The following is a 115,343-nucleotide window of genomic DNA, read 5'->3' as shown; positions in this document are numbered from 1 at the left end:
CGGCCGCGACAACGTGTACCTGAGCGCCTCGCTGCTGGGCCTGAGCCGCAAGGAAGTGGACGACAAGCTGCAGTCGATCATCGACTTCGCCGATATCGGCGATTTCTTCGACCGGCCGGTCAAGACCTATTCCAGCGGCATGTACGTGCGCCTGGCGTTCTCGGTGGCCATCCACACCGAACCGGATGTGCTGATCATCGACGAAGCGCTGTCGGTGGGTGACATCCGCTTCCAGATGAAGTGCCTTGCGCGCATCGAACAGATCCGCGCACGCGGCGCCACCATCCTGTTCGTGTCGCATTCGCTCGAGCAGGTCAAGCGCTTCTGCCAGACCGCGCTGTGGCTCGAAGGTGGCAAGGTCAAGCTGCACGGTGAAGCCAGCTTCGTGGCCGACCGTTTCCGCGACTACGAACTGGGCAAGGAGCTGGCCGTGGCGCAGGACGCTGAAGTGCGCCAGGCGCCCGCCCCGGGCAGCATTCCCGCACATCTTGAAACGGTTGCACTGAGCACCGACATGCTGGCGCCGTTCGAGCCGCTGACGGTGGATATCAGCTATACCGTTGGCGATGAGACGGTCGATGGCCTGCTGCTTGGCGTAGCGATCAAGGGCATGGACGGCCTGCATATCTTTGGCCCCAACACCTATCTTGAGCGGGTGGTGATTCCCACCTCGCGCGGCTCGCATCGCGTCAGCTACTGCATCCCGTCGATGACCCTGCTGACCGGCAGCTACCGCGTTGATGTGGGACTGTTCACCGACAAGGGCCTGGTCTGCCTGGACTACCTGTCCGAAGCCAGTGTCTTCACCGTGGCTGCGCCCTACTTCAGTGAGGGCGTGGTCTATATCCCGCATGAGTGGAAGGTCCATGACCCCGACGCTGCTTGAAATCCCCTTTGATCATTACCAGCGCTACGGTGCGGCCACGCATCTGCTGCAGGCGCTGGATCTGCCCGCGCCGCGGGTGCTGGAAGTAGGGGCCAACCGTCAGCGTCTGCTCGGGCAGTTCCTGCCGCAGGCAACGTTCCTGTACACCGACCTGCATGCCGAAGGGGACGAGAAGGACTTCGTGGTGGCCGACGCCACCGCGCTGCCGTTCCCGGAGCAGGGCTTCGACGCCGTGGTATCGCTGGATGTGCTTGAGCATATTCCCGCGCCGCTGCGTGCCAAGGCCGCGGCTGAGATGGCGCGTGTCGCCGGCCGTGCGGTCATCGTCGGCTTCCCGCCGGACCAGCCGTGGGTGCGCGACGCTGAAGTGGATGCGAATGGCCGCTGGCATGAGCTGTTTGGCGAGGACTACGTCTGGCTGCAGGAGCACAAGGAATTCGGCCTGGTCGACACCGCCGAGATCGTGGCTGCGTTCGAGAGCGCCGGCATGACGGTGCTGCGCTTCGGCCAGGGCAATGCCGCATTGTGGTCCAGCCTGATGGGCGCACATTTCATCAAGGTGAAGTTCCCCGAGCTGGAGCCGCTGGTCAGCGCCGCCGACCGTCTCTACAACAGCCGGGTGTTCGCTGGCGACCACAGCGACCAGCCCTACCGCGAATACTGCGTGGCCGTGCGCCTGCCCAGCGATGCGGCGCGCCTGCAGGCCAACCCGCCGTTCCGTGCCGACCTCGACGCGGAAGCGACTGCGCTGCTGAGCGGTCTCGCCGGCGGCTTGCGTGAGCTGGCGGTGCGTACCGCCAATTCCGAGAAGGAATGGGAATCCACGGCGCGGCTGCTGGATGCCTACATCGCCGATCTTGCCGTGGCCAAGCGCGAGTGGGGCGCCACCGCCGCCTATGCGCAGCAGCTGCAGCAGGGCAAGGACGAGGCCGATGCCGGGTGGATCGCCCGCCATGCCCAATGGCAGCAGCGCGAGCAGGAGCTGCAGGCGCGTGTGGCCGATGAGCTGCAGCAGTTGCAGAGTGCCCAGGACCGCATGGCGGAACTGGTGGAGACCGCCGAGGCCGCCCGCCTGCAGGCACGGGATGTGGAGCGCGAGCTCGAGCAGCGCCTGCAGCAGCGCACGGCGGACTACCAGCGCTCGCGCCGCAAGTGGAAAGCCGCCATGGTGGTGTTGGCGCTGGGCGGCCTGGTCATTGGCGCGCTGGTGGGTTGGGCCGTGTCTTGAAGCGATGGGGCAACCGGAAAGTGACCGTACTGAATCAACGAGGTAATGCCTGATGTCCAAGATGGGTAATCTGCTTCGCGGAATCTACTGGAGCATTCGTCGCGCACAGGGGCAGGGTGTCTCTGTCGGCACCATCCTCTCGGCCCTGGCGCGCGCCGCGCGCCGGGGGCCGAGGCATCTGGCCCGGTCAATTCTTGCCTATGCCAATGGATCGCACACGGCAGCAGCCACCACGCCGCCGGACGTCTATGCCGAATGGCTGCGCCAGCAGGCGCCGGCCGCGGTTCCGGCCGACGCCGGCCTGATCAGCATCGTGATGCCGGTGTGCAACACGCCGGAGGTGTTCCTGCGCGAGGCCGTGGCCAGCGTCGAAGCACAGACCTACCCGAACTGGGAGCTGTGCATCCACGATGACGCGTCCGATCAACCGCATGTGGCACGCGTGCTGGACGAACTGTCGCAGCGCCTGCCGAACCTGCGGGTTTCGCGCTCAAGCGAACGGCAGGGCATTGCGGCCACGACCAACGCTGCGGTCGCACTGGCCAAGGGGCGCTGGATCACCTTCCTCGACCATGACGACCTGCTGGAGCCGGATGCACTGGCGGCGGTGGTTGCCTGCCATGTGGCCACCTCGGCCGGGGTCGTGTATACCGACCACGACGTGCTGGGCGAAGATGGCCGCCTTCGCCATCCCTACTTCAAGCCCGACTGGAACCTGGACCTGTTCCTGTCGCAGATGTACCTGGGTCATCTGGTCAGCTTCGATGCCGCGCTGGTGGCGCAGCTGGGCGGGCTGCGCAGCGACTGCGATGGCTCGCAGGACTACGATCTGGTGCTCCGCTGTGCCGCTGCCGGCGCCACCATCGCCCATGTGCCCAAGGTGCTCTACCACTGGCGCGCGCACGCCGGTTCCACCGCGGCCAATGCCGGCTCCAAGCCCTACGCGCACCACGCTGGCCGCCGCGCGCTGCAGCAGCATGTGCAGGCAACCCACCCCGGGGCGCAGGTGGATGATGGCGAGCAGCTGTTCTGCTACGACGTGCGCTACCCGTACGCGGACAAGGGGCCTCTGGCCAGCATCATCATTCCCACCCGCGACGGCCTGGACCTGCTGCGCACGTGCGTGGAATCGCTGTACGCCAAGACCGACTACCGTGCGTTCGAGATCATCGTGGTCGACAACGGGTCAACCCAGGCCGAAACGCTGCAGTGGCTGGAGGCGATGTCCCGCCGCGAGAGCTTCCGGGTGATCCGCGCCGATGTGCCGTTCAACTGGTCGGCACTGAACAACCTGGCGGCGCGCGAAGCGCGGGGCGAGGTGCTGGTGTTCCTCAACAACGACACCGAGATCATCGATGGGCAGTGGTTGCAGCGGCTTGCCGAGAATGCGCTGCGGCCGGACGTGGGCGTGTGCGGCCCGTTGCTGCTGTACGGCGACCGCACCATCCAGCACGCCGGCGTGGTGATCGGCATGGGCGGCTGGGCCGACCATGTATTCAAGGGTGAAACGCCGGTGCACAACCAGAACCTGTTCGTTTCCCCGGTACTGCAGCGCCAGGTGCTTGCGGTCACCGGCGCCTGCATGGTGGTGGCGCGTGACACGTTCGCGTCACTGGGCGGGTTCGATGAAACCTTCATCGTCTGCGGCAGCGATGTGGAGCTGTGCCTGCGCGCGCATGCACGTGGCCTGGCCACTGTGTACGTCGCACGTTCAGTGATGATCCACCACGAATCCAAGACGCGCGATCCGCGTGCGATTCCGGAAAGCGACTTCGTGCGCTCGGCCGAGGCGTACTCGCCGTATCGCGAAGAAGGCGATCCGTTCTTCAGCCCGAATCTGGATTACATGGCGTCTTCGCCGCGCCTGCGCGGGAGCGTGCAATGAGCCGTCTGGGTCACCTGCTGCGGCGCATTGCCGCGCGCCTGGATGCGAGCGCTCCCGGTGTGCCCACGCCCAACACCCACGTTGCCGAGATCACCCCCTGTACCCCCCGGCATGACCCCTGGGAGGGCAAGCGGCTGAATCTGGTGCTGCCGTCGATCAACAAGCAGCATTACTTCGGCGGCATCCATACCGCCGTGCTGATCTACCGCGAGCTGTGCCGCTTCTTCCCCGCATCGCGGATCATCCTGGTCGACAGTTCGCCGGATGAAGAAGCGCTTTCGCGCTTCTCCGACCACCTGCTGGTGCCTGCGGACCAGACCTCCACGGCGATGCGGCAGATCGTGCCGTTCAGCGATCGCTACCAGAAGACCTTGCCGGTGGCCGCTGAGGACATCTGGGTGGCCACCGCCTGGTGGACGGCGTATGCCGCACAGCGTATGTCGCAATGGCAGGGCGACCACGGCGGCATTGATCGTCCGATGATCTATCTCATCCAGGACTTCGAGCCCGGGTTCTATGCCTGGTCGAGCCAGTACGCGCTGTCGCTGAGCACGTACCGCCCAGCGCGCGACATCGGCATCTTCAACACGGCCCTGCTTGCCGGGTTCTTCGAGCAGCATGGCCTGCAATACGAGAAGCGTTCGGTGTTCGAACCGGTTCTGCATGACGGGCTGCGTCCAGCGCTGCAGCAGGTGCGTGATGCGGCTGTTCCCCGCCACCGCCGCATCGTTGTCTACGCGCGCCCGGGCACCCCGCGCAATGCGTTCGAGCTGATCTGCGAGGGCCTGCGCCTGTGGGGCTGGAAGGACCCGCGCGCGGGGCAGTGGGAAGTGGCGGCACCGGGTGAGCTGCAGGCCGACCTGGATCTGGGCCCGTTCGCGTTGAAGGCGCTCGGCAAGCTGGATATCGATGCGTACGCCCGGTTGCTGTCGACCTCGGCGATCGGCCTGTCGTTGATGGTCTCGCCGCACCCCAGTTACCCGCCGCTGGAAATGGCCGCGTTCGGCATGGAGGTGCTGACCAACCGCTACGACAACAAGCGGCTGGACCAGACCGTGGCCAACGTCCATTCGCTCGACAGCATGACCCCGGAGGCGATCTGTGCAGGGCTTGTGGCGCTGGTGGATGCATTCGAACAGCGCGGCATGATGCAGAGTGCCGTTGCCGGAAGCGATCACGCCCTGCTCGGCCAGGGGGAGTTCGGCCGTATTGCCAGCGACGTGCACAGCCGCGTGCTGGCAGACGGCTGACTACATGTTCGCCAGCGCAGGGAACGGGCCAGACCATGGCGTGCTTGGGCGCAGCCGCGGCAGGTGGGTGGCCGCCGGCGTCCTGATCTTCATCCTGCTCTGCTCGCGCAGTGTTTCCCAGTTCCAGTTCGTCGTTCTGCTGGCGGTCTCCCTGTTGTCCATGGGGTGGTTCGGTGACCGGGTACTGGCATGGCTGGGGCTGGCAAGGACCGCGATGGGGTCTGGCCTGTTCCTGAAGGCCTGGCTGGGCCAGTTCGCACTGCTGCTGGTCTGGCTGGTTTCGGCTCCCCTGACCTGGGCCTGGACGACACAGGCCCATCTGCCGTTGGGCCTGCCGTTGCTGGTGATGGTGGCGCTGTCGGTCAGCCTGCTGGCGCATCGAACGCAGGCACGCCGGTTTGTGCGCAGCCTGGTGCCCTCATCCGGCGGTTCTTCGCTGCCGAGCCTGCTGGGCGTGTTCGCCCTGGTCGCCACCGCCGCGCTGTACTCGCGGCGTGCCGGCGCGCTGGGCCTTGATACCCACCAGCATATTGCCTTCACAACGGCCATGTACGAAGCGGGCTATCCGCTGCTGACCGCCGGCGGCACCGCCTGGCTGGAGAAGTACCCGAAGCTGCTGCATGTGCTGGCCTCGCTGTGGGCCTGGCCCGGCATGGGGCATCACCTGGGGCCGTTCCTGAAGGTGCAACCGGCGCTGCAGGCGACCCTGGCCGTGGTCGGGCTGACCGAGCTGGTGTGGGGGCGCCTGCGCTCTGGGGGGCTGTCGCCGGCGCTGTCGATGACCGGTGGTGTCGTGCTGTTGGTGGGCCTGGGCGCGCTCATGCTGCGCGGAACCACGTACTTCTATCCCGTGGCAGACCTCAACAGCACCGGGCGCCTGAGTGCGCTGGCGGTGCTGCTGCTGCCCGCCCTGGCGGCCACCCTGCACGGGATCGCGCGGAACCGGCGCAGCGCCGCGTTCTGCTGGGCCGCGCTGCCCTTTGCCGGGGCCATGGCGGTCAAGCTCAATCCTTCACTGGCAGTGGCCTACGTCGGTTTCTCCGTGCCGCTGTTCGTCTGCGTCGCGGTGTTGCCGTGGGTGTACACGCGCGGTCTGTCCCTGCGCCTGCTGATGCCGCTGCTGGGTCTGTTCACCGGAACGGTGGCTGGTGTTGTGCTGCTGCTGGCCGATCCTTACTACCTCCAGCTTGTGGCAGAAGCCGTGCCGCAGGTGCACGCGGGGCTGCAGCAGTTGCTGGGGCTGCGCCTGTACATGCCACCTTCGGTTCCACTGGTGGAGGGTTCACTGCCGGAGGCGCTTCGTGCTGCAGTGATGTGGGAGCTCTGGCACGGCCCCCAGCCGGCGCCCTGGACGCAGTGGATGCCCGCGTCCAGCCAGTTCCTGTGGCGCGCCATCCATCCGCTGGGACATGCCCTGGCGCTCGCCAGCATTGCGACGGGCCTGGCAGCGCTGCTCTGGCGGCGCTGGGCCGCGGAAAGCCGGCGCCTGCTGTTGTCGATTCTGGGGTGGCAGATTGGCTTGCTGCTCTCGGTGCTGTGTGCGCAGCGGCTTGCCAACATCGTCCTGCTCGCGCTGGGCCACAGTTCGCTGGAAGCAAGCCTGCTGAGCACCTACTCGCAGCGCTACATCGATCTGCTGGGCATGTATGCGCTGCTCATCCAGTCGATGCTGGCGCTGGCGTCGCTGCTGCTGCTGCTGGACGCGGTGGGCGTGGGCCGTCGCCTGCGTGCCCTGCCCAAGGCCAGCCTGCGCCGCGCCACCGCCGTTGTGGTCGCCCTGGGGGCCCTGGCCTTTGCCTTGGTGCCACCGCCCGCACCTCGGGCCAGGACCATGGGCTGGCCCTATCCGGTGGACGAAACGCAGGTGCGGGCGTTCCAGCAGGCCGAGGCGCGCTTGCCGGCCGATGCGGTTGTGCTGGTACCGGCCTACTCGGTCATGCTCAACGGGCGCGAAGACTGGGTGCTGCCCTCGGCCAGCGTCGCGCCCTATCTTCCGTTCGGCCAACATGACTATCTGTTCAACGTCCGACTGGGTGCCGGTTATCCGTTCACCGCGCGTGATCTCCGGCAGCTGCTCTGCAGCAACAAGCCCGCCGCAGCGCGTCAGCAACTGCGCCGGCTGGGGGTGACCCATGTGCTGATCGATCGCTCCGGCCGCGCAACCGATCGTGACCTGCTGGAAACACGGCTGTGCATGACCGAGCTCGGCAGGCTGGGCCTGAGTGTGCAGGATGCGATTGCCGCACCGGGCGACCTCTTCTTCTATCCTCTGCAACCATGACCGCTGCTCTCTCGCCCGACTCCCCCCCGGCCGCTGCCTGCGCACCGCGCATTGCAGTGATCATCCCCTGCTACAAGGTTACCCGCCACATTCGGGATGTGCTGGCAGCGATCAGCCCCGAGGTGACGGCCGTCTACTGCGTGGACGATGCGTGCCCCGAGGCGTCGGGTGATTTCATTGAATCGCACACCGATGATGCCCGGGTACGGGTGTTGCGCCATGCGCGCAACAAGGGCGTGGGCGGTGCGGTGGTGACCGGCTACCGGGCTGCCATTGCCGACGGCATGGAGATCCTGGTCAAAGTGGACGGCGACGGGCAGATGGACCCGCGACTGCTGCCGCTGTTCGTGACCCCGATCGCGCGCGGGCAGGCCGACTATGCCAAAGGCAACCGCTTCTGGGATCTGGGCCAGATCAGCCGCATGCCCTGGCTCCGTCGCCTGGGCAACCTGGGGCTTTCCTTCCTGGCCAAAGCATCCACCGGCTACTGGGATCTGTTCGATCCCACCAATGGATACACCGCCATCCATGCCGCGGTCGCCGCGCGCCTGCCGCTGAAAAAACTCAGCGAGCGCTACTTCTTCGAAACCGACCTGCTGTTCCGGCTCAACGCTGTGCGTGCGGTGGTGGTGGACGTGCCGATGGACGCGCACTACGGCGAAGAGGTCAGCAACCTCAGTGTAGGCAAGGTGCTGGGCGAGTTCGCCCTGAAGCACGCACGCAACTTCGCCAAGCGCATCAGCTACAACTATTTCCTGCGCGACCTGTCGGTGGCATCGCTGCAGCTGGTGGCCGGTGTCGTGCTGTTGCTCGGCGGCGGTGCCTACGGCGCTGTTCGCTGGTTCGAACTGTCCGCGGCGGGGCTGGCAGCCCCCGTGGGTACGGTGGTGCTGCCTGCCATGGCCATTCTCAGTGGACTCCAGCTGATCCTGGCCTTCCTCAACTACGACATCGCGCTTCGCCCGCGCGATGTCCTGCACACCCGGCTGCCGCCACTGGTGTCAGACCAGGTGCGGCAGCGCGATATGGGTGAATGAAGCGGCTGACAGTACGAACAGCAGCAGCGCCACAGCGGTGAACAGGACCCGACCCCACTGCGATTCACCGGTGCGCATGAACAGCGGCACCATCATCACCACCAGGCCCATCACATAGCGCCCCTGCGGCTGGAAATCATAGGTCCAGCTGTGCAGGAACGAGGCCAGTACCAGTGCCAGCCCGCAGCCGACACTGGTGATGGCCAGGGCAGGGGAGAGCGTGCGGGTGCCCAGTCCCCAGCCAAGCGCGAGCACCAGCACCCCGAGCACGCACCAGCCGACGAACCGATAGGCGTCCTCGGTGTCGAAGTACTCCATGTAGCCATAGACGCCAAAGAAGCTGCGGAACGTTCCCACGTGCCACTCCTTCGGTGCGTCGAGCAGTTGCCCGATCTGCACGCCCTTCTCCTGCAGCTTGAACCCGGAGACCTCTGCGGACAGCGTGCGGGTCACCGAGGGCTTGAATGCGGGCTCGGCGAAGCGCTCGCGCTGCTGTTCGATCAGTGCGGTCTTGCCCGGGCCGCCGCGATGCTTGTAGGCATCGGCGGCGATCCACGGCACTGCCACCGCCGCCGACAGTGCGAGGGTCAGACAGATGCGCCCGATCGCCGCGCGGCTGTGGGACTCGCGCAGCAGGACCCAGGCTGCATAGACGCAGTAGAGCAGCGACAGGCCGGCCATGATGCCCACCACCGTGAGCAGGGAAGAGCCCGCCGCAGCGGCCAGCCCCGCGCCGGCGCCGTTGGCGGCAACGCCGGCCAGCAGCAGCACCACCAGCGACGACGCCAGCAGGGCGCGCAGTCGCAGCGCGACGACCGACATCGACAACGCGATGAACGCTGCGACCGGCCAGTAGTTCTTCTTCGAAAGAAGCAACAGGCCCAGGCAGGTGCAGAACACCAGCAGATGCCCCAGTGTGGCTGCATCGAAGGGCCCGCGGCGCTGCAGGAAGCGCTGCAATGGGCCCTCGGGCATCAGTGCGATCACAGTGGCCAGCATGCCCAGTGCGAAGGGCAGTGCATCGCCATTGAAATAGGAGAACACGTACCAGAGCTGTGGCGTGATCAATAGCGGGATGTAGCTGCCCCGCGGCGCGCGGATCACCACCAGGCCAACGAGCATCAGCGCAAACAACGCCAGATTGAACGCGCGGTAGGACAGCATCACGTCCAGGCCCAGCTCGCCAAAGATCCGTGAGGTCTTGGCGGCGAACAGGTAGACGACGTTCCATTCGGAAAGATAGGTCACGCCATACGGACTGCTGGTGAAGCTGGTCGCCAGGTCTGGTGCATCCATGCGCGGCGGCGCCCAATGGTGCTGGAAGTACCCCGCATCGGCATCGTGCAGCAGCTCATCGGGGTGCACCGAACGGCCGGACGTCGGCGAGAACATCGACAGCGCGGTGCACAGCCCGAGCACGATCAATGCCAATGCCAGCAGCGGCATGGGCCGGCGCAGGAACTGCAGACTGATGGCCACCAGCAGGCTCAACCAGAATGCCCACCACAGCAGGTTCCAGGTAGCCGGTGCCACGCCGGAGTTGCTCTGCATCGGCACCGCCAGCGGGATCGCCAGCTGCGGGTCGGTGGCATCGGCGGCGATCAGGAACCGTGCCTGTTCCGGGTCGGCACTGCTATCGCGTGCCATCTGCACGCCATCCAGCTGAAGCGGGTCGGCGAGCGTTTGCCGTTCGCGGCCGCCGAAGCCAACCGCCCCGATGTGCGTGAAGACGATGGGTGCTGCGCCGGGATCAGGGTCTATCCGGACGCCATGCAGCGTGCCGCGCGGCAGCTCGTAGCGCAGTTCGGTCGGGCCGGTCTGATAGCGCTTGACCGTGGACAGGGCCTCGGAGAGGCCCTGTCCCATGTCGAAATAGACCTGCAGCCGCCCGGGCTGGGCGCTCTCCAGGTCAATGACCAGCACCTGCCGGTTGTAGGGCACGACCAGCAGGATCAGCAGCAACAGACCCGCTACCAGCAGCGTCAGCCCTTGCAGGCGACGGTGCACGGACAGGCCGGCGTACCAGACGGGCAAGCCCTTGAGCAGCTCCCGGGCTTCGCGTGCTGCTGAACTGGCCGGTTGATTCATGCGAGCACGTCGTCGGCAGCTGCGAAGATCGCCTCAAGGTGCTCTTCCACGCCCACCCACAGCGGCATGCGCACCAGGCGCTCACTGAGCGCGTCGGTATTGTGCAGCTCGCCATGGGTACGGCCGGCCTGCAGGCCGGCAGGTGCCGAATGCAGCGGGATGTAATGGAAAACAGTCTGCACGCCGCGGTTCTTCATCTCCGAGATGAAGCGGGTGCGCGCGTCGAGGTCGGGCAGCAGCATGTAGAACATGTGCGCGTTGTGCTGGCAGTCGGCCGGCACGATCGGACGGCGCAGCCGGCCAGCCGCTTCATGCGGCGCGGCCCATTGCTGGTAACGGTCCCAGATGGCCAGGCGGCGCGCGGTGATCTGGTCTGCTTCTTCGATCTGCGCGCAGAGGAACGCGGCGGTGATCTCGCCGGGCAGGAAGGAGGATCCGACGTCCACCCAGGTGTACTTGTCGACCTGGCCGCGGAAGAAGCGGCTGCGGTTGGTTCCCTTCTCGCGCAGGATCTCCGCGCGTTCGCCGAACCGGGCGTCGCGGCAGAGCAGGGCGCCGCCTTCACCTGAAATGATGTTCTTGGTTTCGTGGAAGCTGAGGGCCCCCAGTTCGCCAATCGTGCCCAGTGGCCGCCCCTTGTAGGTGGACATGATGGCCTGTGCGGCATCTTCGACGATGGCCAGGCCGTGACGCGCGGCGATGTCCAGCAGGCTGTCCATCTCGCAGGCGACACCGGCATAGTGCACAACGCAGATGGCGCGGGTGCGCGGCGTGATCGCGGCCTCCACCAGGCGCTCGTCCAGGTTCAGCGTGTCCTCGCGGATGTCCACGAACACCGGCACCGCCCCTCGCAGTACGAATGCGTTGGCGGTGGACACGAAGGTATAGGACGGCATGATGACTTCGTCACCGGGCTGCAGGTCGAGCAGCAGCGCCGCCATTTCCAGTGCTGCCGTGCAGCTGTGGGTCAGCAGGGCCCGCTGCGCCCCGGTGCGCTGTTCAAGCCAGGCGTGGCTGCGCTTGGTGAACTGGCCGTCGCCGGACAGGTGGCCGTTGGCGTGCGCCTGGGCAATGTGCCAGAGCTCACGACCGGTCATGAAGGGCTTGTTGAAGGGAATCAAGAGTGTGCCTCGCAGGGTGGGCGTTGTAATGGTGTCAGGCGACCGATCGTGACAGCACGACCACACCCAGCATGATGATCAGCGTTCCGGCGATCTTGTATCCATCCAGCTGCTCACGGAAGATCACGCTGGCAAACAGCGCAACCAGGAAGAAGTTGATCGCCATGTACGGGTAGGCCCGGCTGATCGGCATCTTGCTGATGGCCGCCATCCAGCACAGCGAGGCACCGAAGGCCGCCGCAAAGGCGGAAATGACCCATGGCTTGAGCAGCAGTTGCAGCACGTTCAACGGCTGCAGCGGCGCGGAAAGCAGGTGGCCGTGGATGCCCACCTGCCATTTCAGGATCAGCTGGCCGTAGACCGTCAGCATGATCGTCAACGCGATGAAGAGGTAGCTCATCGTCTCAGTTCCCTGGCAGGGTGATCTTGCGGGTCAGCACGTCCAGCAGATCGGTGCCGTCCCAGACCGGATGGAAGTCGAGTGCGCGGCCGAAGGGCACGATGCGGTCGATGGCGCGATTGCCGAGCCGATCAAGCAGCTTGATCAGCGATTCCCGCGCGAAACCGTGCACGACCAGCGTCTGGTCGCGATCGTCCAGTTGTGGCGCAAGGGCTTCCAGTGCGTCCAACTGGACGTCCACCACCAGGCCGTGGCCGCTCTGCAGTTCGCGCAGGTTGCCATCAGCGCGGGTGGCGTCCAGGGTAAGGGGATAGCTGCCCAGGGAAGAGCCGGAATGCAGGTCGTCCGAGGAGAGTGCAGCCATCAGGTGGGCATCGGTCACCCGGGCCATCATCGCCGCAGGTTCATCTGCGACCACGCCGGACTGCGAGCGTACTGCAGGCCAGAACCGCGCACGCGCGGCCTGCACGACGTCCTGCGCGCCAACCCAGTACAGGGTGCGGGGTGAGGAGCACGCCTGCTGGCCGAACCAGAGAACATCGTTGATGAACCGGTGGGCAAGCTGCTGCAGGTCCGCGTCGCTGCTCTGCAGTACATGCGCGGCATCAATGGCCGCGACACCGAAACGATCCGGGAAGGCCAGTTCAACGGCCAACGGCGCCAGCGGCAGGGAACGAATCTTGGCCACCGTCGCGTCGCCGCCCCAGATGATCCGCGCATGGCAGCTGCGGGAGATCAACGTGGTCACCGCATCATCATGCGGATAGGTCAGCAGCACGCTGCGCTGCAGGACGTCGGCATGCAGCCCTTCGTCGCGCATGGCGTGCAGGATCGAGACCAGTGCTTCGCGCTGCGGGCTGTGCTTCTGCGACAGTCGGGCAACGTTGCGATTGCCGGCCAGCACGGACATCAGCCAGGCATAGGCGAACAACACATCGACGTTGGCCGGCGCAAGATGGAACACCAGGCCACGCGCCAGCAGATGTTCGGTGGCCGGTGCCAGCAGGCGCCGCGACAGCTGCTCCTGCGCCGCCGGACGGAACCAGTGTGCCAGCGTCGCCAGTTCGGGATGCTCGCGCAGTACCGGCAGCGCGAATACACGTCGTGCGAAATCGGCGACGAACGCACGCGCCTCCGCGCTGAAGGGTGACAGCGGCGGCAGGCTGGCCAGGCGCGCCAGCTGATCCGGCAGCGCTGCGTCGGCGTCCATGGAGAACAGGATCTGGGTCATGCGCGGGGTACCGTTCGTGTGTCACTGCAGCCGCGCACTTCAACGTTCTTGATGCGGCCCAGTACGCTGAAATGCTTTCCGAGTCGACCGCAGGGGCAATCGTCCTCGCCGTGGATCACGCCCAGGTCTTCGGTGAGCAGGCTGTGCCCGGGGTAACTGCCAGGCAACAGGCTCAGTACCTGCACGGCACCTGCGGTTCCATTGGCCGTTGGGCTGAGATCCTGCAGGTCACGAATGATTACATCGGCATAAGCCGGTGCATGAAGATGACCGTGCTCGCACTCGAAGAAAATCGAGCCGACCTGCTCGACCATGCCGTAATAGTTGTGGACGCGATCAATACCGAAGGTGCTGGAGAGCGAGGCCTTGTACGCGGCATTGTCCACCTTCTGCTCGTCCATCTTCTTCCAGCCGCCGCCATGCACCAGCATGCTGCCTTGCGGGAAGCGCAGCGTTACGCCGTCGCGCGCGGCAGCCTGGACAAAGGACTGCCAGACGATGAAGGTGAAGCCGAACAGCAGCACCGGTTCGTCCGGCGCCTTGGCCAGCCAGCTCTCCAGTGCTGCCCAATCGGGCTGCAGCTGCTCATCGAGCAGGTACAGATGGTCGCGGCCGAAGTTGGAGAAGCCCAGGATGCCGGCCGCACGTGCGTTGAAGCGGCTGCGATCGCGCAGGAACGAGTCGTCGTCGACCACCAGCATGCGCATCCGGCGGTTGCCGGCAAAGTGGGAGAAGATCCGCGTCAGCGCGCGGGTCTGCGCGCGCGCGGTTTCCGCATCGAGGAAGATCCTGGACACGGCAGCGCCGGTGGTGCCGCTGGAAACCAGCGTACGCAGCACCTGGTCGTCGGCGACGCTCTTCAGGTCGAGCTGCTTGAACAGCCGGACCGGCAGCCAGGGCAGCGATTCCAGCGAGTCCGCCTGGCCGCCGCGCCACAGCGCATCGAGCATCGCGCGGTAGGGCGGGCAGGACCGGTGGTGATGCCGGGTGAGCGACTGCAGGCCATCCAGCAGCCATTCGCGCTTGGCCTGCCGGCCCAGCCCATAGACCTCCGCTTCCAGCGCAGCCGCTGCCAGCGAACTGTCCGTGCCTGCGTTCATTGACGTGCTCCTTGCGCGGCAAGCTGCCGCAGCGACAGGTAGTCGATCTTGCCGCTGGACAGCAGCGGCAGCGAATCCAGATGGATGCAGCGGACCAGGCCGCCAAACAGCTTGTAGCGCGCCTGCACCAGCTGGCGGACGGTGTCCTGCGCGGCTGGCGCATCGCCATGGCTGAACACAACCAGATCGTCGTCATTGCCCGAGCAGGCGATCTGACGGCCGAGCGCGGCCGACAGCATCGCTTCGACTTCATCGAGATTGACGCGGTTGCCGGAGATCTTCAGGAACCGTTTGGCGCGCCCGGTGATGTAATGGAACCCTTCGTCATCGACACGGGCCAGATCGCCTGTGCGAAGCAGGCCGTGCAGTTCGTCGGGGTGCGCAAGTTCTTCGCGCGAGGTGGCATAGCCCATCATGACATTGGGCCCCTCGTAGACCAGTTCGCTGCTTTCCGCATCGACCTGCATCCGACCGCCCGGCACCGGAATGCCGATGCTGCCGATCTTGTCCAGAAGGCGCTCGGAGGGAACGTAGCTGATGCGCGGCGAGGCTTCGGTCTGGCCGTACATGACGAAGAACTGCAGGCCATGGTCTCTGGCGGATTCGGCAAAATGCTGGACCAGTTCGTCGCGCAGGCGGCCACCGGCCTGGGTCAGCATGCGCAGGCTGGGCAGCTGCAGGCGCGCGAGGCCCATGCGGCGCAGTATTTCGTAGGTGGCCGGAACCCCGGACAGGGAGGTGACCGCGTTGCCGCGTGCGGCTTCCCAGAACTCGCGGGTCATCAGGCTGTCTTCGCTCAGCACCACGCAGCCCCCGCAGCCCAGATGGCTGTTGAGGATGGACATGCCGAACGAATAGGCCAACGGCAATGTGGTGATGGCGCGGTCATCCGGACCCAGGCCGAGATAGGCAACGATCGATGCCGTGTTCGCGGCCAGGCCCTGCGCGGACAACCGCACCAGCTTGGACGAACCGGTACTGCCCGATGTGCTCAGCAGCAGCGCAAGGTCGCCATGCGGTGATGGGAACGTGACCTGGCGTTCGCGCAGGTGGATGCCCAGAGTGCCGGCGGCATGCACCGTCCGGTACCCCGCAGGCGCCGGGCCCGGCATGGCAAGCCAGTCCGGCGCGTACTGCGCCAGCAACGCGTCCAACAGCCCGGGGTCGACATCGGGTTGGATCAGCAGGGGCACCTGGCGGGTACTGCGCAAGGCACCCAGATAAAGAGCGACTGCATCGATCGTGCTGGGCATCGCCAGCACGCCCATCCCCCGCCCGGCGGGCAGGTGCATGGCCAGGGTATCGGCCAGCACGCCCAGCTGGTCATAGCTGAGCGTCCGTGTTCCCTCGATGAGCGCAGTGCGATTGCCGTGCGCCAACTGCCAGAACTGCATTCAGACCACCATCTGTCCGTCGATGCCGATGATCTGGCCGGTGATGTAGGCGGAGCTGTCGCCGAGCAGGAACGCGACCAGCTCGGCCACTTCGCGCGGCGTGCCTGCGCGGCCCATGCCGATCGATTCCACCCGCTTGGCGTGGGCAGCCTGCGGCATGGCGCGGGTCATGTCGGTATCGATGAACCCCGGCGAGATCGCGTTCACGCGAATGCCCTTGGCAGCCAGTTCCTTCGACGCAGAACGGGTCGCGCCGACCAGTGCCGCCTTGCTGGCCGAGTACAGGCTCAAACCTGCTGCGCCATTGACGCCCATGATCGAGACCAGGTTGACGATGCTGCCCGTTCGGGACCGCGCCATCATCCGGCTTGCATACTGCATCATCATCAACGGCGCTTTGACATTCACCGCCAGCACGTGGTCGATGTCTTCGGCACGGATCATGCCCAGCAGCCCTTCGTGCAGGACCCCGGCGTTGTTCACCAGCCCATCCAGGCGGCCGAACTGGCTGAATATCTGCTTGAACACAGCGGCCACCGCATCGACGTCGGCCAGATCGATGGCCGCGACCATCGGTTCCGGTGCCCCCTGCGCGGTGACCTCGGCGGCGAGCGCGCGCAGCGCCTCGTCATCGCGGGCGACGATCACCAGCTGGACGTGCTGTGCTGCCAGCCGTTCGCAGATGGCCCGGCCGATGCCGCGTGAGGCTCCGGTAACCAGGACGACGGGAGCGTGGGTGCCGGTCATTGTCAGACAGCAGCGCCGTGCTTGCGCAGGATTTCACGCGCCTTGCCCACCGAGCTCATGTCGATCACTTCGTCCATGTCGATCATGACGTTGAACGCTTCTTCCAGCGCCGCGACCACGGACATGTGCGCGATCGAATCCCACTGCGGAATCGTGTTGTAACGCAGTTCGTCAGTCACCTGTGCCGCATCGATGCCCAACACGCGGGCGAACACGGCCACAACCTGATCTTCGTTGCTGGAGTTGCTCATAGGAATTTCCGGAATCCGTTAAGAGATGAATTGAATTGGAAGCCAAGCCGGGCATACAGATTGATGATGCCGGTATTGGCGGCGGACACCAGCGTCGTGCAGCGCTGGATATCGCGGGTGGCCAGCGACTGCAGTGCCGTGACCCACAGCGGCATGGCCAGCATGGCGTACGGGGCGGCTGCGCCGGTCAGCAGCAGCTCTGCCCTGTGCTCGTCCGCGAAGACACGCTCTGCATGGAAGCCAATGATGCGGCCGCGTGATTCGGCGGTCTGCACCAGCTGCGCGTTGACCAGGTCCTCGATCCAGTTGGCGGTGCGAAGACGTGCGTGTGCAGGGTCGATGGCAGGGTCTTCCAGAAAACGGCCATGCCCGAAATCGTCGGCGGCGATGGACCGCAGCAGCGGGATGTCTGCGGCAACCGCCGGTCGCAGCGCAGGCAGCATCCCGCGCGGGACCGCGGGCAGCTGCCCCATGCCACTGCGTGACACCGTCAGTGAGGTTTCAACGAACTGGAAGCCACAGCCGAGCACTGCGGCACGCAGCGCATGCGCATTGGCATCGATGCGGCCGAACAGGTAGTGGACGCCCTGCTGCGTGGCCCAGGCCTGGGTCTGGTCCAGCAATGCGGCCGCCTGGTCGGTGGTGGCCGCATCCAGACGGGTGATCTCGGCGGTGGTGAAACCCAGCGCGCGCTCGTCCCAGGGCGTCAGGCGCGCCTCGACCACGCCGCCGTCCGCCTGCACAGACAGGTGGGTCATGGCGCCGCTCCGCGAACGGTCGTTTCAGAGACGATGTAGTAGGGGCGCCGCTGCACGTTGCGGAAGACCTGGCCGACGTACAGGCCCACAACGCCCATGGAGAACATCATCAAGCCGCCAATCAGCCAGATGGCGGCGATGATCGAGGTGTAACCTGCAACCTGGATGTCCCCGTCCCACCAGCGCCAGAGGCTGATGGCAACCATGACGAAGGCGACCAGCGCGCAGAACATGCCGGTGCCGGCCACCATGCGCAGCGGCTTCTCCGAATAACCCAGAGCGATGTTCATGGCCAGGCGCAGCAGGCGTCGCAGGGTGTAGGACGATTCACCCTCTGCACGTTGCTGGTGGCGTACGGGAAGCTTGCCGGTGCGGAAGCCGGCCCATTTCACCATCAGCGGGAACGAGCGATCACGCTCCGGCATTGCACAGACCGCATCGATGACCTTGCGGTGGAAAATGCCGAAATTGGCGGTGGAAGGGTCCTGCGGTACGCCGGTCAGCCAACCCAGCACCGCAAAGAACCCCCACGACGAGAGGCGCTTGAGCGGAGAGTCCATCCGCTGTACCCGCTGCGCGAACACGGCTTCAAACTGCTCATCCACGGCCTTGCGGTACAGGCCGGGAATTTCTGCAGGTACATCCTGCAGATCGCAATCCATGACCACCGTCCAACGGCCTTGCGCGTGCTCGATGCCGGCCGAAATGGCCGAGTGCTGCCCGAAATTGCGCGAGAGCTTCAGGCCCTTGAGCCAGGGCCGGCTGGCAGCCAGTTCCTGGATGCGCGGCCATGCGCCGTCGGGGCTGGCGTCGTCGACCAGAATCATCTCGAACGACACGCCCATGGATCCTGCCGCAGCCTGGACCTGATCGACGAGATCTTCCAGGCACCCTTTACAGCCATAGACAGGTGCGACGACGGACAGTTCGACGTGCGGCTGCGGAGGGGAAGGCGGAACAGCGGTCATGGAGTGGTGGGCCTCGGCGCCATCTTCAGGGAAATCGGATCCATCGCGCCGGCGCTTCCGCCAGGAGGGGATAAATCCGACAACGGAAGAGTATAGACGCCCGGGCAGAGTCCGGCATGACGGCGGCGGCGCAGGCGCCGCCACCGTCGCGTGAGTCAGAGCGCCTTTTCCAGCTCCGGCAGGATCGCGAACAGGTCGCCGACCAGGCCGATGTCGGCAATCTCGAAGATCGGCGCATCGCCGTCCTTGTTGATTGCCACGATGGTGCCGGCGTCCTTGATGCCGGTCAGATGCTGGATCGCACCGCTGATGCCCACGGCCACATACAGCTCCGGCGCGATGATCTTGCCGGTCTGGCCGACCTGCAGATCGCTGGGTACATAGCCGGCATCGACGGCGGCGCGCGAGGCACCGACGGCGGCACCGAGCTTGTCGGCCAGCTGGAAGATGACCTTGAAGTTCTCTTCCGAACCGACGCCGCGGCCACCGGAGACCACGCGCTTGGCGGCCTGCAGGTCCGGGCGGTCGCTGGCACCGGCGGCCAGGCCGACGAAGCGGGTGTGGGTCGGCAGGGCCGCGTCCACACTGGCCGCTTCAACGGTGGCATTGCCACCCTGGGCGGCTTCCGGCCAGGACGCGGCGCGCACGGTGGCGACCACGATCTGGTCGGCCGGGGCTTCCACGGTGATGATGGCGTTGCCGGCGTAGATCGGGCGCTTGAAGGTGTGGCTGCCTTCCACGCTCATCAGGTCGGAGACCTGGTTGACGCCGAGCAGGGCGGCCACGCACGGCATCAGGTCCTTGCCGAAGGTGGTCGACGGACCGAACACATGGGTATAGCCCTTGGCCAGCTGCGCGATCTGCGGGGCCAGCACCTGGGCGATGGCCTGCGCGTTGGCGGCGTTGGCCACGGTCAGGACCTTGGCGACGCCGGCGATCTTCGCCGCTTCGGCGGCGACGGCGGCCGGATCGGCGGCCAGCACCAGCACGTCGATGCTGGCGCCGCTGATCGCGGCCGCAGCGCTGACGGTCTTGGCGGTGGCGGCGTTGAGCTTGCCGTCGTGGTGCTCGGCGATGACGAGAATCTTGCTCATTACAGCAGCCCCTTCTGCTTGAGTGCGGCAACCAGTTCGGCCGCGTCCTTGACCATCACGCCCTTGCTGCGCTTGGACGGCGCGGCGTACTGGGTGGTCTTGAAGGTGTCGGCGGCTTCAACGCCGAGGTCGGCCAGCTGCAGGGTCTCCAGCGGCTTGGCCTTGGCCTTCATGATGTCCGGCAGCTTGATGAAGCGCGGCTCGTTCAGGCGCAGGTCGGTGGTGACCACGGCCGGCAGATCGACTTCCAGCGTTTCCAGGCCGGCATCGACTTCGCGGGTCACCGTGGCCTTGCCGTCGGCGATCTCGAGCTTGCTGGCGAAGGTTGCCTGCGGGCGGCCCCACAGCGTGGCCAGCATCTGGCCGGTCTGGTTGGCGTCGTCGTCGATGGCCTGCTTGCCCAGGATCACCAGGTCCGGCTGTTCCTTCTCGATCAGCTTGAGCAGCGTGCGCGAGGCGGTCAGCGGCTGGATGGCCTGATCGGTGACGACGTGGATGGCGCGGTTGGCGCCCATGGCCAGGCCATTGCGCAGGTGCGCCTGGGCGTCGGCCGGGGCGATGGTGGCGACCACGACTTCGCTGGCGATGCCCTTGTCGCGCAGGCGCAGGGCTTCTTCCAGGGCGATTTCGTCGAAGGGATTGGGAGACAGCTTGACGCCGTCGGTGACCACGCCGGAACCGTCCGGCTTGACCTGAATGCGGACGTTGTAGTCCACCACGCGCTTGTACGCGACGAGGATTTTCATCTGGTACGGGGTCCTTGTAGTGCCGGCCGCTGGCCGGCTCACATTTGCTGGGGGGAACATCCGGTCCTGCAACAGCAACCGGTTCGGGGGTGGGATCCCGATTCTAGCTGGCTTGGGGCGACCATGCGAATGCGTATGGTGATGCTGCATCGCGGCATGAAACGGGCCTGCCAGGAGCGCCATTCACGCCACACTGGCAGTCGTGAAGACGGGGGGCATGTATGCTGTGCCGCTGTGCGGGAGCGCCCACGTGCGCCCCATGGATGACATTTCGATCAGGAGAACAGGTAGTGCCCACATGGCTTGTCACCGGCGGCGCCGGATTCATTGGCGGTAATTTCGTTCTCGAAGCCGTCGCTCGCGGCATCAAGGTCGTCAACCTTGACGTGCTGACCTACGCCGGCAACCTGAAGACCCTGTCCAGCCTGGAGGGCAACCCCAACCACGTGTTCGTGCAGGGCGACATCGGCGATCGTGAGCTGGTCGCCCGCCTGCTGGCCGAGCACCAGCCGGAGGCGGTGCTGAATTTCGCCGCCGAAAGCCACGTCGATCGTTCCATCGACGGCCCGGGCGCCTTCATCCAGACCAACGTGGTAGGCACCCTGGGCCTGCTGGAAGCCGTGCGCGACCATTGGAAGGCGCTGCCGGCCGAGCAGGGCGCAGCGTTCCGCTTCCTGCACGTGTCCACCGACGAGGTGTACGGCACCCTGGGTGAGACCGGCAAGTTCAGCGAAACCACCCCGTATGCGCCCAATTCCCCGTACTCGGCGTCCAAGGCCGCTTCGGACCACCTGGTGCGTGCGTTCCACCACACCTACGGGTTGCCGGTGCTGACCACCAACTGCTCCAACAACTACGGCCCGTACCACTTCCCGGAAAAGCTCATTCCGCTGGTGATCGCCAAGGCGCTGGCCGGCGAGCCGCTGCCGGTGTACGGCGATGGCAAGCAGGTGCGCGACTGGCTGTTCGTGTCCGACCACTGCGAGGCGATCCGCACCGTGCTGGCCAAGGGCCAGGTGGGCGAGACCTACAACGTGGGCGGCAATTCGGAAAAGCAGAACATCGAAGTGGTGCAGGCCATCTGCGCACTGCTGGACCAGCGCCGCCCGCGTGCGGACGGCCAGCCGCGCAGCAGCCAGATCACCTATGTCACCGACCGCCCCGGCCATGACCGCCGCTATGCGATCGATGCCTCCAAGCTGAAGAACGACCTGGGCTGGGAACCGGCCTACACCTTCGAGCAGGGCATCACCTTCACCGTCGACTGGTACCTGGACAACCAGGAATGGGTCAACGGCGTGCTGGACGGCAGCTACCGCCTGCAGCGCATCGGCACCGCGGCCTGAACCCAGGAGACGACATGACCCAACGCAAAGGCATCATCCTGGCCGGCGGTTCCGGCACCCGGCTGTATCCGATCACCAAGGGCGTCAGCAAGCAGCTGCTGCCGGTGTATGACAAGCCGATGATCTATTACCCGCTCAGCGTGCTGATGCTGGCGGGCATCCGCGAGGTGCTGATCATCAACACCCCGCACGAGCAGGCGCTGTTCCAGCAGCTGCTGGGCGACGGCTCGCAGTGGGGCATGGACATCCAGTACGCCGTGCAGCCCAGCCCCGATGGCCTGGCCCAGGCCTACCTGATCGGCCGCGACTTCGTGGCCGGCAAACCGAGCTGCCTGGTGCTGGGCGACAACATCTTCCACGGCCACGGCCTGCGCGAGGTGCTCAAGCGCGCCGATGAGCGCACCGACGGTGCCACCGTGTTCGGCTACTGGGTGAACGACCCGGAACGCTACGGCGTGGCCGAGTTCGACAAGACCGGCAAGGTCATCGACCTGGTCGAGAAGCCGGAGAACCCGCGTTCCAACTATGCGGTGACCGGCCTGTACTTCTATGACGGCAATGCCAGCGCGCACGCAGCCGAACTGAAGCCGTCGCCGCGTGGCGAACTGGAGATCACCGATCTCAACAAGCGCTACCTGGCCGAGGGCAACCTGCACCTGGAAGCGCTGGGCCGCGGCTATGCCTGGCTCGATACCGGCACCCACCAGTCGCTGCTGGAAGCGTCCAACTTCATCGAAACCATCCAGACCCGGCAGGGCCTGCAGGTCTGCTGCCCGGAGGAAATCGCCTTCGGCCAGGGCTGGATCAACGCCGAACAGCTGGAAGCGCTGGCGGCGCCGCTGATCAAGAATGGCTACGGCCAGTACCTGCACAAGCTGGCATTGCGTGGAGTTGTTCCGTGAAAGTGATTGAAACCAAGTTGCCCGGCTGCGTGGTGATCGAACCGGCCGTGTTCGGTGATGCGCGCGGCTATTTCTTCGAGACCTGGAATGCCGAGCGCTTCGCTGCGCTGGGCCTGCCGGATCGCTTCGTGCAGAGCAATGTTTCCACTTCGGCGCAGGGCGTGCTGCGTGGCCTGCATTACCAGTGGCCGCGCCCGCAGGGCAAGCTGGTCAGCGTGCTGGAAGGCGAGGTCTATGACGTGGCCGTCGACATCCGTCGCGGGTCGCCGACCTTCGGCCAGTGGGAAGCGGTGGTGCTGAGTGCGGAGAACAAGAAGCAGTTCTGGATTCCGGAAGGCTTCGCCCACGGCTTTGCCGTGCTGTCCGAGCGTGCGGTGTTCAGCTATCTGTGCACCGAGGTCTACCTGAAGGACTTCGATGCCGGCGTGCGCTGGAACGATGCCGATATCGCCGTGGATTGGCCGATCAGTGCGCCGACGTTGTCGGCCAAGGACGAGAACGCGCCGTTCCTGAAGGACATCGCTGAGGACCGCCTGCCGGTCTACACCCCATGACGGTGCTGGTGTTCGGCGGCAACGGCCAGGTCGGCCAGGAGCTACTGCGCGCGCTGGCGCCGCTGGGTGCAGTGGTCGCCACCACGCGCAGCGGCCAGCTGCCCGATGGCAGTGCCTGTGAGGCGGCCGACTTCGGCCAGCCTGACAGCCTGCCGGCGCTGCTGGATCGCCTGCAGCCGTCGGTGGTGGTGAATGCCGCCGCCTACACGGCGGTGGATCGTGCCGAACAGGACGCTGAGGCCGCGTTCGCGGCCAACGCGCAGGCGCCGGGCGTGATCGCGCGCTGGTGTGCGGCCCACAACGTGCCGTTCGTGCACTACTCGACCGACTACGTGTTCGACGGCCAGGGCACTGCGCCGTATCGCGAAGACGAGCCAACCGCACCGCTGGGCGTGTACGGCACCAGCAAGCGCGACGGCGAGGATGCCGTGCGTGCCGCAGGCGGACGCCATCTGATCTTCCGCACGGCGTGGGTGTATGCCTCGCACGGCGCGAACTTCATGCGCACCATGCTGCGCGTGGGGGCCGAGCGTGACCAGCTGCGGGTGGTGGCTGACCAGATCGGTACGCCGACGCCGGCCGCGCTGATTGCCGATGTCACCGCGCAGGCACTGCAGCATCCGGGCCAGCTGTCGGGCACCTGGCATCTGACTGCCAGTGGCCAGACCAGCTGGCATGGCTTCGCCGAGGCGATCTTCGCGCAGGCATTGGCGACCGGCGTGCTGGCCAAAGTGCCGGCGGTGGAAGCGATTGCCAGTTCCGAGTACCCGACCCCGGCCCAGCGTCCGGCCTGGTCGGTGCTGGACAACCGCAAGCTGCAGCAGGATTTCGGCATCGTGCTGCCGGCGTGGCAGGACGGCCTGAAGCGGGTGATGGCCGAGGTGGCCGCCGCGTAGCGTCGAGCTTGCTCGACTGAGCCTGCACCGTGTGCCGACCAACGGTCGGCACCACCCCCACCAACGGGCGCCGGATCAACTGCGTCCGTAGGTGTCCTCGAAGCGCACGATGTCGTCTTCGCCGAGATAGCTGCCCGACTGCACTTCGATCAGTTCCAGCGGCAGCTTGCCCGGGTTGCGCAGGCGATGGGTCACGCCCAGCGGGATGTAGGTGCTCTGGTTCTCGCTGAGCAGGATCACCTCGTCGCCGCGGGTTACCTCGGCCGTGCCGCTGACCACGATCCAGTGTTCGGCGCGGTGGTGGTGCATCTGCAGGCTCAACGTACCGCCCGGCTTGACCGTGATCCGCTTGACCTGGAAACGCTCGCCGTTGTCGATCGAATCGTAGGCACCCCACGGACGATAGACCTTGCGGTGCCAGGTGGCCTCGCTGCGGCCTTCGGCCTTCAGCTGCGCCACCACCGCCTTGACGTCCTGCATGCGGTCGGCCTTGCCGACCAGCACCGCGTCATCGGTTTCCACCACCACCACATCGTCCAGCCCCACCAGCGCCACCAGGCGCTGCGCGTAGGCGTAGGTGTTGCGGCAATCGATGGCGATCACATCGCCGTGGTGGGCGTTGCCGTCGCCGTCCTGCTGTGAGACATCGCGCAGCGCCGTCCACGAGCCGACGTCATTCCAGCCTGCATCCAGCGGAATCACCACCGCATCGGCGGTCTTTTCCATCACCGCGTAGTCGATTGAATCGGACGGCACCGCGCTGAAGGCATCCTTGTCCAGGCGGGTGAAGTCGGCATCGCGGCGGGCCTGCTGCCAGGCACTGCGGCTGCCGGCCAGCATCGCCGGCTGGAAGCGTTCCAGTTCCTGCAGGTAGCGCGAGGCCTTGAACAGGAACATGCCGCTGTTCCAGTAGTACTGGCCGCTGCTGACATAGCCGCTGGCGGTCTCCAGGTCGGGCTTTTCGACAAAGCGCTCGACTGCACGCACGCCCTGGCCATCGGCCGCCTTGATGTAGCCGTAGCCGGTTTCCGGGCCGGTCGGCACGATGCCGAAGGTGACCAGCTTGCCGGCTTCGGCGGCACCGGCGGCGGCCTGGACCGCCGCGCGGAACGCCGCCTCGTCGGTGATCACGTGGTCGGAGGGCAGCACCAGCAGCAGCGCATCGGCGCCGTCGCGGGTGGCTTCCAGCGCGGCCACGGCGATCGCCGGCGCGGTGTTGCGGCCGACCGGTTCGAGGATGATCGCGGCCGGTTCGGCGCCCACCTGCTGCAGCTGCTCGGCGGCGACGAAGCGGTGCTCTTCGTTGGCGATGACCAGCGGCCCACGCGCGGCGAGCGGCGCCACGCGCTGCCAGGTGGCCTGCAGCATCGTCAGTTCGCCGGCCAGCGGCAGGAACTGCTTCGGGTAGGCCTCGCGCGAAAGCGGCCAAAGGCGGGTGCCGGATCCGCCGGACAGGATGACAGGCTGGAGGCTGCTCATGGTCTTCCCCGGTTACTGCTGGATGAGGCGGGAGAGCTCATCGGTGCGCGCCTGCATCAGCGCGGCATCGCCGCGCGACTCGACGTTCAGGCGCAGCAGCGGCTCGGTGTTGGAACTGCGCAGGTTGAAGCGCCAGTCGCCAAAGTCGGCGCTGATGCCATCGGTGTGGTCCAGCGCCGGCGACTGCGCGGCGAAATGCTCCATCACGCGCGCCACGGCGGCCTTGGCATCGGCCACCTTGAAATTGATCTCGCCGCTGCACGGATAGGCGGCCATGCGGTCCTCCACCCAGTCGGCCAGCGAGCGGCCACTTTCGGAAACCAGTTGTGCGATCAGCAGCCACGGGATCATGCCGGAGTCGGCGTAGGCAAACTCGCGGAAGTAGTGGTGGGCGCTCATCTCGCCGCCGTACACCGCGTCCTCGGCGCGCATCTTCTCCTTGATGAAGGCGTGGCCGCTCTTGCACTGCACCGGCACGCCGCCGGCCTGCTCGACCATGTCCACGGTGTTCCAGACCAGGCGCGGGTCATGCACGATCTTGCCGCCGGGATGGCGCGCCAGGATCGCCTTGGCCAGCAGCCCGACCAGGTAGTAGCCCTCGATGAAGCGGCCGCTGTGGTCGAAGAAGAAGCAACGGTCGAAGTCACCATCCCAGGCGATGCCGAAATCGGCGCCGTGTTCGCGCACCGCGTCGGCGGTGGCGGCGCGGTTTTCCGGCAGCAGCGGGTTGGGGATGCCGTTGGGGAAGCTGCCATCGGGTTCGTGGCAGATGCGGATGAACTCGAACGGCAGGTGCGGGGCGAGCAGATCGACGATGGCACCGGCGCCCCCGTTGCCGGCATTGACCACCAGCTTCAGCGGCTTGAGCTTGCCGGCATCGACGTAGCTCAGCAGGTGATCGATGTAGGCGCTCTTGTCGTGCTGGGCGACCTGGCCGGCGCGCGCGGGCTCGGCCGCAGAGGTATCGGCGGCCACCGCATCGGAGATCGCGAACAGGCCGGTATCGGAGCTGATCGGCCGTGCGTTTTCCTTGACCAGCTTCATGCCGTTGTAATCCATCGGGTTGTGGCTGGCGGTAACCATCACGCCGCCGGCGGCACCCAGATGATCAGTCTGGAAATAGACCTCTTCGGTGCCGCACAGGCCGATGTCGATCACCTCGCGGCCGGTGCCGCGCAGACCGGCCGCCAGCGCGTCCTGCAGTGCCGGGCTGGTCAGGCGCACGTCGTGGCCGAGGACCACTGGGCCCGGCGCGAGCTGCGCGGCCAGGGCCACGCCGATGCGGCGTGCCAGATCTTCGTTCAGTTCTTCCGGCACGCGGCCGCGGATGTCGTAGGCCTTGAAGGCGGGCAGGGGCATCGATCGGATCCTTGGTGAGCTCAGCCCCAGATTGTATTGCCTGCGCTGTATGGGAAGCGTTTCCATGCCGCAACGCCACGTGACCGGTGCAGCGGCTGGCCTAGAATGGGCGCATTACATCAACGAGGTGAGGGCGTAGATGAGCAACCCGGCAACGACCGGCGGCAGGCGCAGCAAGCGCTTTGCCAGCGCGGCCCAGGCGCTGGAGGGCGTGGTCGCCGATGGCCAGACCCTGGCGGTGGGAGGCTTCGGCCTGTGTGGCATTCCCGAGGCGCTGATCGCTGCACTGCGTGACAGCGGCGCCAAGGGCCTGACCGTGATCTCCAACAATGCCGGCGTCGATGGCTTCGGCCTGGGCCAGCTGCTGGAAACGCGGCAGATCAGCAAGATGATTTCGTCCTACGTGGGCGAGAACAAGGAATTCGAGCGGCAGTTCCTGGCCGGTGAGCTGGAGCTGGAGTTCAATCCGCAGGGCACCCTGGCCGAACGCCTGCGTGCCGGCGGCGCGGGCATCCCGGCATTCTTCACCGCCACCGGCTACGGCACGGTGGTGGCCGAAGGCAAGGAAACACGCGAGTTCGACGGCAAGCACTACGTGATGGAAACCGCGCTGCGCGCCGACGTGGCGCTGGTCAAGGCGTGGAAGGCCGACGAAGCCGGCAACCTGGTGTTCCGCAAGACCGCGCGCAATTTCAACCCGGCCTGTGCGATGGCCGGCAAGGTCTGCATCGTGGAAGTGGAGGAGGTGGTGCCGGTGGGCGCCATCGATCCGGACCAGGTGCATCTGCCGGGCATCTACGTGCACCGCATCGTGCACAACGCGCACCCTGAAAAACGCATCGAACAGCGCACCATCCGCGCGGAGGGCAACTGACATGGCGTGGTCCCGTGACGAGATGGCGGCGCGCGCTGCCCAGGAACTGACCGACGGTGCCTACGTGAACCTGGGCATCGGCCTGCCGACCCTGGTCGCCAACCATATCCCCGAGGGCGTGGATGTGTGGCTGCAGTCGGAGAATGGCCTGCTCGGCATCGGCCCGTTCCCCACCGAAGCCGAAGTCGACGCCGACCTGATCAATGCCGGCAAGCAGACCGTCACCGCCCGCGCCGGCGCCAGCTATTTCGGCAGCCACGACAGCTTCGCGATGATCCGCGGTGGCCACGTCAACCTGGCCATCCTCGGCGCCATGCAGGTGACCGACAAGGGCGACCTGGCCAACTGGATGGTGCCCGGCAAGATGGTCAAGGGCATGGGCGGTGCGATGGACCTGGTGGCCGGCGTACAGCGCGTGGTGGTGCTGATGGAGCACACTGCCAAGAACGGCGAACACAAGATCCTGGCCGAATGCACGCTGCCGCTGACCGGCGTGGGCGTGGTCGACCGCATCATCACCGATCTGGCGGTGTTCGATGTCACCGATGACGGATTGCGGCTGGTGGAAGCCGCGCCGGGTGTCGACGATGACGAGCTGAAGGAAAAGACCGGCGTCGCTTTCCAGCGCGCCTGACCCGTACCGGCAGGGGCCCATGCGGGCCCCTGCGTTCAGCTGCGCCGTGCGTAGGCGTAGTCGCCGTCGTCGATGTCGGGCTCGCCCAGGCACGCCGCTGCGCTGACCATGCGCAGCCCGGCCTGCTCGCAACAGGCGCCCAGTGCACGTTCGATGGCATGGGCGAGGGTGCCATCGATCTGGCCGTGTTCAGCCTCGAAGTCACTGCGATACAGGTGTGCGTCCAGCAACGGGCGCAGCGCCCGCAGCCGCCACCACCCCATGCTGCCGGCCGCAAAGCGGCTGGCCTGCAGCGGTTGCCGCAGGCCCAGCCGGGCCTGCAGGCGCGCCAGCGCGGGGCCGTTGCCGCCCACAAAACCGCTCACCGGCAGCAGGTGGCCCTCAGCGGCCACCATGCCCAATGCAGGGTCGGCCTGGAAGGCGGCGTGGAGGCGTGCGGCGCGCCCGCCCTGTACCAGCCGTTGCAGCAGTTCCTGCCGCCATTGATCGCCGTCGGCGCGGTGGGTTGAGCGCTTGGTATGCAGCTTCAGCACCACATCGTGGTGATCCTGGAGCAGCCGCTCGGCCACTTCGAGGAAGGGCAGGATGTCGCGTCCCCGGTTTTCCACCGCGCTGACCTCACCCTGCAGCCCCTGTGCCGACAGCGCCTGCTGGACCGCCTCGACCTGATGCGCCGGCGTGGTCACGATGATCCGCCACGGCAGCGACGCCTCGCGCAGCGCGCCCAGCACCTCCGGCAGCGTTTCCAGATACCAGGCATGGATGTGTACCGCCGGTTGCCGATTCCCGGCCGGTGCCGGTGACAGCGCTTCGCGCGTTGCCTGCAACCAGGCGTGGCCGAGCCGTGCGTCGGGTTCCAGTACGGCGCCTTCGGCCCATTCGTTCCAGGCGTTGATGAAGACCAGGCGCTGGTTCTGCGCTGCCGTCGACAGGCGCTCATGCACGGTACTGCGCAGCCAGTCACGGTAGCCGCGCGGCGAGGCGTGCAGGTACACGCGGCCACGCCCGGAGCGGCGCGCCTCGTTGTCCCACCCGGGGTTCACACCGGGATAGAGCGGATAGTCCGGCAGCGGGCGTGCAGCGATGTCGGCCGCCAGTTCGCGCCAGTCGCGCACATCGCCATGGAACTCCGGGTTGAGCAGCCACTGCTGTGCCGACAACGAGCCGGGATTGCTCATGTTCGGCGGGAACTCGATGGCCGCGTCGAAGCCGATGTCGCGCGGATCCGGACGTTCGAACCCCTGTACGTAGGCCAGATGGATCTCGCCGATGCCGTGGTCGCGGCACCAGCGGCGCCAGCGCTCGCCGGTGGCCTGCGCGTCGGGCAGCAGATTGGGGCGGTAGACCAGCAGCATCGGCAGGCCATCGACCTTCAGGGCGCGGCGGTCGCGCAGGTACGGCGCCACGTGGGCGATGAAGGCCAGATCGTCTTCGGCGCTGTGCTGCTGGCCGATCAGGATGTCTTCGTCGCGGCCATCCCAGCGGCGTGCCCAGTTTTCGTTGGCCCAGCACAGGCAGAACGGCAGTTCGATGCTGTCATCGGCCAGCCACTGGCGCACCGGATCTTCCATCAGGGTGCGGCCGCTGAACCAGTAGAAATAGAAGCAGAACGCGCCGATGCCGTGCTCGGCCGCAAGTTGCGCCTGGTCACGCATTACCTGCCGGTTGCGCAGATCGTAGAAGCCCAGGTCCGCCGGCAGGCGTGGTTGCACGTGCCCTTCAAACTGCGGCAGTGCACGCGTGACGTTGCGCCATTCGGTGAAGCCCTTGCCCCACCACGCGTCATTCTCGGGGAAGGTATGGAACTGCGGCAGGTAGAAGGCGACCAGGGTGGCCGGCAGCGTGGAAGGCAGCGCCTGCGACAGCTGCGGGCGGTAACCGATGGCCGCCTCGTCGGCGCGCCAGCGCAGTTGCGCGTTGGCCGGCGCACGCTCGGCATCGCGCTGGCCCCGCGGCGGCGGCGGCACCCAATCGGCATGCCGCGCCAGCAGCCGCGCGCGCAACCGGTCGCGCTGTGCCTGTGGCAGCGGCAGCGCCCGGAACGCGGCGCGCAGCAGCGGGTACAGTGTCTGGCGCAGGCTCATCGGGGGTGGTACCAGGACGGCAGGCGGAACACGGGGATCGGCATCGGGGCAACGGTCATGCGGGCATTTTCAGCGCTGGCGGCCGTGACGGCAAACACCGGCATGCTAGCGTGTGGCCATGCTCTTCCCTCACCACCTGCCCGATGCCGATGTCCAGCACCTGCCGGGCTGGCTGGCCGCTGCCCGGGCCGATACCCTGATGGCCGGGCTGCAGGCCAACGTGCCCTGGGAGGTGCATCGCATCCGCATGTTCGGCCACTGGGTGGACTCGCCACGGCTGAGCTGCTGGATCGGCGACCCACAGGCCCGCTATCGCTACTCCGGCGCTGACTTCGTGCCGCAGCCTTGGCCGCCTGCGCTGCAGGCTCTGCGTGAGCAGCTGCAGGCCGAAGGTGTCGGTCGCTTCAACAGCGTGCTGCTGAACCGCTACCGCAGTGGCGGCGATTACATGGGCTGGCACAGCGACGACGAACCGGAGCTGGGGCCGGCACCGGTGATCGCCTCGCTGACCCTCGGTGCAGCACGGCGCTTCCTGCTGCGCCGGCGCGATGATCCGGCGCGCAAGGCCGAATTCGTGCTGGGCCACGGCGACCTGCTGGTGATGGCCGGGCCGACCCAGCGCTATTACCAGCATGCGCTGCCGAAGATGGCGCGGGTGCAGGGCGAGCGCATCAACCTGACGTTCCGCTGGATCACGCCGCGCGGGTGAGGGCGGGGTCAGCGCAGATGGGGTCAGAGCCCTTTCGCGCTGCGGAAGGGATCCGACCCCGCTACGCTTCAGCGCTTGCTGCCGGCGTCCGCCTGGCCGCTGGTGAGGGTCCAGCCGACCACGTCCTGCGCCAGCTGCTGCAGGCCGCGTTCGAAGGCGGCGGTCACCGCCGGCACGTCCGTGCTGCCGACCGGTTGTGCCTGGCGGAACGTGCGGTCGGCGACCACACGCTGGTCGGCCACGTGGATCAGCTTGGCGTTGAGCTCGATCACCACTGTCGGCGTGGCCTGCCCCTGATAGTCCGATTCGAAGCGGCGCACGTCGGTGGACAGCTTGTAGTCGGCACGGATGCCGGCAGCGCTGCGGGCCACCCCACCGATGCGGCCGGAGTCCTCGAAGCCGCGCAGAAGGGTGTCTTCGATCATGTCGGTGGCCGGCTGCGCCCAGCTGGCACCCTTGTAGATCTCCAGCTGCGAAGGCGTCGGCCGCACATTGATGCGCGGGCTGTCGACCATGCGTGCGGCGCTGGGCTTGGCCAGCACCAGCTGCCAGCTGGCCTGCGGCCACGACGGATCGGCCTTGACCTGCACGGCCGGCGAGTACAGCGTCACCGCCGTTTTCTCGCTGCTGCCCAGGATGGAGCAGCCACCCAGCAGGGTGACCATCGAAGCGGCCAGCAGCAGGCGCGGAAGCGGCATCGGGTTCATTTGGGTTCGAACTCCTTCGGTGCGTCGCGGCCCAGCAGGTAGCGCGCGGGGTTGTTCTCGAGGCGGTCGCTGACCCGGCGCAGGTCGCGGATCAGGCCGCGCAGTTCGGTCAGGGTCGGGCCCAGCTGGCCCAGGCCATCGTTGGCGAAGCTGTTGATGGCCGCGCGGTTCTCGCCCAGGATCGAATCGGCGTTGCCGGCCGCCGAATCGAGCTTGGCCAGGGTCGCGTCGAGCTTGTCGATGATGCCCGGCAGCTGCTGCACCAGGTTCTTGTCCAGGCGCTCGATGGTGCCGTTGGTGGTCTTCAGCGTGGTATCCAGGCTGCGCGCGGCATCACGCGCGCTGAGCAGCAGCGCCTGGGTGCCCTGGTCGCGGTCGGCCAGGCCCCCACTGATGGTTTCCAGGTTGGCCAGGGTGGCGTTGATCGAGGCCACGTTGCGGTCGCTGAGAATCTGGTCCATGCGCTCGACGATGCGGTTGGCCACATCGGTGATGTTCTGCAGCGCCGAGGGCGTGGTCGGGATGATCGGTGCCGGGTCCTTGTTGACCGTGGTCAGCGCCGGCGACTGCGGCGTGCCGCCACTGAGCTGGATGATCGACGGCCCGGTCAGGCTGGTGATCGCCAGCTTGGCGCGGGTATCGGTCTTGACCGGCGTGGTCGAATTGAGGCGGATGCGCGCGACCACCTGGCGCGGGTCATCGGGAACCAGGTTCAGCTCGGTGATCGAGCCGACCGCGATGCCGTTGTACTGCACCGGGCTGCCGACCGACAGGCCGGTCACCGCCTCGCGGAACACCACGCGGTATTCCTGCCAGGTGCGGTCGGATGAGTACTTGGCCGCCCACAGGCCGAAGGCCAGCAGGGCCAGGCCGGTGATCAGGGTGAACGCGCCGATCAGCACGTAGTTGGCTTTGGTTTCCATGGCTCAGGCACTCTCGATCTGTTCGCCGCGCGCGGCACGCGCACGCGGTCCGTGGAAGTATTCCTGGATCCACGGATGATCCAGTTTCTCGATGTCAGGCAGCGGTGCGTTGGCGACCACCTTGCGGTCGGCCAGCACGGCGACGCGGTCGCAGATGGCGTACAGCGTGTCCAGGTCATGGGTGATCAGGAACACGGTCAGCCCCAGTGCTTCCTGCAGGGTCTTGATCAGGCGGTCGAATGCCGCCGCACCAATCGGATCCAGGCCGGCGGTGGGCTCATCCAGGAACAACAGCGGTGGATCCAGTGCCAGCGCACGTGCCAGCCCGGCGCGCTTGCGCATGCCGCCGGACAGCTGCGAGGGCAGCTTGTTGATCGCATCGGCCGACAGGCCGGCCAGCTTCACCTTCAACAGCGCCAGTTCGTAGTGCCAGCGCTCGGGCAGCTCGCGGTGGTGCTCCTTCAGCGGCACCTGCACGTTCTCGCCCACGGTCAGCGAGGAGAACAGGGCGCCATCCTGGAACAGCACGCCGGTGTTGCGCTCGATGTGCAGGCGGCTTTCGGCATCGTCGGCACGCGCGTTGCGGCCGAGCACTTCGATCTGCCCCGCATCGGGCGTACGCAGGCCGAGGATGGAGCGCATCAACACCGACTTGCCGGTACCCGAACCCCCGACCACGCCGAGGATTTCGCCACGGCGCACGTCCAGGTCCAGGTCTTCGTGCACGGTCTGGCTGCCGAAGCGGTTGACCAGCCCGCGCACGCGGATGGCCAGCTCGTGGCCGTCGCCATCGCGCATGTCGAGGGTTTCGGTGGCAGGCGATGTGGTCATCTCACCAGTCCATGTGCATGAACCACAACGCCGCGAAGGCGTCGATGATGATCACCAGCGAGATGGTCTGCACCACGCTGGAGGTGGTGCGTTCACCCACCGACTGCGCGGTGCCTTCCACCTTCAGCCCTTCCAGGCAGCCGATCAGGCCGATCACCAGCGCGAACACCGGTGCCTTGGACAGGCCGACCAGCATGTGCCGCACTTCCATCGTCTCGTGCATGCGCGCGATGTACATCTGTGGCGGAATATCCAGGTCGAACGCACCCACGGTGATGCCGCCGGCCAGGCCGGCGATCATCGCGATGAAGGTCAGCAGCGGCAGCGTGACCAGCAGTGCCAGCAGGCGCGGCAGCACCAGCAGATCGACCGGGTCCAGCCCCAGCGTACGCATCGCATCGATCTCCTCGCGTGCCTTCATCGCACCGATCTGCGCGGTGAACGCACTGGCGGTGCGGCCGGCCAGCACGATCGCGGTCAGCAGCACGGCGAACTCGCGCAGGAAGGCGATGTTCACCAGCTCCACCACATAGATCTCCGCGCCGAAGTCACGCAGGATGGTGGAGCCGAGGAAGGCGATGACCGCGCCGACCAGGTAGGACAGCAGCGCCACCAATGGCACCGCATCCAGGCCCACCTGTTCCATCTGGTGCACGGTGGCGGTGAGCCGGAACCGGCGCGGTTCCTTGACCAGGCGTGCGGCCTTGACCAGGTTCTCGCCGAGGAAGCTGCACAGCGCCTTGATGTTGTGGCCGGTGGCATGCACGCTGACACCAAGGCGCTCCAGCGCGGCCAGCACGCCGAAATCGCGCTTGGGTTTGGGCCGGTCGTCGGCCACTTCCTCGATGGTGCACACCAGCGCCTGATGATCCGGACGGAACTGCAGGGCCTCTTCGCCCAGGTCGGCGCGATGGGCCACACGCAGTACCTGCAGTACGCCGGCCGAGTCCAGCTGTTCGATGCCGGTGGCATCGATGCCGGTCAGCTTGTCGGGAACGCCATGCAGGACCTCGGCCGCGGCCAGCGCGGTCTTCAAGGTCCAGGTGCCGGACAGGTGGATCAGGCCCGGATCATGGGCGTCCTGCTCGAGCTGGGGGGCGTGGTTCGGGGTCACGTGGGCCATTCGGATCGCAGCATAACCGTTCTGTAGCGGGCGTCGGGTCGAACCCGGCTGAATTTATCCGGCAGGGCCCGGCGTAGGTAATACTACGGCGCATGTCCGCAGACGCTCACACGATCCCCACGCCCCAGGCCACCTACGCACAGCGCGTGGCCTTCGTTTCCGAGATCGCCGGACGCCTGCACAGCTATGGCACCACGGCCCAGCGCCTGGAAACGGCGGTGGTGGCACTGGCACGCCAGCTCGATCTGGATTGTGAACCGTGGTCGAATCCCACCGGTATCATCCTCAGCTTCAGTGACCCGGCACAGGCGATCGGTTCCAGCGACATCACCCGGGTGATCCGCCTGGCTCCCGGCGAGAACGACCTGCACAAGCTCAGCGTGGCCGACCGCATCGCCGAGGAAGTGTCCAACGGCCGGATGAGCATCGCCCAGGGCCACACGGCGCTGCGCCAGCTGGACAAGGATCCGGGACGGCGCGGCAAGCTGCGCACCATCCTGTCCTTCAGCCTGGGCGCGGCCGGCGTGGCCGGCATGTGGAAACTGCCGTGGCTGGACATCGCCACCGCCGGTGTCATCGGCCTGATGATCGGCCTGCTCGGCATGGTCACCGACCGTCGCCCGGCCACCCGCGAGGCGGCCGAGGCGCTGGCCGCGCTGCTGGCCGGCATGGTCGCCACGCTGGTGGCTTCCTTCATCGGTGCGCTCAACCTCAACACCGTGATCATCGCCTCGCTGGTGGTGCTGCTGCCCGGCATGTCGTTGACCAACGCGGTCAACGAACTGGCCAGCCAGCATTGGGTATCGGGCACGGCGCGCTTCGCCGGCGCGCTGACCACCATCATGAAGCTCAGTGTCGGCGCGATGATCGCGGTGACCCTGGCCGATGTGCTCGGCCTGGACCCGGTGATCCGCGCCGCGCGGCCGCAGGGGCCGTGGGTGGAGTGGGGCTCGCTGCTGACCGCGGCATTCGCCTTTGCGATGCTGTTCAAGGCCAACCGTCGCGACTATCCATGGGTGATCGCCGCGTCGGTGGCCGGCTATGCCATCTCCAAGTTCGGTGGCCATGCCTGGGGTGCACCGGCGGGCATCTTCCTGTCGGCGATGCTGCTGACCGCCGGCGGCAACCTGTTCGGCCGCCTGGTCGGCCGCCCGGGCGCGATCATCCGCCTGCCCGGCATCATCATGATGGTGCCCGGCAGCACCAGCCTGCGCGGCGTGCTGACCCTGGTCCAGCAGCAGGACGTGGGTGCCGGGCAAAGCGTGTTCCTCACCGTGCTCAACGTGGTGATGGCGCTGGTGGCCGGCCTGCTGTTCGGCAACCTGCTGATGCCGGCCCGCAAAACCCTGTGATGATGTCGGTGGGTGTGGACCGTTGGTCCACACGCCGAAGAATGAAAAACGCCGGCTTTCGCCGGCGTTTTCCCACTGCTTTCCGATCCGGCCTCAGGCCTTCTTGATCAGGAAATCTTCCGGCTTCTTGTTGCCCTTGGCGGTCAGCTCGGCCATCCAGCGCGGCTGCTTGCCACGGCCGGTCCAGGTTTCCTTCGGGTTGGCCGGGTTGCGGTACTTCGGCGCCACCTTGCCCAGCTTGCGGCCGGCGGTCTTGGACGGCGCCTTGGCGGCCTTGGCCACCTTGCGCGCGCGCGGTGCCGGGGCGTCGCCGAACAGTTCCTCGATCGTGTAACCCTCGGTCTTGGCCAGCTTGGTCAGCTGGGCGCGAACCTTGGTGATCGGCCGGCGCTTGGCAACGATGGTCTGCTGCTTCTTCGCGGTGCGGATCAGGGCGCCCAGCTCGCGTGCCGACAGGCCGGTCAGGTCAATGCTCATTTACGGTTACTCCAGAAACTAATGTGTGGACGGGACGAGCCAGTCCATGGCGTCGCGGGACAGAATAGAGATGAATTATTCCAAGCACAAATACTGCCGGGACAGGTCTTGGCGACCTGCCGGCTGCAACGCGGGCATTTTGACCGGATTATGTCTGCTGCCATATTCCGGCGGGCCGGTCACCGGCAAAAAAAGACCGGGGCATGCCCCGGTCCAGTGTGCCGATCAGCCCTGCAGGCGCTGCAGCAGGGAGGCCTTGTCCAGGCTCTCGGCTTCGCTGGCGCGGCGCGAACGGTACTCGTAGGTACCTGCAGCCAGGCCTCGTTCGCTGACCACCACGCGGTGCGGAATACCGATCAGTTCCATGTCGGCGAACATCGCGCCCGGGCGCAGGCCACGGTCATCGAGCGCCGCATCCAGGCCGGCGTCGCGCAGTTCCTGCAGCAGGCTGGCCGCCGCTTCGGCCACCGCAGCGTCACCCTTCGGGTTGATCACGCACACCACCACCTGCCACGGTGCCATCGCGTCCGGCCAGATGATGCCGGCATCGTCATGGTTCTGTTCAATTGCGGCAGCCACCACGCGCGAGATGCCGATGCCATAGCACCCCATCGCCATCACCGCGGCCTTGCCGTTCTCGTCCAGCACGGTGGCATCGAGTGCTTCGGCGTACTTGCGGCCGAGCTGGAACACGTGGCCGACTTCGATGCCGCGGGCGATCTTCAGTTCGCCACCGTCCAGCGCCCGGTCACCGGCACGCACGTTGCGGATGTCGGCCACTTCCGGTTCCGGCAGATCGCGGCCCCAGTTGACGCCGGCCAGGTGGAAGCCGGCTTCGTTGGCGCCGACGACGAAGTCGGACATCGCCGCCACTTCGCGATCGGCGACCACGCGGATGGCCTTGGCCGGGGCGACCGGGCCGAGGAAGCCGGGCACGCTGCCCAGGTACTCGGCGATCTCCGCTTCGCTGGCGAAGCGCTGTTCGTCCAGACCGGCCACCTTGGCCAGCTTGATCTCGTTGACCTCATGGTCGCCGCGCACCAGCACCAGCACGAACTGCTGCGCCTGGCCTTCGCCGGCGACCAGCGCCACCGACTTCACGGTGCGCTGCAGGTCGATGCCGAGCAGGGCGGCGACGTCCTCGCAGGTCTTCTGGGTGGGCGTGTCGACCTTGCGCATGGCTTCGGTGGCGGCCGCACGCGGCGCCGGATCGGCCGCGATCGCCGCTTCCATGTTGGCCGCGTAATCCGAGCCGGTGGAGAACACCAGTGCGTCTTCGCCGGAATCGGCGATCACGTGGAATTCCTGCGAGGCATCGCCGCCGATCGCACCGGAATCGGCCTGCACCATGCGGAAGTCCAGGCCCAGGCGGGTGAAGATGCGGCTGTAGGCCGACTTCATGTTTTCGTATTCGCGCACCAGGCATTCATCGTGCAGGTGGAACGAATAGGCGTCCTTCATCAGGAACTCGCGCGAACGCATCACGCCGAAGCGCGGGCGGATCTCGTCGCGGAACTTGGTCTGCACCTGGTAGAAATTCACCGGCAGCTGCTTGTAGCTGGACAGCTCGCTGCGCGCGAAGTCGCAGGCTGCTTCCTCGGCGGTCGGGCTGTAGCAGAACACCTGGTCCTTGCGGTCCTTGATCTTCAGCAGCTGCGGGCCGAACTTCTGCCAGCGCCCGGTCTGCTCCCACAGTTCCTTCGGCTGGATGGTGGGGATCTGGAATTCCACCGCGCCGGCACGGTCCATTTCCTCGCGCACGATGCGTTCGACCTTGCGCAGCACGCGCAGGCCCAGCGGCGACCAGGTGTACAGGCCGGAGGCGAGCTTGCGGATCATCCCCGCGCGCAGCATCAGCCGGTGGCTGGTCAGCTCGGCGTCGCTGGGGGTTTCCTTGGTGGTGTGCAGGTGGAACTGGGAGAGGCGCATCGTCGGCTTCGGATAACGGCAGAGTCGCCTATTCTGCCAGCCCGGCCGGGGTGGGGGTACTGGCAGGGCTGCGCCCTGCACCCGCCTCAAGCAACGTCAACTGCAACTGCCGAAGCAACGGCAAAGGCGGACTTCCCGTGGGATGGCGGGGTGGGTCCGGTTGCGGGGGACGCCGTAAATACGTCCCTGTAGGCTCGGTCGCGCCATCCATGGCGCTCACGCCCCCGCAACCGGACCCACCCCGCCTTCGACAGTTTTCCGCGATCTGTCGCCCTTTTGTAGAGCCGAGCCATGCTCGGCTTTTCGATCAATTCTCGAAATATTCGATTTCCATGGAGATTCATCCACGCATGGCGTGGATCTGCCACCGTCACCAGGAACCTGTCGGAGGTGGGGTGGTGTGGGCTGGCAGGACCGTTGGCGCCATGGATGGCGCCATCGAGCCCCCATGGAAGGGTTTACGGCGTGTCCTGCCAGCCCACACCGCCCCGCCAAACCCACAGAAAGCCCATAGCCGGCTGTTGCCGTTGCCGTTGCTTGAAGCAGGTGCAGGGCTGCAAGCCCTGCCGATACCCTCACTCCGCCGGGCAGTACGCCTTGATGGCCGCTTCCGCCAACCCCTTCTGCGCGCTGCGCTGTTCCGGGGTCAACGCGGTATCGGGCTTGCCGTCGCCATCGGTGTCGTGCATCACCTGGCCGGTGCCTTCCAGCAGGGCCAGGTTGGCGCGGGCGGTACTGCACGGCTCGGGCACCGGCGCGGCCGGAGCCTCGGCGCTGGCCGCGGCCTGGGGGCTGCGGGCCTGCTCACGGGTCTCATACTTCCTGCCCGCCGGAGGGGTCTCCGAGTACTGCGTAACGCCATTGGCGTCCTTCCACTTGTACACCGGGCCGGCCACGGCGTTGGCACTGGCCAACAGCAGCAGGCATCCAAGGCTGGACAGGGCACGCATGGCAAACTCCGCAGAATGGGCGTAGAACGCCGATTGCAGCATTGGCGCCGACGGCTGGCAAGTCGATTAAACTGGATTCCATGGACCCGATCACACCGCCGCCGCGCTCGCGCACGATTTACCTGCTGCCCAACCTGTTCACCACGGCCGGCCTGTTCGCGGGCTTCTACGCGATCATCGCTGCCGCCAACGGCGATTTCGTCAACGCCAGCATTGCGGTGTTCGTGGCCGCAGTGATGGATGGGCTGGACGGGCGCGTGGCGCGCCTGACCGGTACCAGCAGCGAGTTCGGCGTGCAGTACGACTCGCTGGCCGACCTGGTCAGCTTCGGCATGGCGCCGGCGCTGGTGATGTACCACTGGTCGCTGTCGTGGCTGAAGTTCGATGACCCGCTGCTGGGCCGCGTCGGCTGGGCGGTGGCATTCCTGTATGCCGCGTGCGCGGCCCTGCGCCTGGCCCGCTTCAACACCCAGGTGGCGGTGGTCGACAAGCGCTGGTTCGTCGGCCTGGCCAGCCCGGCCGCGGCCGGCCTGATGATGTCCTTTGTCTGGGCTTTCGCCGACGGCAATCTGGGCTGGGATGGCAATCAGCTGCGCTACGTCGCGCTGGCGGTGACCCTGGTCGCCGCGCTGCTGATGGTCAGCCGTATCCGCTTCTGGAGCTTCAAGGGCGGTGCCGCCAAGGACGGTCGTGCTGAGCGCGTGCCGTTCCTGGTGCTGGCGCTGGTGCCGGTGGCCATCGCCATCGCGGTGATCGACCTGCCGCGCGTGCTGTTCGCGGTCGGCATCCTGTACGCCCTGTCCGGCCCGGTGATGTGGGCCGTACAACGCCTGCGCAAGAAGTCCGAGGCCGCGTGAGCCAGGATCTGCCCGTGCTGTGGTCGCCGGCCCAGCAGGCCTGGCTGCAGGCCATGGGCTACGCCGTCTACCACGACGGCCAGCTGGCTGCCGAGCTGGATGCCGCGCTGCAGCTGAGCGTGGCCAACGCCGAAGCCCGCGCTGCGCCGCCGGCCGGGCCCGCCCACGTGGACGATGCGGCCCACGAACGCCATGGCGGCGCCGCACCTGCGGCGCGCCCGGAACGCCCGGCACCGCCGCGTCGCGAGCCTCCGGTCACCGCACCGGATACCGCAGCGGCCACGGCACGTCCGTTGCCCAGCGGCAACGCCCGGCAACCGGTGGTGCGCCTGCCGGACCGGCTGCAGATCGCCTTGCTGCGTGCGTCGGGCTGCAACCCGAACGACCCGGCCACCCAGGCGCTGATGGACAGCTGGCCGCTGGACCAGCTGCGCCACGATCCGGCCGCCAAGCGTGCGCTGTGGCCGCAGCTGCGTGCCCTGCGCAAGCGGGGGGCAGCATGAGTGCGGTCAGCCAGCCGGGGCCGGTGCGCCTGCGCGCGCTGCGCGAGAGCGATCTCAATGCGGTGATGGCGATCGAGCTGCGTGGCTATCCGTTTCCTTGGACCCGCGGCATCTTCATCGACTGCCTGCGCGCCGGCTATCCCGGCCTGGCGATGGAGCGCGACGGCCAGCTGATCGGCTACGGCGTGCTCAGCCTCGCCGCCGATGAGGCGCACGTGCTGAACATCTGCATCGATCCGCTGGCGCAATCGCGTGGCCTGGGCCGCCAACTGCTGCGCGCGCTGGTCCAGCTGGCCCGTGATCGGGGCGCGCAGCGGGTGTTCCTTGAGGTGCGCCCGTCGAACACGCCGGCATTGGCGCTGTACCACAGCGAAGGCTTCAACGAGATCGGCCGCCGGCCGCGCTATTACCCGGCCGCACAGGGTCGGGAGGACGCGGTGGTGATGGCCATCGAACTGGTCGGCGACGACCTGCAGGCGATGCCGCCGCTGTAACGGAGAAGGGGTGCCGGCCCGGGGGCGGCACTACTGCGCTCGCCGGGCACGGCCCGGCGCTACCGTTACGCCAACCGCAACGCCAATACGCCGCTCACGATGAGCGACGCTGCCAGCCAGCGCGCGCGCGGAATGCGTTCGCGCAGCAGGAACACCGAGATCAGCAGCGCGAACAGGATCGAGGATTCGCGCAGCGCCGAGACCATGGCCACCGGTGCCTGGGTCATGGCCCACAAGGCCATCGCATAGGAGGCCGTGGTGCCGACGCCACCGGCCAGTCCCAGCGGCCAATGCTGCCGCGCATAGTCCAGCACCGCGCCGCCGCGCGTGTACAACGCCCACAGCGGCAGCGGAATGCCCGACAGCAGGAACAGCCACAACGTGTAGCTGAGCGCGTTGCCGGACTGGCGTGCGCCCTGCGCATCGACCAGGGTGTAGGTGGCGATCATCGCGGCGGTCAGCAGCGGCAGGCGCAGTTGACCGCCGCGTGCACCCAGTGCCATGCACAGGATGCCGGTACTGACCAGCAGCACGCCCAGCCAGGCCGCAGGTGGCAGCCGTTCGCCGAGCAGGGTGCCCGCCAGCGCGACCAGGATCGGCGCACTGCCACGCATCAGCGGATAGGCCAGGCTCATGTCGACCTGCTGATAGCAGCGTGCGACCAGGCCGTAGTAGGTCACCTGCAGCAGCACCGATGCGCCCAGCCAGGGCCAGCTGTGCGCGGCGGGAAACGGCAGGAAGGGCAGGGCGGCGGACGACAGCAGCGCGGCGCTGCCGGTAACCAGCACGGTGCCGAGGAACTTGTCCGGCCCGCGCTTGACGATCGCATTCCAGCTGGCATGCAGTGCCGCCGCGGCGAGAACCAGCAGGAAGATCGAAAGAGGCATCGGGCGATGATGCCATGCGGGGGAAATGGAAACGCCGGGCATCGCCCGGCGTTTCCGATTCCGCGGTGGTAGGTGCCAACCTTGGTTGGCACGCACCAGAGGGTGGCGTTACAGCTTCGCGCGCTGCTCGCGCAGGCCGGCCAGCTGGGTGTTCCAGTCGGCCAGGCGCACACGCTCCTGCTCGACCACGGCCGGCGGCACCTTGTCGGTGAACCTGGCCAGCTTGGTCTCGCTCTTCTCCTTCTCTGCTTCGACGCGGGCGATTTCCTTGTCCAGGCGCGCACGCTCGGCATCGAGATCGACCAGGCCTTCCAGCGGCACCAGCAGCTTCAGCTCGCCGACGATCGCCGCAGCGGCCGGCGGTGCGCTTTCACCCTCGGCCAGCCACTGGATGCTGTCCAGCTTCAGCAGGAACGACAGCGAGGCATTGAAGCGTTCGATGCGCACACGGTCCAGCTCGAGGCCTGCCTGCAGGCGCAGCGGCACCAGCTTGGACGGGGCGACATTGAGTTCACTGCGCACGCGGCGCACGGCGCTGATGGCCGCCTTCAGCCACTCCACGTCGGCCTCGGCCTGGGCGAAGTCGCCGGCGAATTCGTCGGCGGTCGGGTACGGGCGCAGCGACAGCGTGGTCGCGGCCAGGCCCAGACGCGGCGCCAGCTGCTGCCACAGCTGTTCGGTGATGAACGGGGTCAGCGGATGCAGCAGGCGCAGCAGCGCTTCGAGCACGTACAGCAGGGTGTGGCGGGTGCTTTCGGCGTCGGCGGCGTCGGCACCGTTCAATGCCGGCTTGCTCAGTTCCAGGAACCAGTCGCAGAACTCGTTCCAGGCGAACTCGTACAGGCACTGCGCCAGCAGGTCGAAGCGGTAGTTGGCGTAGTGGCCCTGCGCTTCGGCCGACACCGCCGCCAGGCGCGCCAGGATCCAGCGCTCGGCGTCGGTGCGCGGCGTCGGCACGCCAGTGAATGCGGCGCCCTCGGTGTTCATCAGGGCGAAGCGGCTGGCATTCCACAGCTTGTTGCAGAAGTTCTTGTAGCCCTCGGCGCGGTTCATGTCGAACTTGATGTCGCGGCCGTGGGTGGCCAGCGCGGCGATGGTGAAGCGCAACGCATCGGCACCGTGGGCAGCGATGCCGTCCGGGAATTCCTTGCGGGTGGCCTTCTCGATCTTCTCCACCATCTTCGGCTGCATCAGGCCGCCGGTACGCTTGGCGACCAGGTCGTCGATGCTGATGCCGTCGATGATGTCCAGCGGGTCGAGCACGTTGCCCTTGCTCTTGGACATCTTCTGGCCCTGGCCGTCGCGGATCAGGCCGGTGAAGTAGACGTCCTTGAACGGGATCTTCCCGACCAGGTTGTCGGTGGCCATGATCATGCGCGCCACCCAGAAGAAGATGATGTCGAAGCCGGTGATCAGCACCGACGACGGCAGGTAACGGTCGAAGCCGCGCTCGGCCATGGCCTGTTCGTTCGGCCAGCCCAGGGTGGAGAACGGCCACAGCTGCGAGGAGAACCAGGTCTCCAGCACGTCGCTTTCCTGGTTCAGCACCACGTCGCTGCCGAGGTTGTGCTTGGCGCGCACTTCCGCTTCGCTGCGACCGACGTAGCAGCTGCCGGTGGCGGCGTCGAACCACGCCGGAATGCGGTGGCCCCACCACAGCTGGCGGCTGATGCACCAATCCTGGATGTTGTTCATCCAGTGGCGGTAGGTGTTGATCCAGTTCGGCGGCACGAAGGCGATGGTTCCGTCTTCGACCAGTTCCAGACCGCGCTTGGCCAGGTCGTCCATCTTCACGAACCACTGGTCGGTCAGGTACGGCTCGATCACCTGGCCGGTACGGTCGCCGCGCGGCACCTGCAGCTTGTGCGCGCGGGTCTCGACCAGAATGCCCAGGTCTTCCAGCTCGGCCAGCACCGCCTTGCGCGCGGCGTAGCGGTCCAGTCCCTGGAAGCGTTCGGGCGCATTTTCATTCAGCGCCGCCACCGGGGTGAACAGGTTGATCATCGGCAGGCTGTGGCGCACGCCGACTTCATAGTCGTTGAAGTCGTGCGCCGGGGTGACCTTGACCACGCCGGTGCCGAAGGCACGGTCCACGTAGTCGTCGGCGATCACCGGCACGCGGCGGCCGGTCAACGGCAGCACCACCTGCTTGCCGATCAGGTGCGCATAGCGCTCGTCTTCCGGATGCACCATCACCGCCGTATCACCCAGCAGGGTTTCCGGGCGGGTGGTGGCCACCACCAGGTAGTCGCGGGTCTCGCGCAGGGTTTCCACGCCGTCGGCATCGCGCTCGACGTGCTCGTAGCTCAGGCCGTCATCGAGCGTGTAGGCGATCGACCACAGGAAGCCGTCTTCCTCGGCGCTCTCCACTTCCAGGTCGGAAATGGCGGTCTTCAGCACCGGGTCCCAGTTGACCAGGCGCTGGCCACGGTAGATCAGGCCCTGCTCGTACCAGCGCACGAAGGCTTCGTTCACCGCGGCCGACGGCTGCGGGTCCATGGTGAAGGTGCTGCGCGACCAGTCGGCGGAGGTGCCGAGGCGGCGCATCTGGCGCTCGATGGTGTCGCCGGACTGCTGCTTCCACTCCCAGACCTTGCCGATGAAGCCTTCGCGGCCCAGCGAATCGCGGGTCTCGCCCTTGCCTTCCAGCGCCAGGTTGCGGCTGACCACCATTTCGGTGGCGATGCCGGCGTGGTCGGTACCGACCTGCCACAGCGTGTCGTAGCCACGCATGCGGTGGTAGCGCACCAGCGCATCCATCAGGGTCTGCTGGAAGGCATGGCCCATGTGCAGGGTGCCGGTCACGTTCGGCGGCGGCAGCAGGATGGTGTACGGCTCGCCCGTGCCGGACGGCTTGAAGTGGCCGGCCTTCTCCCAGGCCTCGTAGAGGTCGGTCTCGAAGGACTTCGGGTCGTAGCTGGAGGCGAGTTGGGTCATGCGGGGGAACCGGTAATCAAGGCGGAAGGGAGATCAGCGCGACCCGAGGGCGCGCCGGATCTTCTGGTCGGTGTGGTACTGGCTGACCGCATAGGCGGCCCAGATGGCGGCGGGCAGCCAGCCGATCAGGGTGATCTGCAGGATCAGGCAGACGATCCCGGCCAGCGGTCGGCCGATGGTGAAGAAGGACAGCCAGGGAAGGATCAGGGCGATCAGCAGGCGCATCAAGGGGGTCCTCGCGGGGCTTACATGTCGTGCTTGTTCAGGTCGTAGCCGGCGGCCTTGTACTGGCGCCAGCGCTCGCGCAGCGGTTCGCGCGCTTCCGGATCGGCCGGGACCACTTCCAGCACGCGCTCGCACTGGCCCAGCCAGGGCTCATCGCGCAGGTTGATCACCAGCGGGCGCGCCGGCGCATCGGTGCCGGGCACGGCGATCAGCACCAGCGCCTCTTCCTCGTCCATGTCTTCGCCGGCGATCTGGTGCGGGATGTAGGCATCGTTGTCGAACGCCCACAGCAGCTCGTCCAGTTCCTCAGCCTGGGCCTGGTCGCGGGCCAGCACCAGGGTGAACAACCCGGCGTCGTTGGCCTTGCGCGCCAGCTCGCAGACCAGGCGCAACGGCTCGGTCAGGAAGCGGGGCTTGGCGATCAGGTAGAAGTCGGCGCGGGGCATGGCAGGGTCCGGGTCAGGCAGGGGCCCGGTCGTGCCGGGCGAGGCCCTGGCCGGCGGTTGCCGGCCAGGGTCGGGTACGGCATCAGGCGCGGGCGGCCTGGTCCAGCAGCCACTGGCTCAGCAGGCCGACCGGGCGACCGGTGGCCATGCCACGCTTGCCTTCATCGCTGGCCACGCCGGCAATGTCCAGGTGGGCCCAGCGCTGGCCTTCGGCAAAGCGCGACAGGAAGCAGCCGGCGGTGATCGCACCAGCCCAGCGGCCGCCGATGTTGTAGACGTCGGCGAAGCTCGAATCCAGCATCGGCTGGTACTCGTCCCACAGCGGCAGGCGCCAGGCGCGGTCGAACACGTGCTCGCCGGCGGCCAGCAGCTCGTTGGCCAGGTCGTCGTGCTTGCTCATCAGGCCGGCGGTCTGGTGGCCGAGGGCGACCATGCAGGCACCGGTCAGGGTGGCCACGTCGACCAGGGCCTGCGGCTCGAAGCGCTGCGCGTAGGTCAGCGCGTCGCACAGGATCAGGCGGCCTTCGGCGTCGGTGTTGCCCACTTCGATGGTCTTGCCCGACATCGAGGTGATCACGTCGGACGGACGATAGGCGTTGCCATCGATGGCGTTTTCCACCGCCGGCACCACCACCACCAGGTTCAGCGGCAGCTTGGCCTTGACCGCAGCGACGAAGGTGCCGATGACGTTGGCGCCACCGCACATGTCGTATTTCATCTCTTCGATGCCGCCCTGGGTCTTCAGGTTGACGCCACCGGTATCGAAGGTGATGCCCTTGCCGACCAGCACATAGGGCTTGGCGTCGCCTGCACCGGTCCACTTCAGCACCACCAGGCGCGGGCGGTTGGCCGAACCACGGGCCACGGCCAGCAGCGAGCCCATGCCCAGCGCTTCCATCTGGTGCTCGTCGAGGATCTCGGCTTCGGCGCCGTCGTGCTCGCCGGCGAACTTCACGCCCACTTCGGCCAGGTAGGCCGGGGTGCAGTAGTTCGGCGGCAGGTTGCCCAGCTCGCGGGCGAACTCGACACCGGCGGCGATGGCCTGGCCCTGGGCCAGCGCCTGCGCGTCGTCACCGGCGATGGCCAGCTGGGTCAGACCGGCGTCGTCGGCCTTCTTCTTGCCCAGGGTGGCGGTGTAGCGGTAGGCGGCGTGATCGGCGGCGATCACCGCCTGGCGGATGGCCCAGGCCGCGTCGCGGTCCTTGATCGCCACCTCGGACAGGGTGAACAGCGCGCTGCGGGTGGCGCCGGCCTTCAGCGCGCGCACGGCGTCGCCCACGGCCTTCAGGTACTGCGGCACGCCGAAGCGGGCGGCGTCGCCCAGGCCGACCACCAGCACGCGCGCGGCGCTCACGCCCGGCAGGTCGTGCAGCAGGGTGGTGGCGCCGGTCTTGCCGGACAGGTCGCCACGCTGGGCCAGGGCGGCCAGGCGGCCACCGCTGGCGGCGTCCAGGGCCTGTGCGGCCGGAGTCAGGGTATGGTCGGCATAGGCGCCAACCACCAGGCAATCAACGGTGGCGGCGGCCGGAGCAACGTGGTTCAGGGTGAATTCGAGGGCCATTGAGCAGATTCCATTGGCGAGTCCGTACAATCGCAGGCCGTTTACGCCCAGACAGTAGACTGGGCGGCACCGCGAACGAACCCCAGAGTTTAAACCACCGCCCCATGCTGAAGCTCGACCGATACCTGCTGGGCGATTTCGTCCAGAGTTTCCTGGCTACCCTGATCGTCCTGCTGGTGGTCAGCGTGGGCGGCGTGCTGGTGGACATCCTCGGCAACATCGCCGACGGACGCCTGCCGGCCAAGCTGCTGTTCTCGCAGCTGGGCCTGCAGTTCATCGCCTACCTGCCGCTGATCCTGCCGCTGGCGCTGATGCTGGGCCTGCTGCTGGCCATCGCCCGGCTGTACCGCGACTCGGAAATGGCGGTCATCACCGCCATTGGCGTGGGCCCCAAGCGCCTGCTGCGGCCGCTGCTGATGCTGGTGGTGCCGGTGGTGCTGCTGGTCGGTGCCTGCTCGTTGTGGCTGGGGCCCTGGGCCGGGCGGGTGGCCGAGCAGATGATCATCGAGGCCAACCGCAGCGTGCTGATGGCCGGGCTGGAGCCGGGCCGCTTCACCCCGCTGCCCAATGGCGGGGTGGTCTACCTGTCCTCGATCTCGCCCGATGGCACCCAGCTTGGCAAGGTGTTCCTGCAGCGGCAGAAGGATGACCGCCTGGAAGTGGTGTCGGCCAACGGCGGCCGCATGTATTTCGAGGGCACCCGCCAGCGCTTCCTGGAGCTGGATGACGGCCACCAGGTGGAAGGGCCCGCGGCCGGTGGGCTGGACTACCGGCTGGCGACCTTCGCCCGCAACGACGTGGCCCTGCCCGATGGCGCACAGGCCCGCACCGAGGATGATCCCGAACTGATGCCGACCCTGCAGTTGATCGGAGATGCGCGGCCGCAGGCGCAGGCACAGCTGCACCGCCGCCTGGCGCCGCCGTTGATCGCGCTGGCGTTTGCCCTGCTGACCGTGCCGCTGGGCCGCAGCTCGCCGCGCCAGCAGCGCTATGGACGCATGATGCTGGCCCTGATGGCCTACATGGTGGGCACCAACCTGATGTTCATCGGCAGCGGCTGGATCGCCAACGGCAAGATCCCGGCCGCGCTCGGCCTGTGGTGGCTGACCCTGCCGCTGCTGGCGCTGGCAATCTGGATGTATGCACGTGATGGCCGCCTGGGCCGCCCGAAGGGAGCCCGCGCATGAGGCTGCGCCCGATGCGTTTCGACCTGTACCTGGGGCGTTCGGTGTTCACCACCGTGCTGCTGACCTGGGCGGTGCTGGTGGGCCTGGACGTGGTGATGGCCTTCTCCGGCGAATTCAAGGACATCGGCAAGAACGGCTACACGCTGGGCCACGCTGCGGCCTGGGTGCTGTACACCGTGCCGCGCCGTGCCTACACCTTCTTCCCGACCGCTGCGGTGATCGGCTCACTGATGGGCCTGGGCCAGCTGGCGGCGACCTCGGAGCTGACCGCGCTGCGCGCGCTGGGCCTGTCGCGCAAGCGCCTGAGCGTATCGGTGGCGATCGCCCTGTCGCTGCTGACCGCCGTGATGGTGCTCAGCGCGGAGACGCTGGGGCCGTGGGGCCAGGACCGCGCCGATGCGCTGAAGACCAGCGCCAAGTGGGGGCTGGATATCTCGACCACCCGCTATTCCGGGCTGTGGGCACGCGAAGGCGATACCTTCCTCAATGCGCAGAGCGGCGAGGAGCAGCTGGTCGGTGACAAGGGAACGCGGTTGATCCTGCGCGACGTGCGCCTGTACCGCGTCGCCGAGGACGGCCAGATCGCCTCGTTGACCCACGCCGCCACGGTTGAGCACGACAAGGATGGCTGGGTGCTGACCGGGGTGCGCCGCGATACGTTCGGCGAACGCTCGGCCACCCGCCAGGAAGTGGCACGTGAACCGTGGAACTCGAAGCTGGACCCGGCCGCGCTGGCGACCGGCATCGCCAAGCCGCGCAACCTCAGCGTGTCCGAGCTCAGCACCAGCATCGCCTACCGGCAGCGCAACGGGCTGGACGCGCGCGATTTCGAGGACGTGTACTGGAGCCGCTGGTTCTACCCGGTAAACGTGCTGGCGCTGTGCCTGGCCGCCGTGCCGTTCGCGTTCGGATCGCTGCGCAGTGGCGGCATGGGCAAGCGCCTGTTCCTGGGCATCCTGTTCGCGCTGGGCTTCTGGTTGCTGCAGCTGTTCTTCGGCCGCATGGCCGGCGCGTTGAAATTCGATTACCGCATTGCCTATGCGCTGCCGCCGATCGTGATGCTGGCGGTGTCCGGGTTGCTGTTCCGGCGCAAGTCGGGCTGATCCAGGTTGTTGTAGAGCCGAGCCCATGCTCGGCTGATGCGCTGTGAGCGAAACGCAGTCGAGCATGGCTCGGACTCTACAGATCGTGCATCACCGCTTCGGCGTGCGCACCAGGCGGGTACCGCTGGCGCGGTCGTGCCAGGTCAGGTGCTGGCGATCAAGCCACGCCCACCAGAATCCCAGCCCGCCCAGCAGCAGCGACAACGTGCCCACCGCGAAACGCAGCCACAGCTGCGCGCGCTGCAAGGGCGTGCCATCGCTTGATTCCAGCTTCAGGCGCCAGGGACGCATGCCCAGCGTCTGCCCGCCACGGCGCCAGCTGGCCGTGGCGTACCACCCGGTCACGGCCCAGCACACTGCCCACAGCAGCCACTGCCAGGCGCTGAACGGTGCGATGTTCTCGCGCTGGGCATGGCCGCTGAAGGTGTAGCCCAGGGTGAACAGCGTGCCAGCCAGCATCCACAGGGCCAGCACCGGCAACGCGTCATAGACCATCGCCAGCATGCGCCACAGCAGCAACGCACGTGGGCGGGGCATCTCGGTGGTGGCCGCAGCGGCGGCCTCGGGGGCAGGGCGGGACATGCGCCGAGCATACGCAATGCTGGCCGCATCCGCAGTCGCGCTCGTATCCTGCACGCATGGCTCTTGTTTCCACCCCCGCCGAACGCCGCCAGCTGGTGCAGCAGCTGCCGGAACTGCGCGCCGACGACAGCACGCGCATCCAGCGATTCCTCGATGCGATCTGGGCCGAGAACGGCCTGGCCCGCGCCACCCTCGACAGCTACCGGCGCGACCTGGAGGGCCTGGCGCGCTGGATGGATGGGCGCGATGGCGGGCTGGCCGGCATCGAACGTCCCGGCCTGTTCGACTACCTGGCCTGGCGTACCCGTCATGGCTGGTCGCCGCGCAGCAACGCGCGCCTGCTGTCGGCACTGCGCGCGTTCTTCGCCGACGGCGTGCGTCGTGGCGAGCGCAGCGAAGACCCCAGCGCACTGCTCGATCCGCCGAAACTGCCGCGGCTGTTGCCCAAGGCGCTGGCCGAAAGCCAGATCGACGCATTGCTGGCCGCGCCGGACATCGACGATCCGCTGGGCCTGCGTGACCGCGCCATGCTGGAACTGATGTACGCCGCCGGCCTGCGCGTGAGCGAACTGGTGCTGCTGCCGGCCACCGCCGTCAACCTGCGCCAGGGCGTGCTGCGGGTCACCGGCAAGGGCAGCAAGGAACGGTTGGTGCCGCTGGGCGAGGAATCACAGCATTGGCTGGAGCGTTACCTGCAGCAGTCTCGACCGCAGCTGGTCGGCAAGGGCAAGGTACAGGCCTTGGCGGATGGGCAGACCCCGCTGTTTGTCGAAGCGACGTTGCATGCGCTGACCCGGCAGGCGTTCTGGCACCTGGTCAAGCGATACGCGCAGATTGCCGGTATCGACCCGGTGCGGATCAGCCCGCACGGCCTGCGCCACAGCTTCGCCACCCACCTGCTCAACCGCGGCGCCGACCTGCGTGCGCTGCAGATGCTGCTGGGCCACAGTTCGCTGTCCACCACCCAGATCTACACCCTGGTGGCGCGCGAGCATCTGCAGAAGCTGCACGCCCGCCATCATCCGCGCGGCTGAGCGAGGGCCTGAACCCTGCCTTGCGCCGTGCCCGGCGTCGCGGCCCGACTGCGGTGGCTGTGTCAGAATCCGGGGTCTTCTTCTGTCGCGGACCGTTCCATGCTTCGATTTGCCATCGCCGCCGTGTTCGGTGCGCTCAGCCTGACTGCCTGTGCCCAGCCGGCCCCGCCGGCCGCCAAGGCACCCACCGCCGCACCGGCCAAGGCCAGTCCGGCCGCCAACGGTTCGGCCGACCAGGCCGTGCGTGCCGCGCTGACCGCGCTCAACCCCGGCTTCGAAGTGGACTACATCGGTGCCGCGCCGTTCCCCGGTTTCCGCGAGGTGGTGGTCTCCGGCCAGCTGCTGTACGTATCCGATGATGGCCGCTACCTGTTCCAGTCGCAGCCCTACGACACCCGTGCCAAGGGCCCGGCCAACAGCGAGGGCCTGCTGGGCTATCGCCGCAGCCTGCTGGCCAAGGCCAACCACGGTGATCGCATCGTGTTCGCCGCGCCGAACGCCAAGTACACCATCAGCGTGTTCACCGATATCGAATGCGGCTATTGCCGCAAGCTGCACCAGGACATCGCCGAACTCAACCGCAACGGCATCACCGTTGAATACCTGGCGTTCCCGCGCATGGGCCTGGGCAGCAAGGACTACACCGACATGATTTCGGTCTGGTGCGCCGCCGACCGCCGCCAGGCGCTGACCAACGCCAAGCGCGGTGGCAGCGTGCCGGCCAGGAACTGCACCAACCCGGTGGCGATGCAGTACGCACTGGGCCAGCAGCTGGGCGTGAACGGCACGCCGGCGATCTTCGCGCCCGATGGCACCCAGCTGGGTGGCTACCTGCCGCCGGCACAGCTGCGCGCGGCGCTGGAAAAGCTGTCGGCCAAGCGCTGACCGTCGCCGATCTTTTTCTGTAGCGCCGAGCCCATGCTCGGCTGCGGGAACATCAGCCGAGCATGGGCTCGGCGCTCCAGGCGGGAAGCCGGGGATGCGTGTCGCATCCCCGGCTTTTTTCCTTACTTCAGGCCATCACTGACCGCCTTGGTCAGCGTGCCCTGCGCATCGTCACCACTGAACTCCCAGACGAACGCGCCGCCCAGGCCCTGGGTCTTCACATAGCCCATCTTGCGGGTGATGTTGGCCGGGGTGTCGAAGCTCCACAGCGTGCTGCCGTTGTAGATCCAGGTGGCACCGGCGGTGTTGTCGGTGTAGCCCGGCCACGCCAGGTTCTTCAGCACCTTCCAGTCTTCGATGCCGGCCTCATACGTGCCCGGCGCGGCGCCGCTGGCGGTCTGGTACAGGCCATTGTTGGCGTTGGCCACGCCGGTCCAGCCACGCCCGTAGTAGCCGATGCCCAGGTTGAGCTTGGCGGCGGGCACGCCACGGCTGATGAAGGCCTCGATGGCGTCGTTGCTGTTGTACAGCTTCTGGTCGCCGGTGGACGGATCATTCGGCGAATCGAACAGTGCCGACTGGTGATTGGTCTTCGCATCCCACGCGCCGTGGAAGTCGTAGGTCATCACGTTGATGTAGTCCAGGTACGGGTGGTACGCGGCCGGATCGGTGACGCGGATCTTGTCGATGCCGGCACCCACCGCCACCGTCAGCAACAGGCCCGGACGCACCGCATCGAGCTGGCGGCGGAACTCGGCCATCAGCGCGGTGAAGTTGGCGTTGTCTTCCGGCTTGCCGCATTCGATGCCGCAGGCCACCGGGTATTCCCAGTCGATGTCGATGCCGTCGAACACGCCCAGCGCCGCACCGGCACCACCGGCACCGTCGGTCACCGGCAGGTTGCCCTTGATGTAGGCATCGATGCACGAGGCAACGAAGGCCTGGCGGTTTTCCGGGCGCGCCGCGCTGGAGAAGCCGCGCGACCAGGTCCAGCCACCCAGCGAGATCAGCACCTTCATGCCCGGGTACTTGGCCTTGAGCTGCTTGAGCTGATTCCAGTTGCCGCGCAACGGCTGGTCCCAGGTATCGGCGCTGCCGCTGACGCTCTCGGCGGCGCTGAACGCCTTGGTGTAGTCGGCGAAGGCATCGCCACCGGCACCGCTGTTCGGATCCGACGGCTGGGTGATGCCCACTTCGCAGCGGTTGTTGCGCACGTTGCCGAAGGCGTAGTTGATGTGGGTCAGGCGTGCGGCCGAACCGCTGCTGTCGATGTTCTTGACCCGGTAGTTGCGGCCGTAGATGCCCCACTGGGTGAAGTAGCCGATGACCCGCTTGCCGGTGGTGCCACCGTCGCCGGCCAGCGTGGTGGCGCTGATCTCGGTGCCCTGGGCCGACGCATTGCCGGCGTTGTCGCGGGCGCGCACGCGGTAGCGGTAGGTGGTCGATGCGGTCAGCCCGCCATCGACGTAGCTGGCACTGGAGGGCGAGCCGACCAGGCTGCCGTTGCGGTACACGTCATAGCCGGCCACGCCGCTGCCGCCGGTGTTGTCGGTGGACGGGCTCCAGCTGAGCGCGATGCTGTTGGCGGTCCGCGTTCCCACCGCCAGCCCACCCGGCACGCTGGGCGCGGTGGTATCGCCACCGGCGGCGTTGACGGTGATGGTGATGGTCGCGGTGCTGCTGGTGGCGTTGTTGTTGTCGGTGGCCACCGCGCGCAGGGTGTGGCTGCCGGCGCTGGCATTGGTCCAGCTGGCCGCGTACGGCGCACTGGTGGCCACGCCCAGCGTGCTGCCGTCGCGGAAGAACTCGACCTTGGCGACGCTGCCGTCGGGATCGCTGGCGTTGGCGGTCACGTTGACCGTGCTGCCGGCGCTGAAGGTGGCGCCGTTGGCCGGCGAGGTCAGGCTGACCACCGGCGGCTGGTTGGTGCCGCCGCCATCACAGGCGCCGAGGTTGGTGTAGTAGGGCGCACCGGCCGGATGGTCCGGTGGCGCGTTCCAGATGTCCTGGTTCGCCCGATAGAGGACGCCTCCTTTCTGCAGGGTATCGCCGGCCCGGTAGATCTTGGCCTGGTCCCACTGGGCCACGCCGGCACAGCTGGCAGCCTGCGCCAGTCCGGGCAGGGCAGCGGCACCGGCGGCCACGGCAAGCAGCCAGGCCAGGCGGCGGGGACGACAGTTTCGGGTCGCACGTTCGGCACTGCGCACAATCGGGTCGTACATGGGTAAGTCTCCGATCAAAGGGCGCGCGGGCCCCGATGGCGCCGCGCGTGACGCAGGTCCGGGCGTCGCCCGGGAAGGCGACGGAGGGGGCGGACGGGGTACCTGGGAGGCCGGGGAGAGAGTCCGGCGCCAGGTGGGGACAACGTTGTCATCAATTGTGTGGTCAATCCGTGAGCAAGCGCATGGTTCGAAGATTCAGGCGGAAAGAGGCGCTGCGCGCGGTCGGCGGCCATCGGCGGAGCCCCTCGTGGCTGGGGCTTTCCGCGAACAGCGGCTTTCTGGAGGTTGGCCGGGTGGGTGGGCGGCGCAGGGGGCGCCGTGAATACGTCCCTGTAGGCTCGGGCGCGCCATCCATGGCGCTTACGCCCCTTCGCAGCCCACCCACCCGACCACGGACAGGTTCCTGCGCGGCCGGCCACGGAGGACAGAGCAGAAAATCAAAAGCAAAAGCCGGTCGCTGCGCTCTTCAATGCCTGACTTCTGAAATTTCCTGGTTGCCGGCCAGCGGCCGGCACTACCGGGGAGCATCCACGCATGGCGGCAGATCGCGGAAATCTGTCGGGGCGGGGTGGTGGGGGCCAGCAGGACCGTTGGCGCCATGGATGGCGCCATCGAGCCCCCATGGACGGGTTTACGGCGTGTCCTGCTGGCCCCCACCACCCCGCCATCCCACGGGAACCCAGCTTTTGCCTGGGCCGTTGCTGTTGTCGTTGCCCTGGCTTCGGCGGGTGCCGGGCGCCGCCCGGCCAAAGCCCTTCCCCCGCTTCCGGTACAATGTCGGGCCCGTTTCCCAACTACGGTTCCCCGGACATGATGGTCCTCGAGGGCGCGCCCGCCCTGTCGCCGTTCCGCCGCGAACGTCTTGAATCCCGCCTGCAGTCCATCGCGCCCTCCCTGCGCATCAGCGGTGCCTGGCACGTCTACTTCGTGCAGACCGAAGGTGCCGCCGCCCCCGACCTGACAACCCTGTGCCGCATCCTCGAGGCTGCGCCGCAGGCGCAGGCCGTGGCCGACGGTGCGGTCAGCCGCATCGTGGTGCCGCGCCTGGGCACGCTGTCGCCGTGGTCGAGCAAGGCCACCGAACTGGTCCGCGGTGCCGGCCAGCCGGTCAGCCGGGTCGAGCGTGGCCTGCGCATCGACGTGCAGGGCTGGCCAGCCGATGCCGCCGCCCAGCAGGCGCTGGTCAAGTCGCTGCACGATCCGATGACGCAGTCGGTGCTGGAAACGGTCGAACAGGGCCAGGCGCTGTTCTCGGCGCCGGCGCGGGGTGAGCTGGAACGCGTGCCGGTGGACCAGCTGGAGGCCGCCAACCAGCGCCTCGGCCTGGCCATGGCCCAGGACGAGATCGACTACCTGCGCGAACGCTTCACCGCGCTGGGTCGCTCGCCGTCGGATGTGGAACTGATGATGTTCGCGCAGGCCAACTCCGAGCACTGCCGGCACAAGATCTTCAACGCCAGCTGGACCATCGACGGCCAGGAACAGGACCGTTCGCTGTTCCGGATGATCAAGAACACCCACCAGCAGACACCGCAGCACACGCTCAGCGCGTACAGCGACAATGCGGCGGTGATCGAAGGCCATCCGGCCTCGCGCTATCGCCCGGACCCGGCCAGTGGCGAATACCGCCGCGAGCCGCAGGTGCCCAGCGCGTTCCAGATCAAGGTGGAAACGCACAACCACCCGACCGCGATCGCGCCGTTCCCGGGCGCCTCGACCGGTGCCGGTGGCGAGATCCGCGACGAAGGCGCGACTGGCCGCGGTGGCAAGCCCAAGGCCGGCCTGACCGGCTTCTCGGTCTCGCACCTGCGCATTCCCGAACTGCCGCAGCCGTGGGAAGCGCCGCGTGCGCTGAACCCGCGCATGGCGCCGGCGCTGGAAATCATGACCGACGGCCCGCTCGGCGGCGCCGCGTTCAACAACGAGTTCGGCCGCCCGAACCTGCTCGGCTACTTCCGCAGCTTCGAGCTGCCCGAAGGCGCCGATCTGGTCCGCGCCTACGACAAGCCGATCATGCTGGCCGGTGGCCTCGGCGCCATCGATCGCATCCAGGTCGACAAGATCCAGCTGCAGGCCGGTGATGCGGTCATCGTGCTCGGTGGCCCGGCGATGCTGATCGGCCTCGGCGGCGGTGCCGCCAGTTCGGTGGCCTCCGGCGAAAGCGCCGAGGACCTGGACTTCGCCAGCGTGCAGCGCGACAACCCGGAGATGGAACGTCGCTGCCAGGAGGTCATCGACCGCTGCGTGGCGATGGGGGCCAACAACCCGATCAAGTTCTTCCACGACGTCGGCGCCGGTGGCCTGTCCAACGCCATCCCCGAACTGCTGCACGATTCGAGCGTGGGCGGTGTCATCGACCTGGGCAAGGTGCCCACCGATGATCCGTCGCTGTCGCCGATGCAGCTGTGGTGCAACGAATCGCAGGAACGCTACGTGCTGGGCGTGGCCCAGGAACGCCTGGCCGAGTTCGCCGCGCTGTGCGCGCGCGAGCGCTGCCCGTTCGCTGCGGTCGGCGTGGCCACCGCCGAGGAACACCTGGTGGTGGCCTACGGCGCCGTGCCCGGCCACACCCCGGCCGACGCGCCGATCGACCTGCCGATGGACGTGCTGTTCGGCAAGCCGCCGAAGATGCACCGCGACACCGCGCACCCGCCGGCCCCGCGCTGGCCGGCGCTGAAGACCGGCGGCCTGGATCTGCACGAAGCGGGCCTGCGTGTGCTGGCGCACCCGACGGTGGCCTCGAAGAACTTCCTGGTCACCATCGGTGACCGCAGCGTCGGCGGCTTGACCGCACGCGAACAGATGGTCGGCCCGTGGCAGCTGCCGGTAGCCGACGTGGCAATCACCGTGGCCGACTTCGACGGCGTGGCCGGCGAAGCCATGTCGATCGGCGAGCGCACCCCGCTGGCCCTGCTCGATGCCGCTGCATCGGCGCGCATGGCGGTGGGCGAAGCACTGACCAACCTGTGCGCGGCGCCGGTGGATGCGTTGGATGAGATCAAGTTGTCGGCGAACTGGATGGCCGCGGCCGGCCACCCGGGCGAAGACGCGCTGCTGTACGACGCGGTGAAGGCGGTGGGCATGGAGCTGTGCCCGCAGCTGGACATCAGCATCCCGGTGGGCAAGGACTCGCTGTCGATGCAGGCGCAGTGGCACGACCAGGGCGAGGCGCACAAGAGCGTGTCGCCGGTGTCGCTGGTGATCTCGGCGTTCGCGCCGGTGCTCGACGTGCGCCAGCAGCTGACCCCGCTGCTCGACCGTGACGTGGACAGCGAGCTGTGGCTGATCGGCCTCGGCGCCGGCAAGCAGCGCCTGGGCGGTTCGATCCTGGCCCAGGTGCATGCCGATCACGGTGACCTGCCGGCGTTCGCCGGTGCCGCGCCGGACCTGGACGATCCGCAGCGCCTGCGTGCCTTCTTCGAACTGATCCGCGATGCGCGCCAGTCCGGCCTGCTGCTGGCCTACCACGACCGCAGCGATGGCGGTGCCTTCGCCGCGCTGTGCGAGATGGCCTTCACCTCGCGCATGGGCCTGGACATCACCCTCGATGCCTGGGGCGATGATCCGTTCCGCAGCCTGTTCAATGAAGAGCTGGGTGCAGTGGTGCAGATCGCACGCGAAGACCGTGCCGCCTTCGCCGACCTGGTCGAGCGCCATGCACTGACCGAATGCGCACAGCGCATTGCCAGGCCGACCACTGCACCGGTGGTGCGCGTGTCGCTGGCCGGCGAGAACCTGGCCGAGTGGCGCTGGGACGCGCTGTTCGATGCCTGGTGGTCGGTCACCCACGCCATGCAGAAGCGCCGCGACAACCCGGAAAACGCCGATGCCGAACGGGAGGTCGCGCGCGCCTTCAATGCGCCCGGCCTGAAGCCCAAGCTCAGCTTCGACATCAATGAAGATGTCGCCGCGCCGTTCATCAACACCGGTGCGCGCCCGCGTGTGGCGGTGCTGCGCGAGCAGGGCGTGAATGGCCAGATCGAAATGGCCAACATCTTCGAACGTGCCGGCTTCCGCGCCTTCGACGTGCACATGAGCGACCTGATCGAAGGCCGCGTGGCCCTGCAGGACTTCACCGGCCTGGTTGCCTGCGGTGGCTTCAGCTACGGCGATGTGCTCGGTGCCGGCCGCGGCTGGGCCACCTCGATCCTGGAACGCAGCACGCTGCGTGACGCCTTCGCCGCGTTCTTTGCGCGTGAGGACAGCTTCGCGCTGGGCGTGTGCAACGGCTGCCAGATGATGAGCCAGCTCAAGGGCATCATCCCCGGTGCCGAGCACTGGCCGCAGTTCCGTCGCAACGCCAGCGAGCAGTTCGAAGCGCGTACCGCACTGCTGGAAGTGGTGGAATCGCCCTCGATCCTGCTGCGTGGCATGGCCGGTTCGCGCCTGCCGGTGGCGGTGGCGCATGGCGAAGGCCAGGCCGTGTTCGACAACGCGGTCGACCAGGCCACGGCGCGTGTCGCGCTGCGCTACATCGATGGCCACGGCAACGTGGCCAGCCAGTACCCGCTGAACCCGAACGGTTCACCGGACGGCATCACCGGCCTGACCAGCACCGACGGCCGCGTCACCATCATGATGCCGCACCCGGAACGCACCCCGCGCGCGCTCAACCTGAGCTGGGCACCGGCCGAGTGGCAGGGCGATTCGCCGTGGATGCGCATGTTCCGCAACGCACGGGTCTGGTGCGGCTGATCGCGCAACCGACAATGCCTGTGCGTATGGGAAACCCGCCGGACTTCCGGCGGGTTTTTCTTTGCCATCAGGAAAATGCTGACGCGGCCATCAGTTACATGCGTTTTCATGCGTCGGATAATCATCACGTACGCCTAACAAAATACTTTTATAAACAGGTGAAACAGTGAACTACTTCACGGCAATAGGATTTGCCATGTCAAAGTCTTGACGTTTTTCGAAGTTGCCGTTAACACTTGAACCCCGTTTCAGAACCATTCATTCCGCAGTAACCGTCTGGCGCACGCGCTCGGTTTCTTTCGCTGCGCGCCGTTCGGCAATACCCCGTAGTAAATCACGCGAATAAACGCCCCCAGGGGACGTTGGGCCAGAAGGCCCGGCGGTGGCGTTGCTTTGCCCAAAACCAGTCCACTCAGGAGCCGTACCGATGAATCGGATTTATCGCAAGGTCTGGAACAAAGCATTGGGTCAGTTGGTGGTGGCCTCGGAATTGGCCTCCTCCGACAGCAGCGGAGGTGTTGTCGACCAACGCGCCGCGACGACGCAGGCAACACCTGCCCTGCTGGCCGTTGCCCTGGGCCTCGTACTGGGAGTGGGCATGGCCGGCACTGCGGCGGCGCAGTCGGTGCAGATCGGTGGCAGTGCCACCTGCGTGGCGTTCAGCGGCAAGCTGCTGGAAAAGTGCCTGATCGAGGGCAGCGCCAGCGCCAAGGGCAGCAACGCGGTGGCCATCGGCGCCGGTACCAGCGCCAGCGCGGCCAACAGCGTGGCGTTGGGCGCCGGCTCCAAGGCCACCCGTGCCAACACCGTGTCCGTCGGCGATGCCGGCAAGGAACGGCAGGTCACCCACGTCGCGGCAGGCACGCAGGCCACCGACGCCGTGAACAAGGCGCAGCTGGACGCGCAGGCGCGGGCCACCCAGGCCGCGCTGGCCGATGTCGCCGCCGATGGCAACCGCTATTTCAAGGCCGATGGCGCCGGTGATGACAGCGACGCGGCGAAGATCGAAGGGCAGGGCGCCCTGGCCGCGGGCGCCGGCGCGCAGTCGCTGGCCAATGCCACCACCGCCATCGGCACCCAGGCCATTGCCGCCGGCATTGGCGCCAGCGCATTCGGCCAGGGCGCATTGGCGCTGGGTGATGCCAGCGTGGTGGTGGGGCAGAGCGCGGCCGCGTTCGGTCTGGGTGACACCGCGGTGGGTGCCAGTGCCACCGCCGCCAGCGAGAATGGCGCAGCCACCGCGCTGGGCGCGTTGTCCGAGGCGACCGCCGATGGCGCAACCGCCGTCGGTGGCGGTGCCGTGGCCATGGGCCCGGGCAGCACGGCACTGGGTCGTGGCGCCACGGCCGCCAACGAAGCCTCGATTGCGGTCGGCGCGTTCAGCACGGCTGTGGGCGAATACAGCACCGCGCTGGGTTCCAATTCGGCGGCGGTGGCCACCGGCAGCGTGGCGCTGGGCGCCGGCTCGCTGGCCGATCGCGTCGATACCGTCTCGGTCGGCGCTGTCGATTACGGCCTGACCCGGCAGATCACCAGCGTCGCTGCCGGTACCGAAGACACCGACGCGGTCAACGTTGGTCAGTTGAAGGATGTCGCTGCAGTGGCTGACGCGACCGCCAAGCGTTTCCAGGCGACCGGCAGCAGCAACAGTGATGCCGGCGCGCTGGCTGAAGGCGATGACGCGCTCGCGGCCGGCGAAGCCGCCAACGCCATCGGCAACGGCGCTACCGCCGTGGGTGCCGGTGCAACGGCGGTTGCGCAGAACGCCACGGCGGTGGGCACCAACGCACTGGCGTCGGGCCAGAACAGTGCCGCGTTCGGCAACAACGCACAGGCCAACGGTCCGGGCAGCGTCGCGGTGGGCGGCGCTGCGGTGGATGCCAACGGCAACCCGCTGATCACCAGCGGCGGCGTGCCGGTGGAAACCGGGGCGACCAGTGCCGGGGTCGGCGGCACCGCAGTGGGTGCCAGTGCCGAGGCCGGTGGGTTTGCTGCCTCCTCATACGGTGTCGGCGCCTACGCCGCCGGCGCGCAGGCCTCCGCGTTCGGTGCGGTGGCCAATGCCATCGGTGATTACTCCACCGCGCTGGGTACGCAGAGCAATGCCACTGGCACCAGCAGTGTGGCCATCGGCGGCCCGGCCGATCTGATTCCGGGCCTGGGCTTCTTCGTGCAGACCCAGGCCAGTGGCGAAGCCGCCACGGCGGTCGGCGCCGGTGCCATCGCCAGTGGCAACTACGCCGTGGCCAACGGCAGCCTGACCGAAGCATCCGGTGCCGAGTCGGTGGCCGTGGGCTACTTCGCCTATGCGCCCGGCGAAAACTCCAGCGCGCTCGGTGCACAGACCTGGGCCAGTGGCGCGCAGAGTACCGCGGTGGGCTACTACGCCACGGCACGCGGCGCCAACAGTGTCGCACTGGGTGCCAATTCCGAAGCCGTGCGCGCCAACAGCGTGGCCGTGGGCAGCGCGGGCAACGAGCGGCAGATCACCAGCGTGGCCGCTGGCAGTGAAGCCACCGATGCGGTGAACAAGGCGCAGCTGGATGCGGTGGCCGCGACCGCCGACAGCACCGCCCGCTTCTTCCAGGCCCAGCCGGAAACCGGCAGCGATGCCGGGGCCTTTGCCGAAGGCGAGGGTGCGGTGGCGGCCGGTTCGGCCAGCAACGCCATCGGTGCCGGCGCGGTGGCACAGGGCGCCGGCGCCTCGGCGCTGGGCGATGACAGCGTGGCCCTGGGCCGCAACACCAGTGCTACCGGCGCTGGCGGGGTGGCCATTGGTGGCCTTGGCCAGGCTTACGACGCGTTCAACCAGCCGCTGCTCGATGACCAGGGCAACCCGGTGCGCGTGGGCACCACGGCTGCCGCCGATGCTACGGCGGTGGGCAACGCCGCACAGGCCACCGGCGCAACCAGCAATGCGTTCGGCAGCGCCGCCAAGGCCAGCGGCGACAACAGCCTGGCGGCCGGCGGCAAATCACGCGCCACCGGCAGCTACGCCGTCGCGCTCGGCGACAGCGCGTTCGCCAGCAGCGATGACAGCACCGCCGTAGGCGGCTACAGCTGGGCCACGGCCAGTGGCGCCAGCGCGTTCGGTGCCGGTGCGTGGGCCACGGCCACCAACGCATCCGCGTTCGGCAACGCGGCCTGGGCCAGTGGCAACGGCGCCACCTCGATCGGCTACAACAGCTGGGCCAACGGCAGCAGTGCCACCGCTGTCGGCCGTGGTGCGTTCGGCTATGGCGACAACAGTGTCGCGCTGGGCTTCCAGGCGCTTGGCAACAGCATCAACAGCATTGCCATCGGCGCCAACACGGTGGCCGGCGGAGAGAGTGCCATCGCGGTCGGTGCCGGCAGCAACGCCAGCGGCAACAACGCGGTCGCACTGGGCGCCGGCTCCGTGGCCAGCCGTGACCGCAGCGTGGCGGTGGGCAGCGCAGGCAACGAGCGACAGATCACCAGCGTGGCCGCCGGTACCCAGGCCACCGATGCGGTGAACAAGTCGCAGCTCGATGCGGTAGCTGCCAGTGCGGCCAACACCAGCAAGTACTTCCAGGCCAGCGGCAGCGACGACAGCGACGCCGGTGCCCACGTGGAAGGCGACAACGCGCTGGCTGCGGGTGAAGCGGCCACGGCCATCGGCAATGGTGCGACCGCGCTCGGCAGCGGCGCCAACGCGCTGGCCAGCAATGCGCAGGCCATCGGCTTCAATGCATTGGCCACGGCCGCCAATGCCAGCGCCATCGGCGCCAACGCACAGGCCACCGGCGAGTACGCCACCGCCCACGGTGCCGAGAGCGAAGCCAGCGGTGAACAGAGCGCAGCCTTTGGTGCGGCCGCGGTGGCCAGCGGTGCCGGCAGCACCGCTAGCGGTGTGCTGTCTGAAGCCAGTGGCGAGGAAGCCGTCGCGGTGGGCTACTTCAGCAACGCCAGTGGCGAAGCGGCGACCGCCGTGGGCAGCGAAAGCGTGGCCAGCGGCACGGCCTCGGCGGCGTTCGGTATCGGCGCCGAAGCCACCGGCGGTTACAGCACTGCCATCGGCGGCTATGCGCAGGCTTCGGCATTCAACGCAACCGCCTTCGGCAACTTCGCCAACGCATCCGGTTCCAACAGCGTGGCGCTTGGCGGCGATTCGGAAGCATCCGGCGCCTACAGCACCGCCACCGGCCAGGGCAGCCTGGCGTCGGGCACCAATGCGGTGGCCGTGGGTGGTTCGCTGTTTGGGCTGCTGGCCACTGAAGCATCCGGCGACTACTCCACTGCCGTGGGTGGCGGTGCCTATGCGCCCGGCATCAACAGCACCGCGCTGGGCAATGCGGCCGAATCGCGTGGTGCCAACAGCGTGGCGCTGGGCGCCGACTCGATTGCCGACCGCGACAACACGGTCTCGGTGGGCGGCGGCGGCAACACCCGTCAGGTCACCAACGTGGCCGCGGGCACCCAGGGCACCGATGCGGTGAACAAGGACCAGCTGGACGCGGTCGCCGCCGAGGGCGCAACCACCCGCAAGTACTTCCAGGCCAGTGGCAGCGCCGACAGCGATGCCGGTGCCTATGTGGAAGGTGACAGCGCGCTGGCTGCCGGTGAAGCGGCCAACGCCATCGGCAACGGCGCCACGGCGCTGGGTGGTGGTGCCACCGCTGTTGCAGCCAACGCCACCGCAATCGGCTTCAACAGCCTGGCCACCGGCACCAACGCAGCGGCCGTAGGCAACAACGCGCAGGCCAGCGGCGATGACAGTGCCGCACTGGGCAGCGGTGCCGCGGCCAGCGGCATCAGTGCCACGGCCACCGGCGCTGCGGCGCAGGCCAGTGGCGTGTACAGCACGGCCAACGGTGCAGAGTCCATCGCCAGCGGTGCGCAGTCGCTGGCCAGCGGCTTCCGCGCGGCGGCGTCGGCTGACGGCACCACGGCCGTGGGCGGTTACAGCGAAGCCAGCGGCCGCCTCGGCACCGCACTGGGCTACGGCTCGGCGGCGACCGGCGCCAACACCACCGCCGTCGGCTTCGGTGCCGCCGCTGCGGGGACCGGTGCGGTGGCCGTCGGCCAGTCCAGCGAAGCCAGCGGTGAGGAGAGTGTCGCCATCGGCGGCAGCACCTTCTTCGGCCTGATTCCGTCGCGCGCCAGCGGCACCGGTGCTGCGGCGTTCGGTGCCGGTGCGTGGGCCACCGAGGATTACGCCACGGCAATCGGCTGGAATTCGTGGGCCGATGGCGCCGATTCGACCGCCCTGGGCGCCAGCGCTACTGCCACTGGCCTCAACAGCGTCGCACTCGGCGCCGGCTCCAAGGCCGAGCGTGACAACAGCGTGGCCGTTGGCAGTGCTGGCAGCGAGCGCCAGGTCACCCATGTCGCCGCCGGTACCGAAGGCACCGACGCGGTGAACAAGAACCAGCTCGACGCGGTGGCCGCCACGGCGGACAAGACCAGCCGCTACTTCCAGGCCAGTGGCAGCGCCGACAGCGATGCCGGCGCCTATGTGGAAGGTGACAGCGCGCTGGCTGCCGGTGAAGCGGCCAACGCCATCGGCAACGGCGCCACGGCGCTGGGTGGTGGTGCCACCGCTGTTGCAGCCAACGCCACCGCAATCGGCTTCAACAGCCTGGCCACCGGCACCAACGCAGCGGCCGTAGGCAACAACGCGCAGGCCAGCGGCGATGACAGTGCCGCACTGGGCAGCGGTGCCGCGGCCAGCGGCATCAGTGCCACGGCCACCGGCGCTGCGGCGCAGGCCAGTGGCGTGTACAGCACGGCCAACGGTGCAGAGTCCATCGCCAGCGGTGCGCAGTCGCTGGCCAGCGGCTTCCGCGCGGCGGCGTCGGCTGACGGCACCACGGCCGTGGGCGGTTACAGCGAAGCCAGCGGCCGCCTCGGCACCGCACTGGGCTACGGCTCGGCGGCGACCGGCGCCAACACCACCGCCGTCGGCTTCGGTGCCGCCGCTGCGGGGACCGGTGCGGTGGCCGTCGGCCAGTCCAGCGAAGCCAGTGGTGCGGAGAGTGTCGCCATCGGCGGCAGCACCTTCTTCGGCCTGATTCCGTCGCGCGCCAGTGGCACCGGTGCTGCGGCGTTCGGTGCCGGTGCGTGGGCCACCGAGGATTACGCCACGGCAATCGGCTGGAATTCGTGGGCCGATGGCGCCGATTCGACCGCCCTGGGCGCCAGCGCTACTGCCACTGGCCTCAACAGCGTCGCACTCGGTGCCGGCTCCAAGGCCGAGCGTGACAACAGCGTGGCCGTCGGCAGTGCCGGCAGCGAGCGCCAGGTCACCCATGTCGCTGCCGGTACCGAAGGCACCGACGCGGTGAACAAGAACCAGCTCGACGCGGTGGCCGCCACGGCGGACAAGACCAGCCGCTACTTCCAGGCCAGTGGCAGCGCCGACAGCGATGCCGGTGCCTATGTGGAAGGTGACAGCGCGCTGGCTGCCGGTGAAGCGGCCAACGCCATCGGCAACGGCGCCACGGCGCTGGGTGGTGGTGCCACTGCCGTCGCGGCCAACGCCACGGCGGTGGGCTTCAATGCGCTGGCCACGGGGGCCAACGGCGCTGCACTGGGCAACGCGGCGCAGGCCAGTGGTGTGGACAGCCTGGCGCTGGGCAGTGGCGCGGTGGCCAGTGAACTTGGCGCCAGTGCCACTGGCGCCGGTGCACAGGCCAGCGGTGCCTACAGCACCGCCAGCGGTTCGCAGGCCGTCGCCAGTGGCACGCAGTCGCAGGCAAACGGTTTCCGTGCCAGCGCCACGGCCGATGGTGCCGCCGCGCTGGGCGGCTACACCGAAGCCAGCGGCCGCCTGGGCACGGCGGTCGGTTACAGCGCCAAGGCGACGGCGGCCGGTGCCACGGCGGTCGGTTTCGGCGCCACTGCCAGCGCCGCCGGCAGCACCGCGCTGGGCGCGTCCTCGGTGGCCGACCGTGCCAACACCGTATCGGTGGGCAGTGCCGGTGCCGAGCGGCAGATCACCCGCGTCGCGGCCGGTACCCAGGCCAACGATGCGGTGAACCGCGCCCAGCTCGACGCGGTGGCCTCCACCGCAGACGCCACCAGCCGCCACTTCCGCGCCAGTGGCAGCGGTACCGCGACCGCCAGTGGCAGCGATGCCATCGCCGTGGGCTCGGCCGCCACCGCCAGTGGCAACCGCAGCAACGCACTGGGCAGCAACGCCAGCGCCATCGGCAACGCGACCCTGGCACTGGGCGCCAACACCGCTGTGACCGGCAGCAACGCGGTCGCTCTCGGTGCCGGCTCCCGCGCCGTGGAGGCCAACGTGGTCTCGGTCGGTGGTGGCAACGGCACCGATGGCCCGGCGACGCGCCGCATCGTCAATGTGGCCGACGGTCGCATTGCCGCCGGCAGCAGCGATGCGGTCACCGGTTCGCAGCTCAACGTGACCAACCAGCGCGTGGGTGCGGTGGAAACCCGCGTCGGCGACTTCGATTCGCGCATCGCCACGGTTGAAACCACTGCCGCCAGTGCAGTCGGCTACGACGACGCCAGCCGCGATCGCCTGACCCTGGGGGGGATCCAGGGCACCACCCTGGACAACGTCGGTGCAGGCAGCATCGCTTCCGGCAGCCGTCAGGCCATCAACGGCGGGCAGTTGTTCCAGTCGCTCAGCGATGCCGCCAGCTTCCTGGGCGGCGGTGCCAGCGTTGGCCTTCAGGGCGTGTTCGTTGCGCCGAACTATGTGATCCAGGGCTCCACCTACAACAACGTCGGTGATGCGCTGGGCGCACTGGATCGCAAGGTCAGCGAGATCGACCGCCGCACCGCCAGTGGCAGCCGTTCCGGTGCATCCAGCCTGCGCTCCATGTCCGCCTCGCTCGATGCTGAACCGTCCAGCGCCGCGCTGGGCCTGGCCGGTGAGGATGCGAGCGTGGCCGACACCGCGCCTGCCGCCAGCACGGCCCGCGTGCAGGGCACCCCGACCGCCGCCAGTGCGGGCACTGCGCAGCCTGTCCTGGCCAGCGGTGGCGGGCTCAATGCGGTCGCGATGGGTGAAGGTGCCGTCGCCAGCGGCGCCTCGTCCACCGCGCTGGGGCAGGGCGCCAGTGCAACGGCGGCCAACGCCGTGGCACTGGGCCAGGGCTCGGTGGCTGACCGTGCCAACACGGTCTCGGTCGGCAGCGAGGGCAACGAGCGCCAGGTCACCAACGTTGCAGCCGGTACCACGGCCACCGATGCGGTCAACAAGGGCCAGCTGGATCGTGGCATCACCACCGCCAACAGCTATACCGACAGCCGCGTGCAGGCCGTGTCCGACAGCTTCGACGTGTTCAAGGGCGAAGTGGATGGACGCCTGCGCCACATGGACCGTCGCATTGATCGCCAGGGTGCGATGAGTGCCGCGATGCTCAACATGGCCACCAGTGCCGCCGGCATCCGTACCCAGAACCGGGTCGGCGTCGGCATCGGTTTCCAGGGCGGCGAGTCGGCGATGTCGCTGGGCTACCAGCGCGCGATCAGTGATCGCGCCACGGTCACCATCGGCGGCGCCTTCAGCAGTGATGACAGCTCGGTCGGCGTGGGTGCCGGCTTCGGCTGGTAAGTGTGTAGCCGCGTGCCGATGGTTCTGCCATCGGCACGCCATGCAGTGAGCGCCAAAGGGGCGTGGCACGGCAACCCTGGTGGGCCAGCCAGGGCAGTCGCAGGGAGTGATGGCCGTAGTGAGCTCCGTCCGTGCAATGGACGGAGAAGGAAAGCTCAACCATGACCTTGAAGAGGATTTCGAACGTGACCAACAAGCAGACCTTTCGCATCAATGTGCTGGCTGCCGCCGTGCTGTCTCTGACGGTGGGCGTCGGTGCCGCGCACGCGGCAACCCCGGGCGTGGCCAAGGAGCCGTCGCGTCTGGCCAGCGCTGCCCAGCAGAGCGTGGACGGCGTCATCGTCAAGTACCGCAGCGGCACCGCCGCCGCCAGTGACCGCTCGGCCAAGCTGTCGGTGGTCCAGTCGGCGCTTTCGCGCGCCATCGTCAGCGGCGGCAACACCAGCCGTGCCACTGCGCTGGCCCCGCAGGTGGAACGCAGGCTGGGCACCGGCGCCGATCTGGTGCGGTTGAAGTCCAGGCTCGGCAATGCCGACATGCAGAAGGTGCTGGCCGAACTGAACGCCGATCCTTCGGTGCAGTACGCGGTGGCCAACGTACGCCTGCAGCGCTCGGACCTGCGCGCGGCGAACGCCCAGCCCGCACTGGTTCCCAATGATCCGGACTACCAGCGCCTGCAGTGGAACTTCCACAACGCCACCGGTGGCGTGAATGCGCCGGCGGCATGGGACGTATCGCAGGGCGAGGGCATCGTGGTGGCCGTGCTCGACACCGGCATCATTCCCAATGTCCCGGACTTCGGCACGAACCTGCTGGAAGGGTACGACTTCATCAGCGACAAGGAATCCTCGCGTCGGCCGACCGATGGCCGTGCACCGGGCGCCACCGATTATGGTGACTGGGTGGAGAATGCCAACGAGTGCTACACCGGCTCGCTGCCCGATGACAGCTCCTGGCACGGCACGCACGTGGCCGGCACCATCGCCGAAGTGGCCAACAACGGGTCGGCCGTGGCGGGTCTGGCGTACAAGGCCAAGGTTCTACCGGTGCGCGTGCTGGGCAAGTGCGGTGGCACCCTGGCCGACATCAGCGATGCCATCACCTGGGCATCGGGCGGCACCGTGCAGGGCGTCCCGGCCAATGCCAATCCGGCCGAGATCATCAACATGAGCCTGGGCGGTGGCGGTGCGTGCGATCCGGCCTACCAGGATGCGATCAACGGCGCGGTCTCGCGTGGCACGCTGGTGGTGGTGGCGGCCGGCAATGAAACCGACAACGCCGCCAACTACCGTCCGTCCAGCTGCGCCAATGTGGTGGCGGTGGGCGCGACCCGTGTGACCGGTGGCATCACCTACTACTCCAATTACGGCACGGTGGTCGATCTGGCCGCGCCGGGCGGTGGTGGCAGCGTGGATGGCAACCCGAACGGGTACATCTGGCAGATCGGTACCGACGCCACCCAGGGCCCCACCGGTGGCCAGTGGATCTATATGGGCAAGGGCGGCACCTCGATGTCCTCGCCGCATGTGGCGGCCGTGGCCGCGATGGTGCAGAGCGCGCTGATCGCCAAGGGCAAGGAGCCGCTGGCGCCGGCCGCGCTGGAAACCCTGCTCAAGCAGTCCGCGCGTCGCTTCCCGGTCACCATTCCGGCGGCGACGCCGATCGGCAGCGGCATTGTCGATGCCAAGGCCGCACTGGACGCCGCGCTGAAGGAGCCGTGCACCGAGAACTGCGAACCGGAAGGCATCCCGCTGACCAACAAGGTGACCGTGGGTGGCCTGGCCGGTGCGGCCGCCAGCGAAACCGTGTACACCTTCGAAGCGGCAGCGGGCAAGGCGCTGAGCGTGCTGACCTACGGCGGCAGCGGCAACGTGTCGGTGTACCTGGCCCAGGGCCGCGTGCCGACCGCCACCGACAACGATGCCAAGTCCACCCGCCCGGGCAATACCGAAACCGTGCGCGTGGCCAAGACCGTGGCCGGCACCTATTACATCAAGGTGGTGGGTGAGGCGGCCTACAGCGGGGTGAGCATCCTGGCGACCCAGTAATTCCGGGACGTCGCAGATGAACACGCGAAGCCCGTCACCCAGGTGACGGGCTTCGTGTTTTTTGCGAAAGGCCTGCCGGGGAGGGCGGAATCCACTGCCGAACTGCTAAAGTCGGAGCGATTGACAGGAGAGTCATGTGAACGCGCTCGCTGCTACCGTAACCGACGACGCCGAAGGCCGCATCCTGGATGCGCTGCTGGCGCGTGGACGGCTCAAGGAAGCTGACCTGGCGCGCGCGCGGCCGCTGCACGCCGAAGCCGGCGGCAGCCTGCTCGGGCTGCTGGTGCGGTTGGGCCTGGTGTCCGAACGCGACCAGGCGCAGGCCAGCGCCGACGTGCTGGGCCTGCCGCTGCTGGAGGGCCGGCAACTGCCCGAAGCGCCTCCGCAGGCGCTGGCCGATGGGCTTCCGCTGTCGCTGCGTTTCCTCAAGCAGTTCCATGTGTGCCCGCTGGACATCAATGAACAGGGCATGCGGCTATGGCTGGCCGATGCCCACGACCCCTACCCGCAGCAGGCCGTGCAGCTGGCGCTGGGCGTGCCGGTCACCCCGGTGCTGGGCATGCGCGCGGAAATCGACGATCTGGTGGAACGCTGGTTCGGTCAAGGGCGCAGCGCGATGGGGGCGATCGTCGAGACCGCCGACGGCGAGGGTGGTGCGGTCGACGATATCGAACACCTGCGCGACCTCGCCTCCGAAGCGCCGGTGATCCGCCTGGTCAACCTGGTGATCCAGCGTGCGGTGGAACTGCGCGCTTCTGACATCCACGTCGAGCCGTTCGAAAGCCGCCTGAAGGTGCGCTACCGCGTCGACGGCGTGCTGGTGGAGGGTGAAAGCCCGCCGGCCAACCTCACCGCTGCGGTGATCAGCCGCATCAAGATCATGGCCCGCCTCAACATCGCCGAGCGTCGCCTGCCGCAGGACGGCCGCATCATGCTGCGCGTGCAGGGCAAGGAGCTGGACCTGCGCGTGAGCACGGTACCGACCGCGCATGGCGAAAGCGTGGTGATGCGACTGCTCGACCGCGAAACGGTGGTGTTCGATTTCCACCGGCTGGGTTTCACCGATGCGTTCCTGCCGCAGTTCCGCAAGGTGCTGGAGCAGCCGCACGGCATCCTGCTGGTGACCGGCCCGACCGGTTCGGGCAAGACCACCACGCTGTACACCGCGCTGAGCCAGCTCAACACCGCCGACGTCAAGATCATCACGGTCGAGGATCCGGTCGAGTACCAGATCGAAGGCATCAACCAGATCCAGGCCAAGCCGCAGATCGGCCTGGATTTCGCCAACGCCCTGCGTAGCATCGTGCGCCAGGACCCGGACATCATCATGATCGGCGAAATGCGCGACCTGGAAACCGCGCGCATCGCCATCCAGTCGGCGCTGACCGGCCATCTGGTGCTGTCCACCCTGCACACCAACAATGCGGCCGGCGGCATCACCCGCCTGCTCGACATGGGCGTGGAGGATTACCTGCTCACCTCCACCATCAACGGCATCCTGGCCCAGCGCCTGGTGCGCCGGCTGGAGCCGACCCACGCCGAACGCTACGAAGCCTCGCCGGAGGAGATCGAGCGTTTCGAGCTGCGCCGCCTGCAGCCGCAGGGGCCCATCCATCTGTACCGTCCCGTGCCGTCGGCGCTGGCGCCGACCGGTTACCTCGGCCGCACCACCATCATGGAATTCCTGGTGATGAACGATGCGCTGCGGCGGGCGGTGATGCGCCGCGATGGCATGGGCGAAATCGAACGTATCGCCCGGGAAGCGGGCATGCGCACCATGTACGAGGATGGCCTGGCCAAGGCACTCAGTGGGCAGACGACCCTTGAGGAAGTGCTGCGCGTCACCGAGGAAAGCTGATGCGCGCAGGATTCCGGGGCTGACATGCCGAACTACCGTTACAAGGCGCTCAATCCGCACGGCGAGATCTTCGACGGGCAGATGGAGGCCGCCAGCGAGGCTGAGCTGGTGGCGCGGCTGCAGGACCAGGGCCATCTGCCGATGGAGACGCAGCTGGCCGACGGCGGCGCCCTGGGTGGCAGCAGCTGGCGCAACCTGCTGCGCCAGCGCCCGTTGCAGGGGCCGGCACTGCTGCAGTTCACCCAGCAGCTGGCAACCCTGCTCGGCGCCGGCCAGCCGTTGGATCGCGCGCTGTCGATCCTGCTCGGCCTGCCGGAGGACGAACGCTCGCGGCGCGCGATCACCGACATCCGCGACGTGGTGCGCGGTGGCGCGCCGCTGTCGACCGCGCTGGAACGCCAGCATGGCCTGTTCTCGCGCCTGTACGTGAACATGGTGCGCGCCGGTGAAGCCGGTGGCAGCCTGCACGAGACGCTGCAGCGCCTGGCCGACTACCTCGAGCGCAGCCGTGCGCTGCAGGGCAAGGTGATCAACGCGCTGGTCTATCCGGCCATCCTGCTGGTGGTGGTGGGCGGTGCACTGCTGTTCCTGCTCGGCTACGTGGTGCCGCAGTTCGCGCAGATGTACGAGAGCCTGGACGTGGCGCTGCCCTGGTTCACCAACGCGGTGTTGCAGCTGGGCCTGTTCGTGCGCGATTGGTGGATCGTGCTGCTGGTGGTGCCGGCGGTGCTGGCGCTGTTGTTCGAGCGCAAGCTGCGGCAGCCGGCATTCCGCCTGGCGCTGGATGGCTGGCTGCTGCAACGGCGCGGCATCGGCCGCCTGATGGGCGAACTGGAAACCGCGCGGCTGGCGCGCACGCTCGGCACCCTGCTGCGCAACGGCGTCCCGCTGCTGGGCGCGCTGGGCATCGCCCGCAACGTGCTCGGCAACCGTGCGCTGGCCGCCGACGTGGAAACGGCCGCAGACGAAGTGAAGAACGGCGCCGGGTTGTCGCTGGCGCTGTCACGCGGCAAGCGTTTTCCGCGCCTGGCGCTGCAGATGATCCAGGTAGGCGAGGAGTCCGGCGCCCTCGACACGATGTTGCTGAAGGCGGCCGACACCTTCGAACAGGACAGCGCCCGCCGTATTGATCGCCTGCTGGCGGCCATGGTGCCGGCGATCACCCTGGTGCTGGCCTCGGTGGTCGGCGCGGTGATCGTCGCCGTGCTGGTGCCGCTGTACGACCTGACCAATGCCATCGGTTGACGATGGAATGCCCCGCAACCCCGATACCCGCAACAGAAAGGACCGTCCATGATTGCTTCCCGTCGACCGATCCGCCTTTCCTTCACCGCTGCACGCCACCAGTCGGGCATGAGCCTGCTGGAAATCATCATCGTCATCGTGCTGATCGGCGCGGTGCTGACCCTGGTCGCCAGCCGCGTGCTGGGCGGCGCTGACCGCGGCAAGGCCAACATCGCCAAGGCGCAGGTGCAGACCGTGGCCTCCAAGATCGACAACTACCAGATCGATACCGGCAAGCTGCCGGGTTCGCTCAATGATCTGGTGACCGCACCGGCCGGCGTCGGCGGCTGGCTGGGCCCGTATGCCAAGCCGGCCGATCTGAACGATCCCTGGGGTCACGCGCTGGAGTACCGCGCACCGGGCGAAGGCCAGCCCTATGAGCTGGTCAGCCTGGGCAAGGACGGCAAGACCGGCGGCAGCAGTGTCGACGCCGATATCCGCTACCAACCGTAAGCCTGCATGAGCGCTTTCCTGCCGCGCCGGCTGCCCCGCCCGCGCCTGCATGGCAGGCGCGCAGGGGGGCTGTCGCTGCTGGAAATGCTGCTGGTGATCGCCTTGATCGCGGCGATCGGCCTGATCACCGCGGCCGGTCTGTCACGGGGCTTTTCCGGCATGCAGCTGCGCAGTGCCGGCAAGGACATCGCCAACCAGCTGCGCATGGTGCGCGCGCAGGCCATCGCCCGCGGCGAACCGCAGCGCTTTGTGATCGAACCGGCGCGGCGGCGCTGGGAAGGTGCCAACCAGCGTCAGGGTGACGTCCCGGCGCAGCTGCAGGTGCAGTTCGAAGGCGCCGCACAGCTGGCCACCGCGCCGGGCCAGGGCGTGATCGAGTTCCATCCCGATGGCGGTTCCAGCGGTGGCCGCATCCGCCTGCAACGCGACGGCGCCGAATGGCGCATCGATGTCGGCTGGCTTACCGGTGAGGTCCGATCGGGCCCATGGCGGACCCCATGAAGCGGCGCGCACGCGGCTTCACGCTGCTGGAAGTGATCATCGCCTTCGCCCTGCTCGGCCTGGCGTTGACCCTGCTGCTGGGCAGCCTGTCCGGTGGCGCCAGGCAGGTGCGCGAGGCCGAGCTGCGCACGCGCGCGGTGCTGCATGCGCAGTCACTGCTGGCCGAAGCCGGTGTTGCCGCACCGTTGCAGGCGGGTCGCCAGCAGGGCGAATGGGAGCAGGGCCGCTACCACTGGGAGCTGCAGGTGCAGCCGTGGGTGGAGCCGCGCGCGGGCAACGCCGCGCAGGCACAGGCGCAGTCGCCCGGCACGCCATGGCTGGCCGAACTGCAGCTGCAGGTGCGCTGGGGCGAAAGCGAGCGCGAGCAGTTGCGCTGGCGCAGCCTTCGCCTGCTGCCGCCAGACCTGGAGAGCGCGCGATGAAGCAACGCGCCGCCGGCTTTACCCTGGTCGAAGTGATGCTGGCCACCGTGCTGCTGGCCGGTGGCCTGGCCCTGGCCTTCGCCAGCGTGCGCTCGGCGATGGCCGTCAGCCAGCGCGGCGAACAGATCGCCGCCGACAGCGAACGCATGCGCGCGGTGCAGGCGCTGCTGCGGCGGCAACTGGCTGGTGCGCTGCGCACGCCGCTGGAAGTCCCTGATCCCACCCGCGAGCCGATCTTCTTCCAGGGCGAGGAACAGCGCATGCAGTTCGCTGCCGACCTGCCGGGCTATCTCGGTCGTGGCGGCCCCTATCTGCATGCGCTGCAGGTCGATGGCCGCCCGGGTCACCGCCGCCTGCTGCTGGACCTGGTGCTGCTGCAGGAAGGCGAGCGCATCGCCGAGACGCCGCCGCGCCCACCGGAGCTGCTGGTGGACGAGCTGAAGTCGGTGCAGCTGCGCTATCGCGGCATCGACGCCGGTACCGGCCAGCTGACCGAGTGGCTGCCGCGCTGGGACGATACCCGGCGGCTGCCGATGCTGGTGGAGATCCAGATCGTGCCGGCCCGTGGCGCGCCCTGGCCCGCACTGGTGGTGGCGCCGCGCGTGGGCGGCAGCGGGGGCCCGCGATGAGCCGTTCACGCGGCGCGGCACTGGTACTGGTGCTGTGGCTGATTGCGCTGATGACTGCGCTGGTGGGCGCGTTCGCACTGAGCGCACGGGTCGAACACCTGCAGCAGCGCGTGCTCGATGACGGCGCGCGCGGCCAGGAGCGCGTGCGTGCCGGGCTGGAGTACGCGCTGACGCGCCTGTCCGCCGATCCGCAGCGGGCACCCTGGCGCGCCGATGGCCGCCTCTATCGCTGGCAGTTCGACGACGCCACCATCGAGATCAAGGTGCTGGACGAGAACGGCAAGATCAACCTGAATCTGGCCGATGTGGCCCTGCTGACAGCTTTCCTCAAGGCGCTGGGCGAGGACGACGGCGCGGCCCGGCAGTTGGCTGGCGCCATCGTCGACTGGCGTGACGAGGACAGTCTGGTGCAGGCCGGTGGCGGTGCCGAAGCGCCCGACTATGCTGCAGCAGGGCTGCCCTATGGCCCGCGCAACAAGCGTTTCGAGACCCTGGGTGAGCTGCAGCGGGTGCTGGGCATGCGCGGACCGTTGTATCGGGCGATGCTGCCGCATGTGACGCTGTACAGCCGTCAGGCGCGGCCCGATCCGCAGTTCGCCGGTGCGCCGGTATTGACTGCGCTGGGCCTGGATGCGGAGCAGGCGTTGGCGCAGCGCGCGCAACAGGAGCGTGAAGCCGGTGGCGAAGCGGGTGCGACAACGCTTGCCAGCGCCAGCGGCACCTATAGTATCGAGTGCCGTGTCACCGACGGCAGTGGACGCCGGTCGGTGTTGCAGGCAGTGGTACGCAATGGCTCGGGCGGGGTTCCCGGGCAGACCTACACAGTGCTTCGCTGGGAGCAGGGAATGGCAGCAAGATGACAGCTTGGCAGGACAGTCTGCGGCAGGTGCAGGGCCGGATCGGCCCGGGCACGGGCCGTTTCCTGCGTTGGTGGCGGCACGGGTTGCTGGCCTGGGTGCCGGTGCGTTGGCAGTGGGCGCTGGGCTGGGGCCAGGCACGGCTGCTGTTGCTGCGTGACGGCGATCACCTGCAGGTCTGGCGTGAAGCCGGCGAGCGCCGCGAAGACGTGGTGCGCCTGCCGTGGCCGCTGTCGCCGCAGGCGCTGGACCGGGTGCTTGAACCGCGCCTGCGCGGCCTGCCGCGGGTGTGGTTGTTGCCGGCCACGGACGTCCTGCGGCGCACCCTGCGCCTGCCGGGCGCGGCCGCCGACCGCCTGCGGGCCGTGGTCGGCTTCGAGATCGACCGGCAGACGCCCTTCGAGTCTTCCCAGGTCAGTTTTGACGTACGCGAACTCGGTTTGGCCGGTGAAGGCCAGCTGCAGGTGGAGCTGGTCGCCTGGCCGTTGCGCCAGTTGGACGCCTGGCGCGCCAGCGTGGGCGAGTGGGCCGATGCGCTGGCCGGGGTCGATGCCATCGACGCGCAGGGCAGGGCGTTGCAGGTGAACCTGCTGCCCCCGGCGCAGCGCCAGCGGCGACCGGACCCGATGCGGCGCTGGAACGTGCTGCTCACCGTGGCGGCCCTGCTGATGCTGGTGCTGGCGGCCCTGCAGCTGCTGGACAACCGCCGCGCCGCCGCCGATGAACTGCGTGCGCAGGTCGAGCGCAGCGCGCGCAGTGCGCGTGGCGTGGCCAGCGAGCGGGCGCAGCTGCAGGCCCTGGTCGAGGGCGCGGCGTTCCTGGAGAAGCAGCGCAACCAGCGTGCAGGCACGGTCGAAATCTGGAACGAACTGACCCGGCGCCTGCCCGAAGGCACCTACCTGGAAAAACTGGCCATCGAAAGCAACAACCTGCAGCTGATCGGCCTCAGCCGCGAAGCCTCGCAGCTGGTGCAGCTGCTGCAGGACGCGCCGCAGTGGCGCAAGGTCAACCTGACCGGGGTGCTGCAGGCCGATGGCGCCGCCAGTGGCCGCGACCGCTTCACCATGACCGCCGAGCTGCAGCCGCTGGCCGCCGCCCGCACCGAGGAGGCGGCCGATGCTGATGCCAAACGCACGCCGTGACCGCTGGCTGGCGCTGGCCCTGCTGCTGGCCGTGCTGGGCCTGGCCTACCTGCTGCTGGTGCATCCGTGGTTCACCCAGCCGCTGCGTGAGATCGATGCCGATGTCGCGTCGTTGCGCGAACGCGAAGCGCGTGTGCAGGCGCAGCTGCAGCAGCAGCCGCAGATCGAACAGCGCCTGCGTGCCACCCGCGAGGCCCTGCTGCAGCGTCCCGGCTTCCTGCGCGAGGCCACCGCCGAAGCCGCCGCGGCTGCGCTGGGTGCCAAGCTGCAGGATGCGGTGGCGATGGCCAGCCCAGGCAACCGCAGCTGCACCATCAGCAACCGTACGCCGTTGACCGACAACCGGCGTGATGCCGAGTTCGTCCGCGTTGCCATGCAGGTGCGGCTGCGCTGTGGCGTGGCCGAACTGGCCACGGTCCTGCACAGCCTGGAAACCGGCAGCCCACGCCTGTTCGTGGACAACCTCAACCTCATCGCACAGCGTTTCCAGCAATCACCGAACGAATCGGGGTTGGGCCTGGACGTGTCCTTCGAACTGGCCGGTTATCTGTTGCCCGGTGCTGCCGGCGAAGGTGCCGCACCGGCACCGGCCACCGAAGCCGCGCCGACGCCACCGGCCGAGGCCCCCGCGCCCGCACCGCTGCCGCCGCCCGATGCACAGGAGGTGGCCGATGAAGCGTGAGCAGATCAGCCTGCGTACCGGTTTCCTGCTGGCCCTGGCCGGCTGGGCCGGTGCCGTCTGGTTGGCCACCCTGTTCGGGCTGGGTAGCCGTCTGCCGCAGGCCGGCGGCGATGCCGACGCGGCGCCGCCGCTGCCCACCCTGGCGCCCCTGGCCGCCGAACGCATGGCCAGTGCCGACAGCTACAGTGCCATCGCAGCGCGCCCGCTGTTTGCCGAAGACCGCCGCCCTCGTCCGTACCTGCTGGGCGGCAGCGAGCCGGCGGCCAGCGCCGCGCTGCGCCTGACCGGCGTGCTGCTCAGCGGCGAATTCGGCATGGCTACCTTCAGTACCGAGCAGAACCGTTCGCTGCGCCTGCGCCTGAACGGAGAGGCGGTGGACGGTTGGCAGCTGGTGGCCCTGCAGCCCCGCCAGGCAACGGTGATCGGGCCCGGAGGCAACCAGGTGCTGGAACTGGCCGTGTTCAATGGCCAGGGCGGCGAGCCGCCGACCGTGCTGCGTGGCGCCAACGGGGTTCCCCCTGCGGCCAGCGGTGCCGTGCCGTCGCCGGTTCCGCCACCGCCGCCGGCAGCGGCCGCACCTCCGGCGCAGACGGCACAACGCCCGGCCACGGCCACCGCGGCAACCCCGGCCGCACAGACACCTCCCGCCGACACCAACGGCCCCAGCGAAGCGCAGATGCAGGCCATCCGCGAACGCATCCAGGCCCGTCGCCGCCAGCTGCAGCAACAACAGCAGCAACAACCGTCGCCGCCCCCGGGCGATGGCACCAACCGATAGAGTGAATGCATGAACCTGCGTTTTCTTCCCTGGTCCTTTGCCCTTGCGCTGCTGGTCGGCTGCAGTACGGTGTCCGCGCCGCACGTGCAGCGCAACGGCAACCTGTCGCCCAGCGCCGCTGCCGGGCAGGCGGCCGATGTCGCCGCCGATGCCGCCCGTGAGACCCAGGGCGCGCCGCAGGCGGTGATCCGCCGCGGCACCGGCACCATGATCAACCGCGAAGCCGCGCGCGCACCGGCGCCGGCGCTGCACGGGGCCAGCACCGGCGAGGCCACGTTCAACTTCGAAGGCGAATCGCTGCACGCGGTGGTCAAGGCGATCCTGGGTGACATGCTGGGCCAGAACTACGTGATCGCCCCGGGTGTGCAGGGCACGGTCACCCTGGCCACGCCCAAGCCGGTGTCGCCGGCGCAGGCGCTGAACCTGCTGGAGATGGTGCTGGGCTGGAACAACGCGCGCATGGTCTACAGCGGCGGTCGCTACAACATCGTTGCCGCCGACCAGGCATTGGCCGGTACGGTGGCGCCCAGCACGGCGCCCGCCGCCAGCGCACGCGGCTTCGAGGTGCGGGTGATCCCGCTGCAGTTCATCTCGGCCACCGAAATGAAGAAGGTGCTCGAGCCGTACGCGCGGCCCAACGCCATCGTCAACGTCGACAGCGGCCGCAACGTGATCACCCTGGGCGGCACCCGTGCCGAGCTGGAAAACTACATGCGCACCGTCGAGATCTTCGACGTCGATTGGCTGTCGGGCATGTCGGTGGGGGTGTTCCCGATCCAGTCGGGCAAGGCCGAGCAGGTTGCCGCCGACCTTGAGAAGGTGTTCGGTGAGGAGAGCAAGACGCCCAGCGCCGGCATGTTCCGTTTCCTGCCGCTGGAAAACGCCAATGCCGTGCTGGTGATCACCCCGCAGGTGCGGTACCTGGACCAGATCCAGCAATGGCTGGACCGGATCGATACCGCAGGTGGCAGTGCGCGCCTGTTCTCCTATGAACTGCGCTACATCAAGGCCCGCGATCTGGCCGAGCGCCTCAGCGAAGCCTTCGCCAGCAGTGGCAACCGGGGCGGCTCCAGCCCGGCGTCGCTGGCACCGGGTGCGATTCCGTCGCAGCTGGGCGGCGAGAGCGACCGCGGCATGGACAGCAGCAACAGCAGCCTGGGTTCCACCACGGGAGGAACCGGCAGCGGCAGCAGTGGCGGCAGCATGAACCTGCCGCAGCGCCAGTCCGGCAATGTCAGTGTCAGCCTGGAGGTGGAAGGTGACCGTGTCGGCGTGTCGGCGGTGGAGGAAACCAACACGCTGCTGGTGCGTTCGACGCCGCAGGCATGGCGCTCGATCCGCGAAGTGATCGAGAAGCTGGACGTGATGCCGTTGCAGGTGCACATCGAAGCACAGGTGGCCGAAGTCGCGCTGACCGGCGACCTGAAGTATGGCGTGAACTGGTTCTTCGACAACGCCGTAGCCGGGCGCGCGCTGACCGGTGCGCTCAGCGGGCTGACCCTGCCGCCTGCGGCCGCCGGCGCCTGGAACACCTTCGCCGGTGGCGTGACCGGCAACGATGGCGTGGGCTGGGCCTTCACCGGCCACAATGCCGCGGCGGTGGTCAGCGCACTGGACAAGGTCACCGACCTGCGTCTGCTGCAGACCCCTTCGGTGTTCGTGCGCAACAACGCCGAAGCCACGCTCAATGTGGGTGACAAGGTGCCGATCAACACCACCACGGTGAACACCGGTGTGGGCACCAGCACCTACAGTTCGGTGCAGTACATCGATACCGGCGTGATCCTCAAGGTGCGCCCGCGGGTGACCCGCGACGGCACCGTGTTCCTGGACATCGTGCAGGAAGTGAGCAGCGCCTCGGAGATTCCGGAGACCTGCAACCCCAACGAGCGCAACTGCAACCCGCGCATCTCGACCAAGAAGCTGTCCACCGAGGCGGCGGTGCAGAGCGGTGACACCATCATGCTGGCCGGTCTGATCACCGATTCGGCCACCGATGGCAGCAGCGGCATTCCGGGCCTGAGCAAGATTCCGGTGATCGGTGCGCTGTTCGGCCAGAAGACCCGTACCAGCCGTCGTTCGGAGGTGATCGTGCTGCTGACCCCGAGCATCGTCCGCAACGGCCAGGAAGCGCGCAATCTGACTGACGAGTACAGCAAGCGTTTCCGTGCGATGGAACCGCTGAACCAGCCGCGCGCGAAGAAGTAAGGGCGCGCGGCCGGGCGAGGCCCGGCTCTCATGGTAGTGCCGGCCGCTGGCCGGCAACTGCAACAGCGGATTTTCTGGGGGATGGCGGGGCACTGTGGGTTTACGGCGTCCCCCGCAACCGGACCCACCCCCGCCATCCCACGAATAGCGGGCTTCTGCTGTTGCTTCGGCTTCGGCTCTGGCTCTGGCCTGAAGCGGGTGCCGGGTGCAACCCGGCCGATACCCCCCGGTGCTACGCTGTGGTCACCGACAACCACGGAGGCGGGATGGGGGCGATCGTGTTGTTGCCGCTGTGCGTGGACGATGCCGCGCTTGACCGTTGCCTGGCGGCGCTGGATGCCGGCACGGCACCCGGTACCGCGGTCTGGCTGGCCGACGATGCGCAGACCGGCCCACGCGCACAGGGCGTGGTCGAACACTGGTTGGCGCATACGCCGTTGCAGGCCGAATACACGCGCCGCGCGCGGCCATTGGGCGAGGTGGCACATCTGGATGAAATGCTGCGCGCGTGCGATGGCCTGGACGTGGCCGTGCTGGCGCCGGACAGCGTGCCGGCACCGGGGTGGTTGCAGCAGTTGCAGGACGCCTTCGCCCGCGACGCCGCCATCGCCACGGCAACGCCCTGGTGCAATGCCGGCGAAACCGCCGCGTGGCCGCGGCTGGGCGAGATCAATCCAGAACCGCAGGACCCGGCAGTGCTGGCGCAGACCTGCGCCGCACTGCCGACGCTGCACCCCGAACTGCCCTCGGCCGTCACCCATGCGGTGCTGGTGCGCGGCAACGCCCGCCGTCGCGCCGGTGGCCTGGACGTGGACAGCTACATCGGCTGGAATGCGGCGCTGGTCGACCTGAGCCTGCGCATGGCCGGGCTGGGCTGGCGCAACGTGCTGTGCGAGACCGCCTTTGTCAGCCGCGCAGGCGAGGCGATCAGCCGCGATGGCGATCTGGAAGCGCTGGCCGCGCGCTGGCCGGGCTGGGTGCCACGCCTGGCGGACTTCCTGATGCATGACCCGTTGCACGGGCTGCGGGCCGACCTGCAGCAGCGCATGCGGCAGGCGATAATGCCGCAGGAACAGGGCGACCTGTTCGTCCCGTCCGTGCCGGAGCCTCCCGTTTGAATGCTGCCATTGCCGCCGTTGTCGTCACCTTCCAGAGCGGCAGCACCATCGATGCCTGCCTCTCGCGCCTGCGCCAGGCGCAGGATGTGGCCGAGATCCGGGTGATCGACAACGGTTCGCTGGATGGCACGCTTGAGATCGTGCAGCGCCATGCCAGCCATGACCCGCGCGTGCGCTTTGTCGGCAACCCGGACAACCCGGGCTTCGCTGCGGCCAACAACCAGGGCGTGGCCGATTCGCGCAGCCCGTGGCTGGCTTTCATCAACCCGGACCTGATGGTCGAGGCCGATACCCTGGCCGCGCTGCGCGCCCGTGCCGATGCGCTGGGCGACTGCCTGCTGGGCGTGGAACAGGTGGATGAGCAGGGCCATGCCGACGAAGCGGTGCGGCGCCGCGACCCGGACTTCCTGATGATGCTGCGGTCGCCGGGCAAGGGCTCGAAGCTGGCGGTTCCGCGCGACCCGTCGCAGGCGTTGCAACGGGTGCCGGCGCTGTCCGGCGCACTGCTGATGATGCCGCGCACGCTGTTCGACCGCATCGGCGGCTGGGACGCGGGCTATCGCCTGCATGCCGAAGACCTGGACCTGTGCCGGCGCGCGCGTGCGGCCGGGGCGGTGGTGGCCATCGCCAACGACCTGCAGGTCACCCACGTGCGTGGTGTCTCCAGCCGCTCGCGTCCGTTCTTCGTTGAATGGCACAAGCACAAGGGCCTGTGGCGCTACTTCCAGAAGTTCGAGGCCGGACAACGCTCGCTGCCGGTGCGTGTGGCGGTGTTTGCGGCAATCTGGGCCCATGCGCTGATGCTGGTGCCGAGGTTGCTGCGCCGGTCGTTGTAGCGCCGCAGGCGCATCCACGCATGGCGTGGATCCACCGGCGGCGCCCCCGGTTCACCCGGCCGGGCGCATAATCCGCCCCATGCCTATCATCCAGTCTCTGCTCGATACCGACCTGTACAAGTTCACCATGATGCAGGCGGTGCTGCACCAGCATCCCGGCGCCCAGGTGCAGTACCGGTTCAAGTGCCGTACCCCCGGCATCGACCTGGCGCGCTACATCGACCAGATCGACGAAGAAGTCGACCATCTGTGTGCGCTGCGCTTCAGCGATGCCGAGCTGGATTACATGCGTGGCCTGCGTTTCGTGAAGCCGGACTTCGCCGACTTCCTCGGCCTGTTCCATCTCGATCGCAAGTACATCCAGCTGCGTGCGTCGAAGACCGTGCCCGGCGAGATCGAGCTGGACATCACCGGGCCGTGGCTGCACACCATCCTGTTCGAGGTGCCACTGCTGGCGATCATCAACGAGGTCTGGTTCCGCAACACCACCACCGCCGACTTCGCCGAAGGTGAGCGCCGGCTGCAGGCCAAGGCCGCGCTGCTGCGCGATACTCCCGGTTTCGAGCAGTGCCGCATTGCCGACTACGGCAGCCGCCGGCGCTATTCCCGCGACTGGCACGCGCGCCTGCTGCCGTTGCTGCGCGATGCACTGGGGCCGCAACTGGTCGGCACCAGCAACGTGCACTTCGCACGCCTGTACGGCATGACGCCGCACGGCACGATGGCCCATGAGTACCTGCAGGCGTTCCAGGCGCTGGGCCCGCGCCTGCGCGATTCGCAGGTGGCCGCACTGGATTCGTGGGCGCGCGAGTATCGCGGCGACCTGGGCATCGCGTTGTCCGACGTGGTGGGCCTGGACGCGTTCCTGCGCGACTTCGACATGTACTTCTGCAAGCTGTTCGACGGCGTCCGCCACGATTCGGGCGATCCGTTCGACTGGGGCGACCGCATGCTCGCGCATTTCCAGCAGCGCCGGGTCGATCCGCGCAGCAAGGTGCTGGTGTTCAGCGATGGGCTCGACATCGCCAAGGTGATGCGGCTGTACGACTACTTCCGCGGCCGTTGCCAGGTCGCGTTCGGGGTCGGTACCCACCTGACCAATGACCTGGGCCCGACGCCGCTCAACATCGTCATCAAGATGGTCCGCTGCAATGGCCAGCCGGTGGCCAAGCTCAGCGATTCGCCGGGCAAGAGCATGTGCGACGACCCCGGCTACCTGGCCTACCTGCGACAGGTCTTCGAGCTGCCTCAGCCCGAGTAGGGGCGTCGCCCCGGCGCCTTACAGGTAATCGACCACCACCAGGTACGCGCCCTGCAGCGGCTGCTGCCGCGCCGCTTCCACCCGGTAGCGCTCGGAGAAGGCGATATCGCCGGCGCGCAATGCGCTGGCCGACACCGACAGCTTCTGGCCCTGGCGCTTGCCGTCGCGCAGCGTGGCGGCCTGGCCGTCGGCCAGCGCCGTCACCGCCACCGTTGAACCCTTGGCCGACGGCGGGCAGGCCGCCAGGCTCAGCTCGCCCTGGGACAGGTTCGTCGTGCAGCCCGGTTCGGCGATGCGGCCACTGAAGCGGATGCTGCCGCTGCTGGCCTGGGCCACGGCACTGAGCGACATCAGCGCCACGCACAGCAGAAGGGAGTTCCTCATGACACGTTCTCTGGTTCGGTGTGTCCTAGTTAGCGACAGCTTCGATCCAGCTTTAATAGGACGATTCCGAATCTGCTAGGGCCATCACCAACAAAGAGTGATGCGCATCAAATAAGCCGATTTTTCCTAGAAAACGTACGGTTTCCGCGCGTGCCGGTAGCGTCACTCGTTGCGTCAAAAGACGTCGCTTCTCACTCGATGGCGGCACCGTCAACGTTCCCGCGCCGGCGCAGTCTCAATCCGGGTAACACGTCACACATGGGGCGTCAATGAATTGACGTTCAGAAAAATAATGAGACTTTCATCACACTTGTGCATATACTTTCGTCACGGATCCAGGGGGGGTACATCCGGATCCGGCCACAGGTGAGACGCAAGGATGGGTCTTGTTAGCCCGGCAGTGCTCCTTGCTTCCTCCTCTACTTCTCATCTCTTCAGTAGGGTTAGGTAAAAGCGAATGCACAAGATCAACCTCATTGCCGCTCTGATGCTGGCCGCCGCTCCGCTGGCCGCCAACGCCGCCGACGGCACCATCACCTTCAATGGCAAGGTGACCGACAAGACCTGCACCATCTCGACCCCGGGCGGCAAGGATTTCGCCGTGACCCTGCCGACCGTGTCCAAGAACACCCTGGCCACCGCCGGTGCCGTGGCCGGTCGTACCCCGTTCGCCATCAACCTGACCAAGTGCAGCGCCGGCAACGTCGCCACCTACTTCGAGCCGGGTTCCACCGTTGACTTCAACAGCGGCCGCCTGGTCAACCAGGCCTCGGCCAACGCTGCCACCAACGTGCAGCTGCAGCTGCTGGGTTCGAACAACCAGTTCCTGCCGGTCAAGGCTGCCGGCGCTGGCCTGGCCCAGACCAACTCGCAGTGGGTCACCGTCGGCACCGATGGTTCGGCTGACCTGAACTACTACGCCGAGTACTACGCCACTGCCGCCGCCACCCCGGGCGACGTCACCAGCAGCGTCAAGTACACGATCATCTACAACTGATCGTCGCCGTACCCGCATTGGCCGGCGTATGCGCCGGCCAGTGCTCCGCGGCCTCTGGCCACACCCCTCGAGCGTAGTCCTTCCGATGAAAGCACTCTTTCCCCGGGCGCTGCTGCTGGCAGCGTTCACGCTGCCCTTCTGCCAGAACGCTCTGGCCGGCGTGGTGGTCAATGGCACCCGCGTGATCTACCCCGCGCAGGCGCGCGAAGTCACCGTGCAGGTCGACAACGTGGGCGACTCGCCGGCGCTGGTACAGGCCTGGATCGACAGCGGTGATGCCAACCAGACCGCCGACACCAGCGATGCCCCGTTCGTACTGACGCCGCCGATCGCGCGCGTCGAACCGGGCCGCAGCCAGGCGCTGCGCGTGATCTTCTCCGGCGCGCAGCTGCCGACCGACCGCGAGACGGTGTTCTGGCTCAACGTGCTGGATGTGCCGCCGTCGCCGGACAACGCCGACAGCGGCGACCAGAATTATCTGCAGGTCGCGTTCCGTTCGCGGCTGAAGCTGTTCTACCGGCCGCAGGGCCTGAAGGGTGTCGCCAATGACGCACCGGCCGCGCTGCGCTGGACCCGCACCGGAGACCGCCTGCGGGTGGAAAACCCCAGCCCCTTCCACGTCACGCTGGCCGAAGTGCATGCGCTGACCGGCAGCGGTGAAAAGGCAGTGGAGGACAAGGGCGCAATGGTCGCGCCGAAGCAGAGCCTGGAGTTCGCCGCACCGGCGGGCACCGACCAGGTGCGCTTCATCACCATCAACGATTACGGCGGCCGGGTGGAACACACGATCCGCCTCGGCAGCACCGGGGGCTGAACGCGCCGCGCCGGCCATCGGCCCGCGCATCCCGCCACCGCCGCCGTGCGGCGAATTGAAGGAATGTCAGTGTGATCGGAAACAGATTGACATTGTCGATCCATCAGGCGATCTGCCTGTTGGCTGCCGGCGTGGCCTGCCCAGGATGGGCGCTGGCCGCACCGGCCAATCTCGGCGAACAGGCGCTGATGGCCCAGAGTGGTGCGGCCACCGCGCGTGCGCCGGAGTCGGCCCAGTTCAATTCCAGCTTCCTGTCCGGCCAGGCCAAGCAGGTCGATCTGGCCGCTTTCAGCAACGGCAACCCGATGGTGGCCGGCAGCTACCGTGTCGACGTCTACGTCAACGGTGCCTGGCAGGGCCGTCGTGACCTGCAGTTCAAGGCCGATGCGCAGGGCCGTGTCGACGCCTGCCTGCCGCTGCCGATGCTGGAGGAAATGGGCGTGGACAGCGAGGCCGTGCTGCTGCAGCAGGACCCGTCCGTGCCCACCGACACCAGCAGCTGCGTGCCGGTGCAGCAGCGCATGGCCAACGCCTACGGTGTCTACGACAGCGGCAACCTGCGCTACGACCTCAGCATCCCGCAGGTGTTCCTGCGCCGCGAGGCGCGCGGCTACGTCAATCCGGCGCTGTGGGACCGTGGCATCAATGCCGGTTTCGTCGGCTACAGCTTCAACGCCATCGACAGCGACAGCCGCGTTGAAGGTGGCCAGCGCAACCGCAGTGCCTACCTGGGTCTCAACGCCGGCCTGAACCTGGGCGGCTGGCAGTTCCGCCATGATTCCAACCTGACCTGGAGCGATGGCGACGGCCGCCATTGGCAGAGCATCGCCACCTACGCCCAGCGTGGCATTCCGCAGGTGCGCGGCATGCTCACCGTCGGTGAGGCGTACACCACCGGCGAACTGTTCGATTCGATCGGCTATCGCGGTGCCAGCCTGGCCAGCGACGATCGCATGCTGCCCGATTCGCTGCGCGGTTACGCGCCGGTCGTGCGTGGCATCGCCGAGACCAACGCACGCGTGGAAGTGCGGCAGAACCAGCAGCTGATCTATTCCTCCACTGTCTCGCCGGGCAGCTTCGTCATCGACGATCTGTACCCGACCGGCTACGGCGGCGATCTGGAAGTGAGCGTGATCGAGGCCGACGGCCGCCGCCGCGAGTTCAAGGTGCCGTTCGGTTCGGTGCCGCAGATGCTGCGCGAAGGCGTGTCGCGCTACGCGCTGACCGCCGGCCAGGTGCGCAACAAGCTGCTGGCCGACGAACCCTGGCTGGTGCAGGGCACCTACCAGCGCGGCATCGGCAACCAGCTGACCGTGTACGGCGGCAGCGCACTGAGCGAAGGCTACCTGTCGCTGCTGTACGGCGTCGGCCTGTCCACGCGCATCGGCGCGTTCGCCGCCGATGTCACCCACGCGCGCACCTCGTTCGACCACTACGGTGACCACACCGGTGCCAGCGTGCGCTTGAGCTACAGCAACATGATCGGCGAGACCGGGACCAACCTGACCCTGGCCGCCTACCGCTACTCCACCGAAGGCTTCTACAGCCTGCAGGACGCCCTGTATGGTCGCGACGCGGACACCCGCGGCATCGATCCGACCACACGTGGCCGCCAGCGCAGCCAGTTCCAGCTGACCCTGAACCAGCCGCTGGGTCGCCGTGGCGGTGCCCTGTATGTGACCGGCTCGGTGCGCGACTTCTACGACCGCAGCGGTACCTCCAAGCAGTACCAGGTGGGCTACAACAATGCCTGGCGTTCGGTGAATTACGGTTTCTCGGCGCTGCGCACCGAAGAAGGCGTGCTGGGCCGCTCCGATACCCAGTACCTGTTCTCGATGAGCGTGCCGCTGGGTCGCGGCACCCACCCGGTGTCGTTCAGCGCCGACCTCGGCGCGCGCGACCGTGGTGGCTATGACAACAGCCGCGTCGGCATCACCGGTTCGGCCGGCGTGGACAACAACTTCAGCTACGGCGCGGCGCTGTCGGATTCGCGCGAGGGCGGCACCACCGCCGTCGGCAACGTCGAATACCGCAGCCGCTACTCCGCGTTGAACGCCACCTACAGCCACTCGCGCGACTTCCGCCAGGCCTCGGTCGGCGCCAACGGCAGCGTGGTGGTGCATCCGGGCGGCTTCACCTTCACCCCGCAGCGTGGCGACACCATGGTGCTGGTCGAGGCGCCGGGCGCACGTGATGCCATGGTCAGCAATGCGCCGGGCCTGCGCGTGGATGGCCGTGGCTACGCGGTGGTGCCGTACGTGTCGCCGTACCGCCTCAACACCGTCACCCTCGACCCGCAGGGCATGGCCCACGACGTCGAGCTGGAAAGCACCAGCCAGTCGGTAGCGCCGTTTGCCGGTGCCATCAGCTACCTGCGCTTCGATACCCGCAAGGGCAACGCACTGCTGATCCAGGTGCGCAACACCGATGGCCGCACGATGCCCTTCGGTGCGCAGGTCAAGGACGAGCAGGGCCAGCCGGTGGGCATGGTCAGCCAGGGCGGGCGCCTGTACGTGCGCAGCGAGCACAACCAGGGCCGCCTGCAGGTGGAGTGGGGTGCCGGTGCCGAACAGCGTTGCACCATCGACTACCAGGTTCCGGCAGGCGCCGACGCGTCCAAGACCGGTTTCATTCCGCTGGAGGCAGCATGCCGTTGATTTCTTTCCGTGGCCGCAAGGCGCTGGCCGCGCTGGCGATGCTTGGCGGCGTGCTGCTGGCGCAGCAGGCCAGTGCCGCCTGCCGCATCCAGAGCAGTTGGTTCGTGGCCCAGGACGTGACCATGGACATGGGCCAGATCGTGATCCTGCCCAGCACCCCGGTCGGTGGCGTGATCAAGGAGATCAGCGAGCCGATCAACCAGCAGAACAGCGTGGCGCGCTGCGACTGGTCCGGGGGGCGCTCGATCGGCGAGTACGTCAATGCCGCACAGAAGCGCCCGGTGGCCGGATTCTCCAACGTCTATGAAACCGACGTGGCGGGCGTGGGCATCCGGCTGTACCGCGACTCCGGCGCGATCCAGACCTATTACCCGCACACCATCAATTTCGGCAGCAACAACACCATCTCGCTGGTGGGGGGGACCTTCCGCATCCAGCTGATCAAGACCGCCGCGCAGACCGGCTCGGGCGTGATCGCACCGAACGGCCGTTTCACCACCTACTACTTCGATGGCGACGGTGCGAGCCGGCCGGTGCTGACCTCCACCTTCAAGGGCTCGGGCACCACCGTGGTCAGCCCCACCTGCGAAGTGCAGGCCGGCAGCCGCAACATCGCCGTGGATTTCGGCAGCGTGCCCAACACCACCTTCACCGGCGTCGGTTCCAAGGCCGTCAACCGCGACTTCGAGATCCGCCTGAACTGCCAGGGCAGCAATGTAGCGGCCTACCAGAGCAAGATCGGCATCCGCCTGGATGCCGACCAGGACAGCTCCAACATGGCGGGCGTGCTGAAGCTCAGCGCGGCCAGCAACAGCGCCACGCGCATCGGCATCCAGATGGTCCAGCGCGACGGCACCACCGAACGCGAAGTGCGCTTCGGCCAGACCATCAACGTCGGCACCACCGCGCCGGGTACCAGCGTCATGGCGCTGCCGCTGCGCGCCCGTTACATCCAGACACAGGCCGGTACCGTCGGTGCCGGTGTCGCAAACGGCCAGGCAACGTTCACCATCCAGTACGAATAACGCGGCCAACGGCCGCCTTCCACCACCGCTGCGCCGCACCCCAACGTCGCCTGCCTGCAGGCGGCGTTGACCGCGTCTTGATCCCGCAAGCGTGAAGATCGGAGCTATCATGACCGTACAGCAACATGAATGTGATGTATGTCATGAAATCGAGCTTCCCTACACCACAGCGTCGCCACCGGGTACTTCGCCCGGCTGAGCGCCGCTGAAAGGACCCGGCGTGACAGCGACCCACCTTGCCATTGCCGGACTCCCCGCGGAATACGTTGAGATGCGCAGCGGCGGCCTGTACTGGGTGGTTGCCGCCGGCAGCGCGCCGACCGATCTGCTCGGTGCCGGCGTGCTGGCCGCTGCCGATGCACTGCACGACGCCGTGCTGATCACCCTGGGGCGTGGTGCCGAACCGATGCTGTCGCTGTTGCCGGCCGCACAGGGGCCGGCGCAGCTGCGCCTGTTCCAGCGTTCGCACCGTGGCATGCAGCAGGCACTGCGCGGTCTGGTCGGCGATCTGCCGCGCACCGCGTCGGCACAGACACGACTGAGCCTGGTGCAGTTTCCGGTTGCAGCGCTGGATGGATGGGATGACGCGCGCCTGGCACGCTGGTGCGCGCAACTGCAGGCGTGGGCCGAGCAGGCGCGCCAGGTGCTGCTGTTGTTGTGCCACGGCGAAGTGGCCACCCTGGCCCCGCGCCTGCTGGCATTGAACCGCACCTGCGCGGGCGTGGCCCAGCTGCATCCGCACCGGGGTGCGCTGCAGCTGCTGCTGCACTACTGGTCCAACAGCCACGGCGTGGTCGCCCAGCAGTCCTTTGGCGTGGTGCAGGAGGGCAACGCGCTGCACCATCGGCGCAGTGACGATGCCGTCCTCGCCCCCGCCCACGATGTCAGCGGCAGCGACCGCGATGTGTTCCTGGCCCAGGCCGAGGTGCTGGAGGGTGCGCCACCGCTGTCGGCCGCATGGCGCCTGTTCGATGGCTGGGGTGGCCTGCTGCCGGCGGCACTGCAGGCGCGCGAGGCGACCGTAGTGCTGGCCATCACCGAAAACGCCCAGGTCGATGCGCTGGCGCGGCTGCTGCATCGCCTGCGCCGCGAGCGTGGCAACGCGTTGAAGCTGGTCGTGCGTGAGCTGCAACCCTGCCTTCGTTATGCCGATGAGCGCCTGCTGATGCAGTGCGGTGGCAGCCTGGTGGTGCCGGCCGATACGCCGTTGCCGCGCCTGTTGACCCTGCTTGAGACCGTGCAGCGGCAGCGCTGGCAGGGCCAGCTTGCCGACGATCCGGAACCGTTGATCCGTGCCCACCGTCCTCCCGCGCTCAGTGGCCTGGTCAATGTGGCGCGCTTCCGCCAGATTGCCGGCGAGCGCATCGACCAGGATGGCAGCGCGGTGGAGAGCGCCGTGCTGGCGCTGCAACCGGTTGCCGGGCTGCGCGCCGAGCAGACGCTGCAGCAGCTGCGCATCCGCCGCCAGGGCGATCTGGCCTGCATCTATCGCGGCCAGGTACGCCTGTTCCTGTTCGGTTGCCGTCGCGATGCCGTCGAGCAGGCGCTGGGCAACCTGTTCCGCCTGCCGTGGCGTGAGCTGTTCGATGGCTACCAGCGCCTGGCCGAATATGACATCGCAGCCATGAATGCCAGTGGCAGCGATCCCGACGCCGATGTGCTGCCGCCCCCTCCGGCGGCACTGCCGGTGGTGGCCGCGGCCGTGGAAGGGCCGTCCTTCACCGCTCCAACGCCGCTGCGGCTGGGAGATTCCGCATGACCACCGACCAGCAGCTGTGGACCCTGATCGTCGCCTGTGCACTGGTGATGATTCCATTTGGCGTGATGCTGGGCAGCCTGTGGCGTGCCCTGCGCCGCAGCGTTGCGCGTGCGCTGCCACCGCGCCACCTGCGCCGGGTTGGCGTGCGCCGGCGTGCACCGCGGGGCGCTGCATGAGTCCGCAGACCGTTCCCGCATCGCCGTTCGCGTGGGCCGACCTGCGCGGCTGGAATCTGTATTTCCTGTCCAAGGTGGTGCTGGCCTGGATGGGCGCGCTCGACCTGAAGATCCTGCCCAACCTGCTGTTCCTCGGTGCGTTGCTGGTGCCGCTGCGCTGGCGCTGGGCGCGCATCGTGCGCACCGTGGTGGCGGTACCGGTGGGCGTAGCGCTGTATTACCAGGACACCTGGTGGCCACCGTTCAAGCGGCTGCTGGTGCAACCGGGTGTGCTGGATTTTTCGGCCGACTACTGGCTCGAACTGGCGCAGCGCTTCATCAACTGGCAGATGGTGGCGGTACTGGCGGTACTGCTGGTGGCGTACTTCCTGCTCAAGCCCTGGCTGCGCATCACCACCCTGAGCGTGCTCGGCATGCTCGGCATGGCGGTGCTGGCGATACCGATGCCGGCCGGACTGGGCTGGGTGCAGGGTGCCGCGACGGCGTCGGCGCGTAGCGATGGCGGCGGCGGTGGTGGCAGCCTGCCACCGGCCAACAATGAAAACCTGAACGCCTGGCTGGCCAGCTTCTACCAGCAGCAGGCCGGGTTGAAGACCAACTTCCCGGCGCCGTCCAGCGGCGCGCCGTTCGACGTCATCATCCTCAACATCTGTTCGCTGGCCTGGAGCGACCTGGATGAGGTGGGGCTGCGACAGAACAACCTGCTCGACCACATGGACGTGGTGTTCGACGATTTCAACTCGGCCACCGCCTACAGCGGCCCGGCGGCGATCCGCCTGCTGCGCGCCAGTTGTGGCCAGACCTCGCATACCGCGCTGTTCGATCCGGTGCCGGCCGAGTGCCAGCTGTTCTCCAACCTGCAGCGTCTGGGCTTCCAGAGCGAGCTGGCGATGAACCACGACGGCCACTTCGACGACTTCATCGGTGAACTGCACCAGTACGGCGGCCTGCAGGCGCAACCGATGGACATCAACGCGTTCCCCAAGGCGCTGGTGGCCTTCGACAAGTCGCCGCTGCGGCGCGATGGCGACGTGCTGATGGCCTGGTGGAAGCAGCGCCAGGCCGAGGCGTCGCAGCAGGTGGCGCTGTTCTACAACACGATCTCGCTGCACGACGGCAACCGCATCGTCGGTGCCGACGGTCGCTCCAACGCCGCCGACTACAAGGCGCGCGCGGAAATGGTGCTCGGTGACATGGCCGGTTTCGTCGATACGGTGGAAAAGAGCGGGCGCCGCGCGATGATCGTGGTGGTGCCCGAACACGGCGCGGCCCTGCATGGCGACCGCATGCAGATTCCGGGCATGCGTGAGATTCCCAGCCCGTCGATCACCCACGTGCCGGTGGGCGTCAAGCTGGTGGGCATGGGCGCGCCGGCCGCCGGCGGACCGCGCCACGTGCCCGAGCCGAGCAGCTATCTGGCCCTGTCCGAACTGGTATCGCGCGTGTATGCGCTCAATGCGCAGTCGCCGCCGAGCGAACGCAACTGGGACACCCTGCTGAAGGGCCTGCCGCAGACCCCTTCGGTTTCCGAGAACGAAGGCGCCAAGGTCATCGACTACGACGGCAAGCCGTGGCTGCAGTTGCAGGGCAGCCAGACCTGGAGCCCTTATCCGGAGGACGCGCGCTGATGGCCGCCGACATTCTTGCCGTGCCCACCACGCTGTCGGTGGAAGAGGATGACATCGACCTGCTGCGCCGCAGCCTGGACATGCCCGGCCTGCCGTACGTGGATTTCTCGGCCCAGCACGAGCGTGCGCAGGCACTGGCACGCTGGCCGTTGCTGGCCGAACTGGAGCGGGCCGAACTGGAGCAGCGCCGATGAGCACCGTGCTGTCGCTGCAGGGTATCCACGGTGGAACCGGGGTGACCACGGTGCTGGCGGCACTGGGACAGGGCCTGCATGCCCAGGGCGTGCGCGTGCTGCTGGTCGAGTGCAGTCCCGATCAGATGCTCGGCCTGCATCTGGGCCTGGCGGCCGATGTGGAGGGGGGCTGGGCGCGCGCGCTGCTGGAGGGCAGCGACTGGCGCGATGCCGCCTTCGCCTGCGCGCCGGGCCTGGCCGTGCTGCCGTATGGGCGGGTCGATGCCGAGGGCGCGATGCAGGTGGAACGCCACCTGCACGACACGCCCACCCTGTGGGCTGACCGGCTGCCACAACTGGCCAGCCAGTTCGACTGGCTGTTGTTCGATCTGCCGCAGCGGCTGCCGGCCCATGCGGCTGCGATCAACCAGCACGCATGCTGCACCTTGCCGCTGCGGCTGGCCTGCGTCGACCCGGTCAGCCATGTGTTCCTGCAGCGCCAGCGCGACGACGATCGCCTGTTGCTGGCCAACCGCTACGACCCGGCGATCACCGTGCAGCGCGATCTCATGCAGCTGTGGCTGCATGCGCACGCGCGTCGGTTGGTGCCGCAGCCGCTGCATGAAGATGCCCAGGTGCCGGCGGCGCTGGCCAGCAAGCAGCCGCTGGGGCGGCATGCCGCCAACTCGCTGGCCGCCGCCGATGTCGATGGGCTGGTGTTGTGGTGCCTGGCCGAAGCCGCGCGCCGGCAGGGCAGGGCAGGGGAGGGCTGATGAGCAGCCGCGTCTACTACCTGGGCTGGAGCCGAATGCGCGAGCGCGTCCATGCCGCGTGGCCGACGCGCGCCGTGCTGTGGCTGTTGCAGCTGATGGGCTGGGCGTTGCTGCGGCTGGAGGGACCGGCCTGGCAGGCACTGGCGCCACGCCTGCGCACGGCGTTTCCGCAGGTGCAGGGTGACCGGCGCTGGCGGCTGGGTGACCCGCTGCGCCTGCTGATCCAGGCCATCTGGCTGTCGGTGGTGCGGCTGGTACCGAAGGCTTCCAGGCGACGGCTGCGCCTGGCCGAAGCCCGCCGCCAGCGCATTGCCGAGCTGCGCGGTGCGGCCGGGCGCGGCCGCCTGCGCTACCTGCGCGCGATGCGCGATGCGCCCAGCGAATTCTGGAACAGCCGCCTGGCCCACTGGTTCGGGCAACGGGCGCGCGCGCTGTCGCCACGGTCGCGGCAGCTGCTGACGCTGCTGATCGGGCTGGCCACGCTGGGATTGGCCGTGCTGTGCATCACCCAGCCGTTCACCTATGTCGCACAGTTCGTATTCGTGCTGCTGCTGTGGGCCATCGCGCTGCTGGTGCGGCGCATGCAGGGCCGCTACGCCACGCTGGTGCTGGTGGTGCTGTCGATCACCGTGTCCTGCCGCTACCTGTGGTGGCGCTATACCGCCACGCTGAACTGGAACAGCACCTTCGACCTGGTCTGCGGCGTGGTGCTGCTGGCGGCCGAGACCTATTCCTGGCTGGTGCTGATGCTGGGCTACGTGCAGGTGGCCTGGCCGCTGCGGCGGCGCCCGGCAGCACTGCCGCAGGACATCCGGCAGTGGCCGACGGTGGATGTGCTGATCCCCACCTACAACGAAGACCTCGCGCTGGTGCGGCACACCGTGTACGCGGCGATGGGCCTGGACTGGCCGGCCGACAAGCTGCGCATCCATATCCTGGACGACGGCAAGCGCGAGGAATTCCGCGCATTCGCCGTGCAGACCGGGGTCAACTACATTACCCGCAGCGACAACCGCCACGCCAAGGCCGGCAATCTGAACCACGCGCTGACGCTGATCGACGGCGAGCTGGTGGCGATCTTCGACAGCGACCACCTGCCGGTGCGCTCGTTCCTGCAGATCACCTGCGGCTGGTTCCTGCGTGATCCAAAACTGGCGCTGGTACAGACCCCGCATCATTTCTTCTCGGCCGACCCGTTCGAACGCAACCTGCAGGTGTTCCGCAGCGACCCCAACGAAGGCGAGCTGTTCTATGGGCTGGTGCAGGACGGCAACGACCTGTGGAATGCGGCCTTCTTCTGCGGCTCGTGCGCGGTGCTGCGGCGCGAGGCCATCGATGCGATCGGCGGCTTTGCCACCGAAACCGTCACCGAGGATGCGCACACTGCGCTGCGTCTGCATCGCGGTGGCTGGAACTCGGCCTACCTGCGCATTCCGCAGGCGGCGGGCCTGGCGACCGACAGCCTGGGCGCGCACGTCAACCAGCGCATCCGCTGGGCGCGTGGCATGGTGCAGATCTTCCGCATCGACAACCCATTGCTGGGCAAAGGCCTGAGCCTGTTCCAGCGCTTCTGCTACGCCAATGCCATGCTGCACTTCCTGGCCGGCATACCGCGCCTGGTGTTCCTGACCGCGCCACTGGCGTTCCTGCTGCTGCACGTCTACATCATCTACGCGCCGGCGCTGGCCATCCTGTTGTTCGTGGTGCCGCACATGGCGCACGCCAGCCTCACCAATGCGCGCATCCAGGGCAAGTACCGGCGCCCGTTCTGGGGCGAGGTGTATGAAACGGTGCTGGCCTGGTACATCGCGCGGCCGACCACGGTGGCACTGTTCAGCCCGGGGCGAGGCAAGTTCAACGTGACCGACAAGGGCGGTACGCAGGCCGGAGATCGCTTCGACTGGCGCGTGGCGCGGCCGTACCTGGTGCTGGCGCTGCTCAACGTGCTGGGCCTGTGCTTCGCTGTGTGGCGCTTCATGCACGGGCCGGCCGATGAGCGTGGCACGGTCGTGGTCAGCTCGCTGTGGGTGCTGTACAACCTGCTCATCATTGGTGGCGCGCTGGCCGTGGCCGCCGAAGTGCAGCAGGTGCGGCGCACGCACCGGGTCACCACGCGCCTGCCGATGGCGCTGCAGATTCCCGATGGCCGTCGTCTGCGCGGCGTGCTGCAGGATTACTCCAATGATGGCGTCGGCATCGAGCTGGGCGAGGATGCGCTGCTGGCCGAAGGCGAGCGCGTGCAGGTGCTGCTGGGGCGTGGACGCCGCGAGTTCGCGTTCCCGGCCCGCGTGCAGCGCACCGTCGGCCATCGCCTGGGCCTGTTGCTGCTGTTCGAGAGCGAGCGCCAGCGCGTGGAGTTCGCCCAGTGCACGTTCGCCCGCGCCGATGCCTGGCTGGACTGGCATGCCGGCTACCAGCCCAAGAGCCTGCCGCGCAGCCTTTGGAGCGTGCTGGTGCTGGGCTGGCGTGGTTACCGGCGGATGGGCGACTTCACGCCGTTCGACCTCGACCGTCCGATGCATTGGAGCCGTCGCCTGCTGCGATGGATGGCCAGCTTTGCCCCGCAACGTCCGCTTCCTTCCCACCCGGCTGACCCAGCCGCTGATCCAGGGCTTCGTCCATGAGCACTCCTCTTTCTCTGCGCTGGCTGCTGCTGCCCTTGCTGGCCCTGCCCGTGGCTTCGGGCAACAGCGCACCGGCGCCGGCCCTCCCCGCCACCCTGCTTGCCGCGCGCGCTGCGGCGGCCACACTGCCGTCGTCGACGCCGACAGGGACGGCGTCCGTGCCTGCCGCACCTGCCGCAGGCAGCGAACCGGCGCTGGCGCAGACCTGGGCCGGTAGTGCCTGGCCGTGGCAGCGGCAGAACACCTTTGCCCAGCTCGGGCGGCGCCAGGACACACTGCTGTCCGGCGTGCGCAATGCCACCACGTTCGAGTTCCAGGTGCGCCGTGACCGCCTGGTACGCGATGCCGAACTGGACCTGAGCTTCACGCCCTCACCGTCGCTGCTGCCGACCCTGTCGCATCTTCGGGTCTATCTCAACGACGCGATGATGGGCGTGGTGCCGATCAGCAACGATCAGCTGGGCCGCCCGGTGCAGGCCAAGCTGCCGCTGGATGCGCGCCTGATCGCCGATTTCAACCAGGTGCGGCTGGAGTTTGTCGGCCACTACACCGATATCTGCGAAGAGCCGACCCACAGCTCGCTGTGGGTCAACCTGTCCAGCAACAGTACCTTGCGCCTGGGCGGCCAGCCGCTGGCGATGCAGGACGATCTGGCCAATTTCCCGCTGCCCTTCTTCGACCCGCGCGATACCGCGCGTCTGGATCTGCCGGTGGTGTTCGCTGCCGCACCCAGCCTGGGCCAGCAGCGTGCCGCGGCGGTGATGGCCTCCTATTTCGGCAGCCTGTCCGGCTGGTGGCGCCAGGCGCGCTTCCCGGTCACTTTCGGTGCGCTGCCCGACAGCGGCCATGCGGTGGTGCTGGCGGTCAACGGCAGGTTCCCGCCGGTGATCGCCAACCATGCACCGGTGAAGGGGCCGGTGATCGAACTGATGGCGCTGCCGGAAGACCCGCAGCGCAAGCTGCTGCTGGTGCTCGGCCGCAACGATGAGGACCTGCAGAAGGCGGTAGCCGCGATGGCCGCCGGCAACGTGCTGTTCCGCGGCCGCCAGGTCAGCATCGACGAGATCAAGCCGCTGGCCCCGCGCAAGCCGTACGATGCGCCGAACTGGGTGCGCACCGACCGTGCCGTGCGCCTGGCCGAGCTGCTGGACTACCCGCAGCAGCTGCATGCCAACGGCGTGTCGCCGCAGCCGATCACGGTCAACCTCAACCTGCCGCCGGATCTGTTCATCTGGCGCAACCAGGGCATTCCGCTGAACCTGCGCTACCGCTACACGCCGCCGTTCGGCAGCGATGAATCGCGGTTGGGCGTAGCGATCAACGACCAGTTCATCTCCAGCTTCCCGCTGGTGCGGCGCAACGGCAAGCAGGGACTGGAGGAAATCCGCCTGCCGGTGCTGGCCGGCGATGCCGGTGCCGATGACGGGCGCCTGCTGATTCCGGCATTGAAGCTGGGCGACCGCAACCAGCTGCGCTTCGACTTCAACTTCGCCAGCGTGATGGGCAGCGCCCAGCGCGACCATTGCCAGACGGTGCTGCCGCCGAACCTGCAGGCGGCCATCGAGGAAGACTCGACCATCGACTTCTCCGGCTTCCATCACTACATGGGGCTGCCAGACCTGTCGGCGTTCGCACTCAGCGGATTCCCGTTCACCCGCATGGCCGACCTGTCCGAGACCGTGGTGCTGGTGCCGTCGGTTTCCAGCGAAGCGCAGGTGGGCCTGCTGTTGAACCTGGTCGGCGGCCTGGGCGTGCAGAGCGGCTACCCGGCCTACGGCCTGCGCCTGTCCGATGACTGGAAGCAGGCCAGTGCGCTGGATGCGGACCTGCTGATGCTGGGCGTGCTACCGGCCGAGCTGCGCGGCAGCCAGCAGCTGTCGCTGCTGATCGACGACCAGCGCACGCGCCTGCTCAATGGCCAATCGCCTTCGCCGCAGGCGGCGATGGAACAGGCGCGGCGCGGCAGCCGTGCCGGCGACCCGGCGGTGACTGAAGTGGCCGTGACCGCGCAGGCCCCGTTCGCCGCGATCATCGGCATGCAATCGCCGCACCACGCGCAGCGCAGCATCGTTTCGCTGGCGGCCAGCAATGCCGCCGACTATGGCCTGCTCGACGACGCGCTCAGTGATACCGGCAAGCGTGAGGCGATCGCCGGATCGGTGGCGATCCTGCGCAGTTCGGGTATCCACAGCCAGTTCGTCGGCGAGCACTACTACGTGGGCGCACTGCCGTGGTGGCTGCTGCTGTGGTACCACCTGGCCGACCACCCCGCGCTGCTGGCCGTGCTGGCCACGGTGGTGGTGCTGATGGTGGCCTTCCTGCTGTGGCGCACGCTGCGCTGGGTGGCAGCCAAGCGTCTGGATCCGGGGCACTGATGGCACGCAGGCGGCACCCGCTGGTCACCGCATCCGGTCTGGTCCTGCTTGGGCTGGCCGGGGCCGCCCCGTGTGCGGCGCAGGCGCTGCCGGAGACCCCCGGTGGCACCGTGGCCGAGCAGCGGCAATGGCTGCTGCAGCAGGTACGCATCGGTGAGGCTACCGGCCGCCAGAGCCTGATCGAGGACGCACTGGCGCGGCTGCGGATGCTGGCCCCGGATGATCGCGCTACGTTGGTGGCGATCCTGGAGGTGCAGCTGTCGCAGCAGAAGCTGGACGATGCCGAGGCCACGTTGAAGCGGCTGCGCCAGCTCGGCGCCGGCAGCCGCGAACTGGCGGCCGGTGAACGCCTCTGGCAAGCCTACCGTGGTGACCTGCAGCAGGACCTGCAGCAGGCGCGTCTGTTCGCTGCCGGCGGCCGTAGTGCCGAAGCGCTGGTGATCTACCGTCGCCTGTTCAACGATGACCCGCCCGGCCTGCAGCTGGGTCTGGAGTACTGGCGCCTGCGTGGCAGCCAGGCCGATGGACGCGCCTTGGCGATCCGTGCGCTGAGCGAGCTCGATCGCAGCTACCCGGGCAATGTGACGCTGCTGCAGACGCTGTCGCAGCTGCTGTTCGCCGCCGGCCACGACAACGAAGCGCTGGCCGCGCTGCAACGGATGGGACGCAACCCGGAGGCGCGTGGCATGGCCGCCGATGCCGAGTGGGCGTACCTGAAGGAGCAGCCGGCCGACGAACGCAGCGTGCGCCGCCTGCAGGATTTCATCACCCGCAACCCCACGTTCAACGACCTGGCTTTGGTGCGCGAACGCTATGCCGACCAGCACAAGCGGGTGAGCGACCCGGCCTGGCGTGCGGGCCTGCGTGGCCAGCAGCTGCTGGATGCCGGCCGCAACGCCGAAGCCGAGCGCGCCTTCCTGCAGGCCCTGCGGGGGTATCCGCGTGAGGCTGATCTGCTGGGCGGTTTGGGCATGGCGCTGATGCGGCAGGGACGGCGTGAGCAGGCCATCGGCTACTTCCAGCGTGCGGTGCAGGCCACACCGGCCGGTGACAGCAGCGACAAGTGGCGTGATCTGATTGCCAGCACGCGTTACTGGCTGCAGCTGGACCAGGCCGATGCCGCGCTGGCCGCAGGCCGGCTGGATGAGGCCGAGCGCCTGTACGCGCAGGCACGCCGCCAGCAACCGCGCGACGTCAATGCGGCGCTGGGCCTGGTCGACGTGGCCGTGGCCCGCGGCGATGACGACGCGGCCGAACGGCAGCTGCAGCTGGCACGGCGGATGGCGCCCAACGATGCCAACGTGATCCGCAAGCTGGTGCAGCTGTATGGCCGCACCGATCCGCAGCGGTTGGAAACCTTCATCAACGCATTGCCCGCTGCCCAGCGCAGGTTGTATGCCGAAGACCTGCGCCAGCTGCAGATCAGTCGTCTGCGCGAGCGCCGCGAACAGGCGCTGGCCAGCGGTGATGCCACCACCGCCATCACGCTGGGACAGCAGCTGCGCAGCGAACTGCCGGGCGATGCCTGGCTGGCCTACGCGCTGGGCAACGAGCTGCGCAGCGCGGGCCGGCAGGACGAGGCCGATGCCGTGGTGGCCGACATGGCGGCCCGCAACGACAGTGCCGAGGCACGCTACGCACAGGCGTTGTACCTGTCCGGCTCCGATCGCCTGCCGCAGGCGCTGGCGGTGCTCGACGCGCTGCCGCAGGCGCAGTGGGACGATGACATCCGCGCGCTGTCCACCCGCCTGAAACGCCAGCAGCTGGTCGACCATCTGTGGGAGCTGCGTGCGCAGGGACGTGAGGCCGAGGCCATCGCGCTGCTGCAGCAGCAACCACCCAGCACCGACAACGATCTCCTGATGGCCGAATGGGCGCGCCTGCGCGGTGACCACGCACAGGCATTGCACTACTACCAGCGCGTGCTCGCCGCGCAGCCGGACAATGTGGACGCGCAGCTGGGCCAGGTACAGGCCTGGATCGGCAGCGGCGACCTGGCCAGCGCACGCCGCCAGATGCACGACGCACCGCCGGCAGTGGACGATGCCGAGATCGGCCAGCAGCGTCAGCTCGCCACGATCTGGACCGACCTGCGCGAAGACACCAAGGCGCTGGCGATCCTGCGCGCACTGCTGGCGCGCAGGACCGGACCCGATGCACAGTCCTGGCGCGACGCGGCACGGCTGGTGCGCCGCGATGATCCGCAGCAGGCGCTGGACATGTACGCGCAGGCGATGGCCGACAATGGCCTGCTGGCCCCCGCCCAGGCCGAGTCGCGCGACAATCGTGCGCTGACCCTGGCCAGCCGCGAGACCGCCGGCGATGACTGGTTGCGGCGCAGCCTGCGCAGCGACGTGGAGACCCTGTACCAGCAGGAGAATCCCACCCTGACGGTGATGCAGGACACCGGCCGCCGTAGCGATGGAACCCCGGGCATTTCGCGGCTGTCGCGCGATACCCGCATCGCTCATCTCGATGCCCCGTTCGCCGGTGGCCTGGGCTGGGCGCGCATCGAGCAGGTGAACTTCGATGCCGGCCGTTTCCAGACCGACGCGGATGGGGCCTACGACGAGGATTTCGGCAGCTGCGACCTCGATCTGCTGCAGGCCGACGGCAGTAACCTGCGCGCACCGGGCTGCACCCGCTTCGTGCACCAGCGGCGCAGCTCTGGTGCCGGTTTCGCCGTCGGCTGGCGCACGCTGGACGACCGCTGGAACCTCGACATCGGCCACACCCCGTCCAACTACGTGGTGGGCAACTGGCTGGGTGGCGTCACCCTCAACGGCGATCTCGGCCGGTTCGGCTGGGGCGCCACCGTGTCGCGGCGGCCGATGACCAATTCGCTGCTCTCCCAGGCCGGTGCCATCGACCCGCGCAGTGGCATCGCCTGGGGCGGGGTCACCGCCAACGGCGCCACCTTCAGCCTCGGCTACGACCAGGGCGGCCGCAACGGCGTGTGGTCGAACTGGAGCTGGCACCGGCTGACTGGCCGCAACGTGGTCGACAACACCCGTGCACGCGCGATGGTGGGCTGGTACCACAAGCTGATCCAGCGCACCGACCTGCGCCTGGACGTGGGCACCACCGCCATGTACTGGCGCTACCAGAAGGATCTGGGCGGCTACTCGCTGGGCCAGGGCGGTTACTACAGCCCGCAGCGCTACGCCTCGCTGAGCCTGCCGGTCAGCTTTGCCTGGCGTAATGATGTGTGGTCGGTGCGCCTGGATGGCTCGGTCAGTGTGTCCAGTGCGAGCACCGCGTCGATCAGCCGTTTCCCCGATCAGGCAGTGATCGAGCGCGTGATTGCACAGCTCGAGCCGCAGTACGGCCCGCTGCGGCTGGACGAGGCCGGCCTGTACACCGGCAACAGCAGCAGCACCGGCACCGGCTACCGCCTGTACGGCGCGGTGGAACGCCGCCTCGGCGATCACTTCGTGCTGGGCGCGGCCGGCACCCTGCAGCGCAGCCGCGATTTCTCGCCGAATTCGTTCCAGCTCTACCTGCGCTATACCTTCAAGCCCTGGCAGGGCAACCTGCCGTTGCCCGTGTCTCCGCTGGTGCCCTATGGCGAATTCCGCTGATCTGCGCCGCCGTCGCCTGTTGCAGGCGGCCACTGTACTGCCGGTACTGGGCTGGTCGCGCGTGCAGGCGCAGCCGGCGCCGCGTTGGCCGGCCTGGAAGGTGCTGGTGGACAGCAGCCTGAGCCGCGACGGGCGCATGATCGACCGCAGCCAGCAGGACCAGCGCAGCACCTCGGAAGGGCAGTCGTACGCCCTGTTCTTCGCGCTGGTGGACAACGATCAGGCGGTGTTCGACCGCATCCTCGGCTGGACCCAGGACAACCTCGCTGGTGGCGACATGGGCAAGCGCCTGCCGGCCTGGCTGTGGGGACGCGATGACGCCGGAGCGTGGCGGGTACTGGATGACAACCCGGCTTCGGACTCCGATCTGTGGCTGGCCTACGCGCTGCTGGAAGGCGCGCGCCTGTGGCGCCGTCCCGCCCTGAAGGCCATCGCCGAGGGCATGCTGGCGCAGGTGCGGGCACGTGAGATCGTGGACCTGCCCGGGCTCGGCCCGATGCTGCTGCCCGGCCCACAGGGGTTCATCGAAGGGGACGCCACGCGGGTCAACCCCAGCTATCTGCCCCTGCCGCTGCTGCGCCGCTTTGCGGCGGAGGATCGCAGCGGGCCGTGGCAGGCGCTGGCGCGCAACAGTGTGCAGCTGTTGCAGCAGAGCAGCCCGCACGGCTTCGCACCGGACTGGGCAGCGTGGAAAGGCGATCGCTTCGTGGTCGACCCGGTGCGCGGCGCGGTCGGCAGCTACGATGCAATCCGCTGCTACACCTGGGCCGGCATGACCGCATCGCGCGATCCGTTGTTCCGCGCGCAGTTGGCCGCGTTGTCCGGGCCGCTGCAGCGCCTGCGCAGCGGTGCGCCGATGTGGGAAAAGATCGATACCCGCAGCGGACAAGGACAGGGCGAAGGCAATTACGGTTTCCGTGCAGCGCTGCTGCCTTACCTGATCGCCCAGGGCGAAACCCAGCGTGCCGATGCCGTGCTGGCCAGCCTGCCCAGCGCCGAGCAGCAGCGTGCTGACGCGCCGGCCTATTACTCGCAGATGCTGGCGCTGTTCGGTCGTGGCTGGGCCGAAGGGCGCTGGCGCTTCGCTGCTGACGGCCGCCTGCAGCTGCGCAGGTAATTGCAGTGCGGCAGGGGCGGATCCCGTTGCACGGCAACGGGCTCTGACCCCATTCAATGGTCATTCCAACGCGTAGCGCAGGGTGAACAGCACCGCCACCAGCCACACCGCCGGATGCACTTCGCGCCAGCGGCCGGTACCGGCCTTCAGCGCGGCGTATGCGATGAAGCCGAACGCCAGGCCATTGGCAATCGAGTAGGTGAAGGGCATCGCCAGTGCACACAGCGCCGCCGGCACCGACTCGGTCAGGTCGCTCCAGTCCACTTCCACCAGCTCGCGCAGCATCAGGCCGGCCACGAACAGCAGCGCCGGTGCGGTGGCATAGCTGGGCACCATCGCCGCCAGCGGCGAGAACAGCAGCGCGGCCAGGAACAGGGCCGATACCACCAGCGCGGTCAGCCCGGTGCGCCCGCCCACCTGCACGCCAGAGGCGCTTTCGGCGAAGGCGGTGGTGCTGCTGGTGCCCAGCAGCGAGCCCGCAACAATCGCGGTGCTGTCGGCCAGCAGCGCGCGCCCGAAGCGCTTCTGCGCGCCCGGCAGCTTCAGCAGGCCGGCGCGGCCGACCACGCCGTACAGCGTGCCGGTGGCATCGAACACTTCCACCAGCACGAACACCAGCACCACCTGCAGCAGCACCGCCAGCGGCGCGCCGCCGTCATGGTGCAGCAGGCCCGGCAGGTCCAGCTGCAGGAAGGTCGGCGCCAGGCTCGGCGGCAACGACACCAGGCCCTGGTACTGCACATCGCCCAGCGCCCAGCCGGCGCCGGTCACGGCCAGGATGCCGATCAGGATCGCACCGCGGATGCGGCGCGCTTCCAGCACCGCGATCAGCAGGAAGCCGGCCAGGGCCAGCAGCGGCGGCGCGGTGTTCAGCGGGCCCAGCGCCACCAGGGTGTCTTCGTTGCCGACGATGACGCCGGATTTCTGCAGCGCGATGATCGCCAGGAACAGGCCGATGCCGGCCACGATGGCCGAACGCAGCGAGGAAGGAATACCGGATACCAGCCACGCGCGTACCCCGGTCAGCGACAGCACCAGGAACACCAGGCCGGAAATGAACACCGCGCCCAGTGCCTGCTGCCACGGCAACCCGGCGGCGCCGACCACGGTAAAGGCGAAGAACGCGTTCAGGCCCATGCCCGGCGCCATGCCGACCGGGAAGTTGGCAGCCAGCGCCATCACCGCCGACCCCAATGCCGCGGCCAGGCAGGTGGCCACGAACACCGCACCGGCATCCATGCCCGTGGTTCCCAGGATTTCCGGGTTGACGAAGACGATGTAGGACATCGTCAGGAAGGTGGTGACACCGGCCAGCAGCTCGGTGCGCACGGTGGTGCCGTGCTGCTGCAGCTGGAACAGGCGTTCGAACAGGGACATCGCGAAATCTCAAACCGTTGGTGGTGGGTACCGACTGTGGGGGGGGGACCGACCGTTGGTCGGTACCCCCCTGAAATGTCACGACCAACGGTCGTGACCTACCCAGATGCAGAACGGCCGCGCAGAGCGCGGCCGTTCTTCCTTCTTATTTCAGCGCCTTGAAGCGCAGGCGCTTGGGCGCGGCGTCGTCGCCCATGCGGCGGCGCTTGTCTTCTTCGTACTCGCGGTAGTTGCCCTGGAAGAACTCCACGTGCGAATCGCCTTCGAACGCCAGGATGTGCGTGGCGATGCGATCCAGGAACCAGCGGTCATGCGAAATGACGAAGGTGTTGCCCGGGAACTCCAGCAGCGCATCTTCCAGCGCACGCAGGGTTTCGATGTCCAGGTCGTTGGACGGTTCGTCGAGCAGCAGCACGTTGCCACCCTGCAGCAGGGTCTTGGCCATGTGCAGGCGGCCACGCTCACCACCGGACAGCGAACCGACCATCTTCTGCTGGTCCTGGCCCTTGAAGTTGAAGCGGCCGATGTAGGCGCGCGACTGGATCTCGATGCCGTTGATGTTGAGGATGTCCAGGCCGCCAGCGATTTCCTGGAAGACGTTGTGGTTGCCTTCCAGCGCGTCGCGGCTCTGGTCCACGTAGGACAGCTTCACGGTCGGGCCGACCACGATCTCGCCGGTATCCGGCTTTTCCTGGCCGGTGATCATCTTGAACAGGGTCGACTTACCGGCACCGTTCGGGCCGATGATGCCGACGATGGCGCCGGCCGGCACCAGGAAGCTCAGGTTGTCGAACAGCAGGCGGTCGCCGAACTTCTTGGAGACGTTCTTGAACTCCATCACCGCATTGCCCAGGCGCTCGCCCGGCGGGATGAAGATTTCGTTGGTCTCGTTGCGCTTCTGGTAATCGACCGACTGCAGCTCTTCCAGGCGAGCCAGACGGGCCTTGCCCTTGGTACGGCCACCCTTGGCGTTCTGGCGCGACCATTCCAGTTCCTTCTGGATCGCCTTCTGGCGGGCCTTTTCCTGGTTGTCTTCCTGCTTCAGGCGCTCGTCCTTCTGGGTCAGCCAGTCGGTGTAGTTGCCCTTCCACGGAATGCCGCGGCCGCGGTCCAGTTCCAGGATCCACTCGGCGGCGTTGTCCAGGAAGTAGCGATCGTGGGTGACCGCCACCACGGTGCCGGTGTAGCGCGCCAGGAACTGTTCCAGCCATTCGACCGACTCGGCGTCGAGGTGGTTGGTTGGTTCGTCGAGCAGCAGCATGTCCGGCTTCTGCAGCAGCAGGCGGCACAGCGCAACGCGGCGCTTCTCACCACCGGACAGCTTGCCGACGATGGCATCCCACGGCGGCAGGCGCAGCGCATCGGCCGCCACGTCCAGCTGGTTTTCCAGAGTGTGCGCGTCGCCGGCGGCCAGGATCGCCTCCAGTCGCTCCTGTTCCTTGGCCAGCGCGTCGAAATCGGCGCCTTCCTCGGCGTAGGCGGCGTACACCGCTTCCAGCGCGGCCTGGGCCTGCAGCACTTCGCCCACGCCTTCCTCCACCGCTTCACGCACGGTCTTGGTCGGGTCCAGCTCCGGTTCCTGGGCCAGGTAGCCGACCTTGATGCCGGCCTGCGGGCGGGCTTCGCCCTCGAAATCGGTGTCCACGCCGGCCATGATCTTCAGCACGGTGGACTTGCCGGCGCCGTTCAGGCCCAGCAGGCCGATCTTCGCGCCCGGGAAGAACGACAGCGAGATGTCCTTGATGATCTGCCGCTTGGGCGGGACCACCTTGGACACGCGGTTCATGGTGTAGATGTATTGCGAGGACATGCGGTCTCCGTAGGCGCGGCCCTGCGCCCGGCCCGTCACGGGAAGATCCCGTTGCGGCAGCGGGCACAGACTGAAATGGAATACCGCCAATTATAGCCGGAACCGCTGCTGCGCCGCGCCGGGAGGCCCGCGCCGGACTGGCTGCGGCCTGAATACTCGGTCACAGTCCCGCAGCGGGAAGCGTTTCCAGCCGGAAACCGTTCAGATCGTATGCGCAATATGGGCTCACCACCCACCCAAGCAGAGGTCCGATATGCGCATCAATCGAGTAGTGGCCAGTGCCGTGGCCTCTGTGCTGGCGCTCGGCGCAGTGGCCCCGCCTTCGCCGACAACGACCACCGTGACCGCCGTGAATGGCGCGAAGACCGCCGAGAGTGGCGTCAGGACCGCCGCGACTGGGAACGCGACCGCCGCGAGGCACGCCGTGATTACCGCGAAGACCGCCGCGACTGGCATCGCGACCACGACCGTTACTACCGCCCGGCACCGCCGCGCGTGGTCTACCGGCCGGCGCCGCCGCCGCGTTATGGCAACTACGGTTGGCGGGTCGGTTCGCCCTACCGCAATTACTACTCCGGCCCGGTCTACGTGGTGAACGACTACCCGCGCTACCACCTGCGCCGCCCGCCGTATGGCCACCACTGGATCCGCGATGACCGCGGCAACATGCTGCTGGTGGCCATCGCCACCGGCGTGATCGCCCAGTACGTGCTCAGCGGCCGCTGAGCCGGCCACGGGGTCGGATCCCGTTCCAACGGAACGGGCTCTGACCCCACAACGTCAATCGAAACCATACGGGGCCGGATTCCTTCGGGGATGCCGGCCCCGTCCGTTTCGGCCCCAGCGGCGCGGTGCGGGGCTACAATCAAGGGCTGAGCCGTGCCCCTTTTCCCTGCCTGCTGGAGTACCCGATGTTCCCGCGTGACGTCCGCATCGAATCCTACGATCCCGAACTGGCCAAGGCCATCGCCGCTGAGACCCAGCGCCAGGAAGACCACGTCGAGCTGATCGCCAGCGAGAACTACACCAGCCCGGCGGTGATGGAAGCCCAGGGCAGCCAGCTGACCAACAAGTACGCCGAAGGCTACCCGGGCAAGCGCTACTACGGTGGCTGCGAATACGTGGATATTGCCGAGCAGCTGGCGATCGACCGCCTCAAGCAGCTGTTCGGCGCCGACTACGCCAACGTGCAGCCGCACAGCGGTTCGCAGGCCAACCAGGCCGTGTACTTCGCGCTGCTGCAACCGGGTGACACCATCCTTGGCATGAGCCTGGCCCACGGCGGCCACCTCACCCACGGCGCCAAGGTCAATGCCTCCGGCAAGCTGTTCAATGCCGTGCAGTACGGCGTGAACGATCAGGGCCTGATCGACTACGACGAAGTCGAGCGCCTGGCCCTGGAGCACAAGCCGAAGATGGTCGTGGCCGGTTTCTCGGCCTACTCGCAGGTGATCGACTGGGCGCGCTTCCGTGCCATCGCCGACAAGGTCGGTGCCTACCTGTTCGTGGACATGGCCCACGTCGCCGGCCTGGTCGCCGCCGGCGTCTACCCCAGCCCGCTGGAACACGCCCACGTGGTCACCTCGACCACCCACAAGACCCTGCGCGGCCCGCGCGGCGGCATCATCGTCGCCAAGGGCGCCGACGAAGACCTGGTCAAGAAGCTGCAGTCGATCGTGTTCCCGGGCATCCAGGGCGGTCCGCTGATGCACGTCATCGCCGGCAAGGCCGTGGCCTTCAAGGAAGCGCTGGAGCCGGGCTTCAAGGCCTACCAGCAGCAGGTGGTGAAGAACGCGCAGGCGATGGCCAGCACGCTGATCGCGCGCGGCTACAAGATCGTCTCCGGCGGCACCCAGAACCACCTGATGCTGGTGGACATGATCGGCAAGGACGTGTCCGGCAAGGACGCGGAAGCCGCGCTGGGCAAGGCCCACATCACCGTCAACAAGAACTCGGTGCCGAACGACCCGCGTTCGCCGTTCGTGACCTCGGGCCTGCGCCTGGGTACCCCGGCGGTCACCACCCGCGGCTACGTCGAACAGGATTGCGTGGACCTGGCCAACTGGATCGCCGACGTGCTCGACGCGCCGGCCGATGACGCCGTCATCGCCCGCGTGCGCGACGCAGTCAGCGCGCAGTGCCGCAAGTACCCGGTCTACGGCTGATCAAAACCGGGGTCGGATCCCTTTCCGCCAGGAAAGGGCTCTGACCCCGATCTCAGGAATCCCGCGCATGGATGAAAGCGGACACAAGCGCATGGTGGCAGTCGGCGGCCTGCTGCTCGGACTGCCGGCCCTTGCCGCCGCAGGCACCGTCGCGGTGCTGGGGCTGATGGTCGTGGCGGACGGGAAGTATCTGTCCGGCAACGAACTCACGGTGCTGCTGCTGTGGTCGTCGGGCGGCGTCATCGGCCTGCTGTCGTGGTTGTGGCTGAGCGGTGTGTTCCTGCGCCGTGGCCGCGCCGGCCTGCGGCAATCGTCGCCTGCTGCGTGGGTGGGGTTGGGGCTGGGCGTTCTGGCGGCATTGGCCGTGGTCGCCGTCACACTGCACCTGGTGTTCAAGCAGGGCGAATTCGCTCTTTTGAGCTACCTGGGCTTGGGCCCGCCGTTTCTACTGCCGGCCGCACATCTGGCGTGGTTGCGTTGGGGCGCAACCGACACTGTGTGACGGGTGGTTGGACGTTTCAAAGAAATTGCATGGTGTGCTGCAGGCGTCAGGACTAGGGTCTTCCGAGCTACTGAAAGGAGCCCCCGATGCAATCCTGGCGCCGCCGACACGGCCTCTACCTGCTTCTCCACAGCCTTCTTTTTTCCATTCCCTGCGCGTTGGCCGGCCTGTTGGGTGCGCTGCTGCTGCTATGGGTATGGGCGCATGGCGGTGACAACAGCGCACTTCTTGGATTGCTTGCGATGTGGGGTGTGCTGTCCGTGACGGCGATCCCGCTTGTTTTCCAGCTGGCAAACACGTGGCAGATGCGCGGACCGGATGGATTGAAGCCCGCCGCGCCAGTGCTGGGAACGCTGTTTCTAGTGTCAGCTGCTCAGGCTGTGTGCGCGTTGGTGATGACAGTTTCATGCTTTGGAGTGGATCCGATACTGCTGATACTGGCAATCGGTTGGGGGGCTCCCTGGATCAGCCTCGCCTGCCACTTCCGATGGCTGTCGAAGGCCAGCGGGCGCCAGTGAAGAAAAACGGAATTTGCTGCCTGGCCCCTTCTCAGGTACCTTTGCGACGCTGCCATGACCGTGGCATTAAGGTTGCCCCCTGAGCCAGGCGTTCCATGCACTGCCCCTTCTGCCAACATGCCGATACCCGGGTCATCGACTCGCGCGTCTCCGAAGACGGCGCGACGATCCGCCGTCGGCGTGAATGCGAAGCCTGTGGCGAGCGCTTCAGCACCATGGAGACGGTTGAACTGAAGCTGCCGGCCATCGTCAAGAGCGATGGCACGCGTGAAGCCTTCGACCAGCGCAAGGTCCGCGCCGGCTTCGATCGCGCGCTGCAGAAGCGTGCCGTGGCCGAAGACAAGATCGAAGCGGCGGTGCGTGCAGTGGTCCACCAGCTGCGCATCAGCGGCGAACGTGAAGTGCCCTCGATCAAGGTCGGCGAGTTCGTGATGAACGAACTGCGCAAGCTGGATCATGTGGGCTATGTGCGCTTCGCATCGGTGTACCGCAGCTTCGAGGACGTGGCCGATTTCCGCGAAGAGATCGAGAAGCTCGAGCGCGATCTGCCGTCGAGTACCGAACAGCTGCAGTTGCTGGGCGATGTGATTGCCCTGACCAAGAAAAAGAAGGGCTGACCGGGCTTGCCCGGTGGATGCCAACCTGGGTTGGCAGGGAGACACCCATCCACGCATGGCGTGGATCCACACCGACAGCGTTACCATGGCGGCATGAGCACCCCGTTCTCCGTTCTCGACCACCTGCACATGGCCAATGCGCTGCGCCTGGCCGAGCGCGGTGCCTATACCACCCGCCCCAACCCGATGGTCGGCTGTGTGATCGCCCATGGCGAGCGCGTAGTCGGGCAGGGCTGGCACCAGCGCGCCGGTGGCCCGCACGCCGAAGTTTTTGCACTGCGTGAAGCCGGCAGCGAGGCACGCGGCGCCACTGCTTACGTCACCCTGGAGCCCTGCGCGCACTACGGGCGCACACCGCCGTGCGCGTTGGCACTGATCGAAGCCGGCGTATCGCGCGTGGTCGCGGCGATGCGCGATCCGTTCCCGAAGGTCGATGGCGGTGGTTTCGATCTGCTGCGCGAGGCGGGCATAGAGGTCAGCGAGGGGCTGATGGCCGCACAGGCGCGCGAGCTCAACAAGGGCTTCCTGTCGCGCGTGGAGCGCAACCGCCCCTGGCTGCGGGTGAAGCTGGCCGCCAGTCTCGATGGCCGCACCGCGATGGCCGACGGCACCTCGAAGTGGATCACCGGCGCGGCGGCGCGTGAGGATGTCCAGCACTGGCGCGCGCGCGCCGGCGCGATCCTGACCGGTGCCGATACCGTGATCGCCGACGACCCGATGCTCACCGTGCGTCTGGACGATACCGACGTGCTGCCACCGCTGCGCGTGGTGCTCGACGCACGCCTGCGTTCGCTGGAATGCAGCCGTGTGCGCGAGGGCGGGGCACCGACGCTGTACCTGCACAATGCGGTGGTCAGCCCCCCGGATGCCGCGGACGCGGCGTTCGCCAGTGTCACCACCCGCCACGGTCGCCTCGACCTGGGCGCGGTGCTGGCCCTGCTGACCGAGCGTGGCATCAACGAAGTGCACACCGAAGCTGGCGCCACGCTGGCCGGTGCGCTGCTGCGTGGCGGCTGGGTGGACGAGCTGCTGCTGTACCAGGCGCCGATCCTGCTCGGCGAGACCGGCCGCCCGTTGCTGGCAGGACTGGGCATCGAAGCGATGGACCAGCAACGCCGCCTGCGCGTGGTGGATCAGCGCCAGGTCGGTGACGATCTACGGTTGCTGATGCGGCCCTGATACGTTTCCCGGGCGTCCTGCACGTGGGATCTTCTACTCCGGCAGCGCCAGCAGCAATTCGATCCACTGCTGCAGCGGGGGCATATCCTGCGTTGTCCAGACATCATCCTCATTGAGGCGTGCCATGACCACGCTGTCGGCATGGACGCGCCTGGGAGCGCGTTGCAGCAGGGCGATTACGTGCTGAACCCCTGCCAGTTCGCCCTCATCGCCCGGCGCGCTGGCCGTGTCGTCCGGCGTGCCTTTGTCCATCGCCGCGTAGTCGGGTACCTGGCAGGTGTACGCGACGATGGCGACCTGGAGGTCGTCACCATCGTGGCGTTCGCTGCCCGTGCTGCGGCAGTGGGTCTGCCGCAGTGCCAGCGCCACCTGCCGCGAAAGATCGCGGCCAGCGCGTGTGCGCGCGTTGTCCGCGGATGCCTCGCCAACGACCATCCGGTCCACTGCATCTTCCCAGCGTTCGGTGCGCATTGGCATGCCGGTCAAGGCGGCGATCCGCGCTTCGGCGTCGGCGTCACCTTCCAGCATGAACCGCGCGAACAGGTCGAAGCTCTGCTCCGGTGTCGGTGCGGGCGTCTGTGCAGCGGCGGTCGAAGCAACCCACAGCAGGAAGAACAGCAGGCGCGGCGTCATCTGGCCTCGTCGGGCAGGTGTTCATTCCATTCAAAGAATGGCAGGAAGGCATCGGCAACCGCGCTCAACAGCGGCGTCGGGTTGACGATGCGCCAGGCAGCGCCGTCATGATCGCGCTGGAACGACACGCCGATGATGCTCTCGCGATCCGGTGCCACCGCAATCATCCGCGTGTACGCCGTTGCCAGCGGTATTGCCATCTGCGGCGGGTGTGGTCCATTGAATGGCACCGGATGCTGCCGATACACCGGCAGCAATGCACTCAGGTCAGGCAGGCGACAACGAAAGGAAACGTCGGCCATTGCGGCCTGTGGGTAGCGCACGCTGTCGATGCTGCACCGTACCGATCGCTGCCGCGTGCGCACAGCCGCGGCGGCCGGCGGCCAATCGGCCAGCTCGGGGGCCTGGTCCAGGTGGCTCATGGTGGCCAGCGCGGTCGCCATTGCCGGCCCCTGGTCGCCCGGCAGGTAACGCGCCAGCGATGCCTGCGCGGCCGGGTCTCCGTGCACGATCACCTGCGCGTACAGGTCGAACACCTGCAGGGCGGGATCGGTGCTGGCGTGGGCTGCCACCGGGGCCAGCAACAGTGCTGCCAGCCCCATGTACTTCAGCGACGCCACGTCAGGCGCATGCGTCGGTCCACATCATCTCGGCGATCGGGCGCAGCGCCTTGCACTCCTGCGTCATCTCCTCGGCCGACTGCACCTGTGCCTTGGCCTTCAGTTCCTCGGCCATCGCGTCCACGCCGCTGATCTGCTCCGGCGCGATCTTCGCCACGCAGGCGCGGTGCTGCTGCAGCAGCAGGTCGCAGCCCGGCACGCCAGTCACCTTCGGCGCAGTGGCCGCCTGCGCGTCCTGCATCCACTCTTCGAACGGTGCCAGCGCACCGGTCACGGTGCCCACCAGGTCATCGAAATTGCCGCTGTACCAGTAACCGTTGTCCTTGGCCGGGTACAGGGTGAAGGTGCCGCTGACCGGCACGCGCACGCCGCTCTGCAAGGCCTGGGTATAGGCCTGGGTGAACTGAGTGCGCACGGCCGGGGTGGCGTCGGCGGCCAGGCTGGCGGCGAACAGCGGGCGCACCTTGGCCAGGTCGGGCACCTGGCAGGTGAAGCTGATGCGTGCCAGCTTCTGGTCTTCCAGGTACTCGTTGTCTTCGATCACGCCTTCGGTGGCGCGGCACTTCGAATCGCGCAGTGCCTTGGCATACAGCGCTTCGGCGGCAGCGGCATCGGCCTTTGCGCCGGTGCTGGCCAGCACCGTCTGCCACGGCTCGGCCAGCGCCTTGGCCAGCGCACCCGGGGTCGGGGTCAGCGCGTCCTGGCCTTCGAAGGCTGGCTTCAGCGCATCGTTGAGCGTGCGGGTCGCGGCTGCGTCGTCTTCCAGCAGGGCGCGTGCATACAGGTCGAAGGCCTGTTCGGGGCTCAGCTGGGCCGATGCAGCGCCGGCCAGCAGCGGAGTGCACAGCAGGGCGCTGGCCAGCAGCGTGCGGAAGGGGGTGTTCATGGTGGGAATTCCTGTTCCAGAGGCGCGCAAGCCTAGCGCATCTGCCGGTGTTTTCGATGGTGCGGAGTGATCGGATGCGGGTGCGTTCGAGCCAAAAAAAACGGGCCCCTTGCGGGGCCCGTTCGATCGCACGACGAGGATCGAGCAATCAGAAGCTGGCGCGGACGCCGGCGGAGTACTGGGTGACGTCGCGGTAGCCGGAGATCTCGCCGACCAGACCCCAGGTCCGGGTGAAGTTGATCTGGCCGCCGACGGTGCCGACCCAGGTGCCTTCGAAGTGGTTGCCGCCATCCATGTAGCCGGCCTTGGCCCAGGCTTCGGTCTTCGGCGACGGCTTGCCGCGCAGGCCCAGGGTGGCGCGGGCCAGGTTGGTGTGGTCCTTTCCGCGCAGGCGGCCGTAGAAGTCCGAATGCACCGTGATCTCGGACTGCTGGCGCAGCCAGGCGACGTCGGCGGTGAAGTCCAGACGGTCGGTCCACGGCATGTGGTAGCCCAGGCCCAGCTCCGGCTGGCTCAGCTTCAGCTTGTAGGAGCCGTAGGGGTAGTCGTAGGAATTGGAGGCGTAGGACCAGCCACCGAACACATGCACCTGCTCGGCCAGCGCGAACGAACCGCGCACGTAGCCACCGTCGATCTTCGGGTCGTTGAAGTCGTTGTCATCGGTGCGGGCCTGGGTCCAGCCGCCCTCGACGTAGGTGTAGCTCAGGCCTTCAGCAGCGGCGGCCAGCGGGGAAGCGGCCAGCAAGGCGGCGGCGATCAGGATCTTGCGCATCGGAATTCCTGTGGTTCTCAGTCCTTTGGCGGGCGCGCCGTGGTGGCGGCCCGTGGCGACGTCATGTCGACCGGCGCCAAGTTTAATGAAAGTTTTACAAATTACGAGAGACGGCCGTCACAGCTGAGGGCCATTAGGCACACCTGGGGTCGGAGCCCCTTGCTGCGCAACGCGATCCGACCCCGGGCACCCCGTTCAGGCCGGGCTGCTACACTACGCAGGCCGGTTCGCCGGTACACAAACGTCTTCAGGGCGGGGTGCGATTCCCCACCGGCGGTAGGTGCGCAAGCACGAGCCCGCGAGCGCCCCGGCCTACGGCCGGGGGTCAGCAGATCCGGTCCAATGCC

At 67.8% G+C, this 115,343-nt stretch carries 92 protein-coding genes, 2 pseudogenes and 1 riboswitch (2 of these 95 only partly in view); of the genes and pseudogenes, 58 read left to right on the top strand and 36 right to left on the bottom strand.

The genetic code is table 11. The annotated features are described in order from the left end of the window. The 7 genes and pseudogenes from LZ605_RS13055 to LZ605_RS13025 all read left to right on the top strand — a co-directional run. On the top strand, positions 1–886 hold the 3' portion of the coding sequence (locus LZ605_RS13055) for an ABC transporter ATP-binding protein (protein ID WP_306803695.1). Its footprint begins 347 nt before the window's first position; 886 of the gene's 1,233 nt are visible here — the last part of the coding sequence; the start codon falls outside the window, past its left edge; its stop codon occupies positions 884–886. Further along, positions 852–1,133: pseudogene (locus LZ605_RS13050) on the top strand (wsae); the annotation flags it as partial. The gene LZ605_RS13055 and the pseudogene LZ605_RS13050, both read left to right, overlap by 35 nt. A 48-nt stretch (positions 1,134–1,181) precedes the next feature. Then, positions 1,182–2,114 (top strand): wsae, encoded by a 933-nt coding sequence (locus LZ605_RS13045; protein WP_249844912.1) that lies wholly within the window; start codon positions 1,182–1,184, stop codon positions 2,112–2,114. Between the two features lie 52 nt (positions 2,115–2,166). Next, positions 2,167–3,999, top strand: a complete 1,833-nt coding sequence (locus LZ605_RS13040) for a glycosyltransferase family 2 protein (protein WP_249842010.1) — start codon at positions 2,167–2,169, stop codon at positions 3,997–3,999. A gap of 140 nt (positions 4,000–4,139) precedes the next feature. Continuing rightward, positions 4,140–5,249, top strand: coding sequence for a hypothetical protein (locus LZ605_RS13035; RefSeq protein WP_249844911.1), 1,110 nt, complete (start codon positions 4,140–4,142; stop codon positions 5,247–5,249). Between the two features lie 67 nt (positions 5,250–5,316). Further along, positions 5,317–7,530, top strand: a complete 2,214-nt coding sequence (locus LZ605_RS13030; RefSeq protein WP_249842009.1) for a hypothetical protein — start codon at positions 5,317–5,319, stop codon at positions 7,528–7,530. Next, positions 7,527–8,567: a glycosyltransferase family 2 protein gene (locus LZ605_RS13025; RefSeq protein WP_249842008.1), complete on the top strand. Its 1,041-nt coding sequence runs from the start codon at positions 7,527–7,529 to the stop codon at positions 8,565–8,567. The genes LZ605_RS13030 and LZ605_RS13025 overlap by 4 nt, the downstream gene beginning before the upstream one ends. Here the strand turns inward: LZ605_RS13025 and LZ605_RS13020 are convergent. The 12 genes from LZ605_RS13020 to LZ605_RS12965 all read right to left on the bottom strand — a co-directional run bounded on the left by LZ605_RS13020 (position 8,532) and on the right by LZ605_RS12965 (position 20,465). Next, on the bottom strand, positions 8,532–10,655 hold the full coding sequence (locus LZ605_RS13020) for a hypothetical protein (protein ID WP_249842007.1): 2,124 nt from the start codon (positions 10,653–10,655) through the stop codon (positions 8,532–8,534). The two genes, LZ605_RS13025 and LZ605_RS13020, sit on opposite strands and share 36 nt — an antisense overlap. Then, complete coding sequence (gene rffA / locus LZ605_RS13015) at positions 10,652–11,752, bottom strand: dTDP-4-amino-4,6-dideoxygalactose transaminase (RefSeq protein ID WP_249842006.1); 1,101 nt, start codon at positions 11,750–11,752, stop codon at positions 10,652–10,654. The genes LZ605_RS13020 and rffA overlap by 4 nt, the downstream gene beginning before the upstream one ends. A 58-nt stretch (positions 11,753–11,810) precedes the next feature. After that, positions 11,811–12,176, bottom strand: coding sequence for an EamA family transporter (locus LZ605_RS13010; RefSeq protein WP_249842005.1), 366 nt, complete (start codon positions 12,174–12,176; stop codon positions 11,811–11,813). A 4-nt stretch (positions 12,177–12,180) separates the two neighbouring features. Then, the gene (locus LZ605_RS13005) at positions 12,181–13,407 is read right to left on the bottom strand and encodes an acyl-CoA reductase (protein ID WP_249842004.1); all 1,227 of its coding nucleotides are present in this window, start codon (positions 13,405–13,407) and stop codon (positions 12,181–12,183) included. Then, complete coding sequence (locus LZ605_RS13000; RefSeq protein ID WP_249842003.1) at positions 13,404–14,507, bottom strand: acyl-protein synthetase; 1,104 nt, start codon at positions 14,505–14,507, stop codon at positions 13,404–13,406. The genes LZ605_RS13005 and LZ605_RS13000 overlap by 4 nt, the downstream gene beginning before the upstream one ends. Beyond that, on the bottom strand, positions 14,504–15,901 hold the full coding sequence (locus tag LZ605_RS12995) for an AMP-binding protein (RefSeq protein ID WP_249842002.1): 1,398 nt from the start codon (positions 15,899–15,901) through the stop codon (positions 14,504–14,506). Before LZ605_RS12995 ends, LZ605_RS13000 begins: the two co-directional genes overlap by 4 nt. Then, positions 15,902–16,648, bottom strand: a complete 747-nt coding sequence (locus LZ605_RS12990; protein ID WP_249842001.1) for an SDR family NAD(P)-dependent oxidoreductase — start codon at positions 16,646–16,648, stop codon at positions 15,902–15,904. Between the two features lie 2 nt (positions 16,649–16,650). Next, positions 16,651–16,899, bottom strand: a complete 249-nt coding sequence (locus tag LZ605_RS12985) for an acyl carrier protein (RefSeq protein WP_249842000.1) — start codon at positions 16,897–16,899, stop codon at positions 16,651–16,653. Next, positions 16,896–17,657, bottom strand: coding sequence for a hypothetical protein (locus LZ605_RS12980; RefSeq protein WP_249841999.1), 762 nt, complete (start codon positions 17,655–17,657; stop codon positions 16,896–16,898). Before LZ605_RS12980 ends, LZ605_RS12985 begins: the two co-directional genes overlap by 4 nt. Beyond that, positions 17,654–18,625: a glycosyltransferase family 2 protein gene (locus LZ605_RS12975; protein WP_249841998.1), complete on the bottom strand. Its 972-nt coding sequence runs from the start codon at positions 18,623–18,625 to the stop codon at positions 17,654–17,656. The genes LZ605_RS12980 and LZ605_RS12975 overlap by 4 nt, the downstream gene beginning before the upstream one ends. Before the next feature lie 155 nt (positions 18,626–18,780). Further along, on the bottom strand, positions 18,781–19,719 hold the full coding sequence (locus LZ605_RS12970; RefSeq protein WP_107232252.1) for an electron transfer flavoprotein subunit alpha/FixB family protein: 939 nt from the start codon (positions 19,717–19,719) through the stop codon (positions 18,781–18,783). Next, positions 19,719–20,465 (bottom strand): electron transfer flavoprotein subunit beta/FixA family protein, encoded by a 747-nt coding sequence (locus tag LZ605_RS12965; RefSeq protein WP_012509979.1) that lies wholly within the window; start codon positions 20,463–20,465, stop codon positions 19,719–19,721. The genes LZ605_RS12970 and LZ605_RS12965 overlap by 1 nt, the downstream gene beginning before the upstream one ends. Before the next feature lie 290 nt (positions 20,466–20,755). On the opposite strand from LZ605_RS12965, the gene rfbB reads away from it, so the two are divergent. The 4 genes from rfbB to rfbD are packed head-to-tail and all read left to right on the top strand — an operon-like array spanning position 20,756 to position 24,163. Continuing rightward, the gene (rfbB, locus tag LZ605_RS12960) at positions 20,756–21,811 is read left to right on the top strand and encodes a dTDP-glucose 4,6-dehydratase (RefSeq protein WP_249841997.1); all 1,056 of its coding nucleotides are present in this window, start codon (positions 20,756–20,758) and stop codon (positions 21,809–21,811) included. Between the two features lie 14 nt (positions 21,812–21,825). Then, on the top strand, positions 21,826–22,713 hold the full coding sequence (gene rfbA, locus LZ605_RS12955) for a glucose-1-phosphate thymidylyltransferase RfbA (protein ID WP_249841996.1): 888 nt from the start codon (positions 21,826–21,828) through the stop codon (positions 22,711–22,713). Next, complete coding sequence (gene rfbC, locus LZ605_RS12950; RefSeq protein WP_249841995.1) at positions 22,710–23,267, top strand: dTDP-4-dehydrorhamnose 3,5-epimerase; 558 nt, start codon at positions 22,710–22,712, stop codon at positions 23,265–23,267. Before rfbA ends, rfbC begins: the two co-directional genes overlap by 4 nt. Next, the gene (rfbD, locus tag LZ605_RS12945; protein ID WP_249841994.1) at positions 23,264–24,163 is read left to right on the top strand and encodes a dTDP-4-dehydrorhamnose reductase; all 900 of its coding nucleotides are present in this window, start codon (positions 23,264–23,266) and stop codon (positions 24,161–24,163) included. Before rfbC ends, rfbD begins: the two co-directional genes overlap by 4 nt. A 75-nt stretch (positions 24,164–24,238) precedes the next feature. On the opposite strand, the gene LZ605_RS12940 is transcribed toward rfbD, so the two are convergent. Both LZ605_RS12940 and LZ605_RS12935 read right to left on the bottom strand, forming a co-directional pair. Further along, positions 24,239–25,642 carry a mannose-1-phosphate guanylyltransferase/mannose-6-phosphate isomerase gene (locus LZ605_RS12940; RefSeq protein ID WP_249841993.1) on the bottom strand — a complete coding sequence of 468 codons (1,404 nt, stop codon included), beginning with the start codon at positions 25,640–25,642 and terminating at the stop codon, positions 24,239–24,241. Positions 25,643–25,654: 12 nt separating this feature from the next. Then, on the bottom strand, positions 25,655–27,001 hold the full coding sequence (locus LZ605_RS12935; protein ID WP_249841992.1) for a phosphomannomutase: 1,347 nt from the start codon (positions 26,999–27,001) through the stop codon (positions 25,655–25,657). A 139-nt stretch (positions 27,002–27,140) separates the two neighbouring features. Here LZ605_RS12935 and LZ605_RS12930 point away from each other — a divergent pair, with 139 nt between their 5' ends. Together LZ605_RS12930 and LZ605_RS12925 are read left to right on the top strand one after the other, a co-directional pair. Then, positions 27,141–27,875 carry a CoA transferase subunit A gene (locus tag LZ605_RS12930; protein ID WP_249841991.1) on the top strand — a complete coding sequence of 245 codons (735 nt, stop codon included), beginning with the start codon at positions 27,141–27,143 and terminating at the stop codon, positions 27,873–27,875. 1 nt (position 27,876) lies between these two features. After that, complete coding sequence (locus LZ605_RS12925) at positions 27,877–28,509, top strand: CoA transferase subunit B (protein ID WP_249841990.1); 633 nt, start codon at positions 27,877–27,879, stop codon at positions 28,507–28,509. Between the two features lie 35 nt (positions 28,510–28,544). Here the strand turns inward: LZ605_RS12925 and LZ605_RS12920 are convergent, their stop codons facing one another. Continuing rightward, on the bottom strand, positions 28,545–30,593 hold the full coding sequence (locus LZ605_RS12920; RefSeq protein WP_249841989.1) for a glycoside hydrolase family 99-like domain-containing protein: 2,049 nt from the start codon (positions 30,591–30,593) through the stop codon (positions 28,545–28,547). A gap of 118 nt (positions 30,594–30,711) precedes the next feature. Here LZ605_RS12920 and LZ605_RS12915 point away from each other — a divergent pair, with 118 nt between their 5' ends. After that, positions 30,712–31,302: an alpha-ketoglutarate-dependent dioxygenase AlkB family protein gene (locus tag LZ605_RS12915; protein WP_249841988.1), complete on the top strand. Its 591-nt coding sequence runs from the start codon at positions 30,712–30,714 to the stop codon at positions 31,300–31,302. Positions 31,303–31,370: 68 nt separating this feature from the next. On the opposite strand, the gene LZ605_RS12910 is transcribed toward LZ605_RS12915, so the two are convergent. The 4 genes from LZ605_RS12910 to LZ605_RS12895 are packed head-to-tail and all read right to left on the bottom strand — an operon-like array spanning position 31,371 to position 34,886. After that, entirely contained in the window at positions 31,371–32,009 is a 639-nt protein-coding gene (locus tag LZ605_RS12910; RefSeq protein ID WP_249841987.1) for an ABC-type transport auxiliary lipoprotein family protein, read from the bottom strand. Next, positions 32,006–32,932, bottom strand: a complete 927-nt coding sequence (locus tag LZ605_RS12905) for an MlaD family protein (protein ID WP_057496696.1) — start codon at positions 32,930–32,932, stop codon at positions 32,006–32,008. The genes LZ605_RS12910 and LZ605_RS12905 overlap by 4 nt, the downstream gene beginning before the upstream one ends. A 3-nt stretch (positions 32,933–32,935) precedes the next feature. Further along, positions 32,936–33,763: an ABC transporter ATP-binding protein gene (locus tag LZ605_RS12900; RefSeq protein ID WP_249841986.1), complete on the bottom strand. Its 828-nt coding sequence runs from the start codon at positions 33,761–33,763 to the stop codon at positions 32,936–32,938. Position 33,764: 1 nt separating this feature from the next. Beyond that, positions 33,765–34,886, bottom strand: coding sequence for an MlaE family ABC transporter permease (locus LZ605_RS12895; protein ID WP_107232264.1), 1,122 nt, complete (start codon positions 34,884–34,886; stop codon positions 33,765–33,767). Positions 34,887–34,978: 92 nt separating this feature from the next. Between LZ605_RS12895 and LZ605_RS12890 the strand changes: the two genes are divergently transcribed. Further along, on the top strand, positions 34,979–36,238 hold the full coding sequence (locus LZ605_RS12890; RefSeq protein ID WP_057496693.1) for a threonine/serine ThrE exporter family protein: 1,260 nt from the start codon (positions 34,979–34,981) through the stop codon (positions 36,236–36,238). A gap of 93 nt (positions 36,239–36,331) precedes the next feature. On the opposite strand, the gene LZ605_RS12885 is transcribed toward LZ605_RS12890, so the two are convergent. The 3 genes from LZ605_RS12885 to LZ605_RS12875 form a co-directional block, all read right to left on the bottom strand. After that, positions 36,332–36,715, bottom strand: a complete 384-nt coding sequence (locus LZ605_RS12885) for an H-NS family nucleoid-associated regulatory protein (RefSeq protein WP_049398421.1) — start codon at positions 36,713–36,715, stop codon at positions 36,332–36,334. Positions 36,716–36,940: 225 nt separating this feature from the next. Continuing rightward, positions 36,941–38,644: a proline--tRNA ligase gene (locus LZ605_RS12880; protein WP_249841985.1), complete on the bottom strand. Its 1,704-nt coding sequence runs from the start codon at positions 38,642–38,644 to the stop codon at positions 36,941–36,943. A 575-nt stretch (positions 38,645–39,219) separates the two neighbouring features. Beyond that, entirely contained in the window at positions 39,220–39,594 is a 375-nt protein-coding gene (locus LZ605_RS12875; RefSeq protein WP_107232299.1) for a DUF4124 domain-containing protein, read from the bottom strand. 80 nt (positions 39,595–39,674) lie between these two features. Here LZ605_RS12875 and pssA point away from each other — a divergent pair, with 80 nt between their 5' ends. The 3 genes from pssA to rimI are packed head-to-tail and all read left to right on the top strand — an operon-like array spanning position 39,675 to position 41,448. Next, positions 39,675–40,451, top strand: coding sequence for a CDP-diacylglycerol--serine O-phosphatidyltransferase (gene pssA, locus LZ605_RS12870; protein ID WP_249841984.1), 777 nt, complete (start codon positions 39,675–39,677; stop codon positions 40,449–40,451). After that, positions 40,448–40,954 (top strand): DNA polymerase III subunit psi, encoded by a 507-nt coding sequence (locus LZ605_RS12865; RefSeq protein ID WP_249841983.1) that lies wholly within the window; start codon positions 40,448–40,450, stop codon positions 40,952–40,954. Before pssA ends, LZ605_RS12865 begins: the two co-directional genes overlap by 4 nt. Next, positions 40,951–41,448: a ribosomal protein S18-alanine N-acetyltransferase gene (gene rimI, locus LZ605_RS12860; protein WP_107232268.1), complete on the top strand. Its 498-nt coding sequence runs from the start codon at positions 40,951–40,953 to the stop codon at positions 41,446–41,448. The genes LZ605_RS12865 and rimI overlap by 4 nt, the downstream gene beginning before the upstream one ends. A gap of 65 nt (positions 41,449–41,513) precedes the next feature. Here rimI and LZ605_RS12855 read toward each other — a convergent pair whose 3' ends face one another. From LZ605_RS12855 to LZ605_RS12835, 5 genes are all read right to left on the bottom strand, one after another. Beyond that, positions 41,514–42,335 carry an EamA family transporter gene (locus tag LZ605_RS12855; protein ID WP_249841982.1) on the bottom strand — a complete coding sequence of 274 codons (822 nt, stop codon included), beginning with the start codon at positions 42,333–42,335 and terminating at the stop codon, positions 41,514–41,516. Positions 42,336–42,443: 108 nt separating this feature from the next. Then, entirely contained in the window at positions 42,444–45,272 is a 2,829-nt protein-coding gene (locus tag LZ605_RS12850) for a valine--tRNA ligase (protein WP_249841981.1), read from the bottom strand. A 33-nt stretch (positions 45,273–45,305) separates the two neighbouring features. After that, positions 45,306–45,497, bottom strand: a complete 192-nt coding sequence (locus tag LZ605_RS12845; protein WP_014035920.1) for a YqaE/Pmp3 family membrane protein — start codon at positions 45,495–45,497, stop codon at positions 45,306–45,308. 20 nt (positions 45,498–45,517) lie between these two features. Beyond that, the gene (locus tag LZ605_RS12840) at positions 45,518–45,943 is read right to left on the bottom strand and encodes a DNA polymerase III subunit chi (protein ID WP_014645876.1); all 426 of its coding nucleotides are present in this window, start codon (positions 45,941–45,943) and stop codon (positions 45,518–45,520) included. Between the two features lie 82 nt (positions 45,944–46,025). Then, entirely contained in the window at positions 46,026–47,504 is a 1,479-nt protein-coding gene (locus LZ605_RS12835) for a leucyl aminopeptidase (RefSeq protein ID WP_249841980.1), read from the bottom strand. 104 nt (positions 47,505–47,608) lie between these two features. Between LZ605_RS12835 and lptF the strand changes: the two genes are divergently transcribed. Continuing rightward, the gene (gene lptF / locus LZ605_RS12830; RefSeq protein ID WP_249841979.1) at positions 47,609–48,691 is read left to right on the top strand and encodes an LPS export ABC transporter permease LptF; all 1,083 of its coding nucleotides are present in this window, start codon (positions 47,609–47,611) and stop codon (positions 48,689–48,691) included. Continuing rightward, complete coding sequence (gene lptG / locus LZ605_RS12825) at positions 48,688–49,794, top strand: LPS export ABC transporter permease LptG (protein ID WP_107232273.1); 1,107 nt, start codon at positions 48,688–48,690, stop codon at positions 49,792–49,794. Before lptF ends, lptG begins: the two co-directional genes overlap by 4 nt. Positions 49,795–49,884: 90 nt before the next feature. On the opposite strand, the gene LZ605_RS12820 is transcribed toward lptG, so the two are convergent. Next, the gene (locus tag LZ605_RS12820) at positions 49,885–50,376 is read right to left on the bottom strand and encodes an RDD family protein (protein WP_249841978.1); all 492 of its coding nucleotides are present in this window, start codon (positions 50,374–50,376) and stop codon (positions 49,885–49,887) included. Positions 50,377–50,432: 56 nt separating this feature from the next. On the opposite strand from LZ605_RS12820, the gene xerD reads away from it, so the two are divergent. Next, on the top strand, positions 50,433–51,410 hold the full coding sequence (gene xerD / locus LZ605_RS12815) for a site-specific tyrosine recombinase XerD (protein WP_249841977.1): 978 nt from the start codon (positions 50,433–50,435) through the stop codon (positions 51,408–51,410). A 99-nt stretch (positions 51,411–51,509) separates the two neighbouring features. Further along, entirely contained in the window at positions 51,510–52,295 is a 786-nt protein-coding gene (locus LZ605_RS12810; protein WP_249841976.1) for a DsbC family protein, read from the top strand. A 122-nt stretch (positions 52,296–52,417) separates the two neighbouring features. On the opposite strand, the gene LZ605_RS12805 is transcribed toward LZ605_RS12810, so the two are convergent. Next, the gene (locus LZ605_RS12805; protein ID WP_249841975.1) at positions 52,418–54,517 is read right to left on the bottom strand and encodes a glycosyl hydrolase family 18 protein; all 2,100 of its coding nucleotides are present in this window, start codon (positions 54,515–54,517) and stop codon (positions 52,418–52,420) included. An 810-nt stretch (positions 54,518–55,327) separates the two neighbouring features. Here LZ605_RS12805 and purL point away from each other — a divergent pair. From purL to pncB, 17 genes are all read left to right on the top strand, one after another. Further along, positions 55,328–59,212 (top strand): phosphoribosylformylglycinamidine synthase, encoded by a 3,885-nt coding sequence (purL, locus tag LZ605_RS12800; RefSeq protein WP_249841974.1) that lies wholly within the window; start codon positions 55,328–55,330, stop codon positions 59,210–59,212. Positions 59,213–59,639: 427 nt separating this feature from the next. Continuing rightward, complete coding sequence (locus LZ605_RS12795) at positions 59,640–67,757, top strand: ESPR-type extended signal peptide-containing protein (RefSeq protein ID WP_249841973.1); 8,118 nt, start codon at positions 59,640–59,642, stop codon at positions 67,755–67,757. Between the two features lie 161 nt (positions 67,758–67,918). After that, on the top strand, positions 67,919–69,805 hold the full coding sequence (locus LZ605_RS12790) for a S8 family peptidase (RefSeq protein WP_409460889.1): 1,887 nt from the start codon (positions 67,919–67,921) through the stop codon (positions 69,803–69,805). A 136-nt stretch (positions 69,806–69,941) separates the two neighbouring features. Beyond that, complete coding sequence (gene gspE, locus LZ605_RS12785; RefSeq protein WP_249841972.1) at positions 69,942–71,663, top strand: type II secretion system ATPase GspE; 1,722 nt, start codon at positions 69,942–69,944, stop codon at positions 71,661–71,663. A 24-nt stretch (positions 71,664–71,687) separates the two neighbouring features. After that, positions 71,688–72,908, top strand: coding sequence for a type II secretion system protein XpsF (gene xpsF, locus LZ605_RS12780; protein ID WP_249841971.1), 1,221 nt, complete (start codon positions 71,688–71,690; stop codon positions 72,906–72,908). A gap of 48 nt (positions 72,909–72,956) precedes the next feature. Beyond that, the gene (gene gspG / locus LZ605_RS12775; RefSeq protein WP_057498176.1) at positions 72,957–73,400 is read left to right on the top strand and encodes a type II secretion system major pseudopilin GspG; all 444 of its coding nucleotides are present in this window, start codon (positions 72,957–72,959) and stop codon (positions 73,398–73,400) included. A gap of 6 nt (positions 73,401–73,406) precedes the next feature. Next, positions 73,407–73,901 carry a type II secretion system protein XpsH gene (xpsH, locus tag LZ605_RS12770; protein WP_249841970.1) on the top strand — a complete coding sequence of 165 codons (495 nt, stop codon included), beginning with the start codon at positions 73,407–73,409 and terminating at the stop codon, positions 73,899–73,901. Continuing rightward, complete coding sequence (gene xpsI, locus LZ605_RS12765; protein WP_249841969.1) at positions 73,898–74,323, top strand: type II secretion system protein XpsI; 426 nt, start codon at positions 73,898–73,900, stop codon at positions 74,321–74,323. Before xpsH ends, xpsI begins: the two co-directional genes overlap by 4 nt. Next, positions 74,320–74,952 carry a type II secretion system protein J gene (locus tag LZ605_RS12760; RefSeq protein WP_249841968.1) on the top strand — a complete coding sequence of 211 codons (633 nt, stop codon included), beginning with the start codon at positions 74,320–74,322 and terminating at the stop codon, positions 74,950–74,952. Before xpsI ends, LZ605_RS12760 begins: the two co-directional genes overlap by 4 nt. Further along, the gene (locus tag LZ605_RS12755) at positions 74,949–75,812 is read left to right on the top strand and encodes a general secretion pathway protein GspK (protein WP_249841967.1); all 864 of its coding nucleotides are present in this window, start codon (positions 74,949–74,951) and stop codon (positions 75,810–75,812) included. Before LZ605_RS12760 ends, LZ605_RS12755 begins: the two co-directional genes overlap by 4 nt. Further along, positions 75,809–76,951 carry a PilN domain-containing protein gene (locus tag LZ605_RS12750; RefSeq protein WP_249841966.1) on the top strand — a complete coding sequence of 381 codons (1,143 nt, stop codon included), beginning with the start codon at positions 75,809–75,811 and terminating at the stop codon, positions 76,949–76,951. The genes LZ605_RS12755 and LZ605_RS12750 overlap by 4 nt, the downstream gene beginning before the upstream one ends. Continuing rightward, positions 76,926–77,633, top strand: a complete 708-nt coding sequence (gspM, locus tag LZ605_RS12745) for a type II secretion system protein GspM (RefSeq protein WP_249841965.1) — start codon at positions 76,926–76,928, stop codon at positions 77,631–77,633. Before LZ605_RS12750 ends, gspM begins: the two co-directional genes overlap by 26 nt. After that, positions 77,623–78,411: a general secretion pathway protein GspN gene (locus LZ605_RS12740; RefSeq protein ID WP_249841964.1), complete on the top strand. Its 789-nt coding sequence runs from the start codon at positions 77,623–77,625 to the stop codon at positions 78,409–78,411. The genes gspM and LZ605_RS12740 overlap by 11 nt, the downstream gene beginning before the upstream one ends. 9 nt (positions 78,412–78,420) lie before the next feature. Continuing rightward, the gene (gene gspD / locus LZ605_RS12735) at positions 78,421–80,619 is read left to right on the top strand and encodes a type II secretion system secretin GspD (RefSeq protein WP_249841963.1); all 2,199 of its coding nucleotides are present in this window, start codon (positions 78,421–78,423) and stop codon (positions 80,617–80,619) included. A gap of 266 nt (positions 80,620–80,885) precedes the next feature. Next, positions 80,886–81,737, top strand: coding sequence for a glycosyltransferase family 2 protein (locus LZ605_RS12730; RefSeq protein WP_249841962.1), 852 nt, complete (start codon positions 80,886–80,888; stop codon positions 81,735–81,737). Next, the gene (locus tag LZ605_RS12725) at positions 81,734–82,573 is read left to right on the top strand and encodes a glycosyltransferase family 2 protein (RefSeq protein WP_249841961.1); all 840 of its coding nucleotides are present in this window, start codon (positions 81,734–81,736) and stop codon (positions 82,571–82,573) included. Before LZ605_RS12730 ends, LZ605_RS12725 begins: the two co-directional genes overlap by 4 nt. Before the next feature lie 79 nt (positions 82,574–82,652). Continuing rightward, on the top strand, positions 82,653–83,834 hold the full coding sequence (pncB, locus tag LZ605_RS12720; protein WP_249841960.1) for a nicotinate phosphoribosyltransferase: 1,182 nt from the start codon (positions 82,653–82,655) through the stop codon (positions 83,832–83,834). Positions 83,835–83,852: 18 nt separating this feature from the next. Here the strand turns inward: pncB and LZ605_RS12715 are convergent, their stop codons facing one another. Continuing rightward, entirely contained in the window at positions 83,853–84,218 is a 366-nt protein-coding gene (locus tag LZ605_RS12715; RefSeq protein WP_107229806.1) for a hypothetical protein, read from the bottom strand. A gap of 457 nt (positions 84,219–84,675) precedes the next feature. On the opposite strand from LZ605_RS12715, the gene LZ605_RS12710 reads away from it, so the two are divergent. The 13 genes from LZ605_RS12710 (at position 84,676) to bcsZ (ending at position 103,917) form a co-directional block, all read left to right on the top strand. Next, positions 84,676–85,215: a fimbrial protein gene (locus LZ605_RS12710; protein ID WP_107229807.1), complete on the top strand. Its 540-nt coding sequence runs from the start codon at positions 84,676–84,678 to the stop codon at positions 85,213–85,215. 85 nt (positions 85,216–85,300) lie between these two features. Then, positions 85,301–86,029 carry a fimbrial biogenesis chaperone gene (locus tag LZ605_RS12705; RefSeq protein ID WP_249841959.1) on the top strand — a complete coding sequence of 243 codons (729 nt, stop codon included), beginning with the start codon at positions 85,301–85,303 and terminating at the stop codon, positions 86,027–86,029. Positions 86,030–86,121: 92 nt separating this feature from the next. Beyond that, positions 86,122–88,686 carry a fimbria/pilus outer membrane usher protein gene (locus LZ605_RS12700; RefSeq protein WP_306803896.1) on the top strand — a complete coding sequence of 855 codons (2,565 nt, stop codon included), beginning with the start codon at positions 86,122–86,124 and terminating at the stop codon, positions 88,684–88,686. Next, positions 88,677–89,711, top strand: a complete 1,035-nt coding sequence (locus tag LZ605_RS12695; RefSeq protein WP_249841957.1) for a fimbrial protein — start codon at positions 88,677–88,679, stop codon at positions 89,709–89,711. The genes LZ605_RS12700 and LZ605_RS12695 overlap by 10 nt, the downstream gene beginning before the upstream one ends. Before the next feature lie 220 nt (positions 89,712–89,931). Then, a complete protein-coding gene (locus LZ605_RS12690) occupies positions 89,932–91,470 on the top strand; it encodes a BcsE family c-di-GMP-binding protein (protein ID WP_249841956.1) in 1,539 nt (512 codons plus the stop codon). Beyond that, positions 91,467–91,646 carry a cellulose biosynthesis protein BcsF gene (bcsF, locus tag LZ605_RS12685; RefSeq protein ID WP_249841955.1) on the top strand — a complete coding sequence of 60 codons (180 nt, stop codon included), beginning with the start codon at positions 91,467–91,469 and terminating at the stop codon, positions 91,644–91,646. Before LZ605_RS12690 ends, bcsF begins: the two co-directional genes overlap by 4 nt. Then, positions 91,643–93,274, top strand: coding sequence for a cellulose biosynthesis protein BcsG (gene bcsG / locus LZ605_RS12680; protein WP_249841954.1), 1,632 nt, complete (start codon positions 91,643–91,645; stop codon positions 93,272–93,274). The genes bcsF and bcsG overlap by 4 nt, the downstream gene beginning before the upstream one ends. Then, complete coding sequence (gene bcsR / locus LZ605_RS12675) at positions 93,274–93,468, top strand: cellulose biosynthesis protein BcsR (RefSeq protein ID WP_249841953.1); 195 nt, start codon at positions 93,274–93,276, stop codon at positions 93,466–93,468. The genes bcsG and bcsR overlap by 1 nt, the downstream gene beginning before the upstream one ends. Beyond that, positions 93,465–94,220: a cellulose biosynthesis protein BcsQ gene (gene bcsQ / locus LZ605_RS12670; protein WP_249841952.1), complete on the top strand. Its 756-nt coding sequence runs from the start codon at positions 93,465–93,467 to the stop codon at positions 94,218–94,220. Before bcsR ends, bcsQ begins: the two co-directional genes overlap by 4 nt. Continuing rightward, the gene (gene bcsA, locus LZ605_RS12665) at positions 94,220–96,844 is read left to right on the top strand and encodes a UDP-forming cellulose synthase catalytic subunit (RefSeq protein ID WP_249841951.1); all 2,625 of its coding nucleotides are present in this window, start codon (positions 94,220–94,222) and stop codon (positions 96,842–96,844) included. Before bcsQ ends, bcsA begins: the two co-directional genes overlap by 1 nt. Continuing rightward, positions 96,841–99,219, top strand: coding sequence for a cellulose biosynthesis cyclic di-GMP-binding regulatory protein BcsB (gene bcsB, locus LZ605_RS12660; protein WP_249841950.1), 2,379 nt, complete (start codon positions 96,841–96,843; stop codon positions 99,217–99,219). Before bcsA ends, bcsB begins: the two co-directional genes overlap by 4 nt. Beyond that, positions 99,219–102,800: a cellulose synthase complex outer membrane protein BcsC gene (bcsC, locus tag LZ605_RS12655; protein ID WP_249841949.1), complete on the top strand. Its 3,582-nt coding sequence runs from the start codon at positions 99,219–99,221 to the stop codon at positions 102,798–102,800. The genes bcsB and bcsC overlap by 1 nt, the downstream gene beginning before the upstream one ends. After that, the gene (gene bcsZ, locus LZ605_RS12650) at positions 102,784–103,917 is read left to right on the top strand and encodes a cellulose synthase complex periplasmic endoglucanase BcsZ (protein ID WP_249841948.1); all 1,134 of its coding nucleotides are present in this window, start codon (positions 102,784–102,786) and stop codon (positions 103,915–103,917) included. The genes bcsC and bcsZ overlap by 17 nt, the downstream gene beginning before the upstream one ends. Positions 103,918–103,977: 60 nt before the next feature. Here the strand turns inward: bcsZ and LZ605_RS12645 are convergent, their stop codons facing one another. Both LZ605_RS12645 and ettA read right to left on the bottom strand, forming a co-directional pair. After that, positions 103,978–105,294, bottom strand: coding sequence for an NCS2 family permease (locus tag LZ605_RS12645; protein WP_107229820.1), 1,317 nt, complete (start codon positions 105,292–105,294; stop codon positions 103,978–103,980). A gap of 145 nt (positions 105,295–105,439) precedes the next feature. Beyond that, positions 105,440–107,104, bottom strand: coding sequence for an energy-dependent translational throttle protein EttA (ettA, locus tag LZ605_RS12640; RefSeq protein ID WP_107229821.1), 1,665 nt, complete (start codon positions 107,102–107,104; stop codon positions 105,440–105,442). 253 nt (positions 107,105–107,357) lie between these two features. Between ettA and LZ605_RS12635 the strand changes: the two are divergent. The 6 genes and pseudogenes from LZ605_RS12635 to ribD all read left to right on the top strand — a co-directional run bounded on the left by LZ605_RS12635 (position 107,358) and on the right by ribD (position 112,085). Next, a pseudogene (locus LZ605_RS12635) lies at positions 107,358–107,830 on the top strand (RcnB family protein). A gap of 185 nt (positions 107,831–108,015) precedes the next feature. Continuing rightward, on the top strand, positions 108,016–109,269 hold the full coding sequence (glyA, locus tag LZ605_RS12630) for a serine hydroxymethyltransferase (RefSeq protein ID WP_249841947.1): 1,254 nt from the start codon (positions 108,016–108,018) through the stop codon (positions 109,267–109,269). Between the two features lie 67 nt (positions 109,270–109,336). After that, positions 109,337–109,771 carry a hypothetical protein gene (locus LZ605_RS12625; protein WP_249841946.1) on the top strand — a complete coding sequence of 145 codons (435 nt, stop codon included), beginning with the start codon at positions 109,337–109,339 and terminating at the stop codon, positions 109,769–109,771. A gap of 86 nt (positions 109,772–109,857) precedes the next feature. Next, positions 109,858–110,289, top strand: a complete 432-nt coding sequence (locus LZ605_RS12620; protein ID WP_249841945.1) for a hypothetical protein — start codon at positions 109,858–109,860, stop codon at positions 110,287–110,289. A 95-nt stretch (positions 110,290–110,384) separates the two neighbouring features. Then, positions 110,385–110,906 (top strand): transcriptional regulator NrdR, encoded by a 522-nt coding sequence (gene nrdR / locus LZ605_RS12615; protein ID WP_004143350.1) that lies wholly within the window; start codon positions 110,385–110,387, stop codon positions 110,904–110,906. 93 nt (positions 110,907–110,999) lie between these two features. After that, positions 111,000–112,085, top strand: a complete 1,086-nt coding sequence (ribD, locus tag LZ605_RS12610) for a bifunctional diaminohydroxyphosphoribosylaminopyrimidine deaminase/5-amino-6-(5-phosphoribosylamino)uracil reductase RibD (protein ID WP_249841944.1) — start codon at positions 111,000–111,002, stop codon at positions 112,083–112,085. Positions 112,086–112,118: 33 nt separating this feature from the next. Here the strand turns inward: ribD and LZ605_RS12605 are convergent, their stop codons facing one another. The 4 genes from LZ605_RS12605 to LZ605_RS12590 all read right to left on the bottom strand — a co-directional run bounded on the left by LZ605_RS12605 (position 112,119) and on the right by LZ605_RS12590 (position 114,996). Continuing rightward, positions 112,119–112,718, bottom strand: coding sequence for a hypothetical protein (locus tag LZ605_RS12605; protein ID WP_249841943.1), 600 nt, complete (start codon positions 112,716–112,718; stop codon positions 112,119–112,121). Next, positions 112,715–113,338 (bottom strand): hypothetical protein, encoded by a 624-nt coding sequence (locus tag LZ605_RS12600; RefSeq protein ID WP_249841942.1) that lies wholly within the window; start codon positions 113,336–113,338, stop codon positions 112,715–112,717. Before LZ605_RS12600 ends, LZ605_RS12605 begins: the two co-directional genes overlap by 4 nt. A 1-nt stretch (position 113,339) precedes the next feature. Further along, entirely contained in the window at positions 113,340–114,224 is an 885-nt protein-coding gene (locus tag LZ605_RS12595) for a hypothetical protein (protein ID WP_249841941.1), read from the bottom strand. Positions 114,225–114,372: 148 nt separating this feature from the next. Next, complete coding sequence (locus tag LZ605_RS12590) at positions 114,373–114,996, bottom strand: outer membrane beta-barrel protein (protein WP_249841940.1); 624 nt, start codon at positions 114,994–114,996, stop codon at positions 114,373–114,375. A 239-nt stretch (positions 114,997–115,235) separates the two neighbouring features. Beyond that, positions 115,236–115,343, top strand: a riboswitch (FMN riboswitch) (it continues 37 nt past the right edge of the window).

It is taken from the genome of Stenotrophomonas maltophilia, from assembly GCF_023518235.1.
Taxonomy (GTDB): domain Bacteria; phylum Pseudomonadota; class Gammaproteobacteria; order Xanthomonadales; family Xanthomonadaceae; genus Stenotrophomonas.
The sequence above is the reverse complement of the archived record's forward strand: the minus strand, read 5'-3'. Positions and strand labels throughout refer to the sequence as shown.

What these genes read in the sequence shown, in the direction of transcription:
- LZ605_RS13045 (WP_249844912.1), top strand. Translation starts at nt 1,182, where the DNA reads ATGGCGCGTGTCGCCGGCCGTGCGGTCATCGTCGGCTTCCCGCCGGAC.
- LZ605_RS13040 (WP_249842010.1), top strand. Translation starts at nt 2,167, where the DNA reads ATGTCCAAGATGGGTAATCTGCTTCGCGGAATCTACTGGAGCATTCGT.
- LZ605_RS13025 (WP_249842008.1), top strand. Translation starts at nt 7,527, where the DNA reads ATGACCGCTGCTCTCTCGCCCGACTCCCCCCCGGCCGCTGCCTGCGCA.
- LZ605_RS13020 (WP_249842007.1), bottom strand. Translation starts at nt 10,655, where the DNA reads ATGAATCAACCGGCCAGTTCAGCAGCACGCGAAGCCCGGGAGCTGCTC.
- rffA (WP_249842006.1), bottom strand. Translation starts at nt 11,752, where the DNA reads ATGACCGGTCGTGAGCTCTGGCACATTGCCCAGGCGCACGCCAACGGC.
- LZ605_RS13010 (WP_249842005.1), bottom strand. Translation starts at nt 12,176, where the DNA reads ATGAGCTACCTCTTCATCGCGTTGACGATCATGCTGACGGTCTACGGC.
- LZ605_RS13005 (WP_249842004.1), bottom strand. Translation starts at nt 13,407, where the DNA reads ATGACCCAGATCCTGTTCTCCATGGACGCCGACGCAGCGCTGCCGGAT.
- LZ605_RS13000 (WP_249842003.1), bottom strand. Translation starts at nt 14,507, where the DNA reads ATGAACGCAGGCACGGACAGTTCGCTGGCAGCGGCTGCGCTGGAAGCG.
- LZ605_RS12995 (WP_249842002.1), bottom strand. Translation starts at nt 15,901, where the DNA reads ATGCAGTTCTGGCAGTTGGCGCACGGCAATCGCACTGCGCTCATCGAG.
- LZ605_RS12990 (WP_249842001.1), bottom strand. Translation starts at nt 16,648, where the DNA reads ATGACCGGCACCCACGCTCCCGTCGTCCTGGTTACCGGAGCCTCACGC.
- LZ605_RS12985 (WP_249842000.1), bottom strand. Translation starts at nt 16,899, where the DNA reads ATGAGCAACTCCAGCAACGAAGATCAGGTTGTGGCCGTGTTCGCCCGC.
- LZ605_RS12980 (WP_249841999.1), bottom strand. Translation starts at nt 17,657, where the DNA reads ATGACCCACCTGTCTGTGCAGGCGGACGGCGGCGTGGTCGAGGCGCGC.
- LZ605_RS12975 (WP_249841998.1), bottom strand. Translation starts at nt 18,625, where the DNA reads ATGACCGCTGTTCCGCCTTCCCCTCCGCAGCCGCACGTCGAACTGTCC.
- LZ605_RS12970 (WP_107232252.1), bottom strand. Translation starts at nt 19,719, where the DNA reads ATGAGCAAGATTCTCGTCATCGCCGAGCACCACGACGGCAAGCTCAAC.
- LZ605_RS12965 (WP_012509979.1), bottom strand. Translation starts at nt 20,465, where the DNA reads ATGAAAATCCTCGTCGCGTACAAGCGCGTGGTGGACTACAACGTCCGC.
- rfbA (WP_249841996.1), top strand. Translation starts at nt 21,826, where the DNA reads ATGACCCAACGCAAAGGCATCATCCTGGCCGGCGGTTCCGGCACCCGG.
- rfbD (WP_249841994.1), top strand. Translation starts at nt 23,264, where the DNA reads ATGACGGTGCTGGTGTTCGGCGGCAACGGCCAGGTCGGCCAGGAGCTA.
- LZ605_RS12940 (WP_249841993.1), bottom strand. Translation starts at nt 25,642, where the DNA reads ATGAGCAGCCTCCAGCCTGTCATCCTGTCCGGCGGATCCGGCACCCGC.
- LZ605_RS12935 (WP_249841992.1), bottom strand. Translation starts at nt 27,001, where the DNA reads ATGCCCCTGCCCGCCTTCAAGGCCTACGACATCCGCGGCCGCGTGCCG.
- LZ605_RS12930 (WP_249841991.1), top strand. Translation starts at nt 27,141, where the DNA reads ATGAGCAACCCGGCAACGACCGGCGGCAGGCGCAGCAAGCGCTTTGCC.
- LZ605_RS12925 (WP_249841990.1), top strand. Translation starts at nt 27,877, where the DNA reads ATGGCGTGGTCCCGTGACGAGATGGCGGCGCGCGCTGCCCAGGAACTG.
- LZ605_RS12920 (WP_249841989.1), bottom strand. Translation starts at nt 30,593, where the DNA reads ATGAGCCTGCGCCAGACACTGTACCCGCTGCTGCGCGCCGCGTTCCGG.
- LZ605_RS12915 (WP_249841988.1), top strand. Translation starts at nt 30,712, where the DNA reads ATGCTCTTCCCTCACCACCTGCCCGATGCCGATGTCCAGCACCTGCCG.
- LZ605_RS12910 (WP_249841987.1), bottom strand. Translation starts at nt 32,009, where the DNA reads ATGAACCCGATGCCGCTTCCGCGCCTGCTGCTGGCCGCTTCGATGGTC.
- LZ605_RS12905 (WP_057496696.1), bottom strand. Translation starts at nt 32,932, where the DNA reads ATGGAAACCAAAGCCAACTACGTGCTGATCGGCGCGTTCACCCTGATC.
- LZ605_RS12900 (WP_249841986.1), bottom strand. Translation starts at nt 33,763, where the DNA reads ATGACCACATCGCCTGCCACCGAAACCCTCGACATGCGCGATGGCGAC.
- LZ605_RS12895 (WP_107232264.1), bottom strand. Translation starts at nt 34,886, where the DNA reads ATGGCCCACGTGACCCCGAACCACGCCCCCCAGCTCGAGCAGGACGCC.
- LZ605_RS12890 (WP_057496693.1), top strand. Translation starts at nt 34,979, where the DNA reads ATGTCCGCAGACGCTCACACGATCCCCACGCCCCAGGCCACCTACGCA.
- LZ605_RS12885 (WP_049398421.1), bottom strand. Translation starts at nt 36,715, where the DNA reads ATGAGCATTGACCTGACCGGCCTGTCGGCACGCGAGCTGGGCGCCCTG.
- LZ605_RS12880 (WP_249841985.1), bottom strand. Translation starts at nt 38,644, where the DNA reads ATGCGCCTCTCCCAGTTCCACCTGCACACCACCAAGGAAACCCCCAGC.
- LZ605_RS12875 (WP_107232299.1), bottom strand. Translation starts at nt 39,594, where the DNA reads ATGCGTGCCCTGTCCAGCCTTGGATGCCTGCTGCTGTTGGCCAGTGCC.
- pssA (WP_249841984.1), top strand. Translation starts at nt 39,675, where the DNA reads ATGGACCCGATCACACCGCCGCCGCGCTCGCGCACGATTTACCTGCTG.
- rimI (WP_107232268.1), top strand. Translation starts at nt 40,951, where the DNA reads ATGAGTGCGGTCAGCCAGCCGGGGCCGGTGCGCCTGCGCGCGCTGCGC.
- LZ605_RS12855 (WP_249841982.1), bottom strand. Translation starts at nt 42,335, where the DNA reads ATGCCTCTTTCGATCTTCCTGCTGGTTCTCGCCGCGGCGGCACTGCAT.
- LZ605_RS12850 (WP_249841981.1), bottom strand. Translation starts at nt 45,272, where the DNA reads ATGACCCAACTCGCCTCCAGCTACGACCCGAAGTCCTTCGAGACCGAC.
- LZ605_RS12845 (WP_014035920.1), bottom strand. Translation starts at nt 45,497, where the DNA reads ATGCGCCTGCTGATCGCCCTGATCCTTCCCTGGCTGTCCTTCTTCACC.
- LZ605_RS12840 (WP_014645876.1), bottom strand. Translation starts at nt 45,943, where the DNA reads ATGCCCCGCGCCGACTTCTACCTGATCGCCAAGCCCCGCTTCCTGACC.
- LZ605_RS12835 (WP_249841980.1), bottom strand. Translation starts at nt 47,504, where the DNA reads ATGGCCCTCGAATTCACCCTGAACCACGTTGCTCCGGCCGCCGCCACC.
- lptF (WP_249841979.1), top strand. Translation starts at nt 47,609, where the DNA reads ATGCTGAAGCTCGACCGATACCTGCTGGGCGATTTCGTCCAGAGTTTC.
- lptG (WP_107232273.1), top strand. Translation starts at nt 48,688, where the DNA reads ATGAGGCTGCGCCCGATGCGTTTCGACCTGTACCTGGGGCGTTCGGTG.
- LZ605_RS12820 (WP_249841978.1), bottom strand. Translation starts at nt 50,376, where the DNA reads ATGTCCCGCCCTGCCCCCGAGGCCGCCGCTGCGGCCACCACCGAGATG.
- xerD (WP_249841977.1), top strand. Translation starts at nt 50,433, where the DNA reads ATGGCTCTTGTTTCCACCCCCGCCGAACGCCGCCAGCTGGTGCAGCAG.
- LZ605_RS12810 (WP_249841976.1), top strand. Translation starts at nt 51,510, where the DNA reads ATGCTTCGATTTGCCATCGCCGCCGTGTTCGGTGCGCTCAGCCTGACT.
- LZ605_RS12805 (WP_249841975.1), bottom strand. Translation starts at nt 54,517, where the DNA reads ATGTACGACCCGATTGTGCGCAGTGCCGAACGTGCGACCCGAAACTGT.
- purL (WP_249841974.1), top strand. Translation starts at nt 55,328, where the DNA reads ATGATGGTCCTCGAGGGCGCGCCCGCCCTGTCGCCGTTCCGCCGCGAA.
- LZ605_RS12795 (WP_249841973.1), top strand. Translation starts at nt 59,640, where the DNA reads ATGAATCGGATTTATCGCAAGGTCTGGAACAAAGCATTGGGTCAGTTG.
- LZ605_RS12790 (WP_409460889.1), top strand. Translation starts at nt 67,919, where the DNA reads ATGACCTTGAAGAGGATTTCGAACGTGACCAACAAGCAGACCTTTCGC.
- xpsF (WP_249841971.1), top strand. Translation starts at nt 71,688, where the DNA reads ATGCCGAACTACCGTTACAAGGCGCTCAATCCGCACGGCGAGATCTTC.
- gspG (WP_057498176.1), top strand. Translation starts at nt 72,957, where the DNA reads ATGATTGCTTCCCGTCGACCGATCCGCCTTTCCTTCACCGCTGCACGC.
- xpsH (WP_249841970.1), top strand. Translation starts at nt 73,407, where the DNA reads ATGAGCGCTTTCCTGCCGCGCCGGCTGCCCCGCCCGCGCCTGCATGGC.
- xpsI (WP_249841969.1), top strand. Translation starts at nt 73,898, where the DNA reads ATGAAGCGGCGCGCACGCGGCTTCACGCTGCTGGAAGTGATCATCGCC.
- LZ605_RS12760 (WP_249841968.1), top strand. Translation starts at nt 74,320, where the DNA reads ATGAAGCAACGCGCCGCCGGCTTTACCCTGGTCGAAGTGATGCTGGCC.
- LZ605_RS12755 (WP_249841967.1), top strand. Translation starts at nt 74,949, where the DNA reads ATGAGCCGTTCACGCGGCGCGGCACTGGTACTGGTGCTGTGGCTGATT.
- LZ605_RS12750 (WP_249841966.1), top strand. Translation starts at nt 75,809, where the DNA reads ATGACAGCTTGGCAGGACAGTCTGCGGCAGGTGCAGGGCCGGATCGGC.
- gspM (WP_249841965.1), top strand. Translation starts at nt 76,926, where the DNA reads ATGCTGATGCCAAACGCACGCCGTGACCGCTGGCTGGCGCTGGCCCTG.
- LZ605_RS12740 (WP_249841964.1), top strand. Translation starts at nt 77,623, where the DNA reads ATGAAGCGTGAGCAGATCAGCCTGCGTACCGGTTTCCTGCTGGCCCTG.
- gspD (WP_249841963.1), top strand. Translation starts at nt 78,421, where the DNA reads ATGAACCTGCGTTTTCTTCCCTGGTCCTTTGCCCTTGCGCTGCTGGTC.
- LZ605_RS12730 (WP_249841962.1), top strand. Translation starts at nt 80,886, where the DNA reads ATGGGGGCGATCGTGTTGTTGCCGCTGTGCGTGGACGATGCCGCGCTT.
- pncB (WP_249841960.1), top strand. Translation starts at nt 82,653, where the DNA reads ATGCCTATCATCCAGTCTCTGCTCGATACCGACCTGTACAAGTTCACC.
- LZ605_RS12715 (WP_107229806.1), bottom strand. Translation starts at nt 84,218, where the DNA reads ATGAGGAACTCCCTTCTGCTGTGCGTGGCGCTGATGTCGCTCAGTGCC.
- LZ605_RS12710 (WP_107229807.1), top strand. Translation starts at nt 84,676, where the DNA reads ATGCACAAGATCAACCTCATTGCCGCTCTGATGCTGGCCGCCGCTCCG.
- LZ605_RS12705 (WP_249841959.1), top strand. Translation starts at nt 85,301, where the DNA reads ATGAAAGCACTCTTTCCCCGGGCGCTGCTGCTGGCAGCGTTCACGCTG.
- LZ605_RS12695 (WP_249841957.1), top strand. Translation starts at nt 88,677, where the DNA reads ATGCCGTTGATTTCTTTCCGTGGCCGCAAGGCGCTGGCCGCGCTGGCG.
- bcsF (WP_249841955.1), top strand. Translation starts at nt 91,467, where the DNA reads ATGACCACCGACCAGCAGCTGTGGACCCTGATCGTCGCCTGTGCACTG.
- bcsG (WP_249841954.1), top strand. Translation starts at nt 91,643, where the DNA reads ATGAGTCCGCAGACCGTTCCCGCATCGCCGTTCGCGTGGGCCGACCTG.
- bcsR (WP_249841953.1), top strand. Translation starts at nt 93,274, where the DNA reads ATGGCCGCCGACATTCTTGCCGTGCCCACCACGCTGTCGGTGGAAGAG.
- bcsQ (WP_249841952.1), top strand. Translation starts at nt 93,465, where the DNA reads ATGAGCACCGTGCTGTCGCTGCAGGGTATCCACGGTGGAACCGGGGTG.
- bcsA (WP_249841951.1), top strand. Translation starts at nt 94,220, where the DNA reads ATGAGCAGCCGCGTCTACTACCTGGGCTGGAGCCGAATGCGCGAGCGC.
- bcsB (WP_249841950.1), top strand. Translation starts at nt 96,841, where the DNA reads ATGAGCACTCCTCTTTCTCTGCGCTGGCTGCTGCTGCCCTTGCTGGCC.
- bcsC (WP_249841949.1), top strand. Translation starts at nt 99,219, where the DNA reads ATGGCACGCAGGCGGCACCCGCTGGTCACCGCATCCGGTCTGGTCCTG.
- bcsZ (WP_249841948.1), top strand. Translation starts at nt 102,784, where the DNA reads ATGGCGAATTCCGCTGATCTGCGCCGCCGTCGCCTGTTGCAGGCGGCC.
- LZ605_RS12645 (WP_107229820.1), bottom strand. Translation starts at nt 105,294, where the DNA reads ATGTCCCTGTTCGAACGCCTGTTCCAGCTGCAGCAGCACGGCACCACC.
- ettA (WP_107229821.1), bottom strand. Translation starts at nt 107,104, where the DNA reads ATGTCCTCGCAATACATCTACACCATGAACCGCGTGTCCAAGGTGGTC.
- glyA (WP_249841947.1), top strand. Translation starts at nt 108,016, where the DNA reads ATGTTCCCGCGTGACGTCCGCATCGAATCCTACGATCCCGAACTGGCC.
- LZ605_RS12625 (WP_249841946.1), top strand. Translation starts at nt 109,337, where the DNA reads ATGGATGAAAGCGGACACAAGCGCATGGTGGCAGTCGGCGGCCTGCTG.
- LZ605_RS12620 (WP_249841945.1), top strand. Translation starts at nt 109,858, where the DNA reads ATGCAATCCTGGCGCCGCCGACACGGCCTCTACCTGCTTCTCCACAGC.
- nrdR (WP_004143350.1), top strand. Translation starts at nt 110,385, where the DNA reads ATGCACTGCCCCTTCTGCCAACATGCCGATACCCGGGTCATCGACTCG.
- ribD (WP_249841944.1), top strand. Translation starts at nt 111,000, where the DNA reads ATGAGCACCCCGTTCTCCGTTCTCGACCACCTGCACATGGCCAATGCG.
- LZ605_RS12605 (WP_249841943.1), bottom strand. Translation starts at nt 112,718, where the DNA reads ATGACGCCGCGCCTGCTGTTCTTCCTGCTGTGGGTTGCTTCGACCGCC.
- LZ605_RS12595 (WP_249841941.1), bottom strand. Translation starts at nt 114,224, where the DNA reads ATGAACACCCCCTTCCGCACGCTGCTGGCCAGCGCCCTGCTGTGCACT.
- LZ605_RS12590 (WP_249841940.1), bottom strand. Translation starts at nt 114,996, where the DNA reads ATGCGCAAGATCCTGATCGCCGCCGCCTTGCTGGCCGCTTCCCCGCTG.